At 72.6% G+C, this 110,942-nt stretch carries 114 protein-coding genes and 1 tRNA gene (2 of these 115 cut by a window edge); 64 read left to right on the plus strand and 51 right to left on the minus strand.

Annotation, left to right across the window (positions count from 1 at the left end; all coding sequences use genetic code 11):
• Positions 1-863: the 5' portion of a nicotinate phosphoribosyltransferase gene (locus tag BT341_RS14060; protein ID WP_072476730.1), read on the minus strand. 439 nt of this gene lie to the left of the window's left edge; only the first 863 of its 1,302 coding nucleotides appear in the window; the start codon lies at positions 861-863; the stop codon falls past the left edge of the window.
• A gap of 75 nt (positions 864-938) precedes the next feature.
• Between BT341_RS14060 and clpS the strand changes: the two genes are divergently transcribed.
• The 3 genes from clpS to BT341_RS14075 are packed head-to-tail and all read left to right on the plus strand — an operon-like array spanning position 939 to position 2,769.
• Positions 939-1,238, plus strand: a complete 300-nt coding sequence (gene clpS / locus BT341_RS14065) for an ATP-dependent Clp protease adapter ClpS (protein ID WP_072476731.1) — start codon at positions 939-941, stop codon at positions 1,236-1,238.
• The gene (locus BT341_RS14070) at positions 1,235-1,792 is read left to right on the plus strand and encodes a DUF2017 domain-containing protein (protein WP_072476732.1); all 558 of its coding nucleotides are present in this window, start codon (positions 1,235-1,237) and stop codon (positions 1,790-1,792) included. The genes clpS and BT341_RS14070 overlap by 4 nt, the downstream gene beginning before the upstream one ends.
• Positions 1,789-2,769, plus strand: a complete 981-nt coding sequence (locus BT341_RS14075) for a P1 family peptidase (RefSeq protein WP_072476733.1) — start codon at positions 1,789-1,791, stop codon at positions 2,767-2,769. The genes BT341_RS14070 and BT341_RS14075 overlap by 4 nt, the downstream gene beginning before the upstream one ends.
• A 1-nt stretch (position 2,770) precedes the next feature.
• Here BT341_RS14075 and BT341_RS14080 read toward each other — a convergent pair whose 3' ends face one another.
• A complete protein-coding gene (locus BT341_RS14080; protein ID WP_245804965.1) occupies positions 2,771-3,160 on the minus strand; it encodes a hypothetical protein in 390 nt (129 codons plus the stop codon).
• Between the two features lie 46 nt (positions 3,161-3,206).
• Between BT341_RS14080 and BT341_RS14085 the strand changes: the two genes are divergently transcribed.
• From BT341_RS14085 to BT341_RS14105, 4 genes are all read left to right on the plus strand, one after another.
• Complete coding sequence (locus BT341_RS14085) at positions 3,207-3,614, plus strand: M67 family metallopeptidase (RefSeq protein ID WP_072476734.1); 408 nt, start codon at positions 3,207-3,209, stop codon at positions 3,612-3,614.
• A gap of 64 nt (positions 3,615-3,678) precedes the next feature.
• Positions 3,679-3,951 (plus strand): MoaD/ThiS family protein, encoded by a 273-nt coding sequence (locus BT341_RS14090; protein ID WP_072476735.1) that lies wholly within the window; start codon positions 3,679-3,681, stop codon positions 3,949-3,951.
• A 3-nt stretch (positions 3,952-3,954) separates the two neighbouring features.
• Entirely contained in the window at positions 3,955-4,905 is a 951-nt protein-coding gene (locus BT341_RS14095) for a PLP-dependent cysteine synthase family protein (protein ID WP_072476736.1), read from the plus strand.
• Positions 4,906-5,759: 854 nt separating this feature from the next.
• Complete coding sequence (locus BT341_RS14105) at positions 5,760-6,476, plus strand: aspartate/glutamate racemase family protein (RefSeq protein ID WP_072476737.1); 717 nt, start codon at positions 5,760-5,762, stop codon at positions 6,474-6,476.
• On the opposite strand, the gene BT341_RS14110 is transcribed toward BT341_RS14105, so the two are convergent.
• Positions 6,434-7,294, minus strand: a complete 861-nt coding sequence (locus BT341_RS14110; protein WP_072476738.1) for an arylamine N-acetyltransferase family protein — start codon at positions 7,292-7,294, stop codon at positions 6,434-6,436. The two genes, BT341_RS14105 and BT341_RS14110, sit on opposite strands and share 43 nt — an antisense overlap.
• 92 nt (positions 7,295-7,386) lie before the next feature.
• Between BT341_RS14110 and BT341_RS14115 the strand changes: the two genes are divergently transcribed.
• The 5 genes from BT341_RS14115 to rdgB are packed head-to-tail and all read left to right on the plus strand — an operon-like array spanning position 7,387 to position 11,021.
• Positions 7,387-8,016 (plus strand): rhomboid family intramembrane serine protease, encoded by a 630-nt coding sequence (locus BT341_RS14115; protein ID WP_072476739.1) that lies wholly within the window; start codon positions 7,387-7,389, stop codon positions 8,014-8,016.
• Positions 8,013-8,819, plus strand: coding sequence for a glutamate racemase (gene murI / locus BT341_RS14120; RefSeq protein WP_072476740.1), 807 nt, complete (start codon positions 8,013-8,015; stop codon positions 8,817-8,819). Before BT341_RS14115 ends, murI begins: the two co-directional genes overlap by 4 nt.
• Before the next feature lie 29 nt (positions 8,820-8,848).
• Complete coding sequence (locus BT341_RS14125; protein ID WP_072476741.1) at positions 8,849-9,616, plus strand: MBL fold metallo-hydrolase; 768 nt, start codon at positions 8,849-8,851, stop codon at positions 9,614-9,616.
• Positions 9,617-9,639: 23 nt separating this feature from the next.
• Positions 9,640-10,416, plus strand: coding sequence for a ribonuclease PH (gene rph, locus BT341_RS14130; RefSeq protein ID WP_043776727.1), 777 nt, complete (start codon positions 9,640-9,642; stop codon positions 10,414-10,416).
• Complete coding sequence (gene rdgB, locus BT341_RS14135) at positions 10,413-11,021, plus strand: RdgB/HAM1 family non-canonical purine NTP pyrophosphatase (RefSeq protein WP_072476742.1); 609 nt, start codon at positions 10,413-10,415, stop codon at positions 11,019-11,021. Before rph ends, rdgB begins: the two co-directional genes overlap by 4 nt.
• A 100-nt stretch (positions 11,022-11,121) precedes the next feature.
• On the opposite strand, the gene bcp is transcribed toward rdgB, so the two are convergent.
• The 5 genes from bcp to BT341_RS14160 form a co-directional block, all read right to left on the minus strand.
• The gene (gene bcp / locus BT341_RS14140; RefSeq protein WP_072476743.1) at positions 11,122-11,595 is read right to left on the minus strand and encodes a thioredoxin-dependent thiol peroxidase; all 474 of its coding nucleotides are present in this window, start codon (positions 11,593-11,595) and stop codon (positions 11,122-11,124) included.
• Positions 11,596-11,619: 24 nt separating this feature from the next.
• A complete protein-coding gene (locus BT341_RS14145; RefSeq protein ID WP_072476744.1) occupies positions 11,620-12,159 on the minus strand; it encodes a hypothetical protein in 540 nt (179 codons plus the stop codon).
• 192 nt (positions 12,160-12,351) lie between these two features.
• Positions 12,352-12,534, minus strand: a complete 183-nt coding sequence (locus BT341_RS14150; RefSeq protein WP_072476745.1) for a hypothetical protein — start codon at positions 12,532-12,534, stop codon at positions 12,352-12,354.
• Between the two features lie 73 nt (positions 12,535-12,607).
• On the minus strand, positions 12,608-13,555 hold the full coding sequence (locus BT341_RS14155) for a prenyltransferase/squalene oxidase repeat-containing protein (RefSeq protein WP_218177731.1): 948 nt from the start codon (positions 13,553-13,555) through the stop codon (positions 12,608-12,610).
• A gap of 60 nt (positions 13,556-13,615) precedes the next feature.
• Complete coding sequence (locus BT341_RS14160; RefSeq protein ID WP_072476746.1) at positions 13,616-14,536, minus strand: helix-turn-helix domain-containing protein; 921 nt, start codon at positions 14,534-14,536, stop codon at positions 13,616-13,618.
• 70 nt (positions 14,537-14,606) lie between these two features.
• Here BT341_RS14160 and BT341_RS14165 point away from each other — a divergent pair, with 70 nt between their 5' ends.
• A complete protein-coding gene (locus tag BT341_RS14165; protein WP_072476747.1) occupies positions 14,607-15,551 on the plus strand; it encodes an NAD(P)H-binding protein in 945 nt (314 codons plus the stop codon).
• Positions 15,552-15,904: 353 nt separating this feature from the next.
• Here BT341_RS14165 and BT341_RS14170 read toward each other — a convergent pair.
• A tRNA-Leu gene (locus BT341_RS14170) sits at positions 15,905-15,978 on the minus strand.
• Positions 15,979-16,078: 100 nt separating this feature from the next.
• Here BT341_RS14170 and BT341_RS14175 point away from each other — a divergent pair.
• On the plus strand, positions 16,079-16,300 hold the full coding sequence (locus BT341_RS14175; protein ID WP_072476748.1) for a DUF3618 domain-containing protein: 222 nt from the start codon (positions 16,079-16,081) through the stop codon (positions 16,298-16,300).
• A 3-nt stretch (positions 16,301-16,303) separates the two neighbouring features.
• Here BT341_RS14175 and BT341_RS14180 read toward each other — a convergent pair whose 3' ends face one another.
• Both BT341_RS14180 and BT341_RS14185 read right to left on the minus strand, forming a co-directional pair.
• Positions 16,304-16,711, minus strand: coding sequence for a hypothetical protein (locus BT341_RS14180; protein ID WP_177329055.1), 408 nt, complete (start codon positions 16,709-16,711; stop codon positions 16,304-16,306).
• Positions 16,712-16,917: 206 nt separating this feature from the next.
• Complete coding sequence (locus BT341_RS14185) at positions 16,918-17,517, minus strand: TetR/AcrR family transcriptional regulator (protein WP_143168549.1); 600 nt, start codon at positions 17,515-17,517, stop codon at positions 16,918-16,920.
• Between the two features lie 72 nt (positions 17,518-17,589).
• Between BT341_RS14185 and BT341_RS14190 the strand changes: the two genes are divergently transcribed.
• Positions 17,590-19,047 carry a flavin-containing monooxygenase gene (locus BT341_RS14190; RefSeq protein ID WP_072476750.1) on the plus strand — a complete coding sequence of 486 codons (1,458 nt, stop codon included), beginning with the start codon at positions 17,590-17,592 and terminating at the stop codon, positions 19,045-19,047.
• Between the two features lie 60 nt (positions 19,048-19,107).
• Here BT341_RS14190 and BT341_RS14195 read toward each other — a convergent pair whose 3' ends face one another.
• From BT341_RS14195 to BT341_RS14205, 3 genes are all read right to left on the minus strand, one after another.
• Complete coding sequence (locus BT341_RS14195; protein WP_072476751.1) at positions 19,108-19,575, minus strand: helix-turn-helix domain-containing protein; 468 nt, start codon at positions 19,573-19,575, stop codon at positions 19,108-19,110.
• 190 nt (positions 19,576-19,765) lie between these two features.
• Complete coding sequence (locus BT341_RS14200) at positions 19,766-21,421, minus strand: LCP family protein (protein WP_072476752.1); 1,656 nt, start codon at positions 21,419-21,421, stop codon at positions 19,766-19,768.
• A 141-nt stretch (positions 21,422-21,562) separates the two neighbouring features.
• The gene (locus tag BT341_RS14205) at positions 21,563-23,716 is read right to left on the minus strand and encodes a phospholipase A2 (RefSeq protein ID WP_072476753.1); all 2,154 of its coding nucleotides are present in this window, start codon (positions 23,714-23,716) and stop codon (positions 21,563-21,565) included.
• Positions 23,717-23,870: 154 nt separating this feature from the next.
• On the opposite strand from BT341_RS14205, the gene BT341_RS14210 reads away from it, so the two are divergent.
• Positions 23,871-24,767 (plus strand): hypothetical protein, encoded by an 897-nt coding sequence (locus tag BT341_RS14210; protein WP_072481941.1) that lies wholly within the window; start codon positions 23,871-23,873, stop codon positions 24,765-24,767.
• A gap of 236 nt (positions 24,768-25,003) precedes the next feature.
• Here BT341_RS14210 and BT341_RS14215 read toward each other — a convergent pair whose 3' ends face one another.
• Both BT341_RS14215 and BT341_RS14220 read right to left on the minus strand, forming a co-directional pair.
• A complete protein-coding gene (locus tag BT341_RS14215; RefSeq protein ID WP_072476754.1) occupies positions 25,004-26,443 on the minus strand; it encodes a sensor domain-containing diguanylate cyclase in 1,440 nt (479 codons plus the stop codon).
• A gap of 341 nt (positions 26,444-26,784) precedes the next feature.
• A complete protein-coding gene (locus tag BT341_RS14220) occupies positions 26,785-27,999 on the minus strand; it encodes an MFS transporter (protein WP_177328802.1) in 1,215 nt (404 codons plus the stop codon).
• 388 nt (positions 28,000-28,387) lie between these two features.
• On the opposite strand from BT341_RS14220, the gene BT341_RS14225 reads away from it, so the two are divergent.
• Positions 28,388-29,287, plus strand: a complete 900-nt coding sequence (locus BT341_RS14225; RefSeq protein ID WP_072481943.1) for an SDR family NAD(P)-dependent oxidoreductase — start codon at positions 28,388-28,390, stop codon at positions 29,285-29,287.
• A gap of 102 nt (positions 29,288-29,389) precedes the next feature.
• On the opposite strand, the gene BT341_RS14230 is transcribed toward BT341_RS14225, so the two are convergent.
• Positions 29,390-31,243: an AMP-dependent synthetase/ligase gene (locus tag BT341_RS14230; protein ID WP_072476755.1), complete on the minus strand. Its 1,854-nt coding sequence runs from the start codon at positions 31,241-31,243 to the stop codon at positions 29,390-29,392.
• Positions 31,244-31,403: 160 nt separating this feature from the next.
• Between BT341_RS14230 and BT341_RS14235 the strand changes: the two genes are divergently transcribed.
• The 5 genes from BT341_RS14235 (at position 31,404) to BT341_RS14255 (ending at position 36,508) form a co-directional block, all read left to right on the plus strand.
• On the plus strand, positions 31,404-32,060 hold the full coding sequence (locus tag BT341_RS14235) for a transcriptional regulator (protein WP_072476756.1): 657 nt from the start codon (positions 31,404-31,406) through the stop codon (positions 32,058-32,060).
• A gap of 588 nt (positions 32,061-32,648) precedes the next feature.
• Positions 32,649-35,144 carry a sensor histidine kinase gene (locus tag BT341_RS14240; RefSeq protein ID WP_072476757.1) on the plus strand — a complete coding sequence of 832 codons (2,496 nt, stop codon included), beginning with the start codon at positions 32,649-32,651 and terminating at the stop codon, positions 35,142-35,144.
• Positions 35,144-35,557, plus strand: coding sequence for a roadblock/LC7 domain-containing protein (locus BT341_RS14245; RefSeq protein ID WP_072476758.1), 414 nt, complete (start codon positions 35,144-35,146; stop codon positions 35,555-35,557). The genes BT341_RS14240 and BT341_RS14245 overlap by 1 nt, the downstream gene beginning before the upstream one ends.
• The gene (locus BT341_RS14250; protein WP_072476759.1) at positions 35,554-35,925 is read left to right on the plus strand and encodes a DUF742 domain-containing protein; all 372 of its coding nucleotides are present in this window, start codon (positions 35,554-35,556) and stop codon (positions 35,923-35,925) included. The genes BT341_RS14245 and BT341_RS14250 overlap by 4 nt, the downstream gene beginning before the upstream one ends.
• A complete protein-coding gene (locus BT341_RS14255; RefSeq protein ID WP_072476760.1) occupies positions 35,906-36,508 on the plus strand; it encodes a GTP-binding protein in 603 nt (200 codons plus the stop codon). Before BT341_RS14250 ends, BT341_RS14255 begins: the two co-directional genes overlap by 20 nt.
• Before the next feature lie 21 nt (positions 36,509-36,529).
• Here the strand turns inward: BT341_RS14255 and BT341_RS14260 are convergent, their stop codons facing one another.
• Positions 36,530-36,982, minus strand: coding sequence for a DoxX family protein (locus tag BT341_RS14260; RefSeq protein ID WP_072476761.1), 453 nt, complete (start codon positions 36,980-36,982; stop codon positions 36,530-36,532).
• A 112-nt stretch (positions 36,983-37,094) separates the two neighbouring features.
• Here BT341_RS14260 and BT341_RS14265 point away from each other — a divergent pair, with 112 nt between their 5' ends.
• Positions 37,095-37,562: an NUDIX hydrolase gene (locus BT341_RS14265; protein WP_072476762.1), complete on the plus strand. Its 468-nt coding sequence runs from the start codon at positions 37,095-37,097 to the stop codon at positions 37,560-37,562.
• Here BT341_RS14265 and BT341_RS14270 read toward each other — a convergent pair.
• The 4 genes from BT341_RS14270 to BT341_RS14285 form a co-directional block, all read right to left on the minus strand.
• Positions 37,510-38,199: an HAD family hydrolase gene (locus BT341_RS14270; protein WP_072476763.1), complete on the minus strand. Its 690-nt coding sequence runs from the start codon at positions 38,197-38,199 to the stop codon at positions 37,510-37,512. The genes BT341_RS14265 and BT341_RS14270 overlap by 53 nt on opposite strands.
• Before the next feature lie 67 nt (positions 38,200-38,266).
• Entirely contained in the window at positions 38,267-39,058 is a 792-nt protein-coding gene (locus BT341_RS14275; protein WP_072476764.1) for an alpha/beta fold hydrolase, read from the minus strand.
• Positions 39,055-39,699, minus strand: coding sequence for a DUF998 domain-containing protein (locus tag BT341_RS14280; RefSeq protein WP_072476765.1), 645 nt, complete (start codon positions 39,697-39,699; stop codon positions 39,055-39,057). The genes BT341_RS14275 and BT341_RS14280 overlap by 4 nt, the downstream gene beginning before the upstream one ends.
• Before the next feature lie 154 nt (positions 39,700-39,853).
• Positions 39,854-40,975, minus strand: a complete 1,122-nt coding sequence (locus BT341_RS14285) for a metallophosphoesterase (RefSeq protein ID WP_245804966.1) — start codon at positions 40,973-40,975, stop codon at positions 39,854-39,856.
• An 86-nt stretch (positions 40,976-41,061) separates the two neighbouring features.
• On the opposite strand from BT341_RS14285, the gene BT341_RS14290 reads away from it, so the two are divergent.
• Positions 41,062-41,334, plus strand: coding sequence for a DUF6412 domain-containing protein (locus BT341_RS14290; RefSeq protein WP_072476767.1), 273 nt, complete (start codon positions 41,062-41,064; stop codon positions 41,332-41,334).
• A gap of 64 nt (positions 41,335-41,398) precedes the next feature.
• Complete coding sequence (locus tag BT341_RS14295; protein WP_072476768.1) at positions 41,399-42,049, plus strand: YidC/Oxa1 family membrane protein insertase; 651 nt, start codon at positions 41,399-41,401, stop codon at positions 42,047-42,049.
• On the opposite strand, the gene BT341_RS14300 is transcribed toward BT341_RS14295, so the two are convergent.
• On the minus strand, positions 42,032-42,445 hold the full coding sequence (locus BT341_RS14300) for a DnaJ family domain-containing protein (protein ID WP_072476769.1): 414 nt from the start codon (positions 42,443-42,445) through the stop codon (positions 42,032-42,034). The genes BT341_RS14295 and BT341_RS14300 overlap by 18 nt on opposite strands.
• Positions 42,446-42,512: 67 nt before the next feature.
• Here BT341_RS14300 and BT341_RS14305 point away from each other — a divergent pair, with 67 nt between their 5' ends.
• Positions 42,513-43,289 (plus strand): TetR/AcrR family transcriptional regulator, encoded by a 777-nt coding sequence (locus tag BT341_RS14305; protein ID WP_072476770.1) that lies wholly within the window; start codon positions 42,513-42,515, stop codon positions 43,287-43,289.
• 347 nt (positions 43,290-43,636) lie between these two features.
• On the opposite strand, the gene BT341_RS45870 is transcribed toward BT341_RS14305, so the two are convergent.
• The 4 genes from BT341_RS45870 to BT341_RS14325 form a co-directional block, all read right to left on the minus strand.
• Positions 43,637-43,840: a transposase gene (locus BT341_RS45870; protein ID WP_218177732.1), complete on the minus strand. Its 204-nt coding sequence runs from the start codon at positions 43,838-43,840 to the stop codon at positions 43,637-43,639.
• Positions 43,841-43,875: 35 nt separating this feature from the next.
• Positions 43,876-44,136, minus strand: a complete 261-nt coding sequence (locus tag BT341_RS14315; RefSeq protein ID WP_072481944.1) for a hypothetical protein — start codon at positions 44,134-44,136, stop codon at positions 43,876-43,878.
• A 5-nt stretch (positions 44,137-44,141) separates the two neighbouring features.
• Entirely contained in the window at positions 44,142-45,314 is a 1,173-nt protein-coding gene (locus BT341_RS14320) for a lytic transglycosylase domain-containing protein (RefSeq protein ID WP_072476771.1), read from the minus strand.
• Positions 45,315-45,508: 194 nt separating this feature from the next.
• Positions 45,509-46,423: a LysR family transcriptional regulator gene (locus tag BT341_RS14325; protein WP_072476772.1), complete on the minus strand. Its 915-nt coding sequence runs from the start codon at positions 46,421-46,423 to the stop codon at positions 45,509-45,511.
• Between the two features lie 103 nt (positions 46,424-46,526).
• Here BT341_RS14325 and BT341_RS14330 point away from each other — a divergent pair, with 103 nt between their 5' ends.
• A complete protein-coding gene (locus tag BT341_RS14330) occupies positions 46,527-47,222 on the plus strand; it encodes an SDR family oxidoreductase (protein WP_072476773.1) in 696 nt (231 codons plus the stop codon).
• A 100-nt stretch (positions 47,223-47,322) separates the two neighbouring features.
• Positions 47,323-47,904, plus strand: coding sequence for a hypothetical protein (locus BT341_RS14335; protein WP_245804967.1), 582 nt, complete (start codon positions 47,323-47,325; stop codon positions 47,902-47,904).
• A 2-nt stretch (positions 47,905-47,906) separates the two neighbouring features.
• On the opposite strand, the gene BT341_RS14340 is transcribed toward BT341_RS14335, so the two are convergent.
• A complete protein-coding gene (locus BT341_RS14340; protein WP_072476775.1) occupies positions 47,907-48,347 on the minus strand; it encodes a GNAT family N-acetyltransferase in 441 nt (146 codons plus the stop codon).
• Positions 48,348-48,528: 181 nt separating this feature from the next.
• Here BT341_RS14340 and BT341_RS14345 point away from each other — a divergent pair, with 181 nt between their 5' ends.
• Positions 48,529-48,708: a hypothetical protein gene (locus BT341_RS14345; RefSeq protein WP_245804968.1), complete on the plus strand. Its 180-nt coding sequence runs from the start codon at positions 48,529-48,531 to the stop codon at positions 48,706-48,708.
• A 70-nt stretch (positions 48,709-48,778) separates the two neighbouring features.
• Here the strand turns inward: BT341_RS14345 and BT341_RS14350 are convergent, their stop codons facing one another.
• Both BT341_RS14350 and BT341_RS14355 read right to left on the minus strand, forming a co-directional pair.
• Positions 48,779-49,591, minus strand: a complete 813-nt coding sequence (locus tag BT341_RS14350) for an SGNH/GDSL hydrolase family protein (RefSeq protein ID WP_072476777.1) — start codon at positions 49,589-49,591, stop codon at positions 48,779-48,781.
• 61 nt (positions 49,592-49,652) lie between these two features.
• Positions 49,653-51,158 carry an alpha/beta hydrolase gene (locus BT341_RS14355; protein WP_072476778.1) on the minus strand — a complete coding sequence of 502 codons (1,506 nt, stop codon included), beginning with the start codon at positions 51,156-51,158 and terminating at the stop codon, positions 49,653-49,655.
• A gap of 165 nt (positions 51,159-51,323) precedes the next feature.
• On the opposite strand from BT341_RS14355, the gene BT341_RS14360 reads away from it, so the two are divergent.
• Positions 51,324-51,830, plus strand: a complete 507-nt coding sequence (locus BT341_RS14360; protein ID WP_072476779.1) for a MarR family winged helix-turn-helix transcriptional regulator — start codon at positions 51,324-51,326, stop codon at positions 51,828-51,830.
• Complete coding sequence (locus BT341_RS14365) at positions 51,830-52,654, plus strand: DMT family transporter (protein WP_072476780.1); 825 nt, start codon at positions 51,830-51,832, stop codon at positions 52,652-52,654. The genes BT341_RS14360 and BT341_RS14365 overlap by 1 nt, the downstream gene beginning before the upstream one ends.
• Here BT341_RS14365 and BT341_RS14370 read toward each other — a convergent pair.
• The 5 genes from BT341_RS14370 to BT341_RS45280 form a co-directional block, all read right to left on the minus strand.
• Entirely contained in the window at positions 52,643-52,966 is a 324-nt protein-coding gene (locus tag BT341_RS14370) for a hypothetical protein (protein ID WP_072476781.1), read from the minus strand. The genes BT341_RS14365 and BT341_RS14370 overlap by 12 nt on opposite strands.
• A 287-nt stretch (positions 52,967-53,253) precedes the next feature.
• The gene (locus BT341_RS14375) at positions 53,254-54,159 is read right to left on the minus strand and encodes a hypothetical protein (RefSeq protein WP_245804969.1); all 906 of its coding nucleotides are present in this window, start codon (positions 54,157-54,159) and stop codon (positions 53,254-53,256) included.
• Between the two features lie 130 nt (positions 54,160-54,289).
• Entirely contained in the window at positions 54,290-54,496 is a 207-nt protein-coding gene (locus BT341_RS14380) for a hypothetical protein (RefSeq protein ID WP_072476782.1), read from the minus strand.
• On the minus strand, positions 54,496-55,140 hold the full coding sequence (locus BT341_RS14385) for an MFS transporter (protein WP_177328803.1): 645 nt from the start codon (positions 55,138-55,140) through the stop codon (positions 54,496-54,498). The genes BT341_RS14380 and BT341_RS14385 overlap by 1 nt, the downstream gene beginning before the upstream one ends.
• A gap of 2 nt (positions 55,141-55,142) precedes the next feature.
• Positions 55,143-55,289 (minus strand): hypothetical protein, encoded by a 147-nt coding sequence (locus BT341_RS45280; protein WP_177328804.1) that lies wholly within the window; start codon positions 55,287-55,289, stop codon positions 55,143-55,145.
• A gap of 217 nt (positions 55,290-55,506) precedes the next feature.
• Between BT341_RS45280 and BT341_RS14390 the strand changes: the two genes are divergently transcribed.
• Positions 55,507-55,938, plus strand: a complete 432-nt coding sequence (locus BT341_RS14390) for a PadR family transcriptional regulator (RefSeq protein WP_072476784.1) — start codon at positions 55,507-55,509, stop codon at positions 55,936-55,938.
• A 130-nt stretch (positions 55,939-56,068) separates the two neighbouring features.
• Here the strand turns inward: BT341_RS14390 and BT341_RS14395 are convergent, their stop codons facing one another.
• Positions 56,069-57,034 carry a helix-turn-helix domain-containing protein gene (locus tag BT341_RS14395; RefSeq protein WP_072476785.1) on the minus strand — a complete coding sequence of 322 codons (966 nt, stop codon included), beginning with the start codon at positions 57,032-57,034 and terminating at the stop codon, positions 56,069-56,071.
• 51 nt (positions 57,035-57,085) lie between these two features.
• Between BT341_RS14395 and BT341_RS14400 the strand changes: the two genes are divergently transcribed.
• The 7 genes from BT341_RS14400 to BT341_RS14430 all read left to right on the plus strand — a co-directional run bounded on the left by BT341_RS14400 (position 57,086) and on the right by BT341_RS14430 (position 63,662).
• Entirely contained in the window at positions 57,086-57,466 is a 381-nt protein-coding gene (locus tag BT341_RS14400) for a cupin domain-containing protein (protein ID WP_072476786.1), read from the plus strand.
• Positions 57,467-57,475: 9 nt separating this feature from the next.
• Positions 57,476-58,051 (plus strand): GNAT family N-acetyltransferase, encoded by a 576-nt coding sequence (locus tag BT341_RS14405; protein WP_072476787.1) that lies wholly within the window; start codon positions 57,476-57,478, stop codon positions 58,049-58,051.
• 32 nt (positions 58,052-58,083) lie between these two features.
• The gene (locus tag BT341_RS14410; protein ID WP_072476788.1) at positions 58,084-58,587 is read left to right on the plus strand and encodes a winged helix-turn-helix transcriptional regulator; all 504 of its coding nucleotides are present in this window, start codon (positions 58,084-58,086) and stop codon (positions 58,585-58,587) included.
• A gap of 69 nt (positions 58,588-58,656) precedes the next feature.
• Complete coding sequence (locus BT341_RS14415) at positions 58,657-59,154, plus strand: SRPBCC family protein (RefSeq protein WP_072476789.1); 498 nt, start codon at positions 58,657-58,659, stop codon at positions 59,152-59,154.
• Positions 59,151-60,176, plus strand: coding sequence for an LLM class flavin-dependent oxidoreductase (locus tag BT341_RS14420; RefSeq protein WP_072476790.1), 1,026 nt, complete (start codon positions 59,151-59,153; stop codon positions 60,174-60,176). Before BT341_RS14415 ends, BT341_RS14420 begins: the two co-directional genes overlap by 4 nt.
• 70 nt (positions 60,177-60,246) lie before the next feature.
• Positions 60,247-62,559 (plus strand): molybdopterin-dependent oxidoreductase, encoded by a 2,313-nt coding sequence (locus tag BT341_RS14425; RefSeq protein ID WP_245804970.1) that lies wholly within the window; start codon positions 60,247-60,249, stop codon positions 62,557-62,559.
• Complete coding sequence (locus tag BT341_RS14430; protein WP_072476791.1) at positions 62,556-63,662, plus strand: epoxide hydrolase family protein; 1,107 nt, start codon at positions 62,556-62,558, stop codon at positions 63,660-63,662. Before BT341_RS14425 ends, BT341_RS14430 begins: the two co-directional genes overlap by 4 nt.
• Before the next feature lie 183 nt (positions 63,663-63,845).
• Here the strand turns inward: BT341_RS14430 and BT341_RS14435 are convergent, their stop codons facing one another.
• Entirely contained in the window at positions 63,846-65,369 is a 1,524-nt protein-coding gene (locus BT341_RS14435; protein WP_072476792.1) for an AMP-binding protein, read from the minus strand.
• 61 nt (positions 65,370-65,430) lie between these two features.
• On the opposite strand from BT341_RS14435, the gene BT341_RS14440 reads away from it, so the two are divergent.
• Positions 65,431-66,276, plus strand: coding sequence for a hypothetical protein (locus BT341_RS14440; RefSeq protein WP_177329057.1), 846 nt, complete (start codon positions 65,431-65,433; stop codon positions 66,274-66,276).
• Between the two features lie 5 nt (positions 66,277-66,281).
• Here the strand turns inward: BT341_RS14440 and BT341_RS14445 are convergent, their stop codons facing one another.
• The 4 genes from BT341_RS14445 to BT341_RS14460 all read right to left on the minus strand — a co-directional run bounded on the left by BT341_RS14445 (position 66,282) and on the right by BT341_RS14460 (position 69,802).
• Positions 66,282-67,130, minus strand: coding sequence for an LLM class F420-dependent oxidoreductase (locus BT341_RS14445; protein ID WP_072476794.1), 849 nt, complete (start codon positions 67,128-67,130; stop codon positions 66,282-66,284).
• 28 nt (positions 67,131-67,158) lie between these two features.
• Positions 67,159-67,848, minus strand: coding sequence for a TetR/AcrR family transcriptional regulator (locus tag BT341_RS14450; RefSeq protein ID WP_072476795.1), 690 nt, complete (start codon positions 67,846-67,848; stop codon positions 67,159-67,161).
• Positions 67,849-67,876: 28 nt separating this feature from the next.
• Positions 67,877-68,806, minus strand: a complete 930-nt coding sequence (locus BT341_RS14455; RefSeq protein ID WP_072476796.1) for a phosphotransferase enzyme family protein — start codon at positions 68,804-68,806, stop codon at positions 67,877-67,879.
• Positions 68,807-68,893: 87 nt separating this feature from the next.
• Positions 68,894-69,802, minus strand: coding sequence for a hypothetical protein (locus tag BT341_RS14460; RefSeq protein WP_072476797.1), 909 nt, complete (start codon positions 69,800-69,802; stop codon positions 68,894-68,896).
• A gap of 213 nt (positions 69,803-70,015) precedes the next feature.
• Here BT341_RS14460 and BT341_RS14465 point away from each other — a divergent pair, with 213 nt between their 5' ends.
• From BT341_RS14465 to BT341_RS14475, 3 genes are all read left to right on the plus strand, one after another.
• Positions 70,016-70,315, plus strand: coding sequence for a YciI family protein (locus BT341_RS14465; RefSeq protein WP_072476798.1), 300 nt, complete (start codon positions 70,016-70,018; stop codon positions 70,313-70,315).
• Positions 70,316-70,433: 118 nt separating this feature from the next.
• Positions 70,434-71,027: a pterin-binding domain-containing protein gene (locus BT341_RS14470; protein WP_072476799.1), complete on the plus strand. Its 594-nt coding sequence runs from the start codon at positions 70,434-70,436 to the stop codon at positions 71,025-71,027.
• The gene (locus BT341_RS14475; RefSeq protein ID WP_072476800.1) at positions 71,024-71,761 is read left to right on the plus strand and encodes a dihydrofolate reductase family protein; all 738 of its coding nucleotides are present in this window, start codon (positions 71,024-71,026) and stop codon (positions 71,759-71,761) included. The genes BT341_RS14470 and BT341_RS14475 overlap by 4 nt, the downstream gene beginning before the upstream one ends.
• Before the next feature lie 178 nt (positions 71,762-71,939).
• On the opposite strand, the gene BT341_RS14480 is transcribed toward BT341_RS14475, so the two are convergent.
• The 4 genes from BT341_RS14480 to BT341_RS14495 all read right to left on the minus strand — a co-directional run bounded on the left by BT341_RS14480 (position 71,940) and on the right by BT341_RS14495 (position 75,236).
• Positions 71,940-72,335 (minus strand): NUDIX hydrolase, encoded by a 396-nt coding sequence (locus BT341_RS14480; protein ID WP_072476801.1) that lies wholly within the window; start codon positions 72,333-72,335, stop codon positions 71,940-71,942.
• 333 nt (positions 72,336-72,668) lie between these two features.
• A complete protein-coding gene (locus BT341_RS14485; RefSeq protein WP_245804972.1) occupies positions 72,669-74,273 on the minus strand; it encodes a hypothetical protein in 1,605 nt (534 codons plus the stop codon).
• Between the two features lie 147 nt (positions 74,274-74,420).
• Positions 74,421-74,783, minus strand: a complete 363-nt coding sequence (locus BT341_RS14490) for a VOC family protein (protein WP_072476803.1) — start codon at positions 74,781-74,783, stop codon at positions 74,421-74,423.
• Between the two features lie 30 nt (positions 74,784-74,813).
• Positions 74,814-75,236: a hypothetical protein gene (locus BT341_RS14495; protein WP_072476804.1), complete on the minus strand. Its 423-nt coding sequence runs from the start codon at positions 75,234-75,236 to the stop codon at positions 74,814-74,816.
• Between the two features lie 102 nt (positions 75,237-75,338).
• On the opposite strand from BT341_RS14495, the gene BT341_RS14500 reads away from it, so the two are divergent.
• The 3 genes from BT341_RS14500 (at position 75,339) to BT341_RS14505 (ending at position 80,007) form a co-directional block, all read left to right on the plus strand.
• Positions 75,339-76,487, plus strand: coding sequence for a serine hydrolase domain-containing protein (locus tag BT341_RS14500; RefSeq protein WP_072476805.1), 1,149 nt, complete (start codon positions 75,339-75,341; stop codon positions 76,485-76,487).
• Positions 76,488-77,148: 661 nt separating this feature from the next.
• Complete coding sequence (locus BT341_RS45285) at positions 77,149-77,310, plus strand: hypothetical protein (protein WP_177328805.1); 162 nt, start codon at positions 77,149-77,151, stop codon at positions 77,308-77,310.
• 87 nt (positions 77,311-77,397) lie between these two features.
• Complete coding sequence (locus BT341_RS14505) at positions 77,398-80,007, plus strand: CHAT domain-containing protein (protein WP_072476806.1); 2,610 nt, start codon at positions 77,398-77,400, stop codon at positions 80,005-80,007.
• Here the strand turns inward: BT341_RS14505 and BT341_RS14510 are convergent.
• Together BT341_RS14510 and BT341_RS14515 are read right to left on the minus strand one after the other, a co-directional pair.
• A complete protein-coding gene (locus BT341_RS14510; protein WP_072476807.1) occupies positions 79,999-80,964 on the minus strand; it encodes an aldo/keto reductase in 966 nt (321 codons plus the stop codon). The two genes, BT341_RS14505 and BT341_RS14510, sit on opposite strands and share 9 nt — an antisense overlap.
• A 2-nt stretch (positions 80,965-80,966) precedes the next feature.
• Complete coding sequence (locus BT341_RS14515) at positions 80,967-81,755, minus strand: SDR family oxidoreductase (RefSeq protein ID WP_072476808.1); 789 nt, start codon at positions 81,753-81,755, stop codon at positions 80,967-80,969.
• Positions 81,756-81,962: 207 nt separating this feature from the next.
• Between BT341_RS14515 and BT341_RS14520 the strand changes: the two genes are divergently transcribed.
• The 5 genes from BT341_RS14520 to BT341_RS14540 are packed head-to-tail and all read left to right on the plus strand — an operon-like array spanning position 81,963 to position 93,694.
• Positions 81,963-87,707 carry a type I polyketide synthase gene (locus BT341_RS14520; protein WP_072476809.1) on the plus strand — a complete coding sequence of 1,915 codons (5,745 nt, stop codon included), beginning with the start codon at positions 81,963-81,965 and terminating at the stop codon, positions 87,705-87,707.
• Positions 87,701-91,540, plus strand: coding sequence for a beta-ketoacyl synthase N-terminal-like domain-containing protein (locus tag BT341_RS14525; protein WP_084742858.1), 3,840 nt, complete (start codon positions 87,701-87,703; stop codon positions 91,538-91,540). Before BT341_RS14520 ends, BT341_RS14525 begins: the two co-directional genes overlap by 7 nt.
• Positions 91,537-91,827, plus strand: coding sequence for an acyl carrier protein (locus BT341_RS14530; RefSeq protein WP_072476810.1), 291 nt, complete (start codon positions 91,537-91,539; stop codon positions 91,825-91,827). The genes BT341_RS14525 and BT341_RS14530 overlap by 4 nt, the downstream gene beginning before the upstream one ends.
• Positions 91,815-92,591 carry an alpha/beta fold hydrolase gene (locus BT341_RS14535; protein WP_072476811.1) on the plus strand — a complete coding sequence of 259 codons (777 nt, stop codon included), beginning with the start codon at positions 91,815-91,817 and terminating at the stop codon, positions 92,589-92,591. The genes BT341_RS14530 and BT341_RS14535 overlap by 13 nt, the downstream gene beginning before the upstream one ends.
• Complete coding sequence (locus BT341_RS14540) at positions 92,588-93,694, plus strand: glycosyltransferase (protein ID WP_072476812.1); 1,107 nt, start codon at positions 92,588-92,590, stop codon at positions 93,692-93,694. Before BT341_RS14535 ends, BT341_RS14540 begins: the two co-directional genes overlap by 4 nt.
• 89 nt (positions 93,695-93,783) lie before the next feature.
• Here the strand turns inward: BT341_RS14540 and BT341_RS14545 are convergent, their stop codons facing one another.
• Together BT341_RS14545 and BT341_RS14550 are read right to left on the minus strand one after the other, a co-directional pair.
• Complete coding sequence (locus tag BT341_RS14545) at positions 93,784-94,617, minus strand: ABC transporter permease (RefSeq protein WP_072476813.1); 834 nt, start codon at positions 94,615-94,617, stop codon at positions 93,784-93,786.
• Positions 94,614-95,546 carry an ATP-binding cassette domain-containing protein gene (locus BT341_RS14550; protein ID WP_072476814.1) on the minus strand — a complete coding sequence of 311 codons (933 nt, stop codon included), beginning with the start codon at positions 95,544-95,546 and terminating at the stop codon, positions 94,614-94,616. Before BT341_RS14550 ends, BT341_RS14545 begins: the two co-directional genes overlap by 4 nt.
• Before the next feature lie 251 nt (positions 95,547-95,797).
• Here BT341_RS14550 and BT341_RS14555 point away from each other — a divergent pair, with 251 nt between their 5' ends.
• From BT341_RS14555 to BT341_RS14615, 13 genes are read left to right on the plus strand one after another with little or no spacing between them, the layout of a single operon-like run.
• The gene (locus BT341_RS14555; RefSeq protein ID WP_072476815.1) at positions 95,798-97,375 is read left to right on the plus strand and encodes a DUF6801 domain-containing protein; all 1,578 of its coding nucleotides are present in this window, start codon (positions 95,798-95,800) and stop codon (positions 97,373-97,375) included.
• A gap of 31 nt (positions 97,376-97,406) precedes the next feature.
• Positions 97,407-98,126 (plus strand): hypothetical protein, encoded by a 720-nt coding sequence (locus tag BT341_RS14560; RefSeq protein WP_072476816.1) that lies wholly within the window; start codon positions 97,407-97,409, stop codon positions 98,124-98,126.
• Positions 98,123-98,917, plus strand: a complete 795-nt coding sequence (locus tag BT341_RS14565) for an MlaE family ABC transporter permease (RefSeq protein WP_072476817.1) — start codon at positions 98,123-98,125, stop codon at positions 98,915-98,917. The genes BT341_RS14560 and BT341_RS14565 overlap by 4 nt, the downstream gene beginning before the upstream one ends.
• Positions 98,918-99,733 (plus strand): MlaE family ABC transporter permease, encoded by an 816-nt coding sequence (locus BT341_RS14570; RefSeq protein ID WP_072476818.1) that lies wholly within the window; start codon positions 98,918-98,920, stop codon positions 99,731-99,733. It begins immediately after the preceding gene.
• Positions 99,730-100,926, plus strand: a complete 1,197-nt coding sequence (locus BT341_RS14575; protein WP_072476819.1) for an MCE family protein — start codon at positions 99,730-99,732, stop codon at positions 100,924-100,926. Before BT341_RS14570 ends, BT341_RS14575 begins: the two co-directional genes overlap by 4 nt.
• Positions 100,923-101,939: an MCE family protein gene (locus BT341_RS14580; RefSeq protein WP_072476820.1), complete on the plus strand. Its 1,017-nt coding sequence runs from the start codon at positions 100,923-100,925 to the stop codon at positions 101,937-101,939. The genes BT341_RS14575 and BT341_RS14580 overlap by 4 nt, the downstream gene beginning before the upstream one ends.
• Positions 101,936-102,931 (plus strand): MCE family protein, encoded by a 996-nt coding sequence (locus BT341_RS14585; protein WP_072476821.1) that lies wholly within the window; start codon positions 101,936-101,938, stop codon positions 102,929-102,931. The genes BT341_RS14580 and BT341_RS14585 overlap by 4 nt, the downstream gene beginning before the upstream one ends.
• Entirely contained in the window at positions 102,931-103,929 is a 999-nt protein-coding gene (locus tag BT341_RS14590; RefSeq protein ID WP_072476822.1) for an MCE family protein, read from the plus strand. Before BT341_RS14585 ends, BT341_RS14590 begins: the two co-directional genes overlap by 1 nt.
• Positions 103,926-104,897 carry an MCE family protein gene (locus BT341_RS14595; RefSeq protein WP_072476823.1) on the plus strand — a complete coding sequence of 324 codons (972 nt, stop codon included), beginning with the start codon at positions 103,926-103,928 and terminating at the stop codon, positions 104,895-104,897. Before BT341_RS14590 ends, BT341_RS14595 begins: the two co-directional genes overlap by 4 nt.
• Positions 104,897-106,003, plus strand: coding sequence for an MlaD family protein (locus BT341_RS14600; protein WP_072476824.1), 1,107 nt, complete (start codon positions 104,897-104,899; stop codon positions 106,001-106,003). Before BT341_RS14595 ends, BT341_RS14600 begins: the two co-directional genes overlap by 1 nt.
• Complete coding sequence (locus BT341_RS14605; RefSeq protein WP_072476825.1) at positions 106,000-106,506, plus strand: hypothetical protein; 507 nt, start codon at positions 106,000-106,002, stop codon at positions 106,504-106,506. The genes BT341_RS14600 and BT341_RS14605 overlap by 4 nt, the downstream gene beginning before the upstream one ends.
• On the plus strand, positions 106,503-107,081 hold the full coding sequence (locus BT341_RS14610) for a hypothetical protein (RefSeq protein ID WP_072476826.1): 579 nt from the start codon (positions 106,503-106,505) through the stop codon (positions 107,079-107,081). The genes BT341_RS14605 and BT341_RS14610 overlap by 4 nt, the downstream gene beginning before the upstream one ends.
• A gap of 17 nt (positions 107,082-107,098) precedes the next feature.
• On the plus strand, positions 107,099-108,385 hold the full coding sequence (locus tag BT341_RS14615; RefSeq protein ID WP_245804974.1) for a KR domain-containing protein: 1,287 nt from the start codon (positions 107,099-107,101) through the stop codon (positions 108,383-108,385).
• 19 nt (positions 108,386-108,404) lie between these two features.
• Here BT341_RS14615 and BT341_RS14620 read toward each other — a convergent pair whose 3' ends face one another.
• Together BT341_RS14620 and BT341_RS14625 are read right to left on the minus strand one after the other, a co-directional pair.
• On the minus strand, positions 108,405-109,598 hold the full coding sequence (locus BT341_RS14620) for a PucR family transcriptional regulator (protein WP_072476827.1): 1,194 nt from the start codon (positions 109,596-109,598) through the stop codon (positions 108,405-108,407).
• 27 nt (positions 109,599-109,625) lie between these two features.
• A protein-coding gene (locus BT341_RS14625; RefSeq protein ID WP_143168550.1) for a PucR-like N-terminal domain-containing protein crosses the window boundary here: on the minus strand, positions 109,626-110,942 show its 3' portion. Its footprint extends 39 nt past the window's final position; only the last 1,317 of its 1,356 coding nucleotides appear in the window; its start codon lies off the right edge, out of view — the gene reads right to left on this strand; its stop codon occupies positions 109,626-109,628.

A 110,942-nucleotide genomic window follows, 5' to 3' on the forward strand; every position in this document is an offset into this window, starting at 1 on the left:
CCGGAGACGACGATCCGGGTGTCCTTAGCGCCGAGCGAGTCCAGCTGCTCGCGGGCGCGGCGGGCCAGCGGGCCGACGTCGCCGGAGTCGATCCGGATGGCGCCCAGCTCGGGGCCGGCGACGCGGACCGCGGTCTCGATGCCGGCGGTGATGTCGTAGGTGTCGACCAGCAGCGTCGTGTCCGGGCCCATCTTCTCGACCTGGGCGCGGAAGGCCGCCTCCTCGCTGTCGTGCAGCAGCATGAAGGCGTGCGCGACGGTGCCGCGCGTCGGGATGCCGTAGCGGCGGCCGGCTTCCAGGTTGGACGTCGTCGCGAACCCGGCCAGGTAGGCGGCGCGCGCGGCCGCGACCGCGGCGTACTCGTGCGTGCGGCGCCCGCCCATCTCGATGATCGGGCGGCCGTGCGCGGCGCCGGACATCCGGGCCGCCGCCGACGCGATCGCGCTGTCGTGGTTGAGGATCGACAGGACCAGCGTCTCCAGCAGCACGCACTCGCCGAACGAGCCGGTGACGGTCAGGATCGGCGAGCCCGGGAAGTACAGCTCGCCCTCGGGGTAGCCGTCGATGTCACCCGAGAACTCGTAGTCGGCGAGCCAGGACAGCGTCGCGTCGTCGACGACCGCGGTGGCTTCCAGCTGCGCCAGCTCGGCGTCGGTGAAGCGGAAGTCCGCGATCGCGTCGAGCACGCGGGCGGTGCCCGCGACGACGCCGTAGCGGCGCCCGTCCGGCAGGCGCCGGGCGAACACCTCGAACACGCAGGGCCGCGCGTGCGTCCCGTCGGCGAGCGCGCTGCCCAGCATGGTCAGCTCGTAGTGGTCGGTGAGCAGCGCAGTGCTGGCTGTGGCCGGCTCCGGTGAACCCATGGGGGTAAGCCTATTCACCCACATGGCCGGACCTGGCGCGGCGTACCCCGTCACCCCCGTGACACCATGGGGTGCATGTCCACGCCTGTCGCATCCGAACAGACGCAGGTCGAGCCGGTCGGCGCGGAAGTCGCCGACGCGGACACACCGTGGCGGACCGTGGTGTGGAACGACCCGGTCAACCTCATGTCGTACGTGACGTACGTCTTCCAGAAGCTGTTCGGCTACAGCCGCGACCACGCCACCAAGCTCATGCTCGACGTGCACCACAAGGGCAAGGCGATCGTGTCGTCCGGCAGCAAGGAGAAGGTGGAGACCGACGTGGCGAAGCTGCACGCGGCCGGCCTGTGGGCCACCATGGAGCAGCCGTCGTGAACGGTTGGCGGCGCAAGGGCGCGGTGATCCACGCGGGGTTCGAGCAGCAGGAGGCGGCGGTGCTGCGCGGGCTGGTCAGCCAGCTCGAGGACATGCTCACCGCGCGCGCCGAGGAGGCGCCGCAGGACGAGCTGGCCGAGCTGACCGGCATCCGGACCGGCCCCACCGAGTCCCCGGACGACCCGGTGCTGTCCCGCTTGCTCCCGGACTTCCACAAGCTGGACCCGGACAACCCGTCGCGGGAGGACATCGACTCGGCCGCGGCGATGCGCTCGCTGCACGAGCCGGAGCTGCTGGACATCAAGGTCGGCGTGGCCAAGATCGTGCTGGACACGCTGCCCCGCGACGGCGGGCACGTCCGGCTGACCGAGGAGCAGGCCGACGCGTGGCTGGGCGCGCTCAACGACGTCCGCCTGGCGCTGGGCACCGCGCTCGACGTCACCGAGGACATGCCCGACGAGCTGCCCGAGGACGACCCGCGAGCCCCGCACCTGGGCGTCTACCACTGGCTGACCTGGGTGCAGGAGACGCTGATCCAGGCACTGACCGGATGATCACCGACGTGCCCGGTGTCCTCGTCGGGCACCACGAGCGGGTCGGCGACGGCTGGGCCACCGGGACCACGGTGGTCCTCGTCCCGGACGGCGCGGTCGGCGCGGTCGACCAGCGCGGCGGCGCGCCCGGCACGCGCGAGACGAACCTGCTCGAGCCGGAGAACCTGGTGCAGCGGGTCAACGCGGTCTGCCTGTCGGGCGGGAGTGCGTACGGCCTGGCCGCGGCCGACGGCGTCATGCGGTGGCTCGCGGAGCGGAACCTCGGCTTTCCGGTGGGCACGCAGCCGCACGAGGTGGTGCCCATCGTGCCCGCCGCCGTGCTCTTCGACCTGCCGCGCAGCGAGTGGGGCAACCGGCCTGACGCGTCCTTCGGGTACGCGGCCTGCGAAGCGGCTTCGGCGTCTTTCGCGCAGGGGACGGTCGGCGCGGGCGCGGGCGCGGCCGTCGGGTCGCTCAAAGGCGGCGTCGGGTCGGCCAGCGAGCTCGTCGGCGAGTACACGGTCGGGGCGCTGGCGGCGGTCAACGCGGCCGGCGAAGCGGTGGACCTCTCGACCGGCCGGGCGTACGCGGCCGACCATGGCGACTTCGGCGTGAAGTGGCCTTCGCGACCTGCGGATCTGCCGCCGCGCCGGACCGACCTGAACACCACGATCGGCGTGGTCGCGGTCGACGCGGCGCTGTCGAAGGCCGAGGCCCGCCGGCTCGCGGTCGCGGCGCAGGACGGACTGGCCCGCGCGGTGCGTCCCGCCCACACGATGTTCGACGGCGACACGGTGTTCGCGCTGGCCACCGGCGCCCGGGAGCTGCCGGAGGCCGGCGGGCCGTTCGGCGCGGCGGCGCGGCCGGCGGCACTGGACGCGCTGTGTTCGGCGGCGGCACGCGTGTTCGCGCGGGCCATGGTGCACGGCCTGCTGGCCGCGACCACGGCGGGCGGGGTGCCGGCCTACCGGGACGTCTGGCCGGAGGCGTTCGGCTGAGTCAGAGCTCCGGCAGCGGGTCCGGCGGCAGGTCGCGAGCCCCTTCGAGGTTCGCCGCGTGGACGGCGCCGACGTACTCCTCGTCGATCTCCAGGCGCAGCCCGGCGACCGTGAGGACCGGCCCGGGCGACGGGTGCGCCTCCACCGGGCCGATTTCGGTGCGCCGGGGCAGCCGGTCGTGAACCGCCTTCGGGAAGGTCCGCCGGAACCGGCCGCCGTAGAGCACCGTGACGCTGCGGTCGGTGACCACGACGAAGAACGACGCCCGGGTGCGCACGCCGTCGACGTAGAGCGAGATGCCGGGGAGCAGGTACTGGATCCCCTCGCCGTCTCGGAGGAACTCCGGCAGCGATCGCGGGCAGAGGCATGCCGATTGTCCTGGTGAGCGCAATATCTCATCATCTGGACAGCTTGTGTCCACGACCTAAGATGTCGGTGTGCTCCGGATCCGCCGTGAACTCGTCGACGAGATCGTCGCCCACGCCCGCCGTGACCACCCCGACGAGGCGTGCGGGGTGATCGCCGGCCCCGAGGGCTCCGACTCGCCCGAGCGGTTCATTCCCATGCTGAACGCCGCGCGGTCGCCGACGTTCTACGAATTCGACTCCGGCGACCTGCTGAAGCTCTACCGCGAGATGGACGCCAACGGCGAGGTGCCCGTGGTGATCTACCACTCCCACACCGCGACCGAGGCCTACCCGTCGCGGACCGACGCCAACATCGCGGCCGAGCCCGGCGCGCACTACGTGCTCGTCTCCACCCGCGACCCCGAAGTGCACGAGTTCCGGTCGTACCGGATCGTGGACGCCGAGATCACCGAGGAGCCGGTCGAGATCATCGACTGACGACCGGAATAAAGCGCCGCGCCGAGTGCGTCTGCGTCTAGGAAACCACCGGAGGTAAGAACCCATGGCCGTGACCGTCTCCATCCCGACGATCCTGCGCACCCACACCGGCGGCGAGAAGTCCGTCGAGGCGAAGGGCGCGACCGTCCTCGAGGTCATCGACGACGTCGAGTCCCGGCACGCCGGCATCAAGGCGCGCCTGGTGAAGGAGGAGAAGCTGCACCGCTTCATCAACGTCTACGTCAACGACGAGGACGTGCGCTTCGCCGGCGGGCTCGAGGCCGAGGTCAAGGACGGCGACACGCTGACCATCCTCCCCGCCGTGGCCGGTGGCTGATCGATGGCTCGCTTCGAGTCCCTGCTCGACGCGCTCGGCGGCACCCCGCTGGTCGGGCTGCCCCGGCTCTCGCCGACGCACGACGTGCGTCTCTGGGCGAAGCTGGAGGACCGCAACCCGACCGGCTCGATCAAGGACCGGCCCGCGCTGGCCATGATCGAAGCCGCCGAGCGCGAGGGCAAGCTGCGGCGCGGCTCCACGATCCTGGAGCCGACGTCGGGCAACACCGGCATCTCGCTGGCCATGGCCGCCAAGCTCAAGGGCTACGGGCTGGTCTGCGTCATGCCGGAGAACACTTCGACCGAGCGCAAGCAGCTACTGCAGGCCTACGGCGCGCGGATCGTGTTCTCGCCGGCCGCGGGCGGCTCGAACGAGGCCGTCCGGCGGGCGAAGGAGCTGGCCGAGGCGAACCCGGACTGGGTGATGCTGTACCAGTACGGCAACCCGGCCAACGCCGACGCGCACTACCGCGGCACCGGCCCGGAGCTGCTCAAGGACCTGCCGACGCTGACGCACTTCGTCGGCGGCCTCGGCACGACCGGGACCCTGGTGGGGGTCGGCCGGTACCTGCACGAGGCGAAGCCGGACGTCCAGATCATCGCGGCCGAGCCGCGCTACGGCGAGCTGGTGTACGGCCTGCGCAACCTCGACGAGGGGTTCGTGCCGGAGCTGTACGACGCTTCGGTGCTCAACGGCCGCTACTCGGTGGGCGCCTACGACGCGCTGCGCCGGACGCGTGAGCTGCTGGAGCACGAAGGCATCTTCGCAGGCATCTCGACGGGAGCGGTTCTGCACGCGGCACTGGCGGTGGCCGAGAAGGCGGCGGCCCGCGGCGAAACGGCGGACGTGGCTTTCGTGGTCGCGGACGCGGGCTGGAAGTACCTGTCGACGGGGGCCTACGCGGGCTCGCTCGACGAGGCCGCCGAACGGCTCGACGGGCAGCTCTGGGCCTAGGCAGGTGATCGAGGCGTTGCTTCCGGCGTCTGGTGCGGAAGGAGCGTCCGCGGGTCGATGATCGGCGGGTGATCAACGGGATGTTGTCCAAGGCCAAGACCGGGGTGGCGTGGCGTGATCCGCCCGAACGCATGGGCCGTGGAAGACGGTCTACAACCGGTTCTGGCGCTGGTCGCGGACCGGCACTCTGTCCGCCCTGGTGGCGCAGGCCCGGGTGATCGCCGAGGCGATCGACGAATTCGACCGCGAGGTCTCGGTCGATTCCAGCATCGTGCGGGCACAGCGAGCCAGGTGATCATGTCATCGGCCGATCCCGAGGTGGAGCCACTATCGAGATCCACCTCGCCTGTGACGGTCATGGACGGCCCTTGTCGATCGTGCCGACCGGCCGCAACGTCAACGACTGCACCATGTTCACGCAGGTCATGGCGGGGGGTCGAGGTCTGTCGGCCCGCTCCGGGCCGTTCGCCGACCGGGCCGGGCAGGGTGCTGGCCGACAAGGGCTACTCCAGCCGAGCCGTCCGCCCTTACCTGCGCCGACGACACAGCCCGGCGACCATCCCCGGGCGCCGGGATCAGCAAGCCAACCGGCTACGCCCGAGCCGGACCGGTGGCCGCCCGCCGGTCTTCGACCGCGCCGTCTACCAACGCCGCAACACATCGTCGGGCGCTGCTTCGACCGCCTCAAGCAGTTCCGCGCTATCGCTACCCGATTCGACAAGACCGCGACTTCCTACCGAGGCATGGTCGACCTGGCCACGCTGCTCATCTGGCTTCGAGGACACGCCCTCGGCACGCCGGTTTCGCGGTCGCGGGCGGCGAGTGCCGCTGCCCGCCTCCGGCATGCTGGAGGCATGAAGGTCATCGGGTTGCTCGGCGGCATGAGCTGGGAATCGTCGATCGAGTACTACCGGCTCGTCAACGAACGCGTGAAAACCCGGCTCGGCGGGTTCCACTCGGCGCACACCGTCCTCTACTCCGTCGACTTCGCCGCCATCGAGCGGATGCAGGCCGACGGGCGGTGGGACGATGCCGGTGCCGAGCTGAACCGGGCCGCCAAGGCGCTCGAAGCCGCCGGTGCCGAGTTCGTCGTGCTCTGCACCAACACCATGCACAAGGTCGCCGACCGGCTGGCCGACGGCCTCGGCATCCCGCTGCTGCACCTCGGCGACGCCACCGCGGCGGCCATCAAGGCGGCCGGCGTCCGGCGGGTCGGGCTGCTCGGCACCGGGTTCACCATGGGCCAGCCCTTCTACCGCGACCGGCTCGCCGCGCACGGCCTCGACGTGCTCGTCCCCGACGAGGCGGACCGCGATCTCGTGCACCGCGTCATCTACGACGAACTCGTGCTCGGGATCGTCGACGACGCCTCGCGGCAGGCCTACCGCGAGGTCATCGCCCGGCTCGTCGCGGCGGGCGCCGAAGGCGTCATCTACGGCTGCACCGAGATCGAGCTGCTGGTCGGCTCCGGGGACTCCCCGGTGCCGACCTTCCCCACGACCCGCCTGCACGCCGACGCGGCGGTGGACTACGCGCTGGGCACCACCTCGCTGCCCCGGCCGCCGACGTGAGCCTCGTGCTGCTCGACGACCTGCCGCCACAGCCGCTCGCGCTCCTCGGCCGTGAACAGCTCCGGCGAGATCCCGAAGACGTCCGCGGCCGCCGCCCACCAGTCCTGCGGTGACTCGAGGAGCTCCTGCGCGCCGTGGCGGTTCAGGGTCAGCGCCCGCAGCGTGTCCACGCCCGTCACGTCCCGGCGCTGGAGCACGCAGACCCGCACGAACCCCGACTCCGGCGCCGTCGACAGCCAGATGTGCTTGTCCGCGAAGTCGGCCGGCTTGGCCGGGCCGGGCGCGAAGTCCATGCCCGTGAAGCTGCCCGACGGGTCGTGGTCGAACCGCCAGCCGCCCGGGGCGACCTCCGACCGCCGCAGCCGGTACGTGTACGGGCCTTGGCGGTACGCGCCTTCGCGCAGCGGCAGCGGCTCGTGCGGGCCGTCACCCAGCCCGACGTCCACCAGCCACGTCGTCCCCGGCGCGTCCGGCAGCCCCGCGACGGTCAGCGCCAGGTGGTTCCGGTCGACGTTCGGCGCGTCGCCCGGGCCGCTCTGCACCCCGCCGATGTGCCACGTGACCTGGTAGCCGAGCGCGGTCAGCAGGGCCGCGAAGGCGCCGTTGAGGTGGTAGCAGTACCCGCCGCGGCCGCGCAGGATCCGCGCGAGCGACGCCGACGGCTCCAGCGACGTGATCCGCCCCAGCTGGACCTCCAATGCCTCGTACGGCACACGCTCCACGTGCGCCGCGTGCAGCCGCCGCAGGGCGGCGAAACTCGGCGGCCGCGCGTCCACGCCGAGCCGCTCGAGGTATCCGGTGACGTCGAAGTTCCCCATGGCCGAGACGCTAGCGGCCACCACCGACAAAACGCGGGATCAGGGATTTCACCCGAGGCGCGGCCACCGGAAGCCGACGTAGCCTCGGAAACGTGAGCACACTCAACCCCGCCCCGGAAACCGACGCCGCCAAGCGCGTGCTGCCGCCGCGGCCGAAGGCGGCCGCGCTCGTCGCGCTCTCGTTCACCCTCCTGCTCTACCTGGTGGAGCTGGTGGACGTGATCCTGCCCGGCGACCTGGACCAGGGCGGCATCCATTCGCGCGAGCTGTCCGGCCTCGACGGCGTGCTGTTCGCGCCGCTGCTGCACGCCGGCTGGTCGCACCTGTTCGCGAACACCGTCCCCGTGCTCGTGCTCTCCTTCCTCGCCATGGCCGCGGGCATCGGCCGGTTCGCGCTGGTCACGGCCATCATCTGGGTGGTGTCCGGGCTCGGGGTGTGGCTGATCGGGCCGGCGAACACGGTCACCGTCGGCGCGTCCGGGCTGGCCTTCGGCTGGCTCGCCTACCTGCTGGTCCGCGGCATCTTCAACCGCGCCGCCGGGCAGATCCTCGTCGCCGTCGTCCTGCTGGGCGTGTGGAGCGGCATGCTGGCCGGTCTCCTGCCGGGCACTCCGGGGGTTTCCTGGCAGGGCCACGTCTTCGGCGCGCTGGCCGGCGTCCTCGCGGCGTGGCTGACCACCCGCCGCCGGGGCAAGCGCGCCCCGGGTAACCTCGAAGCGTGACGTCTCCGCCCGCTGATGCCCCGATCGGCGTGTTCGATTCCGGCGTCGGCGGGCTGACGGTCGCGCGGGCGATCCTCGAGCAGCTGCCCGCCGAGCAGCTCCGCTACGTCGGCGACACGGCGCACAACCCGTATGGCCCGCTCCCGATCGCGACTGCCCGCAGCTACGCGCTCGCGGCACTCGACGAGATCGTCGAAAGCGGGGTGAAGGCCCTGGTCATCGCGTGCAACACGGCGTCCGCGGCGTGCCTGCGCGACGCCCGCGAGCGCTACGACGTCCCGGTGATCGAGGTCGTCCTGCCCGCCGCGCGCCGGGCCGCCGTGGCCACGCACACCGGCCGGGTCGGCGTGATCGGCACGGAGGGCACCGTGCGGTCCCGCGCCTACGACGACGCGTTCGCCGCGGCGCCCGGCATCACGCTCACCAGCGTCGCCTGCCCGCGGTTCGTCGACTTCGTCGAGCGCGGCATCACGTCCGGGCGGCAGGTGCTCGGGCTCGCCGAGGGCTACCTGCAGCCGCTGCTCGACGCCGAGGTCGACACCCTCGTGCTCGGCTGCACGCACTACCCGCTCCTGCAGGGCGTGCTGCAGATCGTCATGGGCCAGCAGGTCACCCTGGTGAGCAGCGCCGAGGAGACCGCGAAGGACGTCGTCCGGGTACTGACCGAGCGGGACCTGCTGACGACCAGGCAGACCCCGCCGCGGCACGAGTTCCTCGCCACGGGCTCGGCCGAGCCGTTCACCCGGCTCGCCCAGCGGTTCATGGGGTTCGCCCCGGGTGTCCTCGCTCCCACCACCGCGTGATCGCCGGTCCGGGCGCTTAGGGTGTCGTCGTGCGACTGACCATCCTCGGGTGTTCCGGCAGCATTCCCGGGCCGAACACCGCCGCGTCCGGTTACCTGGTCGAGGCCGAAGGCTTCCTGCTCGGTCTCGAGCTCGGCAACGGCACGCTGGCGCAGCTGCAGGCCGTGGCCGACCCGTTCGACCTCGACGCGCTGGTGCTCACGCACCTGCATCCCGACCACTGCGCCGACGTCAGCGCGCTCACCGTCCTGCGGCGCTACCACCCGGCGCCGCCGTACCCGGCGCGCCCGCGGCTGCTGCCGCTGTACGCGCCACCGGACGCCCCGACGCGCCTGGCGAACGCGTACGCGCCGAACGAGACCGAGCGGGCCGTCACCGACCTCTCCGACGTCTACGAGTTCTTCCCGCTGCGGCCGGAGCCGTTCCGGATCGGGCCGTTCGACGTCGTCGCGGTCGAGGTCGACCACCCGACCCCGGCGTACGGCCTGCGCATCTCCTACGGCGGCCGGATCCTGGCGTTCACCGGCGACACCGGGCCGTGCACGGCGCTGAACGAGCTCGCCGACGGCGTCGACCTGCTGCTCGCGGAGGCGTCCTGGACGGACTCGGCGGAGCGGCCCGCCGGGGTGCACCTGTCCGGGAAGCAGGCCGGCGAGCTGGCGCGCGACGCCGGTGTCGGGCGGCTGCTGTTGACGCACATCGCGCCGTGGACCGACGCCGGCGCGGTCCTGGCCGAGGCGTCGGCCGAGTTCCCGGGGGCCGAGGTCGTCAAGCAGGGTGCCGTCTACGACGTGTGAACGCCGGTCCTAGAGTGCTCCCCGTGGCTCGAAAAGACGGCAGGAACGACGACCAGCTCCGTGACATCAAGATCACCCGGGGGTTCCAGCAGTGGCCGGCCGGGTCGGTGCTGATCGAATTCGGCAACACCCGGGTGCTGTGCGCGGCGAGCGTCACCGAAGGGGTGCCGCGCTGGCGGGCCGGCTCCGGCCTCGGCTGGGTGACGGCCGAGTACGCGATGCTGCCGTCCGCGACCAACACCCGCAGTGACCGCGAGTCGGTGAAGGGCCGGATCGGCGGCCGCACGCACGAGATCTCGCGGCTGATCGGCCGGTCGCTGCGGGCCTGCATCGACCTGGCGGCGCTGGGCGAGAACACGATCGTGATCGACTGCGACGTCATCCAGGCCGACGGCGGCACCCGCACGGCCGCGGTGACCGGCGGGTACGTCGCGCTGGCGGACGCGATCACGTGGCTGGGCGCGGCGAACCGGCTCAACGACCCGCAGCCGCTGTCGTCTTCGGTGGCGGCGGTGAGCGTCGGCGTGGTCGACGGCCGGGTGCGGCTCGACCTGCCGTACGAAGAGGACTCGCGCGCCGAGGTCGACATGAACGTCGTCGCCACCGACGCGGGCACGCTGATCGAGGTCCAGGGCACCGGTGAGGGCGCGACCTTCGCGCGGTCCACTTTGGACACCATGCTCGACATGGCGCTGGCCGGCTGCGCGGAGCTGACCCGGCTGCAGAACGAGGCGCTGGCCCTGCCGTACCCCGGCGAGCTGCCGGAACCGCGTCCCGACAAGAAGAAGGGCTCGAAGTGACGAAGCTGCTGCTGGCCACGCGCAACGCGAAGAAGCTGGGTGAGCTGCGGCGGATCCTCGAGGCCGAGGGCATTTCCGGGATCGAGGTGCTCGGGCTCGCGGACGTCCCGTCGTTCCCCGAAGCGCCCGAGACGGCGCCGGACTTCGAGGGCAACGCGGTCGCGAAGGCCCGTGACGCGGTGGCGGCGACGGGCCTGCCCGCGATCGCCGACGACTCCGGCATCGCGGTGGACGCGCTGAACGGCATGCCGGGCGTGCTGTCGGCCCGCTGGTCCGGCAAGCACGGCGACGACGAGGCGAACCTGGACCTGGTGCTGGGCCAGCTGCGGGACGTCCCGGACGAGCGTCGCGGCGCCCAGTTCGTCTGCGCGGCGGCGCTGGTCCTGCCCTCCGGCGAGGAGACGCTGGTGCGCGGCGAGTGGCGCGGAACGCTGGTCCGCGAGCGCCGCGGCACGAACGGCTTCGGCTACGACCCGATCTTCCGGCCGGACGGCGAAACCCGGACGTCGGCGGAGATGGCGCCGGCGGAGAAGGACGCGGTCTCGCACCGGGGCCGCGCATTGCGGGCGCTGCTCCCGGCGCTGAAGAACCTGGCGACGGCCTGACCCAAACGCCCCAAGGCGGCCTTCGGTGCGTCAGACGCACCGAAGGCCGCCTTGGGTGCGTCTGACGCAACCAAGGCCGCATTGGGGCGCTCGGAACTCCTCAGGCGGCCAGGCCGAGGTCGCGGATCAGCTTGGCCACGTGGCCGGTCGCCCGGACGTTGTACCAGGCGTGGGCGATCTTGCCCGCCGGGTCGACGACGAATGTCGAGCGGATCACGCCCAGGTAGGTCTTGCCGTAGTTCTTCTTCTCGCCGTACGCGCCCCACGCTTCGATGACCGTCTTCTCCGGGTCGCCCAGCAGCGGGAACGTCAGCTTCTCGTTCGCCGCGAACTTCGCCAGCTTCGCCTGCGTGTCCGGCGAAATGCCGATCACCTGGTAGCCGGCGTCGTTCAGCTCGGCGAGGTTGTCGCGGAAGTCACACGCCTGCTTGGTGCAGCCCGGTGTGCTCGCCGCGGGGTAGAAGTACACGACGACGGACTGGCCGCGGTAGTCGCGCAGCGAGACGTCCTTGCCCTCACTGTCGGGCAGGGTGAAGTCCGGGGCTTCGTCGCCGGGGGAAAGTCGCTCGGTCATGGGCCGAGCCTAACCGGCGGCGGGTCAGGCGGGGCCGCAGTAGGTGACCGCGGCGGGCTCGGTCGCGCTCGGCCGGATCTGCAGCCGCAGCTGCGCCTGCTCCTGCGGCACCGCGAAGGCCAGCGTGACGTGCACCGAGCGGCCCGGCAGCACGTCCTTGCCCGCGTCGGCGATGCCGGTGAACCCCTGCGTGGTGTCCACGACCTGCTTGACCGGGGTCCCCGCCGAAGTGGCGGTGACGGTCAGGCCCGAAAGCTTGTACGTCGTCGCGCCGTCGTTCGTCAGCTCGACGTCGAAGGCCGCGCCGCGCGGGCTGCGCGGGTATGCCGACTCGCTCGGCGTGAACGACTTGGGCGAGCCGACCGAAATGGTCACGCCGCTGGCGAACCGGTGGTCGGCGCCGAACTTGAGGTCGTTGCCCGCCTGCGCCGCGCTGGCGCCGGTGTGGCCACCGCCCGCCCCGAGGGCCGCGGTGCCGTCCTGCGCCGAAGGGACCCCGCACGCCACCGCCAGGGAAAGCAGTCCTGTGGTGAACATGATCTTGCACGTGCGCGCGAGCGCCATCGCGGGTACTCCAGTCGGCGGGTCGGGGGTGCCGTTCGGCATCGGGGCGTGCCGGGCGAACCGGCTCCACTCTGGCCGTGATCGCGCGTGGTTACGAGGCGCCATCGGCGGTTGTCGCGCACCTGGTGCCACCCCGTGGCCAATCCGTGACCGGAACGGCACGGGTGGTGACAATCACCACCGACATGCCACTTAAACCGCGAGGGCGAACAGCAGGATGAAGATCGCCACGCCGGCCACCCACGCGGCCATCAGCCAGCCGAAATCGCGCACCGGATCGACGGCGCGGCTCTCCTCGCCGGGCACGTACACACCGCGCTCCTCGAACCAGTCGGCCCAGCGGGCGAACCAGCTCAACGGGTTGCGCGACGACATGCTTCACCTCCGGGCGCGGGCTTCCCCGTCACAGTACGGGTTCGGCGGCGGCCACCGGAAGGCACGTGACCGCTCACCAAGCGTCACCCGACGTGCCACGGCCGAGTGAACACCGCCGTCGCTGGTGTAGATCTTCAGACGACCCGTTGCGCTGCAGGATCGAGACCGCCCGGACGGTCGCGTAGCCCCGCCACTCGAGCTCCGCCGCGGGGGAGAAGCTCGCGAAGTCGACGCGCCAGCCGCCGTCGTCCTCCTGCCCGCCGGCGAGCCGCTGCAGCTCCGCGTCGATCACGTCCTGCTTGAACAGCGCGCGGGCCGGCCGGTCCGGCAGCGGCGCGAAATCGAGCGCGCGCAGGGTTTCGCCGTCCGAACCGCCGGACACCGGGGCCAGGCCGTCGGGCGGCACGTACGCGGCGAGGCGGTCGAGGAGGTCCGGCGCCTCCGCGTGGAAGTCGTGGGCGGCGTCGGCGAACCCGACCGCGAACGACAACGCGATCGCGTGCGGCGGCCCCGAAAGCTCGCGGATGCTGCGGACGCAGTACTCCGTCGCGGCCGCGAGCCACGGGTGCTCACGGACCGCCCGGTCGTGACGCGCGACCCGCAGGGCGACGCCGGTGGCGAACGCCGTGCTCTGCAGCGAGGCCGCCGCCGGGTCGGCCTGGACCCAGAACGGCGCGCAGCCGGCCGGGTCGGCGACCGGCAACGCGAACGGCAGGCCGCCGTCCGGAGTGGACACCGACGCCAGCCAGTCGCACAGCCGCACCGCGTGCGGCGTGGTGACCGGGCCGATCTCTTCGAAGACCTCGAAGGCGTGCAGGGCGCCGCCGGGCTGGCTTTCCGGCGCCCGGAGGTCGGGCTCGAGGCCCCAGCCGTAGCCGCCGTCGGGGTTGCGGTAGCCGTCGACGGCGGCCAGCACGGCGTCGGTGCCGCCGTTGCCGAGCAGCAGCTCGAAGCGGCGCCGGTCGAGGAGCCGGGCGTGCGTCGCCATGAACGACGCCGCGGCGGGAAGGTTCGCAGCCATGCGCCCAGCGTCGCACGCGCGTCTTGAACGGATCGGACGTCAGGACGGCCAGGAGCCCGGTTACCGGCCGCGGAACGTCCGCCGGTAGGTGTCCGGCGGAACCCCGACCGTGCGGTTGAAGTGCCTGCGCAACGTCGTCGCCGTGCCCATGCCGACCGCGGACGCGATCGTGTCCACGCCCGCGTCCGTGCTCTCCAGCAGTTCCTGCGCCCGCCGGATGCGCTGGGTCAGCAGCCACCGCAGCGGGGTCGTGCCCGTCGCCGAGCGGAAGTGGCGGGTCAGGTGGCGGGTGCTCAGGTTCGCCTGCCGAGCCAGGTCCTCGACCGTCAGCGGCTGGTCGAGCCGGGCGGTGATCCACGGGAGCAGCGCCGAGAGCGGGTGGTCCTCGCGGGCCGGGACCGGTGTCGTGACGTACTGGGCCTGGCCGCCCGCCCGGTGCGGCGGCACGACCAGGCGGCGCGCGACCGCGTTGGCGGCCGCGGAGCCGTGGTCGGCGCGGACCAGGTGCAGGCACAGGTCCATCGCCGCGGCCTTGCCCGCCGACGTCAGCACCCTGCCGTTGTCCACGTACAGCACGTCCGGGTCCACGCTGACCCGCGGGTAGCGCGCGGCGAGGACGTCGGTGTGCGCCCAGTGCGTGGTCGCGCGCAGGCCGTCCAGCAGGCCGGCGACGGCCAGGACGAACGCGCCCGTGCACAGCGACGCGACCCGGGCGCCCCGCGCGTGGGCCGCCCGCACCGCCTCGACGAGGTCGGCGGGCGGGTCCGCGTCGACGTCGGCCCAGCCGGGCACGAGCACCGTCCCGGCGCGCGCCAGCCGGTCGAGGCCGTGGTCGGGCTCCAGGAGGAACCGGCCCACCCGCACCGGACGCGGGCCGCAGACCGCGAAGTCGTACCGCGGGTCGTCACCGAACACCTCGGACGCGATCGTCAGCTCGAAGGACAACATCCCGTCGGTGGCGGCCAGCGCGACAGCGTGCATGTCCGAAAGTGTACGCAGCATGGCGTTCCGGACACTGGTTCGAGACGGCCGCCGTCGCGAGGATTGCCGTATGACTTCAGTACTGGTGTACGGCGCTTACGGCCACACGGGCCGCTTCGTGGTGTCCGAGCTGCGTGAACGCGGTTTCGAGCCGATCCTTTCCGGCCGCGACGCCACCAAGCTCCCGAGCGGCGGCAGGGCGGCCTCGGTCGACGACCCGGCGTCCCTGGACCGCGCGCTCGACGGCGCCGCCGCCGTGATCAACTGCGCCGGCCCGTTCGCCGCGACGGCGGGCCCGGTGCTCGACGCGGCGGCGCGCGCGGGTGTCCCGTACGTGGACGTCGCGGCCGAGATCGAAGCCAACCTCGACACCTTCGCGCGGGACGTGGACACCGTGGCGGTGCCCGCGATGGCGTTCTTCGGCGGCCTCGGCGATCTGCTGGCGACGACGGCCATGGGCGACTGGACGGCGGCCGACGAGATCCACGTCGCCTACGGCCTCACCGGCTGGCGCCCGACCGCCGGCACCCTCGCGGCGGGTCGGGTGTCGCGGGAACGGCGTGGCAGCCGGCGCGTCCGGTACGCGGGCGGCGGCCTGGAGTACCGCGACGACGCGTTGCCGACGCGCGAGTGGGCGTTCCCCGCGCCGCTGGGCACCCAACCGGTCCTGGCGGAGTTCTCGATGGCCGACATCGTCACGATCCCCCGGCACCTCGACGTTCCGGAAGTGACCACGTACATGACGACGGCCGCGGCCGGCGAACTTTCGGCGGCGGGCGAGCGCGACGCGGCGGAGACGTTCGTGGTGGACGTCCGGGTCCGCGCCGGTGGCGAGGAACGGCGGATCGTCGCACGCGGCGAGGACATCTACGCGGTCACCGCGCCGCTCGCGGTCGAGGCGGTGGAGCGCGTCCTGAGTGGACGCACGAAGGCGAAAGGCGTCGCCGCGGCGGGGGAGATCTTCGACGCGCCGGACTTCCTGCGGGCCCTCGAGCCGCACATCACGCTGGGCTGAGCTGCGGTACTCGCCAACCGTCGCGGCGACCTGGGCCAGCGGTTTGCCGGTGTCGCGCAGCAGCCGCACGGCGATCGTCATCCGCGAGCGGGTCAGGTAGGTCAGCGGCTCGCCGACCAGCGCGGTGAACCGGCGAACGCCACCCGGGACAGGCCCGCGGCGGCTGCTCGACGGTGCAGGCGCGCGCGGCTCGCCGTGGATGGCCACGGGTGCCCGCGCCGCCACGGGGTCGGCGAGAGCGGCGGGCCGTCCGTCCGGGAACCCCGCACGCCGGCGGCCTGCGCCGAAGAGAACCGGCGGCCGCGAGCCTGAGGCGTCCGCCGGGGCCGCACTGCCGGAACAGGACTCGCTCGTGGGCCCGGAGAGACTCGAACTCTCACTGGCATGGACCTAAACCATGTGCCTCTGCCAATTGGGCTACGGGCCCCCAGCAACCGGAACTGTAGCGTGCGGCGTGGCCCCCGCGGAGGCGGCCGGGCGCCTCGACTAAGTTGGGGCCCGGCAGTCCCTTGCGGCGAGGAGGACACGTGGCGCGCGACCCGGAGACGATCGAGCGGGAGATCGAGCAGGCGAGGACCGCTCTGGCGGCGACGCTCGACCAGCTGACCGTCAAGGCCGACCCGAAGAAGCTCGCGGACGCGGCGAAGGACGGCGTGCGCGCCAAGCTGGACAACCCGAAGGTCAAGTACCCGCTGATCGGCGCGGGCGTGCTCGTGCTCGTCCTGCTGGTGCGCAAGCTGCTCAAGTAGCGCTCAGGCGCGCGCCTGCTCGGCCTTCTTCTCGGCGGTCTCGGCCGCCGGCTTGCGGTCCTCGACCTCCTTGGGGAGCTGCTTGCTCGGCGGCAGCTGAGGCTTCTTCTCCGCCTCGGCCGTCTTCTGCTTCGGCACGCTGCCCGGCGGCGGGACCTCCAGCGGCGGCAGCTTCGGGAGCGTCAGCCGGGCCGTCATGTAGGCCTGGGTGAACTCGAACGCGCTGCCGTTGAGCAGGTGCACGACGGTGGTCTTGCCGTCACCGCCGAGCTTCTCGACCAGCTGGTCGGCCCGGTCGCGCGCGGCGATGATGCCGGGCGCCCGTGCGGTCAGCTCCTTGCCGCGGCCGCTGACCGTGATCGCCCAGTCGGCGTCTTCCTGGACGTACGTCGCCGTGATCGGTTCCACCATCTGCCTCACGCCCCTCTCCTCCACCAGCATGCTTTACACAACCGTGACGCTGCCACCGCATTCCCATGACGCGGTATCGGCGCCCCCTCTCCGGTCGCGAAAGTCCAGCACACTTTCTACCGTGACATCGATACCGTAGAGCAACTCTGTGTCACAGGACACGACAGCGCTGAGTAACGGACCGAATGGCCTAATGCACTTGCAAGCTACCGTGCACGGTGCCGCAGGCCGCTCCACAGCACGTCCATGGCGTATTCGGTGGCCGTCTCGGGGCTCACTTGGTCGTGTCGCTCACACCAGATCGCGAGGCGTTCGCACGCGCCGACCACGAATTCCGCAGCGGCTTCGGCTCGCAGGTCGTCACCGCTGTCGAAGTAGCCGGCCATCAGCGCGGCGATGAGGTCGGTCTGCTGGCGCCGGGTCTCCTCGACCTCCTCGGCGGCCGGCGTCCCGATCAGCGCCATCTCGTGCCGCAGCAGCGACCACGCGTCACGCCGCTCCCGGATGAAGACGAAGAACGCCAGCAGGCCGCGGCGCAGCGCTTCCTCTGCGGTGGCCGCGCCGACGGTCGCCTGCTCGGTGACCTCGCGCAGCACCGCGCGCGACTCCCGGATGCACGCCAGGAGCAGGCCTTCCTTCGAGTTGAAGTACTCGTAGAGCATCGGCTTCGAGACGCCCACCAGCTCGGCGATCTCGTCCATGGACGCCGCCGCGTAGCCGCGCGCCGAGAAGACCTGTTCGGCGACCTCGATCATCTGCCGCATCCGGTCGGCCCGGGGCATGCGCTTGCGCTTCGCGGTGGTCACGGACAACACTCTACCGGTAGTAACCTACTCCAAGTAAGCTGGACGACGAGTAACAGGCAACCGGGAGGCGCGATGGGCAACCGCACGGAGACCGGGGTCGTCATCGTCGGGACCGGGTTCTCCGGTCTCGGCATGGCGATCCAGCTGCGCAAGGAGGGACGGGACGACTTCGTCATCCTCGAAAAGGCGCACGACGTCGGCGGGACCTGGCGGGACAACAGCTACCCCGGGTGCGCGTGCGACATCCCGTCCCACATGTACTCGTTCTCCTTCGAGCAGAACCCGGACTGGTCGCGGGCCTACTCGCCGCAGCCGGAGATCTGGCGGTACATGCGGGAGGTCGCCGACAAGTACGACCTGCGCCGCTTCATCCGCTTCGGCCAGGAGATGACCGGCGCCCGCTGGGACGCCGACGAGAACCGCTGGCACGTCGCCACGAGGGGCGGCGACGAGTTCGCGGGCCACGCGCTGGTCGCCGGCGTCGGCGCGCTGCACCTGCCGATGATCCCGGACCTGCCGGGGATCGACGAGTTCGCGGGGCCGGCCTTCCACTCCGCGCAGTGGCGCCACGACGTCGACCTGACGGGCAAGAAGGTCGCCGTCATCGGCACCGGCGCCAGCGCGATCCAGTTCGTGCCGAAGATCGCCCCGGACGTCGAGGAACTGACGCTGTTCCAGCGCACGCCGCCGTGGGTCATGCCGAAGGCCGACCACGAGATGTCCGGGCGGACCCGGGCGCTGTTCCGGGCGTTCCCGCTCGCCCAGCGCGCGTACCGCGACCTGCTGTACTGGCTGCTCGAAGCGCGCGCGATCGGCTTCAACGGCCAGTCGTGGGTGATGAAGCTCGGGCAGCGGCTCGCCAAGCGCAACATCGACCGGGCGATCAAGGACCCGGCACTGCGCCGCAAGGTCACCCCGGACTACACGATGGGCTGCAAGCGCGTGCTCATCTCCAACGACTACTACCCGGCGCTGGCGCGGGACAACGTCGAGGTCGTCACGGACGGCGTGCGGGAGGTCCGGGAGCACAGCGTCGTCGACGCCGCCGGCGTCGAGCACGAGGCCGACGTCATCATCTACGGCACCGGCTTCCACGTCACCGACGCGTTCGACGAGCTGGAGATCGTCGGCCGCGACGGGCGCAACCTCGCCAAGGAGTGGGCGACCGAGGGCATGCGGACGCACCTCGGGATCACCGTGGCGGGCTTCCCGAACCTGTTCTTCCTGCTCGGGCCCAACACCGGCCTCGGGCACAACTCCGTCGTGTTCATGATCGAAGCCCAGATTTCCTACGTCGCCGAAGCGCTGCGGCTGGCCCGCGGGAAGGCCATCGAGCCGAAGCCCGAGGTGCAGGAGCGGTTCAACACCGAGATCCAGCGGAAGCTGGCCAAGGGCATCTGGACGCGCGGCGGCTGCAAGAGCTGGTACCTGGACGCGAAGGGCGTCAACCGCACGATCTGGCCGGGCTTCACCTGGCGCTACTGGCTGGACACGCGCAGGGTGCGGCGCGAGGACTTCCGGATCGGCTGAGGGTCGTGAGTGTGAAACAGCGTGCCAACCCTGTTTCACACTCACGACCGGGGGCCGGGATCAGCGGGAGGCGTAGCGGCGGAGGCGGGCGATCAGGTCGACGGTCGGCAGCCCGCACAGCTCGGCCATCCGCTCCAGCGCCGGCAGGTCGAGGGCGACCTCGCCGCCGTGCTCACCGGCCTGGCGCAGCCGGTCCTCGGCCCAGCGGCGCAGCGGGAGCAGGTCGGCGGAGGCGTCGGCGACGACCTTGCGCAGGTCGACGCGGACCCGGCCGGGCTCGTCGACGAACACCCGGCGGTGCACCTTGGCCAGCAGGTCCTGGGGCAGCTCGTCCATCGCGACGCACAGCTCGACCAGGCGGACCACGGAGCACTGTCTCGTGCCCAGTTCGTAGGTGGCCAGCGTCTGCAGCGAGATCTCGCTCTGCAGGTGCTGGTTCAGCTCCTTGCGCGTCCACCCTCGGCTGCGCCGGAGCTTGCGGAGCTCATCTCCGAGTATCCGCTGGTACTCCTCAGCGTCGATCAGCACATCAATGTCCCCTGCCGTGCGCTCCCACGGCACCCGCACGGTGGTGACCGTCCCGTGCAGATGCACCCTCACGTGTATGTAAGTGCGCTGGAGCCCGGCCCTTACGCGATTTCGGGCATGTCTTTGATACCGATTGCGTGAGTTAGGCCGAACGGGTTAACAATCAGGCGTAACGGCGCTGCTCAGGGGCTCAGTTGACGCAGGGGACGCCTTCGGCGGTGATCGGCTTGTCGTCCTCGGGCGGTGGCGGCGCGGCGGCCTGCGACGCCGGGCTCGTGGCGGCGCCACCGGAGCCCGCGTTGGCGCTCGTGCCCTGGTAGTCGGCGCCGAGGAAGACCATCACGTGGCCCGCCTGGACGCTCTTGTCCTCCTGGATGGTGGGCGAGCCGCCGAGGGCGTCGGCGACGGCCTGGCCCTTGTCCTTGCCGCCCTTCGGCACCCAGATCACCGTCGTCTTGCGCGCGGTCGCGTTCGCCGTGTCGCCCGGGGTGAAACCCTTGCCTTCCAGGGTCTTGGCGACGGTCGCGGCCAGCCCCGTCTTGCCGGAGGCGTTGCGGACGTCGACCGTCGTCCCCTTGTTGGCCGGGTCGGCCTGCTGGGCGGGGGGCGGGGACGTCGCGCCCGGCTGCGGCCCGGCGACGCCCTGCACGAACTGCTTCACCTCGGCCGGGTCGACCTGGATGGCGACGCCGTCCTCGGGTGTCTTGTACTCGACGTTCTTCACCGGGATGGTGCGGAACTCGAGCTGGCCGCCGGTCAGCCCCTTCATCTGCTGGGCGAAGCCGAAGATGTCCCAGTTCTGGTTGAGCACGACCGACTTCTTGATGGCGTCGATCAGGTCGCTGAGCTTGGTCGGGTTGGTGAGCGTGCCCGCCGAGAGCACCTTGCGGGCCATGCCGGCCATGAACACCTGCTGGCGGACGACGCGGTCGAGGTCGCCGTTGGGCAGGCCGTGGCGCTGCCGGACGAACTCGAGTGCCTCGACCCCGGAGATCGTGTGCTGGCCCTTGGTGAAGTTCGCCCCGGAGTACTCGTCCTTGACGTCGTTCTTCAGGCAGACGTCGACGCCGCCGATGGCCTTCGTGATGTCGCTGAAGCCGAGCAGGTTGACCGCGGCGTAGTTGTCGATGGTGGACCCGGTGAGCTTCTCGACGGTCTTGATCAGCTCCTGCGCGCCGGCCTGGTTGGCCTTGACGTCGAGTTCCTTCGGGTCGGTGACGCCCTGCTTCTGCAGGTCCTTGCGGGCCTGCAGCATCGCCCGCGCGTACGCGGAGTTGATCTTGTGCTTGCCGTAGCCGCCGGGGATGTCGACGTAGGTGTCGCGGGGCAGCGAGATCGCGACGGCCTTGCTGCCGTCGTTCGGGATGTGCACGAAGATCAGCGAGTCGGTGTTCAGCTCGCCGTCGGAGTCGCCGGCGCGCAGCTCGTCGAGCACTTCGCGCGGCAGCGGGTTGCCCTGGGCGTCGGTGCGGCTGTCGAGGCCGACGAGGAGGATGTCGCGGGCGCCGTCGGCCGGCTTGTCGCCCCCGCCGCCTTCGCTGATCACGTTCGCGTAGTTCAGCCCGTTGACCAGGCCCTGCATGGCCGCCCACGCGTACCCGGTCAGGCCCATCACCAGCAGCGACACCACGGCGAGGGCGATCTTCGCGCCGCGGAAGGAGTTGCGGCGCGCCCGCTGGGCCGGCCGCGGCTGGGGACGGCGGGGCGGCGGGCCGCCGCGGCGCGCGTCCGCGGGTTCGCGGCGCGGTGCCGGGCGGCGAGGCGGTGGGGTGCGCCGGCCTGGCTCGTCCTGCCAGGGCCGGGCGGGGCGGCGGCCGCCTTGCCCGTTCCGAGGCGGGTGGTCCACGCGGGCTCCTCACTCTTCCGATCGGGTGGTCCTGGGGTTGGGACGCATGGTGCCCGCCCCGGGTTGCCGTAGCGTTACACATCCCCCTGCCGATGTGGCGCGCACCACCCAGTTTCCCGCAGGAACGCCGGTTACGCCTGGTCAGGACGCCGCGTTCGCCGGACGGCGGCCCGGCAGCAGCGTGCCGGCGGCCGCGAGCAGGGCGAACCCGGCCGTCGCCGCGTGCAGCGTGACGCCGAGCAGCTGGGACGTGCCGCCGCCGTCGGCGAAGAGCAGGGAAGGGGCGCAGGCCAGCGCCGTCGCGAGCCAGGTGCCGGTCGCCGCGCCCGCGCCGATCCGGATCGTGTGCAGCAGGAACACCCCGAGCAGCAGGTGCACCAGGCTCTGGATCGGGTCGAGCCGCAGGCCCAGCAGGTCGGCGTCGGCGGCCACCCCGCCGAAGCGGGTGAGCGCGAAGCCGAACACCCCGAGCGTGGCGTAACCGATGCCGAACGCGGCGGCGGCCCGGGTCAGCACCGCCGTGCGGCGGCCGGGCAGCTCGGCCGCGCGGGGCCGCCGGACGCCGTGGGTGTGCCGCTCGAACCACCAGAAGACCAGGGTCGCGGGCACCGCGAGCAGGCCGACCGCGACCAGCGTGCGGGGCCGGACCAGCCAGGTCAGGCCGCCGGCGATCCGGCCGGGGATGTGGACGACGGCGACGAGCAGCAGCATCCCGGCGAGGAAGGCCAGGTAGAGGCTCATCGGCGCACGCAGGACGAACCGGCAGGCGGCGGCGACCCGGCGCCGGTCGCCGAGCCGGCCCAGCGGCCGGGCGAGGAGCCCGAGCACGCCCAGCTCCGCCAGGCCGAGCAGCAGCACGCCCCACACGGGAGCCGAGAGCGCCGCCGGGGCGCCCGGGCTGCCGAGCAGGACAGGCGGCCCACCTCGTAGGACGCTGGCCACGGCCAGGCCCGCGACACCGGCAGCCGCCGCGAAGGCGAACAGACGTCGTGATGGGCGTACGCCGGCTGCGTGCGCGAAGGCGAGTTGCTGGGCGAGGAGGGCGAGAGCGAACGTCGCCGCGTAGCGAGGCAGTGGCGAGCCGGTGGCGCCGGCGGCCGCTTCGCCGGCGACGACCAGCGCGAGCAGCCCTGCGGCCGCGGCGACGGGTGCCCGCCGGTGCAGGGCCAGCAGCGGGGGCGCGCAGACGATCGTCAGCAGGTAGACCCCGAGCAGCCACAGCGGGTGCAGCGCGATCCGCATGACGGTCGCGGTGGTCCCCGCCGGGATGCCGAGCAGTTCGAGCGCCAGCGGCGTCAGCAGCGCGACGACGGCGAAGATGAGGGCCGGCCGCAGCAGCGGGCTGGCGCGTTCGGCCAGGAAGTGGCGGTAGCCGCCGCCCGCGTCCTGCTCGGCGCGCCAGCCGGCGGCGTTGGCGTGGCCGCCGGCGAAGAAGATCAGCGGGGCGAGCTGGGCGAGCCAGGTCAGCGGCCAGAGCGCCGTCTCGGGTGCCCCGGCCCAGTGCGCGAGCGCCGTGACCGACTCGCCGAGCAGGAGCAGGACGACGCCGCCGGCGCCGAGCAGCGCCCACCGGCTGACCTCGGCCGGCACGACGGCGGGGGACGGCGGCCGCGGTTCACGGCGGGCGCGCAGCCAGCCGCGCAGCCGGAACACCAGCAGGGCGCCGATCACGAGCACGCCGGCGACCATGCCGCCGATCGGGTCGCCGACCGGCGGGCCCCAGCGCTGGTGCCACGAGTTGACGACCAGGCCGGCGGAGTAGAGGGACGCGACGACCCGGCACGTGCCCGCCGAGTTCATCGGGTTGAGGTCGCAGGCGTGGTGCATGTCGTAGGAGAGCCGGTCGTCGAGGGCCTCGCGGATTTCCGGGCCGAGCGGGTGGCCCTTGCGGTCGGCGTAGCGGAGCAGGTCGTAGCCGAGGTCGTGCGCCTTGCACGGCACGGCGTAGTCCCACTTGGTGTTGTCGTCGCCCCACGGCGTCGAGCAGCCGCCGTCGACGTGCACGGCACGGACGGTGCCGTCACGCGCGGGCAGCGCGCCCGGCGCGACGCCGCTGAGCGCGGTGAAGTCCTTGGGCAGCAGCGCGAGCGCGTCGGGGTGCGGGCCGGGGTGGACGAGCGCCTCGATGGCGTTCTGCGCGGCCAGCACGTCCCCGGTCGGCGGGCCCTGGTCCGGCGGCGACGGCGGGCGCGAGGCGATCAGCCCGAACGCGAAGACCACGAGCAGGACCAGCAGCAACCAGCCGGACGTCGACCAGGGTCGGCGGACACGCGACGGCTCGAGCGGGGCTGGCATGGTCCCAGGGTGCCAGCCCGGCGTCGGCGGCGACACGGGGCTGGCCCCCGGGTCCGGGTTGCCCGATCGGGTGGCGCCGGATCTGCCCGTTCTGCCGTTTCGCGGCCGTTCCGCGCCCGCGAGACTGGCCGCGGGGGCGCGAGGAGGGCGTGTGGTGGCCTCGACCGATCCCGGCGGCGGGCTCGCCGTGCCGGTGGAGAACACGGTCCGCGCGCTGCGCCGGCTCGCGCCCGGCGCCGTGCTGCGTTCACCGCGTTCTCCGGACCTGCGGGTGCTCGTGGCGGCGCTGCGCGAGTGTTCGCCGGCGGAGCTGGCCGGGTTGCAGGCGGAGGCCGTCGGCCGGGTGGTGCTGGCGGCGCAGCTGCGGGCGCTGGACCGGGCGACGACCGGGCTGTTCGCCCCGGACGCGAGCGGCCCGGAGGCGGCCCGCCTGGTCCGGGCGGCGCGCCACAGCGGACGCGGACGGACGCCGTTGCGTGATCGGCTGCGCGCGGAGCTGGGCCTGCGCACGGCCGCGCTGGCCTGGGCGACGGCGACCGGCTCGCGGCTGCTGGCGGACGAGCTGCGCGGTGCGCCGCCGCGCCCGGACGCGGAGGACGGACGGCTGGCGGCGGAGCTGGTGGTGGCGGCGGTGCTGCCGCGGGCCGCCGACGGCGGCGGGCGGCTACGGGCAGTGGCCGGCCGACGCGGGTTTCTGGATGTGTGTTCGGTGCGCGTCGGCGAGCGGGGGTTCCGGATCGACGTGCGGGCCGACCCGCTGGTGGAGCTGGTGAGCGACGGCGGCGGCCCCGCGCTGCGGGCGCTCTGGTGGACGGGCCTGGGCCGGGTGACCGACGACGTGGGGCACGAGTACCTGCTGGTGGCGAAGGACCCGGACGGCACCGGGGTGGTCCGGCACTGGTGCCACCCGCGCCCGGCCCCGGCGGCGGGTTCGCTGCGCCTGGAGTCCTCGGGCTACCGCGGCGAGCGGCTCAGCTTGACGGGCGCGGCGCGGGGGACGTTCGCCGAGGTGGTGGTGAAGTCGGAGCTGACGGTCCGGCTGGGCTCCTGAACACGGCTCCGGGTGGACGGAGGTGCTGGGCTCTCGGCGCGGTGCCCTGGCGGGCGGTTGGGGTGCTGGTCGCCGGTGAGGTGGTGCGGCCGTGGGCGTGGTGGCCTGGCGGGCGGCTGGGGTGCCGGTTCCGGCCAGGCGTGCGCGGCCGTGGGCGTGGTGGCCCGGCGGGCGGCTGGGGTGCCGGTTCCGGCCAGGCGTGCGCGGCCGTCGCTGCGTGCGTCGCGCCGCCGATCTCACGATTCGGGCGCCGGGGGCAGTCCGCCGCCCGGGGTGTCCGGGGCGAAGCACACCTGGTCGCGGCCGTTCTCCTTCGCCAGGTACACCGCCGCGTCCGCTGATTGGAGCAGGCGCTCCAACGTGTCTCCGTGGCGCGGGTGGCGGGCCACCCCGATCGAAGTCGTGCGGTCGGCGATCGTGGCCGGGTCGCCACGTTTGTCCGTTGTCACGATATGCAACTTGGCAATCGCAACACGTATGCGCTCGGCCGCCTCCCACGTTGCCTCTTCGCCGATGTCCGGCAGCAGAACGAGGAATTCCTCGCCGCCGAATCGGCCGACCAAGTCGCTCGGTCTCGTCACTTCGTCGAGGGTTTGCGCAACCGTGCGGAGCACGTCGTCGCCCGCCGGATGTCCATAGGTGTCGTTAATCCACTTGAAGTGGTCGAGATCGACCATCAGCAGCGCCAGTTGATCACCCGATCGGGCGGTCCGTTGGAGTGCCCGCTCCGCCGACTCCGACCAGCCGCGCATGTTGAGAATCCCGGTTTTCGGGTCGGTCCGGACGTCGTTCTGGAGCTGGTCGAGTTCGGCGAGGCGATTGAACACCACCGTGACCACGGCCATCACCGCCACCATCGGCGGCACGGCGGCGAGCAGGATCGCGGTCACCGCGCCCAGGCCGATGGTGATCGCTTCGAGCATGTTGTCGGCCGGGCTGCCGAGCACGTTACGAACCGTGCGCCCGGCGGGGGATCCCAGCAGCAGCACCCCGCCCACGTACACGATCTGGATCGCCTCGTAGATGGTCCCGGTCACGACGATCGTGCCGAATTCGCGCAGGAAGCCGCCCCAGTCCGGCGGCCCCAGCAGGTGCGGCCCGAGCGCCGTGTAGGTGAGGTGCGCGAGCGTGCCGGCGAGGCCGTGGGTGATCGAGGAGAAAATGAAGTTGTGGGCCGGGCGGCGCGCGATGAACCAGTGCTGCAACCGGATGACGGCGATGACCGAAAGGGTCAGCGGCACCGGCAGGATCATCGCCGCGGAAAACGTCCAGACGGCGGTGAGGTCGATCAGCACCGTTTTGGTCCGGTTCCGCCGCCGCTCTTCCTGACGTTGCGTCAGCTGAATGTGCACCGTGGCGCCCGCCGCCAGCAGCGCGAAATTGATCCAGTCGTTTCCGGACGGAATCGGTGAGCGCGTGAACGCGACCACGAGAATCGCGATCGCGACGGCTTCCGCCGCGAGCATGAATGCGACCTGCGGCGGACGGCGGCGCCACAGCGCCCAGTTGCGTGGCCAGTACGCATGGCGGATCCGGGCCGTCGCGAGCGGGCCACCGTTCGTGGTCGCGGACCCGTTCGTGGTCACGCCCTGTTCCGCCGCGGTTTCCCGCTGCGTCGGCCGCGACGCGCCGGGCTCGTCCGGCGTGCCGGCGGCACCGTCCGGTCCTGGATGCAATTGGTCACCTCCTTTCCAGCCTAGCCGCGCCCTTGAGTAATCTCATCGGTACCTGGCAGAGTGTTCACACATTCCGCGGCCGGGTACCATCCCACAGCAACGGACCTGCCGAGTCCCCGGAGGAACTGCCGGGAACGCGGCGCGAAACGTTACGCGAGACTCTCCCCGCATGGAGGTGGCCCCCATGAGCAACCGCGACTTCTGAACCACCCGCGAATTGTCGCCCGCGACGCCCGCGAATGCCATTCATGATCTTGGTCGTACCGAGAGTCGTAGCACCGAGAGCCGTACAGAGAGGTGACGCCCGATGGCCAACCGTGACTGGTGAACCCCGCGCCCGCTCATGACAGCTGTGGCTCCGGTTCCGCCCCGCCGACCCGGCGCCAGGACACCGCGACCGGGACCGCCAGCAGCAGTCCCACCGCTCCCGCGAGCGCGATCGTCGCGTCCGCGGAACCGAGCCACTGGGCGACCAGCCCGCCGATGCCGACACCCACCCCCTGTGCCACCCGCAGCCCCGTCCGGTAAAGCCCGCCGGCGCTGCCCCGGATGCCGTTGGGCACCCACGTGATGAACGTGGCCGACACCGTGATGACATACGCGCCGGTCGCCCCGGCCAGCGCGAGCAGGACCAGCGCGACCGCCAGGTTCGGCCGCAGCGCGAACGCCGCCAGCGCGGCCAGCGGCAGCGCGGCCAGCACCCCCAGCAGCCGGCGGCGGTGCTCCGTCGAGACGAACCTCGACAGCACGAACGTCCCGGCGACGAAGCCCAGCGGATCGGCCGCCAGCAGCCAGCCGACCGCCTGGTCACCCGCCCCCAGCTGCGCGGCCAGCGGCGCGGCGAGGCCCTCCGGGATCACCGCCAGCCCGACGAGCCAGGACAGGTAGAGCAGCACCCGCAGCCGTTCGTCGCCGAAAACCTGCCGGACGGCGCCGAACCACGGGGCGCTCCCGTCCCCGGCCGCCGGCCGCCGCAGCACCAGCAGCCGCACGGCGACGGCGGCGACCAGGAACGTCAGCGCGTCGATCGCCAGCGCCCACGACGTCCCGATGCCGGTCACCAGCACGCCGCCCACGGCGAGCCCGGCCAGCATCGCCGTGTTGTTCGTGATCCCGCGCAGGTCCTGGCTCTGCAGGTAGACGTCGTCGTCGGCGAAGATCTCGCGGCCGAGCGCGTTCTGCGCCGCGTTGCACGGCGCGTTCGCCAGCCGCGCGAAGACGAAGAGGACGAACAGCCAGCCCATCGGCATCCCGGGCACGGCCATCAGCCCGATCAGCACGGCCTGCGCGAGCGAGCCCGTCGCCAGCACCGCGCGCCGCGGGAAGCGGTCCGCGAGCTGCGCCAGCCCGAGCCCGCCGGCCAGCGCGGGCAGGAACGTCAGCGAATAGACGACGGCCGCCAGCAGCGGCGACCCGGTCCGGTCGAAGATCAGGATGGCCAGCGCGACGATGGTCAGCTGGTCGCCGAGCATCGACTGCGTCTCGGCGAACCAGAGCGCGCGGAATTCGCGGTTGGCCAGGACGGCTCGGAACCGGGGCGTCGCGCGCGTCGTCACCTCGTCACCACCGCCCCCGATCGAGTGAATACGGTCCGCCCCGCATTGTGCCTCCCGCGTGACGGCCCCGTCCGGGGGAGTCACCGCCGCCCCGCCCGGGAAGCACCGTCAGTATGCCGCCGATCACGCGCCGCCGTCCCCGGAACGCGGGCGCTCGTCCCGCTTCGGAGCCGATCGGGTTACCCCCGGGACGGGCGGTGGTGGTTGGCCGTGACCGGCGCGCGGGTACCTCCGGGCTGATCGAACCGGGCTCGCTCGGCGCAGGGCGGCGGCCGCTCGTCGTCGCGTCGATGCCCCGTTGGACCGGATGGGCCAAGACTGGACGCAGAGCCGGCCGGGGTGGACGGACCGCGCCGCCGCCGGCGCGCCGCAGAGCGGGGAGAAGACGATGGACGGGTTGATGCAGGGCAAGGCGGTCGTGGTCACCGGTGCGGGCCGGGGCCTCGGCGAGGCGTTCGCGGTGCACGTCGCGCGGGCGGGCGGGGCGGTCGTGGCCAACGACATCGACGCCGAGCTGGCCGAGCGGACGGCGGAGAACATCCGCGTGCACGGCGGCCGTGCCGTGGCCAGCGGGCACAACGTGGCCGAAGCGGGCGAAGCGCAGGAGATCGTCGACCTGTGCGTCAAGGAGTTCGGCGGCATCGACGGGCTGGTGAACAACGCGGGCCTCAACTACGAGGCACTGCCCTGGGAGGACGACGCCGAGCAGGCGCGCGAGCTGATCCAGGTCAACGTGCTGGGCGTGGTGAACACCGGCCTCGCGGCGATCAAGGCGATGGTCGACGCCGGCACCGGCGGCTCGATCGTCAACATCTCCTCGGGTGCCTCGCTGGGCCAGCGCAAGCTCGGCGTGTACGCGGCGAGCAAGGGCGCGGTCGCGTCGCTGACCTACTCGTGGGCTCTCGACCTCGAGGAGGCCGGGATCCGCGTGAACGCCGTCTGCCCGCTCGCGCACACCCGGATGGTGTGGAAGTCGGAACGCTCGCTGCGCGCGTGCCCGCCGGACCGCACGCCGGCCCGGATCGCGCCGGTCGTGCTGTTCCTGCTCGGCGACGGCTCGCACGGCATCACCGGCCAGATGATCCGGTGCAACGGACCGCAGCTGCACGTCATGGGCCAGCCGTTCCTCAAGCAGCCGATCCTCGAGCGCCCGGTGTGGGACACCGAGACGGTGCAGAAGGCGTTCGACGAGGTCTTCGCCGCCCACCTGGAGAACTACGGCCTGGAGAAGCGAGTTCCGCCGCGGCTGCGCAAGTGGACGGAGACGACCTCGCCCCGGACCGCCTGACCCGAACGCACCGAAGGCCGCCTTGGGTGCGTGGGACGCACCGAAGGCCGCCTTGGGTGCGTCGGACGCAACCAAGGCCGCCTTGGGGCGCTCGGGGGCCGGCTAACCCGCGGCCGGCTCCGGGTCGCGCGTTGCCGCGTAGAGGGCTTCGATGTCGGCCGCGTAGCGGTCGTTGATCACCCGGCGCTTCAGCTTCAGCGTCGGGGTCAGCTCGCCCGACTCCGGCGTCCAGGCCTTCGGCAGCACGTGGTAGCGCTTGATCTGCTCGATCCGGGCCAGCCTGCTGTTCGCCGACTCGACCGCGCGTTCCAGCTCCGCCCGCACGGCCGGGTGCGACGCCAGCTCAGCCGGGGCCACGTCGATGCCGTTCGCCGCCGCCCAGCCCGGGGCGATCTCGTCGTCCAGCACGATCAGTGCCGTAACGTACGGCCGGTCGTCGCCGATCGCGACCGCCTGCCCGATCAGCGGGTGCTCCTTGAGCAGGCCCTCGATCCTCGTCGGCGCGATGTTCTTGCCGCTCGAGGTGATGATCAGCTCCTTCTTGCGGTCGGTGATCGTCACGAAGCCGTCTTCGTCGATCGTGCCGATGTCGCCGGTCGCGTACCAGCCGTCCGCGTCGGTGGCGTCCGCGATCGTCCCGTCCTCCTGCAGGTAGCCGAGGAACACGATCGGCCCGCGCACCAGCAGCTCGCCGTCGCCGGCCACCTTCACCTCGACGCCGTCGAGCGGCTTGCCGACCGTGCCCGCGCGGAAGTCCGTGCCCGAGTTCGACGTCGCCGCGCCGGTCGTCTCCGACAGGCCCCAGACCTCGCAGATCTCGACGCCGAGGCCGGCCAGGAAGTAGATGATCTCCACCGGCAGCGCCGCCGCGCCGCTGGAGGCGACCAGCACCTGGTCCAGCCCGAGCAGCGCGCGCACCGGGGCCAGCACGGCCTCGTCGGTCCGCTTGATCTTCTCGGCCAGCTCGGGCGGCACCGGCTTCCCGGCGCTGCGCAGCTTGTAGCCCTGCTGCAGCAGCTCGTTCGCCTGCAGCAGCGCGGTCCGCCGGTCCTCCGGCACGCCGGCCAGCATGTTCTTCAGCCCGGCGACCATCTTCTCCCACACGCGCGGGACGCCGAAGAAGCTCTGCGGGTGCACCTGCCCGAGCGCGCCGGCGACCGCCGTCGGGTCGGCGAGCGTGTGCACGTGCCCGGCCCACACGATCGGCAGGTAGATCGACAGCTCCCGCTCGGCGATGTGCGCCAGCGGCAGGTAGGCGATGTTCGTCGCGTGCATCGGCGGGTGGTGCAGTTCGGTGACCGCGTACGCCTGGTGGATCGCGTTGCGGTGGGACAGCACGACGCCCTTGGGGTCGCCGGTCGTGCCGGAGGTGTAGATCATCGACAGCGGGTCGTCGGGCTTGATGTCCTGCCACGACCGTTCGAACGCGCCGGGGTCGGCGGCAAGCGCTTCCCGGCCCTGCTCGCGCAACGCGGCGAAGGAGTGGAAGCGGTCGTCGCCGTCCGGGATCGCCGCCGCGTCCAAGACGACGATGTGGCGCAGGGCCGGGAGGTCGTCGAGCACCGGCCGCCAGCGCGCCAGCTCGTTCTCGCCGCCGAGGACCACGACCGGGGCCGCGCTGTGCCGGGCGACGAACCGGATCTGCTCCGGGCTGAGCGTGGCGTAGGCGGTGCACGGGATCGCGGACAGGTGCGTCGCGGCGAGGTCGGCGATGATGTGGTCCGGGCAGCCGGGCGCCATGATCAGCATCCGGTCGCGCGGGGCGAGGCCGAGCCCGGCCAGCCCGCGGGACACCTCCGCGATGGCGGTCCGGAACTCCCGCCAGCTGAGCGTCGGATGGCCTGCCAGGTCGAGCGAGGTGATCGCCGGCAGGTCGGCGTACTCGACGGCGTTGCGGTGCAGCAGCCTCGGGATCGTCAGGCCTTCGGTCTGCTCGGCGACGGACGGGGTGGTCAACGCTGGCCTCCTCGGTGCTCCGGATGGCCACACTGTAAGGGCTTGCGGGCCGGGTGGATAGAGAATCGCGGCCAGGTACCCGCGACTGTCCACAGTGCACACGGGCGCCGGCGCGCGAATCGCGCTTCAATGGAAGGACCACGGACGCCAGGGGGGACCGATGACGCGGTCGGCACGCGAACTGCTCGAGAAGATCCAGGCCGAGCTGGCGCCGCGGGACGCCGACAACCGGCTCGTCCCGTCGATCACCGCCGGCCGGGCGCCGCGCGCGGTGTTCGCGGCGCTCGCGGCGGAGGAAAAGCGGATCACGCTGAGCGACTGGCGCAGCTTCCACGCGCTGGCCGCCCGCGCCGACGAACCGCACGCGCGCACCTTCTTCGGCGGCCTCGCGCCCGGCGAGCAGCAAGCGAACGGGATGCTCGACGCGTTGATCGCCGCCACTGGTCCGGACCACGGGAAGGAACGGCCGCGCGCGGGCTGCCAGGCGTACCCGGCGTACGTCGCATGGCTGGCGCTGAACGGTGAATCGTCGGCGACGGCGGCCGGCATCTTCGCCAACTTCGCCGCCTTCGGCCGGTACTGCGCGGACGTCGCCGCGGGGATGCGCCGGCACTACGGCTTCGGCGACGCCGAGTGCGCGTTCTTCGACTTCTTCGCCGCCGACGTGCCGGAAATAACGGAGCAAGCGCTCGCCGCGATCCAGGCCGGGATCGACGCGCACCGGCTCGACGAGCGGGAAGCCCACCTCTACGCAAGGTTGTTCCAGAGCTACGAACTGCAGTTCTGGAACACGCTCGCCGACGAGTTCCCGGGCTGACCGCCACGGAACCGGTACCGGAACACCAGGTGTCACCGCCGCGCCACCGCGAAAAGCGGAATGGCGGGAATTCCTGGCCGCTCTCCGGGGAATCCGCGGCGACGGCGGTGAATTCCGCGCATTTCCGCTTTCCGGACGCCGTTCGTCCCGGACGAACCGAGCGCTCAGGGGACCGGCGCCGGGCTCGTGATGTTTGTCACCGAACGATTCGCGCCCGCCGTACGTAGCGGCCCTCACGTCGGAGCAAGCCCCGCCGCGCCCGTTCCCAGCGTGCTCCCGTGCGGCAGAACGGAAGTCGCACTGGGACGAACGTCACGACTTCCGGTGGTGGACTTTCCAAGCGCAGGCAGCAAGTGTGGAACGGTCACCGTGCGAAGATCACGTTCTCGCCACGGACTTGACGCGCCCTGAAGGGCTGCCTAACGTCGTCGCGGGCGAAGCAGACCACGGTGATGTTGATCCGGCTGGTCGGAATCCGGGTGTTGACCACCTCGGGCGACCCGAAACCATGTACTGCCGGAAGGAAAACGGACCCAGGTGAAGCAGATTTCTCTTCGACGCAACCGGGGATCCTCGATTCGGAAGCGCGTGCTCACCATCGCGCTCATCCCCAGCGTGGCCCTGTTGCTCGTCGGCGTGGCGCTCGCCGGATACCTCATCTACGACGCGGTCACCGCCCGCGATTACACCAGCCGGATCCGTGGATCGGAAGCCCCTTCCATCCCGTTCTTCGCCGCGCTGCAGCAAGAACGCCAGGCGACGCTGAGCCTGCTGGCCGGTCAGGGCAACCAGCGGGCCGTGCTCGCGGCCGTCCGCCCGAAGACCGACGCGAACGCCGCGAAGGTGATCGAGAACCTCAAGGACAACTTCGCCGACTACGACCAGACCCCGGCGAGCGTCCAGAAGAACATCGCCACGTTCTTCGGGCTCTACCAGCAGCTGCCGCAGACCCGGCAGGCGGTGGACAGCGGCCAGATGCAGATCGGCCAGGCGTTCGCCTACTACAACAAGATGCTCGACCAGTTCACCGACGGTGTCGCGGGACTGGCGCAGAACGCGCGCGGCGCGCAGAACGCGTTCGACCGGCTGACCGCCATCCCGCTGTTCACCGCCGCGGACGCGATGCAGCGCAGTGACGCGCTCGCCGCCGCCGGGCTCGCCGCGGGCGGCCTGAGCAACGACGAGTTCCGTGCCTACGTCGGCCAGGTCGGTGCCTACCACGCGCAGCTCGACGCGTCGGCGCCGAAGATGATCCCCGAGGTCAAGGCCAAGTACGACCAGCTGCTGGCCAGCCAGCCGTGGCAGACGGTGACCCAGGTCGAGACCGCGTTCCTGCGCGGCGACCTGACGAAGCTGCCGGTGGCGCAGGACCAGTGGCGCACCGCCGCCCGCCAGGTCGGCGACGCGCTGATGGGCATCTTCGTCGCGCAGAGCGCGAACGCGAGCCAGGCCGCGATCGACGACGCCGACAAGACGTTCACCGAGTCGCTGATCGCCGGCGTGATCGCGGTCCTGTTCGCGGTCTTCGTGGTCTTCGTCGCCGTCCGGCTGTCCAACCGGCTCATCGGCCGCCTGCACCGGCTGCGCGAGGACACGCTCGACGCGGCCGAGGTCCGGCTGCCCGAGCTGGTCGCGCGGGTCCAGGCGGGCGAGCCCGTCGACCTCGAAGAGGGCGGGCACTTCCTCGACCACGGCACCGACGAGATCGGCCAGGTCGCCGACGCGTTCAACAAGGCGCAGCAGACCGCCATCGCGGCCGCCATCGAGGAGGCGAAGACCAAGGAGGGCACCAAGACGGTGTTCCTCAACATCGCCCACCGCAGCCAGGTCATCGTGCACCGCCAGCTCAAGGTGCTCGACCAGGCCGAGCGCAAGCAGGAGGACCCGGACCAGCTGGACACGCTGTTCCAGCTCGACCACCTCTCCACCCGCGCCCGCCGCAACGCCGAGAACCTGATCATCCTCGGCGGCGGCCAGCCGGGACGGCAGTGGCGCAACCCGGTCGGGCTGGCCGAGCTGGTCCGCGGCGCGTCCGCCGAAACCGAGGACTTCGCCCGCGTCAAGACCGCGGCGCTGCCGCAGATCGCCGTCCGCGGCCCGGTCGTCGGCGACCTCGTGCACCTGCTCGCCGAGCTGATCGACAACGCGACGTCGTTCTCGCCGCCGCAGTCGCGGGTCGAGGTCCGCGGCAACGTGGTCGGCAAGGGCGTCGTGATCGAGGTCGAGGACCAGGGGCTCGGGCTCGAGCCGGACCAGGCCGAAGAGATCAACAAGATGCTGGCCGACCCGCCCGACTTCGGGATCATGGCGCTGTCCGACGAGCCGCGCCTCGGCCTGTTCGTGGTCGCGCGGCTGGCCGCCCGCCACGGCATCCAGGTGCACCTGCGGGAGTCGGCCTACGGCGGCACCCGGGCCATCGTGCTGGTGCGCACCGACCTGCTGGCCCCGCTCGCCGAGTCCGAGCCGGAGCAGCCGATCACCCCGCCGAAGCCGGAGCTCGTCCCGAACCCGGCGGAGCCGGAGCCGGTGAACGACGAGGTCGCGCCGCTGCGGCGGCAGGTCCACCGTCCGGCGCGGCACCGCACCGAACCGGTGGCGCCGCCCGCGCCGCCGACCCAGCCCGCGCCCGCGGCCCCGGTCGCGCCCGCGCAGCCGCCGTCCGTGCCGACGCCGGTCCCGGCCGGTTCGGTCTCGGAGCCGGTCAGCCAGCCGACGCAGGCGCAGCCCGTGGCCCCGGTCCGGCCGCCGGCGCCGCCCGCCCGGACGGCCCGGACGGCCCGCCCGGCCGCACAGCAGCCGGCGTGGCCGCCGTCGGAGCCGCGGCCCGCGGTGCCCGAAGGCCGGCCGTCGCAGCCGCGCCGCCCGGAGGCACCCGGCCGTCCGCCGCTGCCGCAACGGCGACGTCAGCAGAACCTCGTTCCCCAGTTGCGGGAGGATAGGCCCGCACAGGAACGGGAAGAGGTCAGGCTGGATTCGCCGGAGGCCGCGCGCAGCAGGCTGTCCGCTTTCCAGCAGGGCACCCGCCGGGCCCGTGATGAAGAACCGATCGAAACCAACGACGACAGGTACGGAGAGCGCGAGTAATGGCCAACGTCAGTGAGCTCGACTGGCTGCTGGACGACCTCGTCAAACGGGTCGCCGGGGCGGACCGCGCGGTGGTCCTGTCCTCGGACGGCCTGCTCATCGGGCGGTCGGGAAACCTTTCCGAGGAGGACGCCGAGCACCTCTCGGCGGTGGCCTCGGCGTTCCAGAGCCTGGCGCGCGGCACCGGACGGCACTTCGGCGGCGGCAACGTCCGCCAGACGATGGTCGAGATGGACCACGCGTTCCTGTTCGTGACGGCGGCCGGGCGGGGTGCCTGCCTCGCCCTGCTGGCCCGTGAAGACGCGGACATGGGTCTGGTCGCCTACGAGATGAACCTGATGGTGAAGCGGGTCGGCCAGGTGCTCACCTCCGCCCCGCGGACCGGTGCCGGCGTCCAGCCCACGTCGCCATGAGCGGACGGCACGAAGCCTGGTTCGACGACGAGGCCGGCCCGCTGGTCCGGTCCTACGCGGTCACGGGCGGCCGCACCCGGTCGGACACCCTCGGGCTCGACCTCATCACGCTCGTCGTCGCGCTGCGCACCGCGCACGAAGCGGGCATGCTCGAACCGGAGTACGCGCGCATCATCGCGCTGTGCCAGCGGCCGGTCTCGGTGGCCGAGGTGGCTGCCCGCGTCGACCTGCCGCTGCCCGTGGTGAAGGTGATGCTCAGCGACCTCATCGAGCAGAACCTGGTGCTGTTCCGTACCGCGGCACCGGTCCAGGAAACCCCCAACCGACACGTACTGCAGGCGGTTCTTGATGGCATCCGGAAACTCTGACCCCCGGCGGAACCTGACCGCGACCGCGGTCAAGGTACTCATCGCCGGCGGGTTCGGGGTCGGCAAGACCACGATGGTCGGTTCGGTGAGCGAAGTGCCGCCACTGCGGACCGAAGAGGTCATCACGACCGCGTCCGAGGGGGTCGACGACCTGTCCGGCGTCGAGCAGAAGACGACCACGACGGTCGCGCTCGACTTCGGCCGCATCACGATCAACCCCGACCTGATCCTGTACCTGTTCGGCACGCCGGGTCAGGACCGGTTCTGGTTCATGTGGGACGAGCTGGCGGAGGGCGCGCTGGGCGCGGTCGTCCTGGCGGACACGCGCCGGCTGGAGTCCTGCTTCGCGGCGGTGGACTTCTTCGAGCGCCGCAACCTGCCGTTCGTGGTGGGCGTGAACTGCTTCGACGGCGCCTACCGCTACGGCACCGAGGAGGTCCGGCAGGCGCTCGACGTCGGCATGGACGTGCCGCTGCTGCTGTGCGACGCCCGTGAGCGGGAGTCGACGAAGCAGGTGCTGACCAGCCTGATGGAACACGTGATGGCGCGGTCCGACCTCGCGGCCGCCCAGGGCGGCTACTGATCGGACCGCGCTCGTCCCGCGTCAGCGGCGGCGCCGCTTGATCAGCGTGTCGACGGCGTAGCGGCCCGGGCCGATCGCCGCGAACAGCAGGAAGATCCACGAGTACACCGCGGCGGGCTCGCCCATGTTCTGCAGCGGCAGCAGGCCCATCGGCGCGTGCACGGTGAAGTAGGCGTAGGCCATCACGCCGGAGAGCAGCAGCGCGGCCGGCCTGCTGGCCAGGCCGACGAGCAGCAGCGCCGCGCCCACCAGCTCGAGGACGCTGCCCCACCAGCCGGGGAACGAGCCGAACGGGACGCCGCCACCCTGGCCGTCGATCCCGCCGAAGAAGCCGAATCCCTGCAGGCCGTGGAAGCCGAACAGGAACGAGATCACGACCCGGCTGGCGGAGACGACGATGCCGGTGACCGGGCTGGTCTTCGTCCCGGTGGTGGCGGCGGCGGTGCGGGTCTGCGGGGTGATGGTGGTGGTCATGGTGGGTTCCTCCCTGGGGGCTGTCCTGCCTTCTGCCTACGCGTCGAGCGGGCCACCGCCGGATCGACAACCCCGCGGAAAAAAGTTCGGCGAGTTTCGGCAGACTGGGTGGATGGCGGGCAAACGCAGTGCCGGGCTCCTGCTCCACCGCGGGCGGGGCGAGGCCGTCGAAGTGCTGCTCGGGCACATGGGCGGGCCGTTCTGGGCGAAGAAGGACGCGGCGGCGTGGTCGCTGCCGAAGGGCGAGCTCGACCCCGACGAGCCGCCGGAGAAGGCGGCGCGGCGCGAGTTCGAGGAGGAGCTGGGCCTGCCCGCGCCCGAGGGCGAGTACGTCCCGCTGGGCGAGGTGAAGCAGTCGGGCGGCAAGGCCGTCACCGCGTGGGCGGTCGAGGCCGACCTCGACCCGGCTTCGGTGGTCCCGGGGACCTTCACCATGGAGTGGCCGCCGCGCTCGGGCCGTCAGCAGGAGTTCCCCGAGGTGGACCGGGTCGCGTGGTTCTCCCTCGACGTCGCCAGGGAGAAGCTGGTCAAAGGCCAGCTGCCGTTCCTGGACCGGCTGGTGGCGCTGCTCGGCGAGTGAGCAGGGCCTCGAGCGGCTTGGCGGTGAACGACGGCAGCACGACGTCGGCCTGGCCGAAGTCGAGGCGCTCGGTGATGGCGTTCGGCACGGCGACGCAGGTCAGCCCGGCCGCCTTGGCGGCGGTGACGCCGTGGGGCGTGTCCTCGAAGGCGATGGTCTCCTCGGCCCGGGTGCCCAGCGCGTCCAGGGCGGCGAGGTAGAGGTCGGGATCGGGCTTGGCCCGGTGCCGGTCGCCGGTGAGGACGGCGTCGAAGTAGCCGGCGAGTCCGAGCCGGTCGAGGTGCGGGCGCACCCAGGCGCCGGACGAGCTGGAGGCGACGGCCAGCGCGAGGCCGAGGTCCTTCGCGGCGTCCAGGTAGCTTCGGACGCCTTCGCGCGGCCCGAGCGTTTCGAGGAGTTCGAAGACCCGGGCGCGTGTCCGGGGGCGCAGCGCCTCGGGATCGACATCGGGGACGTGCTCGGCGAGCAGGGCGAACATCGCGGGCGTGGTGTGCTGCGTGCCGATGACGGCGTACCAGGCTTCCATCGGCAGCTCGACGCCGTGTTCGCGGAAGAGCTCCCGCCACGACCGCAGGACGGCGGACTCGGTGTCGGCGAGGGTGCCGTCGAAGTCGAAGACCAGGGCGCGGGTGGGCACGCCTGCACCCTGCCCGGTCGGTGATCGGCCGGGCAAGGCAGTGTGACGGGTCCTACGGAGGGCCGCCTCAGCCGAGGAAGAACTCGGTCAGCACCGGCGCCAGGGCCGTTGCCTTCACGATGTGCGTCTGGTCCGGCAGGGTCCGGTGTTCCGCCGACGGCAGGACCTTCGCCAGCGAGGCGACGCCGTTGCGCATCCAGTCCGGGCTGCGGCCGCCGTCGGCGACCAGCGTCGGGACCGTCACTTCCGGCCACGCCGCCGTCAGCGGCCGGCCCGCCTGGTGGCCGGCGACCAGCGCCGTGTCGTACGGGAGCGTGTGGGCCACTCGCTTGAGCTTCGCCCAGAACGGCATGATCCGCATCATCGCCACCGTCGCGCCGCCGAGGCCGACGCCCTCGGTCATGAACATCTTGACCGCCTTGCCGCGCTTGCCTTCCTTCAGCGCCGCGTCGAGCCGCGCCGGGTAGTCGGCCGGGACGCGCGGGCGCGTGCCGTCGACGACGAAGGGCGGTTCGTACAACGCCAGCTTCGGCACCGGGAGCGTGCGAGCCGCTTCGAGGGCCAGCGCCGCGCCCGAGGAGATGCCGAACAGGAACGCCTCGCCGCCCGCGTCCTTGATGAGCGCGGCGAGGTCCTCGACCTCGCGCTGGACCGTGTACGGCCCGGTGTCGGAGCTTTCGCCCCGGCCGCGGCGGTCGTAGGTGTACACGGTGAAGCGCGTGGCCAGTTCCTTCGCGAGCGCGTCGTTGGGGGAGGAGCCGCGGTAGCACATCGCGCCGTCGACGAGGACGAGCGCGGGGCCGAACCCGGCGCGGGTGTAGGCGATCTTCGTGCCGTCGGCGGAAGTCGTCGTGCTCATCGGAGGTCTCCTCGCGGCATCAGGTGGGCGGAAGTGGTCGCGAGCCAGGTCCAGGCGATCGCCACGGCCGCCCAGAAGCCGAGGGTGACGACCGGGCTCGTCGATCCGGACGCTACGCCCGCGAAGCCTACGAGGAACAGCAGGCCGCTGATCCGCGAGTACCACGCCCGGGCGGGGCTCAGGTGCGCACCGATCGCGAAGCAGGCCCCGACGAGCGCGGCGAAGCCGATGCCGCCGCAGGCGAAGTGCAGGGTGCCGTGCCAGCTCACCGCCGCCGGCGGTCCGGCGGGCGTGCCGAGCGGGAAGCCGTCCTGCGGGTCCGCGCGGAACACGCCCGCGCACAGCAGGCCGGCGCCGTAGACCGCCAGCAGTCCCGGTCCCCACCGGCCGGGCAGGACCCGCCGGATCCCGGCCGCGGCGGCGATCGTGAGCAGGCCGGTGACGAGGAAGTTCGTGACCTGGAGCCAGCCGAGGTCGCCGTTGGCCAGGACGCTGGCGGGATGCCGCGTGAAGTCGAACCCGGCGCGGGTGAGGCCCTGGAGGACGCCGGTGCCGACGAAGCCGGGCCCGGCGAGGATTCCGCAGGTCAGCAGGGTGCGGGTGGGGAGGGCGGCGGGAGCGGGAAGCGTTGTGGTCGTCATGCGGGCCAGCGTGCCAACCGATGGATGAAGTTGTCAAGACAAAAAAAGTTGTCGGTCCCGGAGGAGCGCCCAATGCGGCCTTGGTTGCGTCTCACGCACCGAAGGCCGCCTTGGTTGCGTGTGACGCACCGAAGGCCGCCTTGGGGCGCTCGGGTCAGGCGCGGCGGAGGGTGAGCAGCGTGATCTCGCTGGGCGCGAAAACCCGGAACGGCGGACCCCAGAACCCCGTGCCGCGGCTGTTGTACAGCTGGGTCGGGCCGTGCCGGGTCAGGCCGGACAGCGTCGGCTGGTCGAGGCGCACCAGCAGGTGGAACGGCCAGATCTGGCCGCCGTGCGTGTGGCCCGAAATCTGCAGGTCCACGCCTGCCTCGCGGGCTTGGCGCACCTGCTTCGGCTGGTGCGCCAGCAGCACCACCGGGACGTCGGCCGGCACCCCGTCCAGCGCCGCCGCCAGGTCGGGGCCGTGGCCGGGCAGGCCGGACGCCGCGCCCGTCGGGTCGTCGATGCCCGCGAACACGATCCGGTCGCCGCCGCGTTCGAGCAGTGCCGAGCGGTTGTGCAGCGTGTCCCAGCCGAGGCTCGCCATGTGGTCGAGCCACGCCTGTGCCTCGCCGAAGTACTCGTGGTTGCCGGTGATGTAGAACCGGCCCAGCCCGGCCTGGATGCCGCCGAGCGGGTCGACCTGCTTGCGGCGCTTGGCCACCGCGCCGTCGGCGAGGTCACCGGCGTGGCAGACGACGTCCGCCGCCAGCGCGTTCACCGCCGCGACCACCTGCTCCGACCACTTCGTCCGGTCGATCGGCCCGAAGTGGGTGTCGGTCAGCACCGCGACGCGCAGGCCGTCGAGGCCGGGCCCGAGCCGCGGGATGACGACGTCGACGGCCTTCACCGGCGGCACCCGCATGGCGACGCGGTTGCCGTGCACCAGCAGGACGGCGGCCACCACCGCGGTCGCCCCCGCCACGATCCGCGACCGCGCCGGGTCGTCGACACCCAGCAGCGCCGCGCGCAGGACCAGGCTCAGCACGGACCAGCTGAACAGCACCCAGATCACGGCCAGCAGCGAGTCGCCGAGGCGGGCGGCGCCGTCGAGCTGGCGCCGTCCGTGGCCGCGCACCATGGCGACCGGCATCGTCAGCAGGCCGAGCGCGAACACCGCGGTGCCCGCGACCGTGGCCGCCGTGCCCCAGTCCGGCGCGAGGACGAGCGTCCACCAGGGCACGGTGAACAGCAGGAGCAGCGCCAGGATCGGCACGACGACGAATTGGCCTCTCATCGAACCAGGTTACAGCCCATCGGGCTGTTAGCCGGGACCGCCGCGGTCGCGGTTCCGCTACCCTGAGGTGTCGAAGGGGGGTCGCCGTGAACGCGTTGCTCGAGCTGGCTTTCCCCGCCATGACCAGCCCGGCGGCGTTGGTCGCCTTCGCGTCCCTGGCTGCCGCCAGCCTGCTGGTCGTCCTCCTTGTCGGCAGCACGCACCGCGCCGGACTCGCCCTGTGGTCGGCACCGGTGCGCAGCCGCGTCACCGCCCTGCGCCGCCGTGCGCGGCGGGCCGAAGCCATCCGCCTGCGTGATCCCGGCGCCCCGGGGCGCAGCAGGCCGCGAGCACCCGGTTCCCGCAGCACGGCTGCGTAGGAACCACTTCAGACGCAGCCATTCCGCACACCCTCACCCCTTCCCTTCACGCGGAGTGCTGCCCATGTTCGGCTTTCTCGACGTGCCCGTCGCAGGCGCGTACCACCTGATCCACGCGTTGACCGGCCTGTTTTCCGTGGCGCCTGCCATCATCGTGTTCACCTTGTGCGTGCGGCTGCTGCTGCACCCGCTCGCCCGCTCGGCGGCCCGCGGCGAGCGCGCCCGGGCGGCGCTGGCGCCGGAGATCCGCGCGCTGCGGGACCAGCACGGCCACGACCGGGAGCGGCTGGCCGCGGAGCTGGCGAAGCTGCAACGGGAGTCCGGGACGTCGTTGTTCACCGGCTGCCTGCCGATGCTGCTGCAGCTGCCGTTCTTCACGGTCATGTACCGGCTGTTCACCACGCCCACGGTCGGTGGCGAACCCAATTCCCTGCTCGGCGCGACCCTGCTCGGGACGCCGCTGGGCGCGCACGGCCTGGCGGGCGGCCCGCTGGTGTTCGTGATCGCGGCCGGCCTGGCGATCGTCGCCTGGTTCTCGGTGCGCCGGCAGGACCGTGACCGCGAGGCCGAAGTCCCGGGCGGCAGGCTCCTGCGGCTGCTGCCCTACGGCACGGTGCTGGCGACGCTGGTCGTGCCGCAGGCGGCCGGGATCTACCTGCTGACGACGACCGCCTGGACGGCGGCGGAGCGGGCGCTGCTACGACGCGGCTCGTGAGCGCCGCCAGTCCGCGACGGCTTCCTCGACGTCCACCAGCGCCACGGTCAGCGGCGGGCCGGTGTGGTGATTGAGGTAGGCCTGGCGGATCCGCGTGTTGAGGTCCTCGACGATCTCCCGCACCTGCCGCTCGGTCCGTTCGCGGGCCAGCCGTTCCGGGAGGTCCTGGACCTCGCGCTTCAGCGCGAGCGCGGGCGGCAGCAACGCCTTCGTGTCGTGGCCGCCCGCCCGGACCTGCCGCAGCACCCAGTCCGTCGCCGCGTCGTTGCCCGTCGGCTTCGGCAGCGGCTTCCCCGTGCCGGGCAGGTCGTCGAACTCGCCGCGCTCGCGGGCTTCGGCGATCTGCCGGTCGACCCACCAGCGGAAGGAGACCTTGGGCGGTTTGCGTCGGGTCATGCCTCCAGAATGCCAGGTCGGACGGCCGGCCCGGGTAGGATCGCGCTCGGAGGAGCGAGGGGAGCGCATGACCGCCGAACGCACTGGCGCCGACGACGTCGACCGGACCCTCGCGCTGCTCTGGCGGGCCCGCGGTGCCGCGGCCGAACCGGCCCGGGGCCGCCGCCCGACGCTGACCATCGAGCGGATCGTCGCCGCGGCGATCGCGGTCGCCGACGCCGACGGGCTGGCCGCCGCGTCGATGCACCGCGTCGCCAAGGAGCTCGGCGCCGGCACCATGACGCTCTACACCTACGTGCCCGGCAAGGCCGAGCTGGTGGACCTGATGGTCGACGACGTGCTCGTCGGACGCCGGCTGCCCGGCCCCGGCGAGCCGCGGCTGGCGGACTGGCGCGCGCAGGTGGCGCTCTACGCCGAGCGCACCCGAGAGGCGTACCGCAGCCACTCCTGGCTGTGCGAGGTCTCCCGGGTCCGGCCGCCGCTCGGGCCCGGTCAGCTGGCCGGTCAGGAGTATCTGCTGTCCATCATGGACAGTCTGGGCCTGTCACCGCGGGAAGCCGTCGCGGCGGCCAACGGGATCGGCACGTACATCGACGCGAACGCCGCGCTCGGCGCGGAGAACACCCGGCTGGAGCGCAGCACCGGCCAGTCGACCGAGGCGTGGTGGCACGAGCGGTCTTCGTTCTGGCAGAACTACTTCGTCGTCGACGAGCACCCGGCGATGAACCGGATCTGGCTCGGCGGCGGCTTCGACCAGAGCGCCAAGGCACAGGGCGACACGGCCTACGAGTTCGGCTTGGACCGCATGCTCGACGGCATCGAAGCCCTCGTCGCCGACCGCTAGGGCGTGTCTGACAATGCGTTGGTCCAAGGTGATCACGGGCCGCGGCAATCCACCGGGTCGAAGCGGGTAGGCGGCCGCCGCGGGAACCGCGGGGTTGGCGGTGCCCCTGCCTGGTCGGCAGGTTCGGGACGGTCGATCGCGTGGTCAGGCGGCTCGGTGCGCTGTTCGGTGTAGTTCGACCCAGCCCCTTGTGGGGCGGGTGATGGTGGTGGCGTGCTGATGTGCCCGGGCGATCGTGGAATGCACCGACACCGACCAATCCATCAAGCCCACCGCGTCCGCATCGGTGAGCAGGCGTTCCAGGACGGTGTCCAGGTGCCGTCACCGGCCATCCTCCGGTGCCAGGTTCAGATCGTCTGCCACGGACCGAACACCGCCGGGACATCCCGCCACGGAATCCCGCACCGGTACCGGTAGATGATCCCCTCGACCATCGCCCGCGCATCCGAGAACGGACGTCCCCGCTCACCGGTCCGGACCGGCAGCAGATCCTCGATCAACGCCCACTGATCGTCTGAGAGCAACTGAACCCGCGACACGACCGGCAGCATCCCAGCCGCCAGCCGAAACTTTTGCCGGACACGCCCTAGCGGCGGGCCCGCCACCGCGGACGGCGGCGTTCCTGGCGGGGCACCACGGGCTCGGCCACCGCGCCGCCTCCGCGCAGGACGTCCCGGCAGCCCGGGTCGAACCGGCCGGGCTCCTCGATCATCGCGGCCGCGAGCACGACGTGCCCGCACACCGCCCGGAACCGCCCCTCGTGCCGTCCCGCCGCGAACTCGTCCTCGGTGACCGCATGGGTCAAGCCGTCGGTGTCGCAGCGGATGGGCACGAAGAACGTGGCCACCGGGCTCACTTGGTCGGGCTGGTGGTGGTGGTTTCGGTCGTCTTGGTCGCCGACTCGGTCGAACCGGCCGGGGTGGCGGCCGACGTCGTCGTGGCCGGCGGCGGAGTCGTGGTGGTGGTGCTGCTGGGCGTGGTCGCCGGCGGCGTGGTGGACGTCGTCGGCGGCTTCGTCGGGTCGGTGGTCGGAGTGCTCGGCGTGCTGGTCGCCGAGGTGGTCGACGTCGGCGTCTCGCCGGCCGGCGGCAGCGGGGTCTCCGTGGTGGGCGGAGTGGTCTCCGGCGACGCCGGCGGGGCGGGCACGCCGACCGGCGCGCCCGCGGCGGCGGCGTCCGGGGCAGGCGGCGCGCCGATCGGCACGTCGCTGTCGGGCAGCTGGGCCACGCCGCCGCGGTAGGCCGCCGCCCACGCCATCACGGTGTCCACATAGGACTGCGAGTTGTTGTAGCGGCGCACGGCCAGGCGCTGGCCCGCGTCGGTCGAGAGGTCCAGCCCGCCCGAGCACAGGTAGCGGGCGGTGGCCAGCGTCTCGTCGTAGATGTTGTTCGGGTTCGACACGCCGTCGCCGTTGCCGTCGGAGGCGTAGCCGCGCCAGGTCGACGGGATGAACTGCGTCGGGCCGACCGCGCGGTCCCACACCGGGTCGCCGTCGTACCGGCCGCCGTCGGTGTCCGGGATGGCCGCGAACGCGCCGGCGCCGTTGAGGACCGGGCCGAGGATCGGCTCCAGCGTGTCGCCGTTCGCGTTGACGTAGCCGCCGCGGGCGTGGTTGGACTCGATCCGGCCGATGCTCGCGATCAGCGCCCAGTCGAGGTGGCAGTTCGGCTGCTCCTTGGCGAGGATGGCGGCGGCGTTCTGGTACGCCTTGAGCATGCTCGCGGGGATGCCCAGCGGCCCGGAGATGCCCGCCGAACCCGCCCGCCCGCCGGGCACGACCAGCGGCGTCGGCAGCGGCGGCTGCGGCAGGCTGCCGTCGACCGCGATCGGCGGCATGACGATGTTCGGCTGCTGGGCCGGGGCGGCCTGGTCGGGCAGCGCGCCGCCGGCGTCGGCGGCGACCACCACCGGCGCGGGCAGGCCCGTGGTCAGCGTGGGCAGCACGACGAGCGCGCCGCCGGCGAGCGCGGCCGCGGTCCGCCGGACCCCGCGCGTGCCCTTGCGCCGTGGCCGGTGCTTCGCCATGGTCGTCCCCGCTTCCCTCGATCTCTCGCTGATCGCCTCACCCGATCGGCCCACCCGCCGGTACCGGCCGGCAGGAGCAAGCTATCCGATGGAACCAAACTTTGGCGAATAGCACAGCGAAATCGCGGCGCCGGAGAGAAGTTCGTCCTGATGGCACAAAACCTTCGTAGGGAATCTGTCACATTCACCAGGACTTAACGGGACCCTGGGGAGAGTTTGTCCAGCAGGACACCGGGCACGGCGATCCCGCGGTGGGTCACGTCCGCGGAGAACCGCCGGACCAGCGAATCCGACGGCGTCGCGGTGAACGTGACGACGTCGCGGTGCAGAGCCGGCTTCAGCCGCCGCAGCGCACCGGCGAAAGTGCGGGTCAGCGCGGTGGTCGGGACCAGTGCGACACCGAGCCCGGCCGCGGCCAGCTGCGCCGCGGTCGCCGCCTGCTTCGTCCGCATCACCGCCGTGAGGGTGGTTCCCCGGCGCGCGGCCTCTTCGTCGAGCCAGCCGCCGAGGCCGTTGTCCGGGTGGTAGTGCACCACCGGCACGCCCGCCAGGCCGGCCATCGGCACCGCCGCCCGCCGGGTCAGGGGATGGTCGGCGGCCAGCGCCAGGACGATCTCTTCGCGCCCGATGACGTCGGTCCGCCCGGTCCAGCGGCTCGGCCGGGGCCCGACGGCGACGTCCGCTTCGCCCGTTTCCAGGGCCGCCACCAGCGCGTCCGCGCTCGTCGTCTCGGTCAGCGTGATCAGAACGCCCGGGCGGTGCCGGTGCCAGGCCCGCAGCACCGGCGCCAGCAGCCCGGCGGTCATGCTCTCCGCGCACGCGATCCGCAGCGCGCCTTCGCCGCCGGCGGCCACCGCGCGCCCGGTCCGGACCACGCGGTCCGCGGCGGCCAGCGCGGCACGGGCGTCGGCCACGACCGCGCGTCCGGTCGCGGTCGGCCGGACCCCGCGCGGCAGCCGTTCGAGCACCGGCGTGCCGAGTTCGCGTTCGAGGGTGCCGATCTGGTGGGACAACGCGGGCTGCGAAAGGTGCAGCCGCGCGGCCGCCTCCGTGATCGATCCCGCGTCCAGCACCGCGACCAGGCACTCGAGGGCGCGCAACGTAGGCATTCGTGGATTCTATCGGAACCATCGAAAACATTCGGATCGTGACGGGATGGTTCCGGCCGCGGCGCGCGCTGAAGCCGGTGTGCGCAACGGAAGGAGCACGGGAATGTCGTTCGAGGGAAAGCGGCTCGTCGTCGTCGGCGGCGGGTCGGGCATCGCGCGCCGGATCGCGGCGGACGCCGACGCGGCGGGCGCGGAAGTCACGCTGGCCGGGCGGACTCCGGCGGAGATCGGCGGTCCGGGCCTGCGGACCGCGTTCGCCGACCTCGGTGATGAAGCGTCGCTGAAAGCGCTTGCGGAGGCGGTGGGCGAACTCGACTACCTGGTCACGCTCGGGGCCGCGCCGGCGAACGGGCCGGTCGCCGACCTGGACCGCGACGCGGTCACGCGGGCCTTCGACGCCAAGGTGATCGGGCCGCTGCTGCTGGCCAAGCACTTCGCCCCGCGGTTCCGGGACGGCGGCGCGATGGCCCTGTTCTCCGGGGTCGCGGCGTGGCGGCCGGTACCCGGACGCACGGTCATGGCCACGACGAACGGCGCGGTCGCGGTCCTCGCCGAAGCGCTCGCGGTCGAGCTCGCGCCGATCCGCGTCACCGCGATTTCGCCGGGCATCGTCGATTCCGGCGCGTGGGACCGGCTCGGTGAGGGCAAAGACGAGTTCTTCCGCCGGGCCGCGGAAACGAATCCGGCCCGCCGGGTGGGCACGACCGCGGACGTCGCGGCGGCCACCCTCCAGGCACTGGCCAACCCGTTCGTCACCGGCACGGTCCTGCACGTCGACGGCGGCGCCAGGCTGGCCTGAAACGGTGCGTGATCGAGCCTTTACACGACCCTGAACGGTTCCTATGATCGGCCGACCGGAGGCATCGCCGCCGTCCGGTCGGCCCAGGGTGGAGGGTTTGATGGCACGTAGGGCTCCGCGTCGCGGGCAGGTCACCGTCGCCGAGCTGCTGGTCCGGTCCGCCGTGGCCGATCGCCCTGCCGGCGGCGCGCGCCACCGTGAGAAACCGCGGGTCCTGCGGTCTTTGGGCCGCCTGCGGGTGTTCTCCGTGGTCGCCGGCGCGCTCGCGCTGACCGGCGGGGTCGGCGCGGCGGTGTCGCTGCCCGTCGAGCGGAGCGCGGGCGCGGCGTGGCCGCCTGCCGGCGTGGAACCCCCGGCGGTCGCGCTGGTCCCGTTGCCGGCACGGGTCGTGGTCCCGCCCGCGAAGCCTGCTCCGGATTCCGTGGCAGCACCCGGGGAATCCGGCGGAATCACGCCGGTTGCCGAGCAGTCGCAGCCGGAACCGGGTTCGGCGGCCACGCCGGCGCGTCGCGGCAAGCCGGCCGAAGCGGTGGTCGTGAAGCCGAAACCGCACCGGCCGCCGAAGCAGGCGGCCCCGGTGCGGCACGAGATCCCGGACGTGCCGATCTGGTCCCGCGGCCGCCCCGGCGCGGGGCCGCATCACGGCGGCGGTCACGACGGCTGCGGCCACCACCGCCGGTGAAGCTACGGGCCGAGCGGGATCTGGTACTGCATGAGCCCCTTGTCGAGCGCGACCTGGTCGTACAGCCGCCGCGCGGTCGTGTTCGACGTTTGCGTGTGCCAGTAGACGCGGGCGCATCCCCGCGCCCGCGCCCAGCCGGCGACGGCTTCGATGAGGGCCCGGCCCGCGCCGCGGCCGCGGGCTTTCGCGTCGGTGAACAGGTCCTGCAGGTAGCAGACGTCGGCGGAAGTCGTGCTGACGTGCGTGAAGAAGTGCACGATGCCGACGAGCTCGCCGTCGAGCCGCGCGCCGAGCGCGTGCATCCGCTCGCCGCTGCGGAACTCGCGCCATGCGCGGTCCACGAGCTCGGGCGCGAGCGTCCTGCCGTAGAACGTGTTGTAGCCGGCGAAGAGGTTTTCCCAGGCCGCGCGGTCGTCTTCGGTGAGGCGCCCGATGGAGATCATGCGCCGAGGCTAACGTCCCGTCCGGCCGGTTCGGTGGACACGCGGGACACAACTGGTGAGTAAGGTGACGAACCCGAATCCGATTCATAGAATCGGCGGCCATCAGGTCCCGGTCGGCACGACGCAGCGGAGGTTCCCGATGGCGCGCACGGCGCACCATGCCAGTGGCAGGCCCGTCACGGTGGGGGAGCTCATGCTCCGGCCGGACGTCCACGGCAGACGGCGGCCCGAGGACCTCGAAGTCCTCGAGCTGGCCTACCGGATGCGCCGCCGGATCGGCCCGGAGCCGGTCGTCGCCCGGACGCCGCGGTTCCGCGCGCTCGCCGCGGTCACCGGGCGGTGGCGGCGCAAGCCGCGGTGAGCGCGCCGTTCCCGCAGGCCACCCTCGCCGGGGGTGGCCTCTTTCGTCTGTCCACTCGGGACGATCCGGCTCAGCGTGCCGCGAACGCGAGGGCTGCGGCGAGGGCGCGGTGACCGGCCGCGGTCGGGTGGACGTCGCAGCCGCCGGTGGGCAGCTTGATCAGCAGTCCCGCCGCGCACGGGTCGCCACCGGTGCGCAGGGACGCGATCAGGAACGCCGTGAAGCCGTCCGCGACCTTGCCGTGGTAGCGGTGCGTGACCTGGCTCAACGCGGAGTCGATCGCCTTCACCTGCGCCACCTGCGCCGCGTCGCGGTAGTCGAGCGAGTAGTACGACACCAGGACCAGGTCACCGTGGTACTCCGCGCGCAGCGCCGCGAGGATCGTCGCGAGGTTGCGGCTCGCCTGGTCGAGGGCGACCTGGAAGTCCGGGCCCGTGCAGTGGTCCGGCGTGCTCTTCTGGCAGAGGAACATGTCGTTCGCGCCGATGGTCAGCGTGACCAGCCGGGTGTCCCGGTGGGCCCGCAGGTACTGCACCGCGTAACCGACCTGGGCGCCCGGGTAGGAGACGTGCAGCGGGAACGCCTTGCGGTAGCCGTTCTCGCAGCCGTTGCTCGGCGCGTTGACGTCCAGCATGCTTCCGGTCGTCTCGCCGGGGCAGGACGCGTTCGCGAGCCGGAGCCCACGCAGCGACGCGTACTTCTCCGCGTAGCCGCTGAAGTTGGCCGGGTTCGCGTAATCCGCGCCGGCATCGGGCCGGTAGCCGAACGCGACGGAGTCACCCAGCGCGAGGTAGCGGCCCCAGCCCCAGGCTTCCGCCGGTGCCGTCAGGAGCGAACTCAGCGCGACGACGACCGCCGCAGTGGCGAAGACTCGACGAAGCATCCCCGGCTCCCTTCGCGTGGCCGGAACCGATTGTGCCCGGGCCGGCCACGCGAAGGAAGGGTCAAAAGGCGATCGTCGACGGCGGTTTCGGCCCGGCGATGCGGGCTTGGGCCGTGCCCGGCTCGACCGCGGCGCAGTGCGTGCCGCGGGCCGGAAGCTTGCCGCTGATCAGGTAGTCGTCGGTCGCCTTGATCACGCACTGGCTGTTCTTGAAGTACGCGCCATGGCCCCAGCCGTCGTAGGTCAGCAGCGTACTGCCGCTCTGGCGCGCCGCGGCCTGTGACCACGCGTACGGTGTCGCGGGGTCGTACCGGCTGCTCACCATCAGCAGCGGCGGCGCGCCGTGCACCTGCAGCGGATGCTGCGGGTTGCTCGTCCGGTCCGGCCAGCCGATGCAGCCGGTGACGGCCGCCCAGCCCAGCGAGTTGACCTTGACGTCCGGCGCGAGCGCCGCCGCCGTCCGCCGGTAGGCCTCCAGCTCGGCGAAGTTGTGCACCGGAAGGCGCCAGTCGTCGCAGAACACGCTCTGGAAGACGGTGTTGACCCCGACGTCGTCCTTGGCCTTCACCGCCGCGGCCGGCCCGGTCCCGTCCGCCAGTGCCTTGAGCGTCTTGGCGAGCCGATCCCAGTCCGGACCGTAGAACGAGCCCTGGAACAGCGACGCGAGCGAAAGCGGCATCATCACCTCGCCGCTCTGCGGGTCCTTCAGCTCGCCGCGTGCGGCCTTGTCCTGCAAGTCGCGCGTCAGCTTCGAGACGTCCCGGCCGTGCAGCGCGCAGCTCGGCGTCCGGCCGCACCACGCCACGAACTCGCCGAACTCCGCCTGCACCGACTGGGTTTCGCTGTCGAGGAATTCGAACGCCGTGAACTGCGAGTGGTCCATGTTGCTGTCCAGCACGAGCGCGCGGACCTTGTCCGGGAACAGCTCGGCGTACTGCTGGCCCATCAGCGTGCCGTACGAAACCCCGTAGTACGTCAGCTTCCGCTCGCCGAGCGCGGCGCGGATGGCGTCCATGTCCCGCGCGACGCTCTTGGTGTCGGCGAACTGCCCGAGCGGGCCGGAAAGCCTGTCGCAGCTTTCGCCGAGCTTGCGGTTGTACGCCGCGAGCTGCTCGAATTCGGACTGGTCGCGCGGCATCTGCGGGTGGTCGGCGATCACCTCGGCGAGCCCGCACTTGATCTGGGTGCTGCCGCCGACGCCGCGCGGGTCGAAGCCGACGGTGTCGAACCGCTTGGTGATCTCGGCCGAGAGCGCCCAGCCCTGCTTGACCTCGCCGGCGCCGGCTCCGCCGGGGCCGCCCGGGTCCATGAGGATCGACCCGATGCGCGCCTGCGGATCCGTCGCCTTGCGCCGCGCGAGCGCGATGCTGATGGTTCCGCGGTCCGGGTGCGCCCAGTCGACCGGCACGGTCACCGAGCCGCAGTCGACACCGGGCGCGTCGGCGCACGGCTGCCAGTCGATCGATCCCGGCGTGCCCGCCGCCGAGGCCGGCGTCGCCGCCAGCGAGCCACCCAGTACTGCCGTCAGCGCCGCGGCCGTCAGCAGCCGTCTCGATTCCCCCGGCATCGTCAGTCCCTCCCCTTACCGACCGTGGTTGCTCGGCTCCAGGTAATCACCATTCCGGTCATCGCGCCAGGTTCCCAGGTGAATCCCGCCGTTCCGTCCATTGTGGACAGCTGAGGGCGAGCTGTCCGGTTTGCGACCTCCTGGCCGGTGTGTTATGCATGAGTAATGCATGAATCTCGACTGGCGAACCTGCTCGGCGCGACGGTCCTGACGCTGTCCGACCGCATGACGGCGGCCGCGGCGGAGGCGGCCGGTGCCAGCCTGAGCGGGACCGCGGCCCTGGTCGTGCTCAGTGAGTTCCCCGGTCTCGGCGGTACCGAGCTGGGGCATCGGATCGGGCTCAGCCAGCCGGCCTGCGCTCGGATGCTCGACCAGCTCGCCGCCCGCGGGCTCGTCGAGCGGCAGGCCAGGCAGGGGCGGGCGGTCGCCGTCGTGCTCACGAAAGACGGGCGTGCCGCCGCGAAGCGGGCTCTCGCGGCGCGGCAGGAAGTCCTGGCCGGTGCCCTGCGCGCGGTGCCGGACCGGGCGGCGCTCGAACCGGTGCTGGAACAGTTGCTGCGCAGGCTGCACGCCGAGGTACGCGACGGCGACCTCATGTGCCGGCTCTGCGACCGTCCGGGCTGTGTCGCCCAGCGGCGAAGCTGCCCGGTCGGCGAGGCGGGGAGGTCGTGATGGGCAACGTCCTCGCGCTCGTCTCGGCGCTGTGTTTCGGGCTCACGCACTTCGTCAGCGGGCTGGTTTCGCGGCGGGCGCCCGGCATGACGGTCTCGCTGTACGCGCAGGTCGCGGGCACGGTGGTAACAGTGCCGCTGGCCATGTCGGGCAGCGCGGCGACGGCGGGAGCGCTCGGCTGGGGCGCGTTGTCGGGTGCGGGTACCGGTGTCGGTGTCGCGTTCCTGTACCGCGCCATGGGGAAGGGGGCGATGAGCCTGGTCGTGCCCGCGAGCGACGTGGCGGCCGTGGTGCTTCCGGTCCTGTTCGGACTGCTCCTGCTGGGGCAACGCCTTTCACCCGCGGCGATCGCCGGCGTCTGCTGCGCGCTTCCGGCACTGTGGCTGGTGTCTCGTGGCAAGGACGAAAAGCGCGCGGCGGCGGGCATTCCGGACGCGTTCGTGGCCGGCGTGGGGTTCGCGGTGCAGTTCGTGGCGCTGTCCCGGATCCCGGCGGAGGCGGGCTTCTGGCCGGTGGTGGTGAGCCGCGCGGTGTCGGTGGCGGCGATCGCGTGCCTGGTGACGGCCACGCACGCCCCGTGGCACCTGCGGTGGAGGCTGACGGTTCCGGCGGCGTTCGCGGGCGTGTGCGGCAGCGCGGCGATCGTGCTGTACCTGCTCGCGGCCCAGCACCAGCTGCTCGCGGTCGCGACGGTACTGGCGGCGTTGTATCCGGCGGTGCCGGTGCTGCTGGCGCTGGTTTTCCTGCGGGAACGGCTGAGTCGTGCGCAGGTGGCGGGCTTGCTGGGCGCGGGCGCGGCGATCGCGCTCGTGTCACTCGGCTGACCGGCGGCCGCGCCGCCGGCCGGCGACCATGTCGCGGTGGTGCTCCAGCGCCGCCACCGACTGGGTCACCTGCTCGAAGCTGGGCAACGCCTCGACGTTCGCCACCAGCGTCATGTCCTTGCGCGGGATCTCGACGAAGCACACCTCGACGCCGGACTCCGCCGCGCGGGCGGCCACCTGATCGCGCCAGGTGGCCAGGTCGTGGTCGTCGCCGAGCCATTCGTGCAGGTAGACGCACCACTTGCCGCGCCGCAGCTCGCCCGCGATGGACTCCTGCCCGACCAGGTACGGCTCGCTCACCCGGTCGTCCACGACCGATCCCCGCAACACCAAGGCACTGTTCCCTCCTGCTCCCCGGCGGCGACCCGACCACCGGAAAGCGCTATCCCGACGGCGGCCTCCCCTCTGACGCCGAGCAGCGCGAACCCCGGCAACCGATCCTCGACCACCCGGGATGGCGCCAACATACCGGCGGAATTGACGCGCAGCAACCACTTCGCCTGCGCATCGCGAGCGTGCACCGGGCGTTGTGCCGATGCACGTGCCGATCGCCGCGATGCATTTGAATATTCACCGAAATAGCGCCGGATTTTTCCTCGCTACTTGCAACCTGCAAAACGCAGCGTCGCTTCGAGAAGGTTCGGCGACCCGCCGAAGTACGCACCGTCGGTGACGTACACGGTGTCGCCGCGGACGGCCACCGCCGTCGGGTTGGCCAGCCCGTCCGCAGTGGACAGGACGGTCGTGGTCCCGTCGCGACCCACCGTGACCACCCGGTTCTCCTGGTTGACCGCCGCGACGACCGTGTCGCCGTGGAAGGCGAAGTCGTCGACCGGGCCGAGGCCGCGCGCGAGCACCCGGCCGGGCCCGCCGGCGAGCGGGAAGCGGACCAGCGTGCCGCGGTCCAGGTTGGACACCCACACGGCGCCGTCGTGGACCTTGATCCCGTTGGCGCCGAACCCGCTCACCGGCGCGAGCAGCTCGCCGGCCGCGAAGGCGGTGACGCGCCCGGTGCGCGGCGACACCCGCCACACCGCCGAGCCGAACGAGTCGGCGACGAAGAGGTCCCCGGAGCCGGGGTCGCGCGCGACGCCGTTCTGGAACCCGGCCGGCGGCAGCGCGGCCACCCGGACCGGCTCGCCGCCGGGCCGGACGCGGTAGAGCCCGGTCGCCGAAGTGCCGGTCGAGACGGCGACGTACAGGTCGCCGCCCGGCGCACGGACGATGCCGCCGAGGAACATTTTCCGGTGCACGACTGGGACGTCGCCGTCGGCGGGCACCGGGATCCGGGCGATCACGCCGACCTGCCCGCCAGGCGTGACCCGGCCGATCTCGCCGGTCCAGGCGAACGTGAGGTCGGCGGAGCCGTCGGGCTCCAGAGCGATGTTTTCGGGCTGCTGGCCGGCGGCGAGGGGAACGAGCCTCGACGCCGCCTCGGCGGGCGCGGCCGGAAGGACGAACACCGCGGCCGCGGCCAGCACGGCGCCGATCTGCTTGATACGCAAAGGAATACTCCGATTCGTGGGCGGGGACGGCGAAGAGAACCCCAGATCGCCGTGTCCCCGACCGTAGGCCCGCGGCCGGCCTGCTCGCCAATAGCTCAGGCTGGACGGTCCATCGGAAAACCGATCGCGGTCAGCGAGCCGCGACCCGCCCCGGCATGACGTCCAGGTCTTCCATGGCGAGCACCGCGCCGAGCGCGATCGCGGCCGCCGGCGGTGCCGACGGCCGCGATCGCCGGGCCGATGGCGCCGCCGAGCAGCGTCTGCCCGATCGCGAGCCCGGTGCTGCCGCCCAGCTGCTTGAGCAGGCCAGCATGCCGGCCATCAGCGGCAGCACCATCAGGCCGGACGCCGTCGCGTCGAACCCGCGTACGTGCTGGAAGTACAGGCCGACAGTCCGGCGGGCATGGTCGCCGCCGTGAAGAGGAAGCCGGCGCACGTCACGGCGAGGTAGGTCCGGCCGCCGAACAGGCGCAGCGGGACGATCGGCAGCTCCGCGCGGCGTTCGACGGCCACGAAGGCGGCCCGGAGTGCCAGCCCGGCGGGCAGCAGGGCCGTCGCGTGCTCGGTGCCGAGCGCGATGAGGACCAGGGAGATCGCGACCGTCAGCAGCAGGACGCCCGCGGTGTCGAACCGCCCGGTGTCGCGGTCGCCGGGACGCCCGCGCGGGACCAGCCCGGCGAGGACGCCGGCCGCGGCGGCGCCGATCGGCAGGTTGGCCAGGAAGATCCAGCGCCAGCCGGCGTGGTCGGCGAGGACGCCGCCCACGAGCGGGCCGCCGAGGAAGCTGACCACCAGCAGCCCGGCCACCAGGGACTGCAGGCGGGCCATGCCGGTGGACTGCTCGGGCGGGTAGAGGTCGCGCAGCAGAGTCATGCCGACGGTCATCAGCGCGCCGGCGCCGATGCCCTGCACGGCGCGGAACGCGATGAGCTGGGGCATGTCCCCGGCGAGGGCGCAGAGGGCCGAGCCGGTCAGGAACACGGTCAGGCCGGTGAGCAGCGGGCCCTTGCGTCCGTGCAGTCCGCCAGCCTGCCGTAGACGGGGATCGTGACGGTCGAGGCCAGCAGGTAGGCGGTGACGACCCAGGTCAGGCTCCGCTCGCCGTGCAGCTGGGCGGCGATCTTCCGCATCGCCGTGCCGGTGGCCGTGCCGTCGAGGGCGCTGAGCAGGACGCCGGCGAGGGTGGCCAGCAGGATCAGGAGTTTCCCGTTCAGTCACGAGTCAAGTTTGACCGGTAAAGTATGACCTGTCGGAGATGACGAGCATGTCCCTGCGCCACGCCGTCCTCGCCACCCTCCTGCCGGGCGCGCAGAGCGGCTACGACCTGCGAAGAAGTCCGACGAGGTGATGCGCGGCGTCTGGTACGCCCGGCGCAACCAGATGTACGGCGAGCTGGCGAAGCTCACCGAAGCGGGGTTCGCCGAGGAGGTCGCGGGCGGCCCGCGCGGCCGTCGCACGTACGCGGTGACCCCGGCGGGCCGCGCCGAGCTGCGCCGGTGGCTGGTGGAGGTGGAGCCCGACCGGACCGTGCGCGACGAGTCGATGCTCCGCGCCCTGCTGGTGTCCACTTTGGACCGCGACGACGCGCTGGCGGTGCTGGACCGGGAGGAACGGGCGCTGGGGGCGGAGCTGGCGGGGCTGCGGGCGTATCTGGCGGAGCTGGCCCGCACGGAGCGGCCGACGGACCCGCGCGCGATGGGTTTGGATCTGCGGGCGCGCATGCTGGAGGCGATGCTCGGCTGGATTGCCGAGGCCCGACGCCGGGTGGCGGACGCGTAGCCCCGCAGCGGCGGTGGTTCGCGCGCGGCTCGGGCGGTTGTGGCGGGTTTGCGGCCGCGGTTCGGGCTCGTCGATCGAGGTGGCGGCAGGCGCGCGGCTCAGCCGGGTGCGCGGCGCAGGTGTCCCGACCTCAGGCCGCCGGGCCGAAGCGTCGGCGGTAAGCGCTCGGGTTCAACCCGGTATGTCGTCGCAACTGCAGCCGCAGGTTCGCGGCCGTGCCGAGGCCGCTCGCCTCCGCCACCCGGTCCAGGCGCAGCTCGCCGCGCTCGATCAGGCGGCAGGCCAGTGTCACGCGCTCTGCTGTCAGCCATGCCAGTGGTGTCGTGCCCAGCTCCGCGCGGAACTTCCGGTGCAGCGTCGCCGGGCTGACCGTCGCGCGCGCCGCCAGGTCCGTGACCGTCAGTGGCCGGTCCAGCCGGGCGCGGGCCCACGTCAGGACCGGGGCCAGCGAACTGTCCGGCACCGGCGGCACCGGGCGCTCGACGAACTGCTGCTGCCCGCCGTCGCGGTGGCCGGTGAACACCAGGCGCCTGCTCACGGCGTTGGCGATCTCCGCGCCGTGGTCACGGTGGATCAGGTGCAGGCCCAGGTCGAGCGCGGCCGCGCTGCCCGCCGCGGTCAGGATGCCGCCGTCGTCGACGAACAGCACGTCGGGTTCCAGGTCCACCTCGCGGAAGCGCGCCGCGAAGTCGTCCACCCACCGCCAGTGCGTCGTCGCCCGGCGGCCGTCGAGCACGCCGGCGAACGCGAGCGTGAACGCGCCGGTGCAGAAGCTCACCAGGCGCGCGCCCCGGTCGGCCGCCCGGCGGACCGCCGCCAGGACGGCCGGGGACGGCGGGGCCAGCGGGTCCGGCCGGTTGGGCACGATCAGCGTGTCCGCGGTGTCGGCGACGTCGAGGCCGCCGACCCCAGAAAGTGTGAACATTCCGAGGTGCATCGCGATTTGCGGGCGGGGGGCGCAGAGCGCGAAGTCGTACCACGGCCGGTCCAGCTCGGGCCGCCGCAGCCCGAACAGCTCGGTCGCGACGCCCATCTCGAAAGGGTTGGAGCCTTCGTCGACCAGCACGACGACCCGGTGCGAGAATTCTTGCGGCATGTGCGATTCCTAGCACTCGCCGCCGCGGGACGCCAGGCGCAGGATCGACCCATGAACCCGATCGACCTGACCGAAGTCCTGGCGGGCTTCGACGCCCCGTGGAGCCCGCGGATCGTCACCCGCGTCAACGACTACGACATCCGGCTGGCGAGGTTCGCCGGCGAGCACGTCTGGCACGTCCACGAAGACACCGACGAGTTCTTCATGGTCCTCGACGGCGAGATCGAGATCGGCGTGCGCGACCCGGACGAGCGCGTCGTGACGCTGACCCGCGGGCAGGTCTTCGTCGTGCCGAAGGGGACGTTCCACAAGCCGTCGTCGAAGCCGGGCGCCGTCGTCCTGCTGGTCGAGCCGTCGGGGACGCTCTCGGTCGGCGACGCGCACGACGACGTCCCGGACCACGTCGACGTCACGACGGGCCACCTGGTCTAGCTTCGGGGAATGCTGACTGTCGTACCCGTCGACCAGGCGTCCTGGGCGGACCTGCAGGCGATCTTCGGCGACCGCGGCGACCCGGCGCGCTGCCGGTGCCAGTACTTCAAGGAGACGCCCGCGCAGTGGCGCTCGGGTACGGCCGAAGAACGCGCCGAGCGGTTCCGGCGGCAGACCGCCGAGCACGCGACCGGGCTCGTCGCCTACCTCGACGGCGAGCCCGCCGGGTGGTGCGCGGTCGAGCCGCGCACCGCCTACCGGCGGCTCCTCGGCAGCCGGGTGGTGTGGGACGGCCGGGACGAGGACCCGGCGGACGACGGCGTCTGGGCCGTGACGTGTTTCGTCACGCGCAAGGGCTTCCGGCGCCGCGGGGTGAGCGCCGCCTTGGCGAAGGCGGCCGCGGACTTCGCCCGCGAGCGCGGGGCCCGCGCGGTCGAGGGCTACCCGATCGTCGTCGCGCCGGGGCAGCCGGTCGCGTGGCCCGGCGAGCTGTTCGTCGGCACCGCCGGCATCTTCGCCGACGCCGGCTTCACCGAGGTGAGCCGCCCGACGGCGCGGCGCGTGGTCATGCGCCTGACCTGCTGAGTCTCTCTCCGAAACGGCGTACGCTCGGGCGCATGAAACGGACCTCGTTCGCGCAGTGGCCGTGCTCGATCGCGCGCACCATGGACCTGCTCGGCGACTGGTGGACCCCGCTCGTGCTGCGTGACGCCTTCTACGGCGTCCGCCGCTTCGACGAGTTCCAGCAGGCGCTCGGCATCGCGCGCAACACCCTCGCCGACCGGCTCAAGCGGCTGGTCGACGAGGGGCTGCTGGAGAAGGTCGCCTACCAGGCCGAGCCGGTGCGCTACGACTACGTGCTGACCGAAAAGGGCCGCGACTTCTACCCGGTGCTGCTCGCGATGACGCGCTGGGGCGACAAGTGGCTCGCCACCGAGGACGGCCCGCCGATCACCGTGCACCACCTCGCCTGCGGGCACGACACGCACGCCGAAATCGTCTGCGCGGACTGCGGCGAGCCGATGACATCGGACGACACGCGGATGCGCCGCGGTCCCGGCTTCCCGCCGCGGCTGGCGCGGCGCCCGGACGTCGAGGCCCGGTTCGCCCGGCAGGAGTGACGTTGACACGGTAGGTCTATCTACGCAACTATCGTGGTCAGACGGCTCTTCGAGAGGGGTGCGACCACGATGGAGTGGACCGGTGCGCGGTACGCCGACCTGCCGACGGCCGAGGTGTCGACGTGGATCGACGCCGCCCCGGAGGCCGTCTGGCCGGTGGTCGCCGACATCGGCCTGATGCCCGAGATGAGCGCCGAACTGCAGTCGGTCGCCTGGTGCGACGGCGCGGTCGGCCGCAAGTTCGTCGGCCGCAGCAAGCACGACGCGTTCGGCGAGTGGGAGACGACGTCGTACGTCGTCGAGTGCGAAGCGCCGCGGGTGTTCGCCTGGGCCGTGGCGGACCCGGACGAGCCGAGCGCGGTCTGGAAGTTCACCCTCGAGCCGGAGAACGGCGGCACCCGGCTGTCGCAGTGGATGCGGATGGGGCCGGGCCGGTCCGGGCTGTCCCACGCCATCGACCGGATGCCGGAGAAGGAGCAGAAGATCGTCTTCGTCCGCATGCGCGAGTTCGAAGCGGCGATGACCGGCACGGTCGCCGCGATCAAGGCCAGGGTGGAAGGCGCGTGAGGACCGCGACGACCGTCGAGTTCTCGACGGACACCCGCACGACGCTGGAGTTCGTGCTGGAGGCGGAAAAACTCGGCCTGGACGTCTGCTGGGTCGCCGAAGCCTGGGGCGCGGACGCGCCGTCCGCGCTGGGCTACCTCGCCGCCCGCACCGACCGGATCCGGCTGGGCTCGGGCATCGTCCAGCTCGGCACGCGCACGCCGGTCGCCATCGCGCAGGCCGCGCTGACGCTCGCCGACCTGTCCGGCGGCCGGTTCGCGCTCGGGCTCGGCGCGTCCGGCCCGCAGGTGATCGAAGGCCTGCACGGCGTCCCGTTCGCCAAGCCGCTGACGCGGATGCGCGAGACCGTCGAGATCATCCGCCAGGCCTTCGCCGGCGAGAAGATCTCCTTTTCCGGCAAGGCGTTCGAGATCCCGCTGCCCGGCGAGGCCCGGCCGATGCGGCTGTCCACCGCGCCGAACCCGGACATCCCGATCTACCTGGCGACGTTGTCGCCGAAGCTGCTGGAGCTCACCGGCGAGATCGCGGACGGCTGGCTGGGCACCAGCTTCGTCTCCGAAGGTGCCGACGCGTACTTCAGCCACCTCGACGCCGGGCTCGCCAAGTCCGGCCGAAAGCGTGAAGACATCGACGTCTGCCAGGGTGCCGAAGTCGCCTTCGCCGACAATGAGGACGAGCTGCGCGTCATGGTCGCGGGCCGCAAGAAGGAGCTGGCGTTCAGCCTCGGCGGGATGGGCTCGGCCACCACGAACTTCTACAACGACGCCTACAGCCGTCAAGGCTGGGCGGACGTCGCCGCCGAGGTGCGAGAGCGCTGGCAGGCCGGCGACCGCGACGGCGCGGCGGCGCTCGTCACCGACGAGATGGTGCTGGGGACGACGTTGATCGGCACCGAAGAGATGGTGCGGGCCCGGCTGCGCGTCTGGCGCGGCGCGGGCATCGACACGGTCCGGCTGTACCCGGCCGGCGAAACGCTCGAAGCGCGGCTCACCACTTTGGGCCGCGCGCTCGACCTGCTGTGAAGGGGGACCGCCATGAGCGAGTGGCACCGCACCGCGTGCAGCCTCTGGCTACCTCAACTGCGGCTTGGAGGTGCAGGTCGAGGGGCGCCGGATCACCCGCGTCCGCGGCGACAAGGCGCACCCGCGCTCGGCCGGCTACCTGTGTCAGAAGGCGCAGCGCCTGACCTGGTACGGCGACCACGAAGACCGGCTGACGACCCCGCTGCGCCGCCGTGCCGACGGTACGCACGAGCCGATCGGCTGGGACACCGCGCTCACGGAGATCGCGGCCAAGCTGCACGCGATCCGGGACGCCGACACCGCGGCGGGCCGGCCGGGCTCGTTCGCCTACGTCGGCGGCGGAGGACAGGGCAACCATTCCGGCGGCGCGTACGGCGCTTCGCTGCTGAAGTGGATGAACTCGACGCGGCACTTCAACGCGCTTTCGCAGGAGAAGACCGGCGACTTCTGGGTCAACGGGCAGCTGTTCGGCTCGACGATCGTGCACACCGCCGAAGACGTCGAACACTGCGACCTGCTCGTGGTGCTCGGCTGCAACCCCTGGCAGGCCCACGGGTTCAGCAACGCCCGGCACGCGCTCAACCGGCTGAAGAACGACCCCTCGCGCCGGATGATCGTGATCGACCCGCGACGCACGGAGACCGCCGAGCTGGCCGACCTGCACCTCCCGCTGCGGCCGGGCACCGACGCGTACCTGCTCGGCGCGATCCTGGCACTGCTGCTCGAACGCGGCGGCGCCGACGAGGAGTTCCTCGCCGCCCGCACCGAAGGGTTCGACGAGGTCGCGGCCGTGCTGGCGAAGATTCCGGTGGACGCGTGGATCGCGCACGCCGAAGTGTCCCGTGTGGACGTCGAACGGGCCGTCGAGCTGATCCTCGCGGCCCGCGCCATGACCGTGCGGGTCGAGCTGGGCATCCAGCAGGGCAGGCACTCGACGCTCAACAGCTACCTCGAAAAACTGCTGTACCTGCTCACCGGGCACTTCGGGCGGCGGGGCACGAACAACCTGCACTCGTGGCTGCAGCCGCTGTGGGGCTCGACGAGCGGGCTGCGCTCGGAAGTCACCGGGTTCGAGTACATCGGCGGCCTGCTGCCGGCGAACACGCTGGCCGAGGAGATCCTCACCGACCACCCGAACCGGGTCCGCGCGGTGTGGGTGGAGTCGTCGAACCCGGCGAACACCTTCGCCGGCACGCGGGACGTCGAACGCGCGCTGCGGGCCGCCGAGCTGTCGGTGGTGGTCGACGTCGCCTACACCGAGACGGCGGCCTTGGCGGACTACGTGCTGCCGGCGGCTTCGCAGCACGAGAAGTGGGAGTTCACGCTCTTCACCTTCGAGTGGCCGACGAACTACTTCCAGCTGCGGCCGCCGCTGCTGGACCCGCTGCCGGGCACGCTGGTCGAAGCCGAGATCTACACGCGGCTGTTCGACGCGCTCGGGGTGCTGCCGCCGTCCGGCGTCCTCGCGGCACTGGCCGCCGGGCCGCGGTCGGAGCTGCAGGCGGGGATCGCTGCGCTGGTCGGGGAAAAGCCCGAGCGGGCGGCGATCCTGCCCGTGCTGCTCTACCGCACGCTCGGCGCGTCGCTGCCCGCCGGCGCGGCGTCGATCGCGCCGCTGTGGGCGGGCTGCCACCGCGCGGCGAAGACGATGACCGTGCCGGTGCAGCGGGCGCTGGGCAGCTCCGCCACCGGCGCACGGCTGGGGGAGGAGCTTTTCGAGCGGATCCTGGCCGGTCCGACGCCGTTCTCCGCGCACGAGCAGGGCGAGGTGTGGAGCCTGATGCGCCGCGAGCGCGTCCGGCTGGCCGTGCCGGAACTGCTGGACTGGCTGGCCGCGCTGGACCCGGCCGCCGAACAGCGGGACCCGGCGTACCCGTTTTCGCTGGTCAACGGCCAGCGGCGGACGCACAACGCGAACCAGATCCTGCGTGACCCGCGCTGGCGCCGCACCGACCCGGACGGTGCGTTGCGCGCGCGTCCGGAGGAGCTGGCGTCGATCGGCGCCTCGCCGGGTGACTGGGTGGCGGTGGTGACGCCGTCCGGCCGGGTGGTCGTCCGCGCCGAGGCCGACCCGGGACTGCGGGCGGGCCAGCTCGCGTTGCCGCACGGCTACGGCATGGCCCACCCGGACGCGCACGGCCGCCGGGTGGTCAACGGCCCCCGCATCAACCTGCTGACCGATGCCAGGGACCGCGACCCGATCGCGGGCACCCCGCACCACAAGGACGTCCCGGCGCGGCTCGAGCCCGCGACGGAAGCGGAACGGGCGCGGGCGGAGGCCGACAGCGCCCGCGTGCGCGAGACCGTCGCGAGTGGACGGTCTCAGCGCCCGGCCGGGTTCTGGGCCATAGTGGGCTCAGGACCGAAGGGGGCCATGTCGTGATCACGCCGTTCCGGATCGAGGTTCCCGAAGCCGACCTCGAAGACCTGCGGGCGCGCCTGCGCCGCACCCGCTGGCCCGAGGCCGAGCCGGTGGACGACTGGAGCCAGGGCACGCCGCTGGCGTACCTGCGCTCGCTCTGCGAATACTGGGCGACGGAGTACGACTGGCGTCGCACGGAAGCGCGGCTGAACCGCTTTCCGCAGTACCGCACGGAAATCGATGGCCTCGGTATCCACTTCCTGCACGTGCGCTCGCCGCGCCCGGACGCGCTCCCGCTGCTCCTGACGCACGGCTGGCCGGGCTCGTTCGTCGAGTTCACGAAGGTGATCGAGCCGCTGGCCGAGGAGTTCCACCTGGTCGTCCCGTCGCTGCCGGGGTACGGCTTCAGCGACAAGCCGTCGGCGCCGGGCTGGGGCATCGAGCGGATCGCGGCGGCGTGGGCGGAGCTGATGGCCCGCCTCGGCTACGCGCGGTACGGCGCCCAAGGCGGTGACTGGGGCACGTCGATCACGACGTCGCTGGCGCAGCAGGATGCCGCGCACCTGGCGGGCATCCACCTCAACCCGCCGATCGCGGCTCCGGACCCGGCGACGTTCGGCGACCTGACCCCGGCCGAGCGTGCGGCGCTCGACGCGTTGAAGCACGCGCAGCGCTGGGAGGACGGGTACTCGGTGCTGCAGTCGACCCGCCCGCAGACGGTCGGCTACGGGCTGCTCGACTCCCCGGCCGGCCTGTGCGGCTGGCTCGTGGAGAAGTTCCACGCCTGGTCGGACGGCTTCCCGTTCACCCGCGACGAGCTGCTGGACGACATCACGCTGTACTGGCTGACGGGCACGGCGGCGTCGTCGGCGCGGCTGTACTGGGAGAGCATCCGCAAGGTCCAGCGCTGGTTCTCGGAGGCGACCGACGACACGGTGGACGTGCCGACGGGCTGTTCGATCTTCCCGAAGGAGATGCCACGCCCGTCACGCCGCTGGGCGGCGAAGCGGTACACGGACATCCGCCACTGGAACGAGCTGGACCGCGGCGGCCACTTCGCGGCCTACGAGCAACCCGAGTTGTTCGTCGACGAGGTGCGCACGTTCTTCCGCCTGGTCCGCTAGCGGCCGATGAACGCGGTCAACGGCAGGACCGGCCGCCTGCCTTCCACGGCGGGCAGCCGGCTGCCTGCCGCGTTGCGGTCAACCAGTCGCCGGCCGTGATGCGCAGGGCCGGGTCGAGCCAGGCGCCGGGGCGATCGTCGAGGTCAGCCTCAGCGCGCCGGCGCGGGCGTTGCCCGCCCGGAGCTAGTTCACCTGCCGCGAGCGGTCCTGCCAGAACGGCTCCCGCAGCTTGAACTTCTGGATCTTGCCCGTGGCCGTCCGCGGCAGCTCGTCCAGGAACTCCACCCGTTTGGGGCACTTGTACCCCGCCAGGTACCCGCGGCAGTGCTGGATCAGCTCCTCCGCGGTGACCGGCGACTCCACGACGACCAAGGCCGTCACCAGCTCGCCCCACTTCTCGTCCGGGATGCCGATCACCGCGGCCTCCCGGACCGCCGGGTGCGAGTTCAGCGCGTCCTCCACCTCGATCGACGACACGTTCTCGCCGCCCGAGATGATCACGTCCTTCTTGCGGTCCGCGATCGTCAGGTAGCCGTCCGCGAACGTCCCGCCGTCACCCGTGTGGAACCAGTTGCCCTCCTGGACGCGGGCCGTCTCCTCCGGGTTCTCCCAGTAGCCGTCCAGGTTGTGGTTCGACCGCGCCAGCACCTCGCCGTCGGAGTCCACCGCGATCCGGACGCCGAGCGCGGGCGTTCCGGCGCGGCCCAGCAGGCGCGCCTGCTCGTGCGGGTCGAGGTCCGCCCACTCGCTGCGCATCCGGTTGACCGTCAGCAGCGGCGCGGTCTCGGTGAGCCCGTAGATCTGGATGAACTCCCAGCCGAGCTCGGCGCGCACGCGCTCGATCGTCCGCGTCGGCGGCGGCGCGCCGGCCACGACGATCCGGACGCGGTCGCGGCCGGGGATCTCGCCTTGCCACGTCGCGGCGCCGTCCAGCGCCGCCGTCACCACCGCGGGCGCGGCGCAGAGGATGGTCACGCCGTGCTCTTCGATGCGCCGCAGGATCTCGGTGCCGTCGACCTTGCGCAGCACGATGTGCCGGCCGCCGAGCCCGGTGACGGCGTACGGCATGCCCCAGCCGTTGCAGTGGAACATCGGCAGCGTGTGCAGCAGGACGTCGTTGTCGCTCAACGTCGTGTGCAGCCCGAACACGACCGCGTTGAGCCAGATGTTGCGGTGGGTCAGCTGGACGCCCTTCGGCCGCGCGGTCGTGCCGGAGGTGTAGTTGATGGTCGCCGTGGCCGATTCGTCGCCGCCCCACGGCCGCGGTGTCCCGTCGCCGCCCCAGATCGCGTCGTCGTCGCGGCCCATGACGAAGACGTGCTTCGCCGTCACGGTGTCCAGCAGGTGTTCCAGCTCCGGGTCGACGATCAGCACCTCGGCACCGGAATGCTCCACGATGTACTTGACCTCGGCCGCGGCGAGCCGGAAGTTCACCGGCACCAGGATCCGGCCCCAGCCGGACACGCCGAAGAACGACACGAGCAGCCGCGCGGCGTTGTGCGAGACGATCGCGACGCGGCCGCCGGCCGGCACGCCCAGCGTGTCGAGGTTGGCGGCCTGCGCGCGGGCCCGGCGCGCCACCTCGCGGTAGGTGAGCGAACCCCAGCTCGCCGCCGGCTGGTCCGGCTCGTCGACCACCGCGACGCGGTCCGGGTACACCGTTTCCGCGCGGTCGAGGAAGTCCCGGACACCCAGATCGAAGAACATGCCCCCGATGATGACTCTTCGCCCGTGCCCGCACCAGTCCGATGTGGTTCGCTGGAGCGCGATGGACTTCGACACGGTGGCCGGCGAGCTCTACGGGGGTGACCTCGCGGAGTTCGTCAGCGCGCGCAACGCGGCCGCGAAGGCGGCGAAGGCCGAGGGGGACGCCGAGCTCGCGAAGCGGATCCGCGAGCTGCGGAAGCCGACCACGGCCGCGGCGATCGTCAACCGCCTCGCCCGGGAGGACCCGGACGAGCTGCGTGAGCTGGCGGAACTCGGCGACGAGCTGCGTGACGCGCACACCCGCCTGGCCGGCGACGAGCTGCGCGCCCTGACCCGCCGTCGCGGCGAGCTGGTCCGGCGGATCAGCCACGGGCTGCCGGCCATGAGCGACACGGTGTCCCGCGAGGTCGAGGCGACGCTGGAGGCCGTCGCGGCGGACCCGGACACCGCGGCGCTCGCGCTGGCCGGGCGTCTGACGTCGGTGGCGCACCAGGACACCGACCAGTGGTTCACCCTCGCCGCGGCCGCCCCGCCGTCGACCGGCAAGCGCCCGGCGAAGCTGGTGGACAAGGCCGAACCGGCGAAGCCGAAGCAGGCCGAAAAGGACCGCCGGCGGGAGGAGGCGGAGCGCGCCGAGCGGGAACGCGCCCGCGCCGAACGGGAACGCCTGCGCCGGGAAGCCGCCGAGCTGGCGAAGGAACGCGCGGTGGCCGAGCGCGACCTGGTCCGCACCGAACGCGCGGCGGAGCAGGCGAACGCCCGCGTCGAAGACCTGCGGGCAAGGCTGGCGGAAGCCGAGGAACGCGCCGAGCGCGCGACGGCGGAGTTCGGCAAGGCGAAGAAAGCCTTCGACAGCGCCGACGCGGCGGCCACCCGGGCACAGGAAGCCGCCGACGCCGCCCGCTGAGCCGCTCAGAGCAGCACTTCGGCCAGCCGCCGCTGGTTTTCCAGCTCCACCTCGGGCGACGGGCCGAGCACCTGCACCGCCACGTGGTCGGCACCGGCGTCCACATGCGACCGCAGCCCGGTGGCGATCGTCTCCGCGCCGCCGTGCAGCACCAGGTCGTCGATCAGCCGGTCGCTGCCGCCGCCCGTGACGTCGGCTTCGGTGTAGCCGTGGCGCAGCAGGTTCTTGACGTAGTTCGACAGCCCGAGGTAAGGCGTCCGGACGTACGGGCGGCCGATCGCCCGCGCGGCCACCGGGTCGTCGTCGAGGACGACCTTCTGCTCGGGCGCCAGCAGCTTGCCCGCGCCGAGGATCGACCGGGCGTGCCGCGTGTGCGCGACCGGCACGAGGTAGGGGTGCGCGCCCGCGGTGCGCTCGGCGGCCAGCTTCAGCACGCGGTCGCCGAGCGCCGCGAGCACCCTGGCCCCGGCCGGGACGCCCGCCGCGTCGAGCCGGTCGAGGTAGTCGACGATCTTGTCGTAGGGACTGCGGTACTCGGTGACCGACTCCGGGTGCCCGACGCCGATGCCGAGCAGCAAGCGCTTTCCGTAGCGGCCGGCCAGGCGGTGGTAGGACGCGGCGAGCGTCTCCGGCTCGTCGACCCACATGTTGACGATCGCCGTCGCCACGGTGATCCGCTCGGTCGAGGCGAGCACGTCCTCGACGAACGCGAGGTCGCCGACGGAGTTGCGGCCGGTGCCGAGCCAGACCGCGCCGTAGCCGAGCCGATCGGCCTGGACGGCGTGCTTCTTGCGGGTCTCGTCGTCGCGGTGCGGGGCGAGGAACACGCCGAACCGCTGCACTACATTCGTCATAGATAAGAATGTAGCAAATGTAGCGCCGTCAGCTCGCGAGCCGGTGCAGCCACTCGCGCAGCAGTTGGCGCTCGGTGGTCGTCAGCTGCTCGACGTCGTCGGCGAGGGCGGTCGACAAAGCGACCGCGAGCCCGCCGACGGACGAGTCTTCGGCCGGCGGCCCGGCGAGCAGCCCGGCCAGCACGGATTCTCTGACCTGCACGGACATCGCCAGGTCGCGGCGGTCTTCCGGCTGGGCTATCAGGCTGAGGGTGACGCCGCTGTTCGCCGCCGCGAACTGGCGCGCGGCCTCCTCGGCCTCGACGCGCAGCCGGCCGTCGCGCGCCAGCGGCGTGAACAGCTCCAGCAGCATCGCTTCGGCGCTGGAGGTGAGGTTGCACGGCACGCCGGGCTCGATCTGGCCGTAGAGCAGCACGTAGAACCGCGGGTTCTCCAGGCCGTACTCGACGTGCCGGTCCCAGCCCGCGCGGATCCGGTCGACCGGGTCGCCCTCCGCCGCGGGAGCCTGCACGTACTGCGTGAAGCCGTAGTTGACGACCGCGTCGAGCAGGCCCTGCTTGCTGCCGAAGTGGTGGTAGAGCGTGGGCGCCTGGACGCCGGCGCGCTCGCAGATCGCCCGCGTCGACACCGGCCCGCCGCCGGCCTCGTGGAGGAGCTGCCCGGCCGCCAGCAGCAGGCGGTCGCGGGTGCTGGTGGCGTTGCTCGATCGTCCGGCCATATAGCAATTGTAACGACACTGTGTAACGTCAGGTGTGCAGCCGTAGCTGGACCCGGCGAAGGCCGATGAAGGCGTTCAGGACGGCCGGATCGGTCGTCGCGGCGTCCGGGCGCACCGAGCGGTAGCCGTCCAGCAGCGCCTCCCGCAGCTCGTGGCGCTGCGGCAGGTGTTCCAGGCCGTCGAACGTCACGGCGAGGTCGTAGGCGTAGTGGCCGTACCCGCAGTCGTCGAAGTCGATCGCCCGCACCCGGCCGCGGTGGAACAGGTAGTTCTCCTGGCGCAGGTCGCCGTGCACCAGGCCGAAGACGTCCGCGCCGAACCCGAGCCCGGCCCGCACCGCGCGCACCCGCTCCACGGCGGCGCGCACCCGGTCGTCGCCCCCGGCCAGCTCGACCGCGCGGTCGATCACGGCGTCGGAGAACCCGTCCACCTGCGCACGGCCGAACCCGGTCAGGTCGTCGACGCGGCCGCGGTCCAGTCCGGTCGTCCGCGCGCCGTGCAGGTGCAGCCGCGCGGTCAGCTCGCCCACCGCGTACAGCTGCGCCGCGCTGAGCCGCTCGTCGACGAACCGGCCGTCGACCCAGTGGCAGAGGACGCAGGCGCGGGGCTCGGGCACGGCCGGGTCGGCGACCACGGTGACCAGGTCACGCGTCCGCGTCGGCACCGGCTGCGGGACCAGCAGGCCGGTTTCGCGGCGCAGCGCGGCCAGCCACCGCATCTCCGACCGCACCTGCGCGGTACTCGGGCCGTCCGGGCGCTGCACGCGCAGGACGTACCGGTGGCCGTCCGCGCCGTCGACGCGGAACGTCGTGTTGTGCCCGCGCCCCAGCGGGGTCAGCCGGGCCACCGGGACGTCGTAGGCCGTCAAGGCCGCTTCGGCGAGCCGGCGCAGGCGGCGGGTGCGGCCCGGGCGGTCGAGCTCGGCGAACGGCCGGGTGTTCGCCGAGAAGTCCGCCATCGCCCAGGTGCTCAGCGGCCCGGCCGTTCCGGCTCGCGGGCCTCCGTGGTCCTGCCATGCCGCACGCGTGGTCTCCGTCCGCCGCAGTTACCGGCCCCTCGCCTTCCCGACCGGGACACGTCCGAACCGGGCGGCCGGTTCAACGCCGGTCAATGCGTAGAGCCCGGTGCCGGCCAAGCCGGCCAGCGCGAGCACGGACAGCGCCAGCACGGGCAGCGGCGCGGTCAGCGGGTCGACGCCGGTGAAGGATTCGACGCCGATCACGGCGGTGAGCACGGCGTCGGCGACGACCGCCGTCCGCACCACGCGCAGCCGGTGCGCTTCCGGCCAGCGGGTGAACCGCAGCACCGAGGCCAGCGCGGGCAGCACGAGGATCGCGTGCATCGCGACGGCGTGCAGCGGCTTCAGCGCGCCGGCGGTCGTGTACGCCAGCTGCGGATCGCCGCCGCGGGCCTCCGCCACGCCACGGCCGACCATCACCGCGCCGGTGGCCAGCGCGACGAGCAGCACCACCAGTCCGGCGCGGATGGCCAGGCGCAGGCTGGCCGCCTCCGGGCCGGGCTCGACGAGCGCGGCGGCCGTGAAGCCGATGACGGTCAGGATGATCACCCCGCCGCCCGCGGCGAGCGTCATCGACACGGCGTTGTCGAACGGCGTCTCGAAGTTGAAGTGCGACGGCACGCCGCGCCAGACCTGCATGCTGACCAGCGCGACCTCGACGACGCTCGCGGCGGTGAACGCGCCGAGCAGCCCGGTGCGCAGCCGCGGGCGGACGGTGAGGAACGACGTCGCCCAGGCGACCGACGCGAGCGTCAGCCCGAACGACAGGCCGAACGTGACGGCCTTGCGCATCGACAGCGGGCCCAGCCACGAGCCGCCGGTGGCGATGAGCACGATCGCGTGCACGGTGCCGCTGAGGAACAGCGCCGCGCCGACGGCGTAGGCGACGCGCTCGGCTCGCCTGCCGTCGTGCCAGATCCGGGTCAGTGCGTTCATGGCGCCGAGTGTCGCCCCGCGGCCGGGGTGACCGCGTCGGCCCGGCGGCGACAGCCCGGCGTACGACGACGGGCGTACGGCAATACCGGATAATGTCGAAAAAGGGGAGGTAAAGAGCGCACTTCGTTCTTGACTTCGTTTTGGGGAAAGCGCGGGTCAGGGGCCACTCGGCAGGCGGATGCGCCGGCGACCGGCGAGTTCTACCATCGAATCATGTACCTAGCCCTGCTGACCTACACGGCACCCGAAACCGAAGTCGACTACGCGTTGCCGGACCATTTCGAATGGTTGCGCAAACAATTCACGAAAGGCATCTTTCTGCTTTCCGGAAAGGGGAGCGGCTCGGCCGACCAGGTGATCCTCACGCGGTCGGTGCTGCGCGGCAAGCTCGACGCCGTGCTCGCCAGCGACCCGCTCGTCGTCCAGCGCCTCGCGCGCTACGAAGTCATCGAGTTCACCGCCACGCGCACCGCCACGGAGCTGCTGGCGATCAACGAGGCCATCGCCTCCTGAGGAGTCCGCCACGGCCGGGTGGCCCGGCGACGTCGCCCCGCCACCTGCCGGCGAAGAGTGCTCACCTGCCGATCTCGCCTATGATCGCGACGCACGGACGTCCAGCAGGGAGAGCGCGATGAAGACCCCCGACCTCGTTTTCCGGGGCCGCCGGTTGAGCAGTGACCGCGCGCTGGTGCTGGCCGCGGTCCAGGTGCTCCCGGAGCCCGACGCGGCCCGGGAAGCGGTCGTGAGCGCCGTCGAGGACGGCGCCGACCTCGTGAGTTTCCGCGGAACCGGCGTCGAACCCCTGGTCACGTGGGCGCGCTCGAAGTTCCCCGACCTGGTCGTCGCGGTCGAGACGGCGGAGCCGTCGGTGGCGGCGGCCTGCTGCGAGGCAGGGGCCGACCTGATCATCGCGCGGAGTGACCTGACCGAGGTCGCGGCGCGCTTCGGCGCCGGTTACGCCGGTCCTTCGGTGCCTTCCGCGCCCGGCTTCGTCCTGGACGTCGGGGTGCTGCGGGCGGCGCCGGCACTGCCGGAGGACGTGCCGGTGCTGGTGGAGCCAGCCGGCGACGGCACGCCGGCCGGGCTGGCGCTGGCGGCGCTTGCGGCGTCGGCCGGGGCGGCGATCATCCGGACCAGGCACGTGCGCGCGACGAGGCACGTCGCGGAAATGGCGGCGAGCATCGCGGGCACGCGCCCGCCGGCGAAGGCGGTCCGATGGGAGTGATCCGCCAGGTCTGGCCGATCGAGCGCGGCCTCGACGATCAGGACCTCGAACAGCTGTACCGGTACCCGGACGGCCGCCGCTGGGTGGCGGTCAACTTCGTGTCGAGCGCGGACGGCGCGATCACGGTGGAGGGCCGGTCGGCGGCGCTGTCGACCCCGGCCGACCGGATCGTCTACCGGCTGGGCAACGACCTGGCGGACGTCGTGCTGGTCGGCGCGGGCACGGCGATGGCGGAGGGCTTCGAGGGCATGCGCCCCGACGAGCGCACGGCCGAGCGCCGCCGCCGGTTCGGGCTGGCCCCGGTCGCACCGGTCGCGGTGGTGACGACGGGCCGGTCCCTGCCCCCGGACGCCCCGGTGATCACGAAGGCGGCGGTCCCGACGCTGGTGTTCACGTGCGAGGCGGCCCCGGAGTCGCTGCGCGCCGAATGGACGGCGAACGGCGCGCGCGTGTTCGTCACGGGCTCGGTGGCGGTGTCGCCCACGCAAGTGATCGAGACGTTGGCGGCCGAGGGGCTGTCCCGCATCGACTGCGAGGGCGGGCCCCGGTTGTTCGGATCGCTGATCGAGGCGGGCGAGGTCGACGAGTACCGCTTGACGGTGGCGCCGTTCCTGGTGGCGGGAACGGCGAGCCGCGCGGCGCTGGGCGCGCCGATCGACCCGGCGGAGCTGGAGCTGGCTTCGGTGCTCACCGATGGGGCCAGCCTGTTGTTGAGGTATCTGGGACGTCGGTAGTTTTCCTTGCGCTGCAAGGGATTTCGCGGTCGATCGACGTCCGAGGTTTCACCCGGTTCAGCGATGATGTTCGCACACGTGTTCGGGTACCGTCGGAGACATGATCACTGTCACCGAGCTTTTCCCGGCCGGACGAAGAAGACCGCGGCAGCGCCGCGTCGCGTTGCCGCGAGAAAACTCAGCACAGCCGCCGGAAATGGGCGGCCATCTCGAGTCCGCGCGCCTCGTCCCGCATCAGCCAAGCGAAGTCGTCGTGCTCTTCCGGGTTGAGCACGACATCGCCGGCACCGTCTTCTTCCGCGCTGTAAACGAAAGCGTGAACGACCATCGCGCGCCCCGCGACGTCCGGCCAGGAATCGCGGGAAAGCTCACCGGTGACCCGAACCAGCAGCCCGGTCTCCTCGGCGACTTCCCGGACCGCGGTGGCCGCGAAGGGTTCCCCCGGTTCCACGGTTCCGCCGGGCAGTTCCCACCGGCCGGGCAGGAAAACGCCGGGTCCGCGGCGGAGGAACAGCACCCGGTCGCCGCGAGCGATCCAGCAGTAGGCCAGGTGCTTCTGCGCGATCTCGGTCATGGGCGTGATTGTCGCTCAGCCGCTTTCCGGGGTTGGCGGGTCTACCTCCCTCGTTCGGGCGGTGGTCGCTTAGCTGGTCTTCGGGGTCGGCAGGTCCGTCTGCCGCAGTCGTGCGTTGTGCGCTCGGTGGATGTGCGTGGTTGGCAGGTCTGTCTGCCGCAGTCGTGCGTTGTGCGCTCGGTGGATGTGCGTGGTTGGCAAGCCCATCTCCCTCACTCGTGCGATGCGCGCTCGGTGGGTCTTGGTGGTCGGTGGGTGGGTGTCGAGGGATCCGGTGTTCGCGGGGCGTGTGGGGCCGCCGTGAGCCAGCTCCCTCACCCGCGCGATTCCCACTCAGTTGGTCTTAGAAGTCGGCAGGTGGGCACCGAGATACCCGACATACACCGTGCCCGTGCCATCGGTGTCATCGAGAAAGTGCAACCGCGGCGCCGGCGATTTGAACCGCTCCAAGGCGATGTGCGCGCCGAAGTAGTCGCGGCCCGCCGGGTTCGTCCCGGGATCGACCCGGAACATGCGCGCCTGCCGAAGCCGTTCGTTCGTGGTCACCGTGTCCGACTCGGCGAGCGCGATGATGTTCGCGCTGATCAGCGAGCCCGGCTGGCCGGTGCGCGCGAACGCGAGCACGTCCGAGAGTTCCGGCCCGGGATCCTGTCCCGCGTCGAGCAAAGCGGTCCGGGCACTCGCGTACGCGTCGAGGGTGCGAAGCGCGTCCCACGCCTTACGGCGCCAGGCGGCGGCTTTGGGGTGGTGGTCGAGAATCGCGGCAGGTCCCCGTTCGGCCGTGATCGTGAGCTGCTTGAGCGTCGACTCGGCGGTGCCGATCAGGTCGGCGAAGCTCGGGAACTCCTCCGGCGGCCGCTCGGCGGCGGCTACCTCGTCGTCCGCGCCGTGGTGGCGGGCCAGCGCACCGGCCAGCAGCCCGTTCACGCGTCTGAGTTCGTCGCGCTCCGCCTCCGTCTCCTCGAACGCGCGCGCGTAGTCGTCCGCTGCCTCCTGCAGCTGCGCGAGCTGCGTCCGCAGGCACGCGACGTCGACCGCCGACAGCTCCTCCAGCCGGCGGCGCAGCGCCTTCACCTCGCCCGCATGGCGGTCCCGCTCCTCGGCGTCGGCCTTCGACTTCTTGCGCAGGATCGTGATCACGCCCCGCGCTTCGGCCAGCTCGCGCTCGGTGCGGTCCAGCTTCTCCGCCAGCTCGGCGTCCGGCTGCCGGTCCGGGGCGGCGAACGGATCCGTCGCGTACCAGGCCCGCACGCTCGGCACCTCCGCCCACTCCTCGGGCAGCGGCGTCCGGCCGCGTGCCTGCAGCAGTTGCGTGATCGCGCCGTGGAGCGCCTCGCCCGGCACCGGGCTCGCCGTCTCGACGAAATCCGGCACCTGGTCGCACAGCGGCACGTACAGCCGCGCGCCGTTCGGTACTTCGTAGCCGAGGGGCACGTTCCGGTTGAGCGTGCGGCGGAAGCGGTCGTCGACGTCGAACACGTTGACCACTCCGGGCCAGCCGTCGACGGGGACCGTCGGCGGTTCGGTGAGCACCAGCAGCGCCGACGTCCGCCACTGCGCCACCAAAGCCTCACCGAGCAACTCGGCGACGCGGTCGCACTCCTTGCGAGACCACCCGCGCATAGCGAGAACCGGCGTTTCGATCGGGATTTCGTCACTCCCGCTCGCGCCCAGCTCCTCCAGCCCGATCCGCTGCGCCGGCGCGTCGTGGCAGCTGCGCCACGGCCGGGTGCACGCGGCCGCGAGCAGCCACGCCACCCGGTCTTCGCCGGCGTGGTAGCACAACGAAAGGAGAGCCTGAACGGAGTAGCGGCCATCGCCGCCCGTCCACGCGAACTTGAGGTCACACCGGCGCGATCCGCCGTCGTCGGACGAGCCGAGGTCGCGGACGGTGTAGTCGTCGTGCTGCCGCTGGCGCGTGATCAGCCTGCTGCGCAAGGCATCGAGGGGGCGTTTCCCCTCGGTGGGGACCAGTCCGTGGTGCCAGATCCGGTGCACCCCCACGGGACTCAACTCCGTTCGCCGGAAACAGGACCTCAGGCGAACATAGCGGATCCGGTGACCGTTCGAACGCGGGGCGTCACCTCATTCGCGCGTCCAGAGGCAGAACGGATGCCCGGCCGGATCGAAGCAGACCCGGACGTCCTCCTGCGGCTGGAACTCCGCGACCACGGCGCCCGCGGCGGTCGCGGCCGCCGTCGCCGCTTCCAGGTCGTCGACCTCGATGTCGAGGTGCAGCTGCATTTGCTGGGTGCCTTCGACCGGTGGCCACACCGGCGGGACGTGCCCGGTCTCGAGCTGGAACGACAGCCCGGCGCTGCCGTCGTCCGGGCGCAGCGTGACCCACTCCGGCTCGTCGGTGCGGATCGGCCAGCCGAGCAGCTTCGAGTAGAACTCGGCCAGCGCACGCGGTTCCGGCGCGCCGAGCACCGTGGAAGTCAGTTTCATGATCCGGTGGTACCCGCCGGGCCGGGACTTCTACCGGGCGGAGCCGGGCTGGTTGTCGAAGTAGGCGACGGGCGGGCCGATGTGCCGCCATGACGTCGTCGCGAACACCGCGGCGCCCGTCAGCGCGAGCAGCGCGGTGACGACGGCGAGCGTCGCGCCGACCCGCCCGGGGCCGGGCCTCGTGCGCGCGCCGGCGTGCACGCCGAAGACGAGCGCCAGCACGCTGATCGGCAGCAGGGCGAACCACAGTGCGCCGAGCACGAGCACGAAGGCCTGCGCGACCCAGGAAAACACCCACGCGGTCACAACCGGCGGCCGCACGATCAGCCAGGCCGCCCAGGTCGCGACGGCGAGCGTCAGGCCGGACGCCCCGATCGCGAGCGAGGCGATGCCCAGGCCTCGGCCCGGCCGGGTGGTTTCGGTCGGTTCGGTGTCGAAGTCGGGTGCCCCCATGCCGGAAACATCCCGGCCGGTCAGTTCGGTGTTACGCGGAATACCTCGGCGTGCCCCGGGTTGAGTTCAGGCGCAGGCGTAGAGATCACTGAGGGAGCCGCCATGTCGTCCGAGCAGATCCAGGGGACCGTCGCCGACGGGTACGAGTCTGTCCGCGAAGAGTTCGCGGCCGTCGCGGCCGACGAAGGCGGCGATTACGCCGCTCAGCTCGTCGCGCACGTCGACGGCGAGCGCGTGGTCGACCTGTGGACCGGCCCGGAGATCACCGCCGACTCGCTGACCGGCGTGTTCTCCTCGACCAAGGGTGCGGCGCACCTGGTGGTCGCCCTGCTGGTCCAGGACGGCGTGCTGGATCTCGACCAGCGGATCAGCCACTACTGGCCGGAGTTCGGCGCCGCGGGCAAGGAGGCGATCACCCTCCGGGAGCTGCTGGCGCACCGCGCCGGCGTGGTGGGCGCCGACGACGGCTTCACGGCGGAGGAGATCGCGGACGACCGCGTGATCGCGGAGCGGCTGGCCCCGCAGCGGCCGTACTGGCGGCCGGGCACGGCGTTCGGCTACCACGCACTGGTGATCGGCGCACTGACCGGCGAGGTGGTCCGGCGCGTGACCGGCCGCAGCATCCAGGAGCACTACGAGGAGCGCATCCGGAAGCCGTTCGGGCTGGACTTCTACCTGGGGTTGCCGGAGGAGCTGGAGCCGCGGTTCCTGACGACGCAGCCGATGCTGCCGACACCGGAGCAGCTGGCGGAGCTGGAGGCGAACGCGACGGCGCCGGACAGCATCACGGGCATCGCGTTCAACCGCAACCACCCGAAGGCCCCGGAGCTGTGGGAGCTGCCGAACATCAAGACGGTCCGCAAGCTGAGCCCGGCCTCGGTGGGCGGAGTGGCATCGGCAAGGGGCCTGGCGGGAATGTACGCGGCAGCGATCAGCGGCCCCAACCGCCTGCTGACCCCGGAGACGGCGGCAGAGTTCGCCCAGATTCACTCAATAGGTGACGACGTGTCGACCCGCAACCACAACGCGTTCGGCTTGGGGTTCGCAGCGGTCTCGGACGACTACCCGGAGCTGGGCCAGGGAGCATTCGGCCACAGCGGAGCAGCAGGATCCCAGGCATTCGCAGCCCCGCGAAGCGGCCTGGCATACGGCTACAACCGCCGCCGCTTCGCCTTCCCGGGCGGCGCGGCACCGGAGAACGCCCGGCTGGTCCGCGCCATCACCAAGGCGGTGAGCGAGAAGCGGGCCTGACGCCAGCGGTCTCGAGAGGATCCGTCCTGGCCGGGCGGCCACGCCCGGCCGGGAGCGGGGGCCGGGAGCGGGGGCCGGGAGCGGGGGCCGGGAGGGCGAGCCAGGAGGGCGAGCCAGGAGGGCGCACCCGGACAGCGCGACCGGAGGAGGGGCGACCTCGGCATCTCGACAGTGGCCGGATGCCGCCGAGACGAGGCGAACCAGCCGAGCACACGCCCGGCGCCGCCCGGCTGATCAAACTCGCCCCGGTCTACCCCCGGCCGGCCGAACCTGACCTCGCCAACGCACGACTCCACGGGCACCATGCCGGGCGGCCTCACCTCCGATCCGGCGACCCCCGCAGTCCCCGAGGTCGGCCGTCAGGGCACAGTTCGCACCCGGCGCAACCCCTCACCCCGGACGGCCCTCACGCCCGCTCACCCAACCGGCGGCGTGCACGTCCGCACCACGACCCGTTACAGACTTCACCCGTTAGGACGTTCCGACCAGGACGTTTCGCCTGATCAACCCGCTACCTCTGACTTTCCGTAGCGAAAACCCTCCCGATCATTGCTCCGATGTGGAACTATTGGCCCGTTCGCGAGGCGAGGGCCTTGCGAGGGGGGACTCACCGTCACGGCCAGCGTCCCCGTGTAGATCCCCAGGGGAGAGGAGATCGACCATGTCGACGCCCACGGACACCAAGCCCGAAGAGACTCCGGAACCGGTCGAGGAGCCGACCACGCCGGTCATCCAGTGGACCGACGAGGACGGCAAGGTCCACACCGACCACCCGCTCCACACGGACTGCAGCGGTAACTGCTACCAGGACGTCAAAGCCTGACCGCGCCGGAAAGCGGCCCGCCTGCTGATCTCTACCGGTAGGCGGGCTTCTTTCTGTCCTCGGCTGTGCTGTCATAGGGGAGTGCCTGTGACGAACCCGGACCCGTCCGAACTCATCGCCAGGGTCCGCGACCTCCAGCGAGCCGCCACCGACGCTTCTTGCGTGGCACGCTTCCACGAGGGTGTCCGGCTGTTGCGCCGGGGGATGGCGCTGCTCGACTCGATTCACCCGGTCGAAGCCGCTTACCGCACCCAGTGGCTCGTCGCTCGCATCCGGCTGGCCTCGACGCTGGCTGCGATGTCGTCGGAGATCAGCGGGGACGTCGCTGCCGGGCTGGCCGGGCTGGACGATGTCCGGCTGCTGATCAACGCCATCGAAGACCCGGTTCTGCAAGCGGAGCTCAACGGCGCGCTGAACCACAACTACGGGCTGCGGCTGATGACGGTCGGCCGCAACGACGACAGCATCGCGCACTTCACCCAGTCGCTCGCCGACAAGGACTTCCGGCTCACCCACGGACCCGATCCGGAAGCCTGGATGGGTGCCTACGTCCAGACCTTGTCGACCCGGGGGTGGGCGCACACCCGGCTGGGGAACGTCACCGAGGCGTGGCAGGATCTCACCCGGTCGATCGAGATCGCCGAAAAATACGAACTCCACGCCGAGGCCGCCGACGTCCGGCGGATCCTCGGCACGCTGGCGCTGCGCACCGGCGACGTGCCGGAGGCACTGCGGCTCTACGACGAGGGCGAGCGCACCTACCGGGGCCTGGACATGGATGTTCCGCCGCCGTTGCGGCTCGAACGGGCGCAGGCCCTGATGGCTGCCGGCCTGGCCGACGAGGCGAGCGACCACCTCGAAGAGGCGATGGCGGCCATGGTGGCCGACAACAGCGTCGGCCGCGAGCTGGCGCAGGCCGAACTGCATCGGGCCTCCGCCGCCCTCATGAACGACGAGCTCGACATGGCCCGGCAGATGGCCGCCGCCGCCCGGCGGCGGATGTTGCGAGCCGGGTGCCAGACGTGCGTTGCCAACGCGACGATCATCGGGTTGCGAGCCGACGCCCGGGAGGCGCTGCGGTCCGGGCAGGTTCCGGCCGCCCTGCCCACGCGCGCCATCCGGACCGCCGAGAAAATGCAGCTTCCGCGGCTCGCCGAGCAGGCCGCCACCGCCAGGATGCTCGCCGTGCGGCTCGACATCCGGCGCGGGAACCTCAAGCGCGCCGTCGAAACGCTCGGGAACGTTCCCCGCCCGGGGCAGCTCACCCCCATCGACTACCGGATGCTTCGCCGTCTCTGCCGGGCCGAGCTGGCCGTCGCTCAAGGGAACCGGGGCAAGGCGCTCACCGAAATCCGGTCCGGGCTCACCGAACTCGATGCCGTGCGGGATCGGATGGGTGGGCTCGACCTCGTCTCCGGGACCGCTCTGCACGGGCAGGAGCTCGCCGACCTCGCCGTCAAGCTCGTGCTCGAGCGGGGGGATGCCCGGCGGCTCTTCGTCTGGCTCGAACGGACGCGCGCGCAGACCTACCGGTACGAACCGCTCTCCGCCGGGACCGATCCCGAGCTCGCCGCCCGGGTGGCCGAAGTCCGCGGTCTCGGGCAGGCCATCCAGGAAGCCCAGCACGACGGCCATCCGATCGCCGGGCTGCGGGCCAAGTACAACGAACGGCTGCGGGAAGCCCAGCGGCTCGGGTGGCACACCGGACGCTGGGGACGGCCGCGGCCCGTCGCCGGACTCGGGGAGGTCGTCGCTCAGCTGCGGGCGCGGGCGCTCGTCAGCTTTGCCGCCTCCGGGGACGAGCTCGTCGCCGTCGTCGTCGCCGGGGGTGAGTGCCGGCTCGTGCGGCTCGGGTCCGCCGGCGCCGCCGCCGAGTCCGCGCGCGTGCTCAACGTCGACCTCGATGCCCTCGCTCCCGACAACCTGCCCGAACGGCTGGCCGAGGTCGTCATGGCCTCCGCGCGCAAGCAGGCCGACAAGCTCGACGCCCAGCTCATCCAGCCGCTGGCCGGCATCATCGGCGACCGCGAGCTGGTCATCGTGCCCACCGGACCCCTCTACGCCGTGCCGTGGGGCGTGCTGCCCGTGCTGCGGGGACGGCCCACCGTCGTCGCGCCATCGGCCACCGCGTGGCTCGCCGCCGAGCTGACGAAGTCGCCTCGGGCACGCAAGATCGTGCTCGTCCGCGGGCCCGGGCTCGCCGGGGCGCGCGGTGAGCTCGAGAAGCTCACCACCCACTACCGCACCGCCACCACCATGACCGGCGCCAAGGCCACCGTGAAGTCCGTGCTGCGCGCGATGGACGGCGCCAAGCTCGCACACTTCGCCGCGCACGGCGCGCACGAGCCGGAGAACGCGCTGTTCTCCCGGCTCGAACTCGCCGACGGCGCCCTCTTCGGCCACGAGATGGCCGGGCTGCGGCAACCGCCGCGGCAGGTCGTCTTCGCCGCCTGCGAACTCGCGCTCAACCGGATCCGGCCCGGTGACGAGGCCCTCGGCTTCGCCAGTGCGCTGCTGGCCAGCGGCTCGCGGACGGTGATCGCGCCGCTGTCGCGTGTCGGCGACCTCGCCTCCGCGGCCGCGATGGACGACTACTACCGCGCGCTCGCCGTCCGGGACAGCCCCGCGCTCGCGCTGGCCGACGCGATCGCCGTCGACCCGTTCCGCCGTCCGTTCGTCTGCCTCGGCTCAGGCTGAGAACGCCGGCGGCGACCACACGAGCCGCGGATCGGTCTGCACGAAGCTGCCGAGCAGGTGGTCGATCCGCGTCAGCACGTCGAGGTCCAGCCGGACGCCGGCGGCCTTGGCGTTCTCCGTCACCTGCTCCGGCGTGCTCGCCCCCACCACCGCCGCCGCGACCGTCTCGTGCTGCAACGTCCAGGCCAGCGCGAGCTGGGCCATCGTCAGGCCCGCGTCGTCGGCGACGCCGCGAAGCAGCTCCACCCGCTCCAGCAGCTCCGGCATCAGCAGCGGCCGGGCGTGGGCGGCCCCGGCCGCGCGCGTCCCCGCCGCGATCCGCCCGTCCCGGTACTTGCCGGTCAGCACGCCCTGCGCGAGCGGCACCGACGCGAACTGCCCGACGCCGATCCGCTCGCACACCGGCATCACCTGCGCCTCCGCCACCCGCCACAGCATCGAGTAGTGCGGCTGGTTGGCGATCAGCGGCACGTCGTAGCGCGAAGCCGCTTCGTGGGCCTGCAGCAGCTGCTCGGCCGTCCACTCCGACGTGCCGACGTACCGGATCTTCCCCTGCCGCACCAGGTCCGACAGCGCGAGGAACGTCTCCGCGACCGGCGTCCGGTAGTCGAACCGCAAGAGCTGGTAGACGTCGACGTAGTCGGTGCGCAGCCGCCGCAGCGAGCCCTCCAGCGACGCGATCACGTGCTTGCGGCTCAGCCCGGCGTCGTTCGGCCCCGGGCCCTCCGGCCAGAACACGCCGGTGCACAGCACCAGGTCGTCGCGGCGCAGGCCGGCGAACGCCGAGCCGTACGCCGCTTCCGCCGCGCCGCCGCCCCACGCCGCCGCGGTGTGGAACGTCGTGACGCCGGCGTCCAGCGCCGCGGCGACGCAGCCGGGGGCGTCGTGCGTCAGCCAGTTTCCGTAGGCGATCTCGCTCACGGCGAGCCCGCTCGCGCCGAGCCTGCGGTACTCCACTCTCAGCCTCCCTGGACAGCCATCTCGTCGATCCACGCGTCGACCGCGCGGGCCTTGCGTGCGAACGACTCCCGCACCGACTCGTGCGGCAGGATCAGGAACTCCTCCTTGCCGAGCCCGCGCACCACGGCGTCGGCGACCTCCTCCGGCTCGAGCAGCGGCGCGGCCGCGGCGATCGCCAGCGCGGCCGGGTGACCGGCGGCGATCCCGGGTTCGAGCAGCGCCGTCCGGACGCCGAGCGGGCACAGCGCGCTGACCTGCACCCCGCGCGGCCGGTAGGTGATGGCCAGCCACTCGGCGAGGCCGACGGCCGCGTGCTTGGTGACCGAGTACGGCGCGTCCCCCGGCGTACCGAGCAGGCCGGCGGCCGACGCCGTGATCAGCAGGTAGCCTTCGCCGCGCGCGAGCATCGCGGGCAGCACCACCTGCGCGGCGTGGACGTGCTGCAGCACGTTGATCTCCCACGACTTCTGCCACTGCTCGCCGGACGCGTGCACGCCGGTGCCGAAGGCCGCGCCCGCGTTGGCGCAGAACAGGTCCACCGGGCCGAACTCGGCGCGGGCCGTCGCGACCAGCGCCTTCAAGTCCTGTTTGGACGTCGCGTCCGCGGCCGCGGCGACGGCCTGGCCGCCCGCCGTCGCGATCTCGTCCGCCACCCGTGCGGCGCCATCGAGGTCGACATCGGACACGACCACGCCGGCCGCGCCTTCCGCGGCGAAGCGGCGGGCCATGGCCGCGCCGATCCCGTGGGCCGCGCCGGTGAGCACGACCACCCGTCCAGTCAGTTCCACGGGCCGCTCCAGATATTCGAAGTCGTTTTGTCACGCACGTGCGGGAAACGCATTTCCAGGTTGCGATGCGGGTGATAAAAGTCCAGGTCAGGGTCATGATCGTGGGGTATTGCACTGGTGCCGTACGGTAGCACGAGTATTGCTTTTCATGGGCTCGGTGCGTTATTCCTGAAAAAGATCACCCCGCCCCGCACAGGAGGTCCGCCGATGGCCGAGCTCGTCCCGCCGTCGCACGCTCGACGGCTGCGGTGCCTGGGCGTCGGTGATCCCGGCGCGGTGGCCGCCGTCGCGCGCGGCGGCGGCCTCGGCGTGCTCGACGGCGCCGATCCGGCCGCCTTGCGGCTGGTCGCGGCCCGGGTCCGGGTGCCATACGGGGTGCGTACGAACGGCCCGTTGCCGCCGGGCGCGGCCTTCGCCCTCCGCACAGCCGCGCCGTGGACGGGCGCACTCGCCGAAGTGCCGGACCTCGCGACAGCGGCCGAAGCCGTCCGTGGCGGCGCGCTCGGGCTGGTCGCGGGCGAGGGCGAACTGAGCGACTTCGTTCTCCTGCAACAGCTCCTGAACAGCTTCGACGTCCCGGTGTGGGGGCGGGTCGCGGGTCCGCGCACCGCGGCAGGCGCGTTCGCCGGAGGGGCGGCCGGCGTGCTCAGCAGGTCCACACTGGACACGGACGTGCGCCGGATCGTCGGCGTGGACGTGCCCGGGGCCGGCCTCGGCACCGGGCTCTGCCGGACACTGGGCAGCGCGCTGCCGGTCGTCCAGGGCCCGATGACGCGGGTGAGCGACCAGCCGGGGTTCGCGGCCGCGGTGGCCGAAGCGGGCGGCTTCCCGTTCGTCGCGGTGGCGACGGCGAGCGGCGCGCGCACCACCGAGCTGCTGACGCGCACCGCCGAGCGCCTCGGCGACCGGCCGTGGGGCGCGGGCATCCTCGGGTTCGTGCCGGACGACCTGCGGGCCGCGCAGCTCGCCGCGATCCGGGCCGCCCGGCCGCGGTGCGTGCTGATCGCGGGCGGCAAACCGGGGCAGGCCAAGGCGCTGGAGGCCGACGGGATCGCGACGTTCGTGCACGTGCCGTCGCCGATCCTGCTCCGCCAGTACCTCGACGCCGGCATCCGCCGGTTCGTCTTCGAAGGCGCCGAGTGCGGCGGCCACGTCGGCCCGCGGCCGAGTTTCGAGCTGTGGGAAGAGCAGCTGGCCGTCCTGGACGCCACCAAGGACGCCGAGGTGCTGTTCGCCGGCGGCATCCACGACGCGCGGTCGGCCGCGATGGTCGCCGCGATGGCGGCACCGCTCGAGGCCGCCGGGATCCTGATGGGCACCGCGTACCTGTTCACCGAGGAGGCGGTGGCGCACGGCGCGATCACCGGCCTGTTCCAGGCGCGCGTCCTCGCCGCCGACGCCACCGTCACCCTCGAGACGGCGCCCGGCCACCGGACACGCTGCCTGCCCAGCCCGTACACGGCCGAGTTCGAGCAGGTCAAGGCCGGTCTCGCCGGGACGCCCGAAGCGTGGCAACGACTCGAGGAGCTCAACACCGGACGGCTGCGCGTCGCGAGCAAAGGCGTCCGCCGCGACGGGGAACCGCTCGACGAGGAAACCCAGCTCGCCGAAGGGATGTACATGGCCGGGCAGGTCGCCGTGCTGCGCGACCGCCGGACGACGATCGCCGACCTCCACCGCGAGGTGACCTCGGGCGAAACCTTCATGCGTCGCGAAGAACCCGCGTCGCCGGAGCGCACGCGGGACATCGCCGTGATCGGCATGGCCTGCACGTTCCCCGGCGCTCCCGACCTCGAAGCCTTCTGGTCGGCCATCCTCCGCGGCGAAGACGCCGTCACCGAGGTCCCGCCGGAACGCTGGGACCCGGACGTCTACTTCGGACAGTCCACTTCGAAGTGGGGCGGGTTCCTGCCGCCGCTGGCGGTCGACCCGCTCGACCACGGCATCCCGCCGTCCGCGATGGGCAGCGTCGACCCGGCCCAGCTCGTGTCGCTGGAAACCGCGCGCCGGGCACTCGCCGACGCGGGGTACGCCGAGCGTGACTTCGACCGCGAGCACACCAGCGTCGTGTTCGGCGCGGAGGCGGGCGGCGACCTCGCCAACGCGGGCACGGTGCGCTCCCTGCTCGGCGGCTACCTCGACGAGGTCCCGCCCGAACTGCTGGCGCAGCTGCCCGAGCCGACCGAGGACACCTTCCCCGGCACGCTCGCCAACGTCATCTCCGGCCGGATCGCCAACCGGCTCGACCTCGGCGGCGCGAACTACACGGTGGACGCGGCGTGCGGGTCGTCGCTCGCCGCGCTGGACCTCGCGGTCAAGGAACTGCGCGCCGGCACGAGCGAGCTGGTCCTCTGCGGCGCGGTCGACCTGCACAACGGCATCCACGACTACCTGATGTTCACCTCGGCGGGGGCGCTTTCGCCGACCGGGCGCTGCCGCCCGTTCGACGCGGCCGCCGACGGCATCGCGCTCGGCGAGGGCGTCGCCTGCCTGGTGCTCAAGCGCCTCGACGACGCCGAACGCGACGGCGACCGGATCTACGCCGTGGTCAAGGGCGTCGGCGCGGCCAGCGACGGCAAGGCGCTCGGCCTGACCGCGCCGCGCCCGGAAGGCCAGCACCGCGCCCTGGAGCGGGCCTACCGGGACGCCGGAGTGTCCCCTGTGGACGTCGGGCTGGTCGAAGCGCACGGCACGGGCACGGTGGTCGGTGACGCGACCGAGCTGCGCACGCTGACCGGCTTCTTCACCGAAGCCGGCGCGAAGCCCGGAAGCTGCGTGCTCGGCTCGGTGAAGAGCCAGATCGGGCACACGAAGTGCGCGGCCGGGCTGGCCGGGCTGATCAAGGCCGCGCTCGCCCTGTGGCACGAGGTGGTGCCGCCGACGCTGCACCTGAGCAGGCCGAACACGGCCTGGGACGCCGGGACGAGCCCGTTCACGTTCACCACGTCCGCACGCCCGTGGGCGGACCCGGCGCGGCTGGCCGGGGTCAGCGCGTTCGGCTTCGGCGGCACGAACTTCCACGCCGTGCTCGGCGCGGGCCCGGTCGCCCCGGACCGGCGGCACGGCCTGCGTGACTGGGCGCCGGAAGCCGAGGCGGCGCTGCGGATGATCCGGCGGCGGGACGCCGATCCGGGCAAGATCGCCTTCCTCTTCCCCGGGCAGGGCAGCCAGCGCACCGGCATGCTCGCCGAGCTGTTCGTGCACTTCCCCGAGCTGGCCGACCTGCTGCGGCTCGCGCCCGACGTCGCCGCGAAAGCGTTTCCACCGCGGGCGTTCGACCCGGACGCCGCGCAAGCGCAGGAAGCGGCGCTGACCGACACGCGGGTGGCGCAGCCCGCGCTCGGGCTCGTCGAGACGGCGGTGGCCCGGCTGCTCGGTCAGGTCGGCGTGCGCCCGGACTTCCTGGCCGGGCACAGCTACGGCGAGCTGGCCGCCCTGTCGGTCGCGGGCGCCTTCGGCACCGGGACGCTGCTGCGGCTCAGCCGGGCGCGGGCGAAGGCCATCGCCGGCGTCGCCGAGCCCGGCGCGATGGCCGCGGTGAAGGCACCGCGGGACGTGCTCACCCCGACCCTGATCGGCCCGGACGTCGTGGTGGCGAACCACAACGCGCCCGAGCAGGTCGTCCTGTCCGGTCCGGTGGCCGCGATCGAACGCGCGATCCGGCGGCTGCGGGAGACCGGTGTCACGGCTCAGCGGATCCCGGTCGCCTGCGCGTTCCACAGCCCGCTGGTCGCCGCCGCCGGCCCGGTCTTCGCCGCGGACCTCGCCGCCGAGTCCATCGTGGAGCCGCGGCTGCCGGTGTGGTCGAACCGGACCGCCCGGCCGTACGAAGGTGACGTACGCGGTGAACTCGCCGCGCAGATCGGCGCGCCGGTGCGGTTCCTCGACCAGATCGAGGCGATGTACGCGGCGGGCGCGCGGACGTTCGTCGAGGCCGGTCCCGGCCGGGTGCTGTCCCGGCTGGTCGCGGAGATCCTCGGCGACCGCCCGCACACCGTCGTCGCCTGCGGACCCGATCTCACCGGCTTCCTGGCCGCGCTGGCCCGCCTCGCCGAAGCGGGTGTCGACGTCCGCACCGAGCGGCTGCGCCGGCCGGCGCGTCCCCAGCCGTCGCCCAGCGCCTGGGCCGTCGACGGCCGGTCCGCCCGCGCACCCGGCGCCGCCACGCCCGCCCTGCCCCCGGCCCGAAGGATTCGGAGTACCGCCATGACCCAGCCCGCTTCCGGCCGCGACCAGGCGGTCGTGGACTTCCTCCGCACCACCCGCGAGCTGGTCGCGGCCCAGCGCGAGGTGATGCTCGGCTACCTCGGCACGGCGCCGGCCACCGCTCCGGCGCCGGTCGTCCGCGCCGAGCCCGCCGAGACCGCCGTGCCCGCCGTGCTCCCGGAGCCCGAACCGGAACCGGTCGCCGCAGCCGTGCCCGCCGACGTCCTCACCACGGTGATCGGGGTGATCAGCGAGCGCACCGGCTACCCGGCCGAGATGATCGCGGGCGACCTCGACCTCGAAGCCGACCTCTCGATCGACTCGATCAAGCGCACCGAGATCGCCGGCACGCTGCTGGCCCGGCTGGGCCTGCCCGCCGACGACCGCACCGACCAGCTCAGCCGCGACCGCACGGCGGACGCCCTGACCACCCACCTGGAGAGCTGGCTGAACCCCCGGCCGGCGGCGAGCGCGCCCACGCGGTACCGGCTCGAGCGGATACCCGTGCCGCTGGGCCCCGACCCCGGGCGGCTGCACGGGAAAACCGTGGCGGCGCCGGACGACGCCTTGCGGGCCGCGTTCGCCGCGGCGGGAGCGGAAGTCGTCACCGGGGACGCGGACATCACCGTGCTGCTCGCGCGTGACGTCACGGAGGTGTTCACCCAGCTGAAGAAGGCGAAGGGCACTGTGCTCGTCGCGGCGGAACCGGGCACGCCCGGCCTCCGCGGCCTGGTCCGCTCGGCCGCGCTGGAACGCGACGGCGTCACCCGGCTCGTCGAGGCATCGCAGGACCTGGCCAAGGTCCTCGTCGACGAGGCACTGAGCGACGGCCCCGCGGTCGTCGGCCACGACGACGTCGGCCGCTTCACGATCGAGCCGCGGCCGGTGGACCTCCCTTCGATCGCGTACTCCGGCGCCGGGCCGGGCGGCGGCGAGCTGGCCGCGCTCGGCCTCGGCCCGGACTCCGTCGTCCTGCTCGTCGGCGGAGCCCGCGGGATCACCGCCCGCGCCGCGATCGCGTTCGCCGCCTCGGGCTGCCGGCTCGAACTCGCCGGGCGGACCCCGTGGCCGGGCGAGCCGGACGACCTGCCGGCGGACCCCACGGCGATGCGCGCGGTGCTGGCCGGCCGCGGTGGTCCGGTGGCCGAGATCGAACGCCGCGTGCGGACCGTGCTGGCCCAGCGCGAAATCGGCCGCACCCTCGACGAGATCCGCGCCGCGGGCGGGAGAGCGGACTACACGTCGCTCGACGTGCGCGATCCGGACGCCGTGCGGCGCCTCGTCAAGAACCTGCCCAGCCGGCTCGACGGTGTCGTCTTCGCCGCCGGCGTCATCGACGACAAGCTCATGGCCGACAAGGACGAAGCGTCGTTCCGGTCGGTGTATGAGACCAAAGTGGACGGAGCGCGGATCCTGCTCGACGCGCTCGACGCCGAACCCGGGTTCGTCGCGTTCTTCGGCAGCATCGCCGCGGTGCTCGGCAACCGCGGCCAGACCGATTACGCCGCCGCGAACGACGCCTTGGAGGCGCTGGCCGCGGACCGGCCCGGCCGCGCCGTGACCGTCCACTGGGGACCGTGGGCCCCGGCGGACGACCATCCCGGCATGGTGTCGCCGGAACTGGCCCGCGAGTACGGCCGCCGCGACGTCGCCCTGCTCGACCCGGCCGAGGGCACCGCGGCGCTGCTGCGCGAACTCGCCTACGGCACGGACCGTGCGGTGCTCTACACGGCGTCACTGTGGTGACTCAGGAACCGGTCGCGATCGTCGGCATGGGCGTGTTCCTGCCCGGTGCGTCCACAGTGGACCAGTATTGGCGGAACCTCGTGGCCGGGGTCGACGCCGTCACCGAGATCCCGCCGCACCGCCGTGACCCCGGGTTCCACGGCCGCGAGGGCACCGCGCCCGACCGTACCCACGGGATTCGCGGCGGCTTCGCGCCCGAACTGCTGGAGTTCGACCCGGTCGCGCACGGCCTCCCGCCGACGTCGCTGGAAGGCACCGAGCCGGATCAGCTGACGGCGCTGGCCGTCGCGGCCGCCGCGGTGGAGGACGCCGGTGGCCTCGGCCGGCTCGGCGACCCCGAGCGGGTCGGCGTCGTGCTCGGCCGCGGTGGCTACCTCTCGCCGGGCCTGCAAGGCTTCGACCAGCGCGTCCGGACCGTCCGGCAGATCATTCGCACGGTCGGCGAGCTGATGCCCTCGGCCGGACCGGACGTCCTCGACCGGCTGCGGACCGCGCTGCTGGCCCCGCTCGGCGAGTTCCGCCCGGAGACCGCCGCCGGGCTCGTCCCCAACCTGGCCGCCGCGCGCGTCGCGAACCGGCTCGACCTCGGCGGCCCCGCGTACACAGTGGACGCCGCCTGCGCGTCTTCGCTGGTCGCGGTCGACCAGGCGATCGGGGAGCTGACCCGGCGCCGCTGCGACGTCGTGCTGGCCGGCGGCGTCCACCAGACGCACGACGACACGCTCTGGTCGCTGTTCACCCAGCTCGGCGCGTTGTCGCCGAGCCAGCGGATCAGCCCGCTCTCGCGCGAGGCCGACGGCATGCTCATCGGCGAGGGCACCGCGCTCGTCGTGCTCAAGCGGCTGGCCGACGCCCGCCGCGACGGCGACCGCGTGTACGCGGTGATCCGCGGCAGCGGGACGTCGAGTGACGGGCGGGGCGCGAGCCTGCTCAGCCCGTCCGTCGCCGGGCAGACCCGCGCGCTGCGGCGCGCCTGGACCGGCCTCGATCCCGCGGAGATCGGCCTGCTGGAGGCCCACGGCACGGCCACGCCGGCCGGTGACGCCGCCGAGCTGGCCACGGTCGCCGACGTCTTCGGCCAGGCCACCGGGCCGCGCGCGGTGATCGGGTCCGTCAAGTCGATGATCGGGCACACGCTGCCCACGGCCGGGGTCGCCGGGCTGGTCAAGGTCGCCCTGGCCCTGCACCACGAGGTGCTGCCGCCGACGCTCAACTGCGCGGACCCGAACCCGCTGCTCGGCAAGACGCGGTTCCGGGTGCCGGCCGAGGCGGAGCCGTGGGGTGCGTTGCCGCGGGTGGCCGCGGTCAACGCGTTCGGCTTCGGCGGCGTCAATGCCCACGTCGTGCTGGAAGCCGGTGACCGCGCGCCGCGCCGGCGGGTGCGCGTCGACGAGCCGGAACGCGTGCTCCGGCTGGCCGCGAACTCGCCGGCCGAGCTGCTGGAGCGGCTGGACCGGCCAGGCGAGCCCGGGAACGGCCGGTGCCGGATCGGGATCGTCGGCCCGGACGAGCGCAAGCTGGCCACCGCCCGGCGGGTGCTCGCCAAGGTGGCCGCCGAAGGGCGGTCGTGGCACGGTGGCGGCGACGTGTGGTGCACGGCCGACCCGCTCCTGCCGGGCGGCAAGACGGTGTTCGTCCACCCGGGACTCGAGGCCGACGCCGAGCCGCGCATCGACGACGTGGCCGGGCACTTCGGATTCGACCGTCCACAGTGGTCGACGGCGAGCGTGCTCGACCGGGCGGCGAGCGTGTCGGCGGCCGGCCTCCTGCTCGACCGGGCCCTGCGCGGGCTCGGCATCCGGCCGGACGCGCTCGCCGGGCACAGCGTCGGCGAGTGGACGGCGATGCAGGCCGCCGGGATGTACCGCGCGGCACCGGACCTGCTGGACCGGTACTGGCCCGACGGCTTCGAACTGCCCGAAGCGGACTACCTGGTGGTGGGCTGCCCGGCCGGGCGGGTGGCGGACCTGCTGCCCGGCGACCTGGTGATCTCGCACGAGAACGCGGCCCGCCAGACCATCGTCTGCGGCCGGCCCGGCGCGATCGCGGAATTCGCCGAAGCCTGCCGTGGGCAGGGGATCGTGGCGCGGACGCTGCCGTTCCGGTCCGGCTTCCACACCCCGCTGATGCGGCCGCACCTCGCGCCGTTCGCCCGCCTGGCCGCCGAGCTGGACCTGCGCGAACCCGAGGTCCCGGTGTGGTCGGCGACGACTGCGCGGCCCTACCCGGCGTCGCCGGAGGCGATCCGCGAGCTGTACCTGGTGCACCTGATCCGCCCGGTGCGGTTCCGGGCGCTGACCGAGGCGCTGCACGACGCGGGGTTCCGCGCGTTCGTGCAGGTCGGGGCCGGTCAGCTCGGCTCGTTCGTCAGTGACACGCTCGGCGACCGGCGGCACCTGGTCGTCGCCGCGGCCTCCGGCACCCGCTCCGGGCTCGCTCAGCTGCGTCGCGTCGCGACCGCGTTGTGGACCGAAGGCGGCGACCCGGACTTCGCCGCCTTGGAGCCACGGCGGATCCGGGTGAACACGGGCAGTTCCCTGCTGTCGCTGGGCGATTCCGCGCGCGGGCTGCTGGCCGACCGCGTGCTGCCCGAGCTGCCCGCCGGGGTGCCGGACGCGATCGTCGCCGAGTTCACGGCCCTGCTCACCGAGACGCGCCAGACCGCCGCGGACGTCGTCGCGGCGGCCGCGCAGCGGCGCGTGGAGTCCACTGTGGACGTCTCGCTGACGGCCATGCCGTACCTGCGTGACCACCGGTTCTTCCGGCAGCGCGAGGATTGGCCCGACGAGACGGACTTCCGCCCGGTGGTCCCGGCCACGACGCTGGTCGACCTCGCCTGCCGGGCCGCCGAACGGGCGTGGCCGGGCACGACGGCGGTCGCGGTGCGGGACGCGGTGTTCTCCCGGTGGCTGATCGCCGCGCCGGCCCAGCGGGTGCCGCTGGTCATGAGCCGCGAAGGTGACCGCGTGAGCGTCGAAATCGGGCCGTACGCGCTGATGAACGTCGAGCTGGGGACGTTCGCGCCGGCACCGTCACCGGCCGGGGTGCCCGGTCCCGAGACGGCGCCGCCGCTGAGCGCGGAGGAGATCTACGCGCGGCGCGAGATGTTCCACGGCCCGGCGTACCAGGGCCTGTCGCGGCTGACCGGCCTCGGCGAGCAGCACATCCGCGGCGAGCTGGTCGTGCCGTCCGCGCCCGGCGGGCTGCTCGACAACGTCGGCCAGCTGCTCGGCTGCTGGCTGATGGCCACCCGGTCCGACGGGCTGCTCGCGTTCCCGCGGTCGATCGGCCGGCTCACCTGGCACGGGCCGGAACCGGCGCCGGGCACGCGGCTCGGCTGCCTGGTGCGGCTCCGGCTGCCGCGGCCGGACGTCCTGGAGATGGACGCCGAGCTGGTCCGGGACGGCCGGGTACTGGCCACCGTCGAGGGCTGGCGGGACGTCCGGTTCCCCTGCGACCGCGCGGCTCACCGCGTGTACGCGTTCCCGGACCGGCACCTGCTGGCGGAACGGCGTGACGACGGCTCGGTCGCCGTCACCGACCGCTGGCCGACGGTCGCCGCGCGCGACATCTACGCCGGCATCTACCTCAGCGCCGCCGAACGCGCCGAGTTCGCCGCCGTCCCGCCGCGCCGGCAACGCGGCTGGCTGCTGACGCGCATCGCCGTGAAGGACGCCGTCCGGGCCCGGCTCGCCGAACCGGTCTTCCCGGCGGAGATCCGCGTCCACGACGACGGCACGGTGTCCGGCAGGCACCGGGAGCTGCCGCCTTTCGCCGTCACGGTCGAGCTGACCGGGGACACCGCCATCGCACGACACAGGAGCACGCCATGACCACCGACCACGCGTCCGCCACCTTCGACGTCGTCGCCGAGCTGCTCACCGAGCTCGTCGGCGACGCCGAGGTCCTCGGGGTCGAGATCACCCCGGACACGACGTTCCACGAGGACCTGCAGCTGGAGAGCATCGACCTGGTGACCTTCGCGAGCATCCTCGCCGAGCACTTCGGCGCCGAGGTCAACCTCGCCGAGTACCTGGCGGAGAAGGACCTCGACGACGTCATCGGGCTGACCGTCGGCGACATCGCCCGGTTCGTGGGGGAGCGCACGTGCCCACGATGACCGTGAACGGGCTGCGCACCAACGTGCAGCTCGTGCCGGCCGGCGGCACCGAGACGGTGGTGTTCCTGCACGGCATGGGCACCGACAGCCTGGCGAGCTTCTACCTGACGCTGGCGCCGCCGGTCGCGGCGGCCGGCATCGACGTGATCAGCTACGACCTGCGCGGGCACGGCAAGACCGAACGTCCGGTGCGCGGGTACACGCTCGGGGACTTCGTCGCCGACCTCGACGACCTGCTGCGGCAGCTCGGCGTCGACCGGCCGGTGCACCTGGTGGGCAACAGCTTCGGCGGGACGCTGGCCTACAGCTACGCCGTGGCCCATCCTTCGCGGGTCCGCAGCATCGTGTGCATCGAGTCCGAGCCCGCGACCGAGGTGTGGGCGGAGAAGATGAGCCGGATCCTCGCGCACACCGTGCGGTTCCTGCAGGTCGAGGAGAGCTTCGACTGGATCGAGGCGAACTTCAGCGCCCACCACCGGCGGCTGGCGCGGCTGGCGGCCGAGCGGATCATGTCGACGAAGATGGCCGAGGAGGTCCCGCTCGGGCCGTTGCTCACCTGGGCGCAGGTGGCGGCGATCGGCTGTCCCGTGCTGTCCATCCTGGGCAGCCACGGCTACCAGGCGGACGACCTCGAGGCGTTGACGTCGGTGCTGCCGCACGGCGAGCTGCACGTGTTCGAGGGGCAGGGCCATTCGGTGCTGGTGGAGCAGCACCGGGAGGTGCGTGAGCTGGTGCTCCGCTGGATCGAACGGCACGCGGCGTGAGGTTCCTGCTGGTCGTGCCGCCGCTGGCCGGGCACGTGGCGCCGTTGCGCGGGGTGGCCGACGCGCTGGCTTCGCGGGGCCATTCCGTGGCGTGGTGCGGCCCGGAGCCGGAACTGTCCGCTTTGGTCTCCGGCCGGGTGTGCGCGGCCGGGGACTCGGCTCCCTTCGCGCTGTCGTTGCGGCCGCCGGGACTGCGCGGGTTCGCGGCCCTGAAGTACCTGTGGGAGTCGTACCTGGTGCCGCTGGCGGACGCGATGGTGCCGGGGGTGTCGGCGGCGGTCACGGCGTTTTCGCCCGACGTGGTCGTCGCGGACCAGCAGGCGATGGCGGGCGCGCTGGTGGCGGCGCGGTGCGGGCTGCCGTGGGCGACGTCGGCGTCGACGTCCACCGAGCTGGCCGACCCGCTGGGTTCGCTGCCGAAGATCGCGTCCTGGGTTTCCGATCTGCAAGCCGGGCTGCGCGCCCGCCACGGCGTGCTGCTCGGCGACCTGCGGTTCTCGCCGCACCTGGTGCTGGCGTTCACGACGCGGGCGCTGGCCGGGCCCTGCCGCCTGGCGGTGCCGGTGTCCTACGTCGGTCCGGTGCTGCCGGCCGCATCGGCCGAGTGGTCCGGTTCGGACGGACGGCCGCTGGTGGTGGTCACGCTCGGGACGTCGAACGACGCCGCGGGGTCGCGGTTCCTGGCCGAGAGCGTGGACGCGCTGGCCGGGATGCCGTCGGTGCAGGGGCTGGTCGTGGACCCGTCCGGGCAGCTGGTCAGCGAGCGCGTCGGGCTGGCGCGGCGGATCCCGCAGGTGGCGGTGTTCGCCCGGGCGTCGGTGGTGGTCTGCCACGGCGGGCACAACACGGTGTGCGAAGCACTGGCGGCCGGCGTGCCGCTGGTGGTGGCCCCGATCCGCGACGACCAGTCGATGCTGGCCCAGCAGGTGACCGCGGCCTCGGCGGGGATCCGGCTCCGGTTCGACCGCGCGAAGGCGGCGGACATCCGCGCGGCGATCGAGTCGGCGGAGCAGCACCGCGCGGGGGCGGTCCGGATTCGCGAGTCGTTCGAAGCCGCGGGTGGCGCGGAAGAAGCGGCGACGCGGCTGGAGTCGTTGGCCTAGGCGCGGTTGCGGAAGAAGCGGCGGCGCGCCTGGAGTCGTTGGCCTAGGCGCGGTTGCGGAAGAAGCGGCGACCCGCCTGGAGTCGCTGCCTAGGCGCGGTTGCGGAACGTGCGAGCCGCCAGCGTGGAGCCCGCCATCGCGGCCACCGCGGCGATCGCCAGCGCCGCCGCCAGGGACCAGCCCAGCGGGCGGGCCAGCGCCAGTGCCCGCGTCGCGTCGATCGCGTACGTCAGCGGGTTCACCGCCGAGACCGCGCGGACCCACGCCGGCATCGTGTCCAGTGGCATGTACGCGCTCGAAGAGAACATCAGCGGGAACATCACCACGAATGACGCCGCCTGGAGCGTCTCCGCCTTGCGCAGCCACGTCGTGATCGCCACGAACACCCAGCTCAGGCACCAGCCCACCACCAGCGTCAGCACCAGCGCCAGCGCCAGGCCCAGCACGCCACCCGCCGGGCGGAAGCCCAGGAACACCACGCTCGCCAGCGCCGTCACCACCAGCTGGACGCCCAGCCGCGCGGAGTCCGCCAGCGTGCGGGCCACCAGCACCGAGAACAGCGAGATCGGCAGGCACCGCAGGCGTCCGGTGAAGCCGCCGTAGATCTCCGCCAGCAGGCCCGCGCCCGAGCTCATCGCCGTCGTCATCGCGATGTTCACCAGCGTCGCCGGCACCAGGAAGTTCACGTAACCCTGGTACGCCGCGACACCCGGCAACGCACCGACGCCGCTGAACACCTGGCTGAACAACAACAGCAGCACCACCGGCTGCACCAGCCCGAAGAAGACGAGCCGCCGGTCGCCGAACGCCGTCCGCAGCGAACGGGCCGCCAGCACCCGGACCTGCGTCCAGAACCCGCATTCCGGCCACGCCGCCGGGTCGCCGAGCGCGGCCACCGCCGCCCGGTGCCGGGCCTGCGTCACGACCCCACCGCCGGGTGCAGCGAAAGGTAGACGTCGTCGAGCGTCGGCTCGGTCACCGTCAGGTCGCGCAGCGGCGCGCCGCCCGCGTCGAGTGCCCGCACCACCACCGGGATGTCGCCCGGCCCGGACAGCGGCACGGTGAGCACCAGCCCGGCGCGGCCGCTCGCGAGACCCAGGCGCGACAAGGCGTCCACCGCCCGCCGCAACGCCAGCTCGGTGCCGAAGGTCAGCGTCGCCGTCCGGTGGCCGAGCCGCGCCTTGAGCTGCGCCGGCGTCCCCGACACGGTGATGCGGCCGAGGCCGAGGACGACGACGTGATCGGCCAGCCGGTCCGCCTCCTCGAGGTACTGCGTCGTCAGCACGACGGTCGTGCCCCGCGCCGCGAGCCCTTCGACGACCGTCCACAGCCCGGCCCGGCTGACCGGGTCGAGGCCGGTGGTCGGCTCGTCGAGGAACAGCACCTGCGGCGCGCCGACGAGACCCGCGGCCAGGTCCAGCCGCCGCCGCATCCCGCCGGAATAGGTGCCCGCCGGCCGGTCGGCCGCGTCTTCGAGGCCGAACGCCGCGATCAGCTCCGCCGCGCGCGCCTGCGCCTGCCGCGGTTTCGCGCCCAGCAGCCGGGCGACCAGCACGAGGTTCCCGCGCCCGGACAGCGCGTCGTCGACCGCGGCGAACTGCCCGGTCACCCCGATCCGCCGCCGCACCGCGGGCGCGCGCTGCACGACGTCGTAGCCGCAGACGCGGGCGCTGCCGGCACTCGGGCGGACGCGGGTGCTGAGGATGTCGATCAGCGTGGTCTTCCCGGCGCCGTTGTGGCCGAGGACCGCCAGCACCGCGCCGCGGGCGACGGCCAGGCTGATCCCGGCGAGCGCGGTGACTTCGCCGTACTGCTTCGCGAGGTCCGTCACGGCGATGACCGGCTGGTTCATGGCCGCTCCTTTCCCTGCCCGGGAAAACGTAGCCGGACCCGGCGGTGCCGGGCAAGACGATCGCCGCCATCCACCGTGCGCGTGACAATTTCCGGGACGCCGGATGGCATGCGCGTGACAAGGGCTGACCTGCGTGAGGCTTGTCGGCGACGGTGTTCCCACGGGTATGACAAAGAATCGCCATCGGGTTGTCGAGGCGGATTTCCACAGGTAACTTTCCCGGAAATTCCCCATTTCCGAGGTGACGAGCCGTGAGATTTTCGTGGAAGCCGAGAAAGCTCGCCTACGGCCTGGCCGTCGCGACCGTCGCGGGGGTCGCGGCGACCGTCGCGCTGGTCGGGGCGGGTCCGACGCAGGCCGCGCCGGTGAGCCTGACGCTGAACTACACCTGCCCGTTCCCGCTCATCGGCGACCAGGTCCTCGCCGTGAAGATCGACACGAACCTGCCCGACAACGCCGTCGCGGGCGCGGCGTCGACGCCGATCACCTTCGACGTCGACGTCACCGTGCCGGAGACCGCCACCGAGGGCCTCGCGCTGGTCGGCGCGACCTCTTTGGACGGTTCGGCGAAGGCCGCGGCGACGCTCAAGTACCCGGTCGACAAGACGCTGAACCTGAACCTGCCGCTGGTCATCGCGTCGACGCCGGTGCCGCCGTCGGGCGCCTTCCACGTCAAGACCAGCGGCAAGGCGCCCGCCGTGACGTTCCCGAGCCCGGGCACCGCGTCGGTGACGGTCGGGAACTTCAGCACCACGATGACCCCGCGCACGGCGAACGGCCAGCCGACCGACCTCGGCACGTTCACGTCGGACTGCGTCGCCGTCCCGGGGCAGAACCAGCAGCTGGGCACGTTCGAGGTCAAGCCGGCGGGCGGCACCACGACGCCGACCACACCGACGACGCCCACGACGCCGACGACGCCGACGACCACGCCGACCACGCCGACCACTCCGACGACGGAGCCCACAACTCCGACGACGGAACCGACGACGCCGACAACCCCGACGACGGCACCGACCACGCCGACCACCGAGCCCACGACACCGACCACGGTGCCGACGACGCCGACCACACAACCGACCACTCCGACGACCGAGCCGACGACCCCCACAACCGAGCCGACCACGCCGACGAGTGAGCCGACGACGCCGACCACGGTGCCGACCACGCCGACCACGCAACCGACCACCCCCACGACCGAGCCGACGACGCCCACGACCGAACCGACCACGCCGACGACGCCGACAACCGCACCGACCACGCCGACCACGCCGACCACGGAACCGACCACGCCGACAACCCAGCCGACCACCCCGCCGGGCGGCATCGAGGTCAAGTACGCGGTCAAGGGCCGGTCGGTCCTCCAGCAGCTGCACGCCACGCTGCCGCTCGGCCCCGGCACCCTGGACGCGAAGCTCGACACCGCGTCGGGCAGGTTCGGCGCCCAGCTCGCGCTGCCGAAGTCGGACGTGTACTTCCGCGTCCTCGGCTTCATCCCGGCGTCGGCGACCGTGAAGCTCGACCAGGCCGGCCCGATCACCGGCACGCTCACCGCCGGCACGGTCAAGGCCGACGCGCCGGTCGACGTCCACCTCACCAAGGTGCGCGTGTTCGGCTTCCCGATCCTGGCGTCGAACTCCTGCCACACGGTGAAGCCGGCCGAGGTGCCGCTCGCCTCGGCGCCCGGGTTCGACCCGCTCAAGGGCGGCAAGCTGACCGCGACGTACGCCATCCCGCGGTTCACCGGCTGCGGGTTCCTCACCGGGCTGATCACCGCCCTCGCCTCCGGTCCTGGCAACAGGCTGGAAGTGACCCTCACCAAGAAGTGACCGAACGGCCCTCGATGATGAGGAACTCCGGATGCTGACGCGGTTCTCGCTGCCGCTCGTGCTGATGCTCGCGGCGTTCTCGCTGGGTGCGGCCCAAGCCGCGCCCGGCGGGGACGTGCCGCGGGCGCAGGCGACGCAGATCCCCTTCGGCTTCACCCTCGGGGACGCGCAGCAGCCGACCACGAGCCACGTCGCCAAGCTCGGGTCCGACATCGTCTTCCCGCCGGGCACGTTCGACGGCTTCCTGGGCGGCCTGACCAGCACCGTGCCGGTCAGCGGGAAGCTCGCCATCCCGCCCGCGGACGGCTACTTCGTCGCGTTCCGGTTCATGGCCACCACCGGCCGGGTCGAGATCATCCCGGACGGTGACGCCACCGGAACGGCGGCCGTGCACACCGGCAAGGACACGGCCTGCAAGGCCACGCAAACGAACATCTGCGCCGACACGGACGTCACCGCGAAGGTGTTCATCCGGCTGTCGGAGGCCAAAGTGGACGGCCGGGTCCTCGACGTCGGGCCGGACTGCCGGACGGCTCAGCCCGCGGCCGTCACCATCAAGGCACTGGTGCCGATCTCGCTGCCCGCGCCACCGGTGAAGGTGAGCACCACGTTCACCACCCCGCCGTTCGCCGGGTGCGTCGGGCACGAAGACGTGAGCCGGCTGCTCACCGGCCTGGTTTCGGGGCCGGGCAACACGTTCGTCTCGAACCTCACGTTGCGCTGCTTCAGCACCGGGTGCGCGCAGCCATGACCACATTCCTCAGCGAAGCTCCCCGGCGGGCCGCGAACGGCCTGCGCGAGTTCGGCCGCCTGTGCGCGATGGGCCTCGACATCGTCCTCGCCATGGCACGCCGCCCGTACCAGGTGCGCGAGTTCGTCCAGCAGTTCTGGTTCATCGCGAGCGTGTCCATCACGCCGGCGATCCTCGTCTCCATCCCGTTCGGCGCGGTCATCTCGCTGCAGCTCGGCTCGCTGACCAGCCAGATCGGCGCCCAGCAGTTCAACGGCGCGGCGAGCGTCCTGGCCGTCGTGCAGCAGGCGAGCCCGATCGTGACGACGCTGATCATCGCCGGCGCGGGCGGCAGCGCCATCTGCGCCGATCTGGGCGCGCGCAGCATCCGCGAGGAGATCGACGCGATGGAGGTGCTCGGCGTCTCGCCGATCCACCGGCTGATCGTGCCGCGCGTGCAGGCCGCGGTCGGTGTGTCCGTGCTGCTCAACGGCCTGGTCAGCGTCGTCGGCGTGCTCGGCGGCTACTTCTTCACCGTGATCGTCCAGGGCGGCACGCCCGGGGCGTACCTGGCCAGCTTCAACGCGCTGGCACAGCTGCCCGACCTCGTCGTCAGCTCGGTCAAGGCGGTGATCTTCGGCTACCTCGCCGGGGTCGTGGCCGCCTACCGCGGCCTCAACCCGAAGGGCGGCCCCAAGGGCGTCGGCGACGTCGTCAACCAGTCCGTCGTGATCACCTTCCTGCTGCTGTTCTTCGTCAACACCGTGCTCACCGCGCTGTACCTGCAGCTCGTCCCGGCGAAGGGAACCTGAGTGGCCATCCTCGGCAAACCCGGCGAGCGGCTGTTCGACCTCGGCGACCAGCTGCTGTTCTACGTCCGTGCCATCGCGGCCGTCCCGCTCGCGGTGACGCGCTACTTCCGCGAAGTCGTGCGCCTGCTGGCCGAAGTGACGTTCGGCAGCGGCGCGCTGGCGGTGATCGGCGGCACGATCGGCGTGATGGTCGGGCTGTGCGTGTTCACCGGCGTCACCGTCGGCCTGCAGGGCTTCAGCGCGCTGAACCAGATCAACATCTCGGCGATGACCGGGTTCCTCACCGCGTACTTCAACACGCGGGAGATCGCGCCGCTGGTCGCCGGGCTCGCCCTGTCGTCCACTGTGGGCAGTGGGTTCACCGCGCAGCTCGGCGCCATGCGCATCTCGGAGGAGATCGACGCGCTGGAGGTGATGGCCGTCCGGAGCATGCCGTACCTGGTCACCACCCGGATCGTCGCCGGGTTCGTCGCCATCATCCCGCTCTACGTCATCGGCCTGCTGATCTCCTACCTCGGTTCGCGGCTGACCACGGTCGTCTTCTTCGGGCAGTCCGGCGGCACCTACGACCACTACTTCACGCTGTTCCTGCCACCCGGTGACGTGCTGTGGTCGTTCGGCAAGGTGCTCGTGTTCAGCGTCGGCGTGATCCTGACGCACTGCTTCTACGGCTACCGGGCCAGCGGTGGCCCGGCCGGTGTCGGTGTCGCCGTCGGCCGCGCGGTGCGGACGTCGATCGTGCTGATCAGCGTGCTCGACCTGTTCCTCTCGCTGGCCATCTGGGGCGCGACGACCACGGTGAAGGTGTCCGGATGAGCCGCTTCGCGACGCAGCTGGCCGGGGTCGCCTTCCTCGGCGTGCTGGTCCTGCTCGGGTGGTTCGCGGTGGCCGTCTACGACAAGGACTTCGACGACTCCGAGCTGGTCACGCTGCACGCGGACCGGGTCGGCAACCAGCTCGCCCCGACGGCGGAGGTCAAGGTCAGGGGCGTGCCGTTCGGCGAGGTCAGGGCGGTGCGCAGCACGCGGGCGGGCGCCGAGATCGACCTGGCGCTGGACCCGGCGAAGATCGGCCTGCTGCCCCGCAACGTCTCGGCGCGGCTGCTGCCGAAGACTGTCTTCGGCGAGCGGTACGTCAACCTCGTGCTGCCAGACCGTCCACAAGGGACATTGCGGGCGGGTGACGTCATCGGGCAGGACCACTCGGCCAACGCGATCGAGCTGGAGCGCGTCCTCGGCGACCTGCTGCCCCTGCTGCGCGCGGTCCAGCCGCAGAAGCTGAACAGCTCGCTGGGCGCGATCTCCCAGGCGCTGGACAACCGCGGGAAGCCGCTGGGCGACAGCGTCGTCAAACTGCAGGATCTGCTGGCCCAGGTGAACCCGCTGATGCCGCAGTTCAAGGCGGACATCACCGGCCTGGCGAACGCGGCCGACGTCTACACCACCGCGGCCCCGGACATCCTGCAGGCGCTGACCGACCTCTCGACCACCGCGAAGACCATCGTGGACACACGCGCCGGCCTCGACAGCCTCTACACGAGCGTGACGAGCGCGACCGGCCACCTGAACGACTTCCTGCGCAAGAACAAGGACAACATCATCGGCGTCTCCGTGGAAAGCCGCCCGTCGCTGGAACTGCTGGCGCGGTACTCGCCGGAGTTCCCGTGCCTGTTCGACGCGGTGAACCGGCTCAAGCCCCTGATGGAGAAGGCCCTGGGCAAGGGCACGAACGAACCCGGCCTGCACGTGACGCTCACCGTGCAGGACCCGCGCGAGAAGTACGTGCCCGGCCGCGACACCCCGCGGTACGACGCCACCGGCGGCCCGAAGTGCTACGGCGGCGGCGCCGCGGCGCCGGGCGCCACCGACGGCGACCTCGGCCCCGCCAACTCGCCGGGCGAGCGCCGGCTCGTCGCCGAACTGCTGAAGCCCACGCTGGGCGACGTGCCCGACTGGAGCAGTGTCCTGATCGGACCGGCACTGCGCGGAACGGAGGTGACCGTCCAATGAGGAGCGTGCTGGGCCCGGCCGTCAAGGGCCTGATCTTCTTCGTGGTCACCGCGGCCGCCACCGGTGTCCTGGCGATCACGATCGCCAACTCGAGCGTCGGCACGACCATCGGCTACACGGCCCGGTTCACCGACGCGACCTCGGTCAACCCCGGCGACGAGGTCCGCATGGCCGGCGTCCGGATCGGCCAGGTCGACTCGGTGCGCGTCGTCGAGCACCGCCTGGCCGACGTCGCGTTCTCGGTTGACCGCGCCCACCGCCTCACCACGGCGGCCTCGGTCACCATCCGCTACCGCAACCTCGTCGGGCAGCGGTACCTCGCGGTCGATCCCGGCGCCGCCGACACGGCCCCGACGCTGGCCGAAGACGCGCTGATCCCGCTGGAGAAGACCAAGCCCGCGCTCGACCTCACCGCGTTGTTCAACGGCTTCAAGCCGCTTTTCCAGGCGCTGTCGCCCGGCGACGTCAACCAGCTGTCGTTCGAGATCATCCAGGTGCTGCAGGGCGAGGGCAGCACGATCGACAGCCTGCTGCGGCACACCGCGTCGCTGACGTCCACCCTGGCCGGCAAGGACGCCGTGATCGGGCAGGTGATCGGCAACCTCAACACCGTGCTCGACACCGTCAACGCCCAGGGCGACCAGTTCGACGCGCTCGTCGACACGACCGCGCAGCTGGTCACCGGCCTGGCCGCGGACGCGAAGCCGATCGGGCAGGCGATCGGCGGCCTCGGCGAGCTGACCACCGCCACCGCCGGGCTGCTGCAGCAGGGGCGCCAGCCGCTGAAGGACAGCATCGCCGCGCTCGGCGACCTGTCGAAGAACCTCGCCGACAACACCCCGGTCTTCCAGCAGTTCCTCGACCACCTGCCGGCGAAGCTCGACCGGATCGGCACGCTGTTCTCCTACGGCTCGTGGGCGAACTTCTACCTGTGCGCGGTCGACTCCGACGCGAAGCCCGCCCCGGGCGGCCCGCCGCCGGGCATCCCCGTCACGGCCGCGAGGTGCCGATGAAACCGTTCCGCAGCCGCAACCCGATCGCCGTCGGCACGGTGACCGCCCTGCTCATGGGCCTGGTGGGCGGTGCCACGTTCTTCGCCGGCGACCTGCCGCTCGTCGGCGGCGGCACGACGTACCGGGCGGAGTTCCGCGAGGCCGCCGGGCTGCGGCCGAACGACGAGGTCCGCGTGGCCGGGGTGAAGGTCGGCGAGGTCACCGACGTCCGGCTGGCCGGCGACCACGTCGAGGTGCTGTTCCGGGTCAAGGACACCTGGGTGGGCAACCGCACGACGGCGGCCATCAAGATCAAGACGCTGCTCGGCCAGAAGAACCTGGTGCTCGACCCGGTGGGCAACGGCGAGCTCGACCCGGACCAGCCGATCCCCGCCGAGCGCACGAGCTCGCCCTACGACGTCACCGCGGTGTTCAACGACCTGGCGAGCACCGTCGGCGCGATCGACACCGGCCGGCTCGCGCAGGCGTTCCGCACCCTGTCGGACACCCTCGGCGCGTCGGCCCCCAGTGACGTCAAGACCGCGTTCAACGGGATCGCCGCCCTGTCGCAAACGCTCGCTTCGCGGGACGACGAGCTGGTGAAGCTGTTCCAGAACACCAGCCAGGTGTCGAAAACCCTCGGCGAGCGCTCGGACCAGATCCAGGCGCTCATCCGCGACGGCAACACGCTGCTCACCGAGCTGAACGCGCGGAAGGACGCGATCGCGCAGCTGTTCACCGGCATCAAGAACCTGTCGGTCCAGCTGCGCGGGCTGGTCGCGGAAAACCAGAAGACGCTCGGCCCGGCGCTCGACCAGCTCGACCGCGTCGCGACCGTGCTGCAGCAGAACCAGGGGAAGCTGGCGGACAGCCTGCGCCTGGCCGGCCCGTTCTACCGGCTGCTCGGCAACGCCGTCGGCAACGGGCGGTGGATCGACACCTACATCTGCGGGCTCGTCCCCACCGGCACCACGCCGGGCAGCTGCCTGCCACCGAAGAACGGGGGACGCTGATGGCCCACCACCTCGTCGATCTCGGAGCCCGGGCGAAACGCCGGGCCCGGCTGCGGGCGCTCGCGCTCGGCGTCGTGCTCGCGCTGCTGGTCACGGCGGTGTGGCCGCTGGCCACCGCGCCTGGCGAGCGCACGCTGACCGCGTACTTCACCGCCGCGGTCGGGATCTACCCGAACTCGGACGTGCGCGTCCTCGGCGTCGCCGTCGGCTCGGTGTCCGAAGTGGAACCGGACGGCACGGACGTCAGGGTGACCATGACACTGCGGCCCGACGTGCGGCTGCCGGCGGACGCCGGCGCCGTCGTCATCACGCCGAGCCTGGTCGCCGACCGGTACGTGCAGCTCACGCCGGTCTACCGCGGCGGACCGGCGCTGCCCGACGGCGCGTCCATCCCACGGGAGCGCACGGCGACCCCGGTCGAGGTCGACGACCTGCTGCACAGCCTCAACCAGCTGATGTCCGCGCTCGGCCCCCAGGGCGCCAACAAGGACGGCGCGGTCAGCGACGTGCTGACGAAATCCGCCGACTACCTCAACGGGACCGGCCAGACCATCGGCGAGGCGATCAAGAACCTCGGCGAGTTCGCCCGCGCGGCGAGCGACTCGAAGGACGACCTGTTCAGCTCCGTCGACAACATCAGCAAGTTCACCGCGATGCTCGCGGCCAACGACGGGCAGGTGAAGCAGGCCATCGCGCAGATCGCCTCGCTCAGCAAGGTCCTCGCCGACCAGCGGGACCAGTTCTCCGGCGCGCTCACCGAGCTGACCCAGGCGCTGAGCGTGGTCCAAGGGTTCATCAAGGACAACCGCGGCAAGGTCCAGTCCGATGTGGACAAGCTGGCCGACGTCACGAAGGTGCTGGTGGACCAGAAGAACTCGCTGTCCGAAGCGCTCAGCGCGGCCCCCAACGCCCTGACCAACCTGCTCGGTGCCTACGACCGGGCGAACGGGACCATCGACGGCCGCGGCAACCTCCTCGAGTTCGCGGAGCCGAAATGAAGTCCCTGGTCAAGCTGGCCGCGGTGGTCACCCTCGCGCTCGTCACCACCGGCTGCGGACGCGGGGTGAGCGTCTACGACATCCCGCTGCCCGGCGGCGCCGCGCTCGGCGACCACCCGATCCACGTCACGGCGAGCTTCACCAACGTGCTCGACCTGGTGCCGCAGTCCGGCGTCAAGGTCGACGACGTCCCGGTCGGCCAGGTCGTGAAGGTCGAGCTGGCGCCGGACGGGCGCAGCGCACGCGTCGACCTGCTGGTCAACGGCGACGTCGACCTGCCGGGCAACGCCGTCGCGCGGCTGCGGCAGGCCAGCATCCTCGGCGAGAAGTTCGTCGAGCTGGCTCCGCCGGACGACGCGACGCCGTCGGGCCGGCTCCTCGACGGCGCGGACATCCCGCTCGACCGCTCGACACTGACCCCGGAGATCGAGGAGGTGTTCGGCGCCTTGTCGCTGCTGCTCAACGGCGGCGGGGTGGCGCAGGTGCAGAACATCAGCCACCAGCTCAACGACGCTCTCGGCGGCAAGGAGACGGCGGCCCGCAGCCTGCTGTCCAGTTTGGACGAATTCGTCCGCGGGCTCGACGAGCACCGGAGCGAGATCACGCGCGCGATCGAGAGCGTCAACAAGCTCGCGGCCACGCTCAACGCGCACACCGGGCAGATCACCACGACCCTGAACGGCCTCACACCCGGCATCGGCGTGCTCAACCAGCAGCGGGAGGCGCTGGTCGGGATGCTCAAGTCGCTCGACGGCCTGACCTCGGTCGCCGTCGACACCGTCAACCGCAGCAAGGACGACCTCGTCGCCGACCTGCGCGCGCTGGAGCCGCTGCTGCGTCAGCTGGCCGACTCGGGGGACAAGCTGCCGAAGGCGATGGAGATGATCTTCACCTTCCCGTTCCCGGACGCCGCGCTCGACGCCATCCGCGGCGACTACCTCAACGGGTTCCTCAAGGTGGGGCACTGATGCTGACCCGGTTCGTGCGCGTGCAGGTGACGATCTTCGTGGTCATCGCCGTCGTCGGCGTCGCCTACGTCGGGGCCACCTACGCCGGCCTCGACAAGGTGTTCTTCGACCGCGGCTACACCGTCACGGCCCGGTTCCCGGCCGGCGGCGGCATCTTCACCAACGCGGAGGTCACCTACCGCGGCGTGCCGATCGGCCGCGTCGGCGAGCTGCGGCTCACGCCCGCCGGCATGGAGGCCGACCTCGAGATCGACGCCGGCACCGCGCCGGTCCCGGCGGACACCGAGGCCGTCGTCGCCGACCGGTCGGCCGTCGGCGAGCAGTACGTCGACCTGCGGCCGCGCACCGACGGCGGGCCGAAGCTGCACGACGGGTCGGTGATCACGGAGGCCGACACGAAGATCCCGCTCCCGGTCGACGTCGTCTTGTCGACAGTGGACTCGTTCGCGGCGTCGGTACCGAAGCCGGCGCTGCGCACGGTCGTCGACGAGCTGTACAACGCGACGTCGGGGGCCGGCCCGGCGCTGGACCAGCTGATCGGCCGCGGCATCGAGTTCGTGCAGGCGGCGAGCGCGCACGTGGCGCCGCTGACCCGGTTCGTCACCGACGCGCACACCGTGCTCGACACGCAGGTCCAGCAGGCCGACGCGATCCGGGGGTTCGGCGCCAACGCGAAGCTGCTCGCCTCGACCCTGAAGCAGGCCGACGGTGACCTGCGGACGCTGATCCCGGCCGTGCCCGCCGCCGCCAACGAGGTCGGCGCGCTGATCCGCGACTCCGGGCCGCAGCTGGGCGTGCTGCTGGCCAACCTGCTGACCACCGCCGACGTCCTCGAAGCCCGCCAGGACGGCCTCCGCCAGCTGCTGATCACCGCGCCGCAGGCGGTCGCCGCGGGCAGCGCGGTCGTGCGCCCGGACGGCGCCCACTTCGGCCTGTCCCTGACTTTCTTCGACCCACCGCCGTGCACCACCGGGTACACGACGCCGTACCACGATGGCCTCGACACCTCGGTCCGCCCGCTGAACACGGCCGCGCGCTGCGCGCTGCCGAAGGGCGACCCGACGAACGTGCGGGGCTCGCAGAACGCACCGGGAGGACGGCCGTGAAGATCTTCGCGTGGCTCGCCCCGGCGACCGCGGTGCTCGCCACCGCGGCGGCCGGCTGGTCGGGTTTCACCTGGTGGCAGGCGGCGCACGACGACGGCGTCGCCCGCGCGGCCGTGCGGGAGGAGGCCCTGCGGGCGGGCCGGACGGCGGTGGCCGGGCTGACCACGTTGGACTACCGGCAGGCGGCGCCGGGCTACCAGCACTGGCTGGACCTCTCCGGCGGCCCGCTGCACGACGAGCTGGCGGCCGACCGGCAGGGCAGCCTCGACCGGATCGCCCAGGCCAGGACCGTCACCACGGGCAAGGTGACCGACGCCGCGGTGACCGAAGTGGACACCGGCGCGGGCACGGCGAAGCTGATCGCCTCGGTCGAGCTGGTCGTCGCCCCGGCGGACGGCGACGCCGTGACCAAGCGCAACCGGTTCCAGGCCGACCTGACCCGCGGGCCGGACGGCTGGCGCGTGACCGGGCTGGGCCAGGTGCCCGCCGGGGAGGCACCGTGACCGTTCCGACGAAGAAACGCGTGGTCAAGGTGGCCGGACGGCACCACGAACCGGCACCGGAAGCTCCTGCCGCCGAGCCGAAGCGGCGCCCGCGGTGGGCGTTCGCCGTGGTCGCGGTCGTGATGGCCGGGCTCGCCGTCTGGTTCACGCTCGAGGCGCGCAGCACGAACGAAGTCGTCGCGCACAACACCGCGTTGGCCGACGTCTCCGCCACCGCGGACGCCGGCAAGCAGGTCAGCGCCGCGCTGGGCACGCTGTTCTCGTACCGCTACGACGACCCGGCGAAGAACGAGCGGGCGGCCAAGGAGCTGCTGAGCGGGCCCGCGCTCGCGCAGTACGACCAGCTCTTCGGCCAGGTCCGCAAGCTCGCGGCCGACCAGAAGCTGGTCGTGACGTCGACGGCCGTGGCCTCCGGCGTCAAGCTGCTCGACGGCGACCGCGCGGCGCTGCTGGTGTTCCTCGACCAGACCGGCACGCGGGGCGACGGGCAGCGCAGCACCGGCGCGGCCCAGCTGAGCGTCACGGCCGAGCGCGTCGACGGCAAGTGGCGCGTCACCGGCATGGCCGCCGCCTGACCATGCGCGAGGAACCGATGAGCCCGGGACCGGCGTACCGGTCGTTCGGGACGTCCTGGATCGAGGCGCCGCTCCCGCCGGTCCCGCCGGGCGAGCCCGCGTCGTGGCTGCTGCTGACCGACGAGCACCCGGTGGCGCTCGGCCGCGCCGTCGCGCTCGCCTTGGCACTCGCCGAAGCCGGGGACGAGGCCCTCTCCCTGCCGCAGGACGACCTCGGCGAGCTGGCGGCCTTCGTGGCCGAGCGGCGGGTGCGCGGCGTCGTGTTCCTCACCGGTGCGCCGCACGCCTACCACGACCCGGAAGACGCGCAGGACCTGCTGCTCTCGGTGCTGTCCGTCGTCGCCCGGCTGGGTCCCGGCGTCCGGCTCCACCTGGTCACGCAGTCGAGCGGCGAGCCGGGGCTGGTGTTCCTGCGCGGCCTGGTCCGGGCGCTCGCCTTCGACCGGCCGGGCCTGCGGGCGAGCCTGGTCGACTGCGACGCGCGGTCCGAAGTGGAGGTTCTGGTCCGCGAGCTGCGGTCGGACGCGCCGGACGACGAGGTGCGCTGGCGCCACGACGTCCGGTACGCCGCGCGCCTGACCCGCGTGCCGCTCGCCGGCGGCGTCCCGGCCGGGCCGGGCGCGTACGCGATCACCGGCGGCTTCGGCGTGCTCGGACAGGCCACCGCGCGCCGGCTGGCGGACGGCGGCGCGACCCGGATCGTCCTTTGTGGACGACACGGGGGCCCGGTGGCATTGCCCGGTGTGGACGTCGTGGCCGTCACCGGGGACATCGCCGAACCCGGTGTCGCGGAACGGCTCGTCGCCGCGGCGACCGCGGACGGCCTGCGGCTGCGGGGAATCGTGCACACGCCCGGCTCCCGGTGGCGGGCCAAGGTGCTCGGCGCCTGCCGGCTGCACGAAGCGACGGCCGACACGCCACCGGACTGGTGGCTGCTGTATTCGTCGTCGGCGGCGCTGTTCGGCGCGCCGGGACGGACGGCCGCGGCGACGGCGGACGCGTGGCTGGACGCGTTCGCCGCCTGGCGGCGGTCCCGCGGGCTCCCGGCGACGACGGTGAACTGGGGTCCGTGGACGGCGGACCCGCTGCTGGACCCGATGACGCTCACCGAAGGCCTCGAAGCGCTGCCCGCCGTGCTCGCGTCGGGCCTGCCATCGGTGGGTATCGCACGGCTGGACACCGCCCGCGTCGCGGCACGGTACCCGGAACTGACCCGCCGCCCGTTCTTCTCGGCCCTGCTCGGCGAGCCGGAGCCACCGGACTCCGACCCGGCGATCCCGCGCCGCCCCGTCAACCACGCGTGATCGCCCGGGGCGGCACGGGTCAGGTCAGGGTGGCGCGCAGGGCCAGGATCAGCTCGAACCGGTCGTCCGGGTCGCGGAGGCTGTCCGCGAAGAGGGTTTCCAGCTCCTGGGCCCGGGCGCGGACCGTCTGCGGGTGGATCGTCAGGCGCTCCGCCACTTCGCGGACATTGCCGCACGTTTCCAGCCACGCCAGCAGCGTCCCCGCCAGGCGGTTGTACTGCTTCGGGGTCAACGCCGTCAGCGGCGCCAGCCGGCGGCGGCACACCTCGGTGGCCAGGAACGGCTCCTTGCGCAGCCACAGCGTCGCCAGGTGGTCCTCGCACCAGGTGAGCGGCTCGTCCGGCAGGACGTCCGGGACCAGCCGCAGCGCCTCCTGCGCCGTCGCCAGCGAACGGGCCGCCTGCCGCGGCGGCACCGGCGGCCCGACCGCGGCCCGGTGCCCGGCCAGCGCCGAAGCCAGCGCCGCCCGGTCGGCCGGTGCCGGCAGCAGCAGCCGCGGCGGGCCGTCTTCGAAGTCCTCCAGCGCGCCCAGCCCCGAGACGTCCGCGGGACCGGCCAGGGCCACCGCGACCAGCCGGTGCGGCAGCGGCCACTCCGCCGCCGCGGCGGCCTCCTGGACCGTCCGCGACGGCGACGGCGGGTCCGCCAGCAGCAGGTCCAGCAACCGGCGGCGACGGCGTTCCCGCGCGCCCGCCGCCCGCGCCTGGGCCGCCGCGTGCCCTTCGATCGACAACGCCGACAGTTCGTCGATGTAGGCGAAGATCGCCTCGGCGAGCAGGCACAGCGTCGCCGACGGCACGCCGGCCCGCGTTCCGACCTCGGCCATCCGCCGCCACGTCACCCGCGCGCCGACGCGGTAGGCCGCCTGCAGCACGTCGAGGTTGCGGCCCTGCGCGAGCTCGTGCACGCCCAGCCCGACGAACAGCTTCCGCCGCTCGTCGGGCACCGGGCCGGACGCGGCGATCCGGTCGATGAACTGCAGGATCGCCGCCTGCACGCCCGCCCGCAGCGCCTTGCCGAACGCGCCTTCCAGCGGCCGCGCGTAGTCCGGGATGGTCCGCTGGATCTCGTGCAGCACCTCGTCGGCGACGTCGAGCATGCGCGGCCGGAACACCGCGGCGAGCTCACGCGGGAGCATCGCCCACAGCTGTCCCGGCCGTCCGTCGCCGCCCAGCATCGGCCCGAACGTCGTTTCGACGGGTGGTCCCGTCACAAGGCCTCACCTCACCTTTGAAGCGAGTCAGGAGCCGAGCAGCGCCTCCGCGCGCAACGCGATCTCCATGTCGAGCCGGTCGTCGGCGTTGTTGAGCCGGTCGCCGAACAGGTCGATGAGCTGGTGCATCCGGTAGCGCACGGTCTGCGGGTGCACTTTGAGCTTCTTCGCGATCTCGGGCGCGCTGCCGCGGGACTGCAGCCAGATCAGCAACGTTTCGCCGAGCCGCGCCCGCTGCTTCGGCGTCAGGTCCTTGAACGGCTCCAGGCTGCGCGCGCACAGCTCGCGGACGAGGAACTCGTCGGCGAGCAGCCACAGCGTCGACAAGTGGTCGGTGCAGCGCGTGACCGGCGCGTCCGGCAGCACGCCGCGCTGGACGAGCTTCAGCGTCCGGCGCGCCCACAGCAGCGACCGCGGCGCGTCGGTGAGCCGCACGGTCGGGCCGATCACCGCGCGCCAGCCCCGCAGCCGCTCGGCGAGGTTCTTCAGGTGCTTGTCCGCGTCGCCGGTGACCAGGCACGGCTCGGCGCCTTCGAGGTCGACGAGGACGTCGGAGTGCAGGTCCGGCGCGGCGAGGCTGTGCTGGTCGGCGCGCGGTTCCAGGGCCACGACGGTCACCTCGGCCGGCAGCGTCCACTGCGCGGTGACGGCCTGCGCGGAGATGGCCTGCGGCGCCGACGGCGGGTCGGCGAGCAGCAGTTCGAGCAACCGCCTGCGGCGTCGCGCGCGGGTGCCCGCGGCGCGGGTCTGCGCCGCCGTGTAGCCCTCGATCGAGAGCGCGGAGATCTCGTCGACGTAGGCGAAGATGGCCTCGGCGCTGGTGCACAGCGTGTCCGCGCCGACGCCCGCGGCCTGCCCGAACTCCGAGATGTGCCGCCACGCGACGCGCCCGCCGACCCGGTAGGCCGTCTGCAGGCAGTCGAGGCTGCGGCCTTCGTTGAACTCGATCTTGCCGAGGTTGCGGAACACGGTCGTCCACGTCTCGAGCGGCACGGCGCCGGGCGTGCCGACACTGTCGAGGCACTGGATGATCGCCTGCCGGACACCCTGCGTGATGATGTGCCCGAACGCGCCTTCCAGCGGGCGGCGGTATTCCGGCACCGCCCGCTGCACCTCCTGCAGGATGGCCCGCGCGAGCGGGTCGACCCGCGGCTTGAAGCGGATCGCCAGCTCGCGGGGCAGCGACGCCCACAGCCCGATGGCGCCGGAAGTGCGCCCGGGCCGGGGCTCGGCTGGCGTCCGCGGGGCCGGCGGGTAGGCGGTCCGTGGCCGGTCGGCCGACACGGACTGCTGCCGGTAGGCCGGTCCGGAAGAGCGTTCGCCGGGAAGGGGCCGGGCCCCGCG

Source organism: Amycolatopsis australiensis (assembly GCF_900119165.1).
Taxonomy (GTDB): Bacteria; Actinomycetota; Actinomycetes; order Mycobacteriales; family Pseudonocardiaceae; genus Amycolatopsis; species Amycolatopsis australiensis.

Coding starts and splice junctions, on each gene's coding strand:
- clpS (WP_072476731.1), top strand. CDS start 939: ATGTCCACGCCTGTCGCATCCGAACAGACGCAGGTCGAGCCGGTCGGC.
- BT341_RS14075 (WP_072476733.1), top strand. CDS start 1,789: ATGATCACCGACGTGCCCGGTGTCCTCGTCGGGCACCACGAGCGGGTC.
- BT341_RS14090 (WP_072476735.1), top strand. CDS start 3,679: ATGGCCGTGACCGTCTCCATCCCGACGATCCTGCGCACCCACACCGGC.
- BT341_RS14095 (WP_072476736.1), top strand. CDS start 3,955: ATGGCTCGCTTCGAGTCCCTGCTCGACGCGCTCGGCGGCACCCCGCTG.
- BT341_RS14105 (WP_072476737.1), top strand. CDS start 5,760: ATGAAGGTCATCGGGTTGCTCGGCGGCATGAGCTGGGAATCGTCGATC.
- BT341_RS14110 (WP_072476738.1), bottom strand. CDS start 7,294: ATGGGGAACTTCGACGTCACCGGATACCTCGAGCGGCTCGGCGTGGAC.
- bcp (WP_072476743.1), bottom strand. CDS start 11,595: ATGACCGAGCGACTTTCCCCCGGCGACGAAGCCCCGGACTTCACCCTG.
- BT341_RS14145 (WP_072476744.1), bottom strand. CDS start 12,159: ATGGCGCTCGCGCGCACGTGCAAGATCATGTTCACCACAGGACTGCTT.
- BT341_RS14150 (WP_072476745.1), bottom strand. CDS start 12,534: ATGTCGTCGCGCAACCCGTTGAGCTGGTTCGCCCGCTGGGCCGACTGG.
- BT341_RS14155 (WP_218177731.1), bottom strand. CDS start 13,555: ATGGCTGCGAACCTTCCCGCCGCGGCGTCGTTCATGGCGACGCACGCC.
- BT341_RS14160 (WP_072476746.1), bottom strand. CDS start 14,536: ATGCACGCTGTCGCGCTGGCCGCCACCGACGGGATGTTGTCCTTCGAG.
- BT341_RS14165 (WP_072476747.1), top strand. CDS start 14,607: ATGACTTCAGTACTGGTGTACGGCGCTTACGGCCACACGGGCCGCTTC.
- BT341_RS14180 (WP_177329055.1), bottom strand. CDS start 16,711: ATGGTGGAACCGATCACGGCGACGTACGTCCAGGAAGACGCCGACTGG.
- BT341_RS14190 (WP_072476750.1), top strand. CDS start 17,590: ATGGGCAACCGCACGGAGACCGGGGTCGTCATCGTCGGGACCGGGTTC.
- BT341_RS14205 (WP_072476753.1), bottom strand. CDS start 23,716: ATGCCAGCCCCGCTCGAGCCGTCGCGTGTCCGCCGACCCTGGTCGACG.
- BT341_RS14225 (WP_072481943.1), top strand. CDS start 28,388: ATGGACGGGTTGATGCAGGGCAAGGCGGTCGTGGTCACCGGTGCGGGC.
- BT341_RS14235 (WP_072476756.1), top strand. CDS start 31,404: ATGACGCGGTCGGCACGCGAACTGCTCGAGAAGATCCAGGCCGAGCTG.
- BT341_RS14245 (WP_072476758.1), top strand. CDS start 35,144: ATGGCCAACGTCAGTGAGCTCGACTGGCTGCTGGACGACCTCGTCAAA.
- BT341_RS14250 (WP_072476759.1), top strand. CDS start 35,554: ATGAGCGGACGGCACGAAGCCTGGTTCGACGACGAGGCCGGCCCGCTG.
- BT341_RS14255 (WP_072476760.1), top strand. CDS start 35,906: ATGGCATCCGGAAACTCTGACCCCCGGCGGAACCTGACCGCGACCGCG.
- BT341_RS14260 (WP_072476761.1), bottom strand. CDS start 36,982: ATGACCACCACCATCACCCCGCAGACCCGCACCGCCGCCGCCACCACC.
- BT341_RS14265 (WP_072476762.1), top strand. CDS start 37,095: ATGGCGGGCAAACGCAGTGCCGGGCTCCTGCTCCACCGCGGGCGGGGC.
- BT341_RS14275 (WP_072476764.1), bottom strand. CDS start 39,058: ATGAGCACGACGACTTCCGCCGACGGCACGAAGATCGCCTACACCCGC.
- BT341_RS14280 (WP_072476765.1), bottom strand. CDS start 39,699: ATGACGACCACAACGCTTCCCGCTCCCGCCGCCCTCCCCACCCGCACC.
- BT341_RS14285 (WP_245804966.1), bottom strand. CDS start 40,975: ATGAGAGGCCAATTCGTCGTCGTGCCGATCCTGGCGCTGCTCCTGCTG.
- BT341_RS14295 (WP_072476768.1), top strand. CDS start 41,399: ATGTTCGGCTTTCTCGACGTGCCCGTCGCAGGCGCGTACCACCTGATC.
- BT341_RS14300 (WP_072476769.1), bottom strand. CDS start 42,445: ATGACCCGACGCAAACCGCCCAAGGTCTCCTTCCGCTGGTGGGTCGAC.
- BT341_RS14305 (WP_072476770.1), top strand. CDS start 42,513: ATGACCGCCGAACGCACTGGCGCCGACGACGTCGACCGGACCCTCGCG.
- BT341_RS45870 (WP_218177732.1), bottom strand. CDS start 43,840: ATGCTGCCGGTCGTGTCGCGGGTTCAGTTGCTCTCAGACGATCAGTGG.
- BT341_RS14320 (WP_072476771.1), bottom strand. CDS start 45,314: ATGGCGAAGCACCGGCCACGGCGCAAGGGCACGCGCGGGGTCCGGCGG.
- BT341_RS14325 (WP_072476772.1), bottom strand. CDS start 46,423: ATGCCTACGTTGCGCGCCCTCGAGTGCCTGGTCGCGGTGCTGGACGCG.
- BT341_RS14330 (WP_072476773.1), top strand. CDS start 46,527: ATGTCGTTCGAGGGAAAGCGGCTCGTCGTCGTCGGCGGCGGGTCGGGC.
- BT341_RS14335 (WP_245804967.1), top strand. CDS start 47,323: ATGGCACGTAGGGCTCCGCGTCGCGGGCAGGTCACCGTCGCCGAGCTG.
- BT341_RS14340 (WP_072476775.1), bottom strand. CDS start 48,347: ATGATCTCCATCGGGCGCCTCACCGAAGACGACCGCGCGGCCTGGGAA.
- BT341_RS14350 (WP_072476777.1), bottom strand. CDS start 49,591: ATGCTTCGTCGAGTCTTCGCCACTGCGGCGGTCGTCGTCGCGCTGAGT.
- BT341_RS14355 (WP_072476778.1), bottom strand. CDS start 51,158: ATGCCGGGGGAATCGAGACGGCTGCTGACGGCCGCGGCGCTGACGGCA.
- BT341_RS14360 (WP_072476779.1), top strand. CDS start 51,324: ATGCATGAATCTCGACTGGCGAACCTGCTCGGCGCGACGGTCCTGACG.
- BT341_RS14365 (WP_072476780.1), top strand. CDS start 51,830: ATGGGCAACGTCCTCGCGCTCGTCTCGGCGCTGTGTTTCGGGCTCACG.
- BT341_RS14380 (WP_072476782.1), bottom strand. CDS start 54,496: ATGGTGCTGCCGCTGATGGCCGGCATGCTGGCCTGCTCAAGCAGCTGG.
- BT341_RS45280 (WP_177328804.1), bottom strand. CDS start 55,289: ATGCGGAAGATCGCCGCCCAGCTGCACGGCGAGCGGAGCCTGACCTGG.
- BT341_RS14390 (WP_072476784.1), top strand. CDS start 55,507: ATGCGCGGCGTCTGGTACGCCCGGCGCAACCAGATGTACGGCGAGCTG.
- BT341_RS14395 (WP_072476785.1), bottom strand. CDS start 57,034: ATGCCGCAAGAATTCTCGCACCGGGTCGTCGTGCTGGTCGACGAAGGC.
- BT341_RS14400 (WP_072476786.1), top strand. CDS start 57,086: ATGAACCCGATCGACCTGACCGAAGTCCTGGCGGGCTTCGACGCCCCG.
- BT341_RS14405 (WP_072476787.1), top strand. CDS start 57,476: ATGCTGACTGTCGTACCCGTCGACCAGGCGTCCTGGGCGGACCTGCAG.
- BT341_RS14410 (WP_072476788.1), top strand. CDS start 58,084: ATGAAACGGACCTCGTTCGCGCAGTGGCCGTGCTCGATCGCGCGCACC.
- BT341_RS14415 (WP_072476789.1), top strand. CDS start 58,657: ATGGAGTGGACCGGTGCGCGGTACGCCGACCTGCCGACGGCCGAGGTG.
- BT341_RS14435 (WP_072476792.1), bottom strand. CDS start 65,369: ATGTTCTTCGATCTGGGTGTCCGGGACTTCCTCGACCGCGCGGAAACG.
- BT341_RS14440 (WP_177329057.1), top strand. CDS start 65,431: ATGGACTTCGACACGGTGGCCGGCGAGCTCTACGGGGGTGACCTCGCG.
- BT341_RS14445 (WP_072476794.1), bottom strand. CDS start 67,130: ATGACGAATGTAGTGCAGCGGTTCGGCGTGTTCCTCGCCCCGCACCGC.
- BT341_RS14450 (WP_072476795.1), bottom strand. CDS start 67,848: ATGGCCGGACGATCGAGCAACGCCACCAGCACCCGCGACCGCCTGCTG.
- BT341_RS14455 (WP_072476796.1), bottom strand. CDS start 68,806: ATGGCGGACTTCTCGGCGAACACCCGGCCGTTCGCCGAGCTCGACCGC.
- BT341_RS14460 (WP_072476797.1), bottom strand. CDS start 69,802: ATGAACGCACTGACCCGGATCTGGCACGACGGCAGGCGAGCCGAGCGC.
- BT341_RS14465 (WP_072476798.1), top strand. CDS start 70,016: ATGTACCTAGCCCTGCTGACCTACACGGCACCCGAAACCGAAGTCGAC.
- BT341_RS14470 (WP_072476799.1), top strand. CDS start 70,434: ATGAAGACCCCCGACCTCGTTTTCCGGGGCCGCCGGTTGAGCAGTGAC.
- BT341_RS14480 (WP_072476801.1), bottom strand. CDS start 72,335: ATGACCGAGATCGCGCAGAAGCACCTGGCCTACTGCTGGATCGCTCGC.
- BT341_RS14490 (WP_072476803.1), bottom strand. CDS start 74,783: ATGAAACTGACTTCCACGGTGCTCGGCGCGCCGGAACCGCGTGCGCTG.
- BT341_RS14495 (WP_072476804.1), bottom strand. CDS start 75,236: ATGGGGGCACCCGACTTCGACACCGAACCGACCGAAACCACCCGGCCG.
- BT341_RS14500 (WP_072476805.1), top strand. CDS start 75,339: ATGTCGTCCGAGCAGATCCAGGGGACCGTCGCCGACGGGTACGAGTCT.
- BT341_RS45285 (WP_177328805.1), top strand. CDS start 77,149: ATGTCGACGCCCACGGACACCAAGCCCGAAGAGACTCCGGAACCGGTC.
- BT341_RS14520 (WP_072476809.1), top strand. CDS start 81,963: ATGGCCGAGCTCGTCCCGCCGTCGCACGCTCGACGGCTGCGGTGCCTG.
- BT341_RS14530 (WP_072476810.1), top strand. CDS start 91,537: ATGACCACCGACCACGCGTCCGCCACCTTCGACGTCGTCGCCGAGCTG.
- BT341_RS14550 (WP_072476814.1), bottom strand. CDS start 95,546: ATGAACCAGCCGGTCATCGCCGTGACGGACCTCGCGAAGCAGTACGGC.
- BT341_RS14560 (WP_072476816.1), top strand. CDS start 97,407: ATGCTGACGCGGTTCTCGCTGCCGCTCGTGCTGATGCTCGCGGCGTTC.
- BT341_RS14565 (WP_072476817.1), top strand. CDS start 98,123: ATGACCACATTCCTCAGCGAAGCTCCCCGGCGGGCCGCGAACGGCCTG.
- BT341_RS14575 (WP_072476819.1), top strand. CDS start 99,730: ATGAGCCGCTTCGCGACGCAGCTGGCCGGGGTCGCCTTCCTCGGCGTG.
- BT341_RS14580 (WP_072476820.1), top strand. CDS start 100,923: ATGAGGAGCGTGCTGGGCCCGGCCGTCAAGGGCCTGATCTTCTTCGTG.
- BT341_RS14585 (WP_072476821.1), top strand. CDS start 101,936: ATGAAACCGTTCCGCAGCCGCAACCCGATCGCCGTCGGCACGGTGACC.
- BT341_RS14590 (WP_072476822.1), top strand. CDS start 102,931: ATGGCCCACCACCTCGTCGATCTCGGAGCCCGGGCGAAACGCCGGGCC.
- BT341_RS14595 (WP_072476823.1), top strand. CDS start 103,926: ATGAAGTCCCTGGTCAAGCTGGCCGCGGTGGTCACCCTCGCGCTCGTC.
- BT341_RS14600 (WP_072476824.1), top strand. CDS start 104,897: ATGCTGACCCGGTTCGTGCGCGTGCAGGTGACGATCTTCGTGGTCATC.
- BT341_RS14615 (WP_245804974.1), top strand. CDS start 107,099: ATGAGCCCGGGACCGGCGTACCGGTCGTTCGGGACGTCCTGGATCGAG.